The organism is Nocardia cyriacigeorgica (genome assembly GCF_029868385.1).
GTDB lineage: Bacteria > Actinomycetota > Actinomycetes > Mycobacteriales > Mycobacteriaceae > Nocardia > Nocardia cyriacigeorgica_F.
Genome location: NZ_JARWNX010000054.1, coordinates 57,672 through 171,986 on the forward strand (window position 1 = coordinate 57,672; position 114,315 = coordinate 171,986).

Below are 114,315 nucleotides of genomic sequence, written 5' to 3' on the forward strand. Positions count from 1 at the left end.
ACAAGAGGTTTAATCGCAAACCCCCTGCATAGGTTCCGGATCGATGCAGTTCACTCGAGGGTTTCAAGGTCAACATCGCCTCCGATTGGCCCTCTATTCACCTTCCGTTAACCTTCCGTGACCATTCTGCAATCAGGTCGAAGCAAGGGCCGACGCTCCACCCGAGTGGAGTTCCGCGCGACGCGGCGGGCCGGGACACGAATTCCCAGGAACCGCATGAGATCCACGCGTCGGTGATCGGGAACCGCTGAGTGTTCCCGTCGCACAACACAACCCCACAACAGCACACAGCCCTGTTCCGGCGTGCGCGCAGAGAGCCGCCGCCGTGGATCCGTGCTGCCTTCCTGCGGCCGGATCGAAAACCTACACCGATCAAGGAACCGATTTCGCCATGCCTGACCGACGCCTTCCCACCATCCGCCGCCGCTCGCTTCGTGAGGGATTCGCCTTCGCGGCAGCCGCGGCCGGAATCGTCGCCGTCGCCGCCTCCTCCGCGGTATCGGTCGCCGATGACAGCGTTCCGGAGCGCATCGCGATGGTCGCCGAGCAGCAGCCCGCCGCGCAGGCCGAGCCCGCCGCCGACAAGCCCGCCGATCAGCCGGTCGCCGAGGCCGTGCCCGCACCGGCCCCCGCACCCGCGCCTGCCCCCGCACCGGAGCCGATTCCGGCCCCGGCCCCCGCGCCGCCGGTCTACCCGGACAACCTCGACGGCTGGATCCGCCAGGCCCTCGACATCATGGCCGCCAAGGGCATCCCCGGTTCCTACGACGGCATCATGCGCAACATCATGCGCGAGTCCACCGGCAACCCGCAGGCGATCAACCTGTGGGATTCCAACGCCGCGGCGGGTATCCCGTCCAAGGGCCTGCTCCAGGTGATCGACCCCACCTTCGCCGCCTACCACGTCGAAGGCACCCCGTTCGACGTCTGGAACCCGGTGTCCAACATTGTGGCCGCCTGCAACTACGCGGCGCACCGCTACGGCTCGATGGACAACGTCAACAGCGCGTACTGACCCGGACCGGCGTCATCGGCCCCGACGTACACTGCGCCATGGCCGATTACGCCCACTCCGACGCAGCGGCCAGGAGCCGCGCCGAGAAGGCGCGGCTCCTGGCCGGTTTCCTCTGGGAGCGCGGCATCACCAGCGCCGAACTGCTGGCGATGCCCGCCGCGACACGACGCAAACTGGCCCGTGCCGCGCAGACCAATCCGCCGAGCACCGATGAGACCTGGCAGTCGGTGGCGGGATTGCTCGACGAGAAGGACGCGTGGGCGCGACGTCACCCCGATCATCCGGCGGCCCGGCGTTCGCACCGCGACGAGAAGTTGATGTGGGTCAAGCCACCGATCGTGCCCTGGTCCTGAGTCCGATTCCCGGCCGAGGCCGGTCGGGCGCCGCACGGGCGTGCGGTCACCAGCCGCCGACGGCCCGCCCGGTCATACCGTGTGAGCGTCGCCGGGCGTCGCGGTGTACTCCGCGCCCGGCCCTCGGCCGTCCCGTTCCGACCGTTCGGCGACACGCGCCGACAGCGACCGCAACGACCGCGCCTCCGCCTCGGTGATGCCGTCGATGAACATCTCCCGCACCAGTGCGACATGGTGCGGTGCCGCATGCGCGAGCAGCGCCCGCCCCTGCGGCGTCAGCCGTACCAGCACGCCACGGGCATCGTCGGCCACGCGCTCACGCTCGACCAGCCCGCGGGCCGCCATCCGAGCCAGATGCTTGGACAGCCTGCTCTTCTCCCAGCACACCCGCACCGCGAGTTCCTTGGCGCGCAGACAGCCCTCCGGTGCGGCCGAGAGCGGGACCAGCAGCTCGTAATCGGCCATCGACAGCCCGTCGGCCGCCAGCCCGGCCGTGATCGCCGCATCCATCCGCTGACGCAACAGGATGTAGGCCTGCCACGTGGCTTGTTCCTCGTCGTTCAGCCATCGGACCACCACACGATGCTAACCACATGTGGTTGACATAGACACCAATGCCGCGAACGGGCTCGGCCCGCTCACCACCAACCGGTGGTCGCGCCGATCTGACGTTCCAGCTCGGGAGTGATGGTGCGGACATAGCTGGCGGTGAGGTGATGCTCGTCGTGATAGACCAGCACATTGCCCACCACGACCCGGCAGATCTCCGGGCCGCACACCGCATCGCTGAGATCGAGCAGATGCACATTGGGGAAGGCAGCGGCCGGTTCGATGGCCGGATTCACCGGCGACAACGCCTCACTGCGCGCGATACCGCAATTGTCGGCATCGCCACCGGCGGCCAGACAGTCGACCGCACGATATCGGGTGCCCTTGTCATTGCGCAGCCACGGTGTATCCCGGATGGCCATCACGTGCAGATCGCGCTCGGCCATCGCGGTCCACACCTCGACGAACTCGTCGGGAGTCTTGTCGCCGCCGATCGGCCACTGCGGTTCGGTCGCGGTGGTGAACACCCAGTCGGGCCGTTCCGCCCCGAGCCGGTCGACCACGGCCCGCGACCAATCCCGGCAGTCCGGGATATCGAGGCCGCGATATTTGGCGTCCTCCCGGAGATTGAGCGGACAGCCCATCTTGAGCAGGACGACGACCTTCACACCGTGCGCGCGCCCGAGCGCGTCCAGTGCGGGCAACCAGTGCTCGGCATGGGAATTGCCGACGACGGCCATGGTCCGCGCGCCAGCGGGATCACCGTAGACGCAGGTCGTGATCTCGGTGGTGAACCAGTCGGAGATACAGCCATCGATGGTGGAAGGGGGCAGGTCTCCCGGCGCCTCGAGCACCGAGGGCCGCACCCGAGCAGGGGGAACCGTCGCACCCGCCAGCAGGGCCTCGGCGCCCGGATACACCACCGGATCGAGCGCACCGATCGGCCGGGCCGGGTTGTTGATCAGCACGCCCTGCCAGAACCCGGACACCCCGAGCACCAGCACACCGACGACGGTCACCACGACCGCGGCCCCGCGACGCAGCCACAGCGGTGAGGCCGCCGATCCGCCCGAACGCAACCGCAGCGGTTCCTCGATCAATCGGTTGGTCAGCACCGCGAGCACCAGTGACAGACCGATGATCACCAGCCCATCGCCCAGCGTGATCTCGGTGGCCTCGGTCTGGACCAGGTAGTAGATGAGCAGCGGCCAATGCCACAGGTACAGCGCATAGGCGATGGCGCCGAGTTCGACCATCGGCCGAGTGGCCAACAGCCGGGACACCGCGGGCCGCCACCCCGACTCGGTACTGCGGCCCGCGAGGATCAACGCGACGGCCGCGCCCACCGGGAACAGCGCCGCCGGACCCGGGAACTGACGTGCGCCGTCGAACAGGATTCCGCAGGTCAGCACCGCCAACAGCCCGGCAGCCGCGAGCAGCGACATCCCGATCTTCGCCCACAGCCGATCCGGTACCCGCACGAACGGTACGACCACCGCGAGCAGGGCGCCGACCAGCAGCTCCCATGCCCGCGCACCGCTGTCGTAGTAGATCCACTCCTGATACGAACCGGAGCGCAGCGCCGCGTACACGAAGGAGGCGATACCGAGGACCAGCGCCAGCGCGCCCACCGCCGGACGCACCGCCGAGCGACGTCCGGTGCGGCGGCAGATCCAGGCCACCGCGGCCAGCAGCAGCGTGATCGCCACATAGAACTGACCCTGGACCGCCATCGACCACAGATGCTGTAGCGGGCTCACCGAGGGATCGGCCGCCAGATAGTCGGCGGCGGCGTTGGCGAGGTACCAATTCTGGTAATACAGCGCCGAGGCCACCGTCTGGCCCGACATATCCGCCCACTGGGTATAGGGATGCTCGGCCACGGTCATCACCACGACCAGCGCGAGCACCACGAACAGTGCGGGCAGCAGGCGCCGGGCGGTGCGACGGAAGGTCTGCCACAGGCCGATCCCGCCGTCGCCCTCGGCGCGGCGCAGCAACATACCGGTGAAGAAGAAACCGGACAGCACGAGGAAGACATCGACGCCGCCGGACACCTTGCCGAACCAGATGTGGAAGGCCACAACCAACGCGATCGCCACACCGCGCAGACCGTCCAGATCCAGGCGATAGTCGGTCGTTTTCGCGTCCTTCGGCACCGAAGCGGCGGTCGCCGTAGCGGCCGCCGTGCCCTCGCTGATCCGTACCAACTGCCCTCTCCCGATCAACTCGCGCGCCCGCGTACCGGGCGCGCGAAGATCGCACGCGGCGGTCGACACTCAACGGACATAGCAGAATCCCTATCACAACCGGCCGTTTCACCGGAATTCATCGAGCACCCTCCGGCGCGGTGCGGCCCCTGACCACCGAGGCAGAACCACCGGTCGCAGCTGGCATTTCGGTGCCACCCGGTTGACAAGTGCGTGGGTCGTCACAACAGTGGATGCGGCGTTCGGACTCGAGAGCGCCAACTCCACCGCAGCAGACATAGAGGAATACATGAACGTTCGCCGGTTCACTGTCAGCGTCGCCGTCGCGGGACTGACCCTCCTCGCGGCACCGGCCGCGCTGGCCGTCCCCGCCCCTTCCGGTTCCGCAGGCACAGGTTCGTCCGCCGCCGACACCGGCTCGGCCGCCACCGGCTCCGCCGGGACCGCGCAGACCGGCTCGGCTGGTGGCGCCTTCGCCAACTGCGAGGACGTCAAGGCCGCGGGCCGGGCGCCGATCTTCCGTGGCGAACCCGGTTTCGGCCCGCATCTGGATCCCGACGGTGATGGATTCGCGTGCCCGACGGTCTGACACGCTCGAATAGACGAACACCCGGTGCGGCTGCGGCCGACCGGGTGTTCGTCTTTTCGGGGTCCGGCCCGCGCTCAGCGGAAGATCTTGACCAGCACCAGCCCGGCCAGCAACACACCCGCACCGATCAGGGTGTACTTCACCTTCGGCTCGTTGACCTTGGCCACCACCAGCTGTTTGGTGTCGTCGGCGATCCGCTGCGGATCGGCCCGCACCGCGATCTCGTCCAGCGTGCTGGCCAATCGCGTCCGCGCGGCCTCGATCTCCTGCTCGATCCGCTCGGTATCCCTTGCCACTTGGCGCCTCCTGTAGACGATCGCCGCGCCCGCGCGCGGTCCGGTGCTGTGTCGTGCGTCGCCGCGCGATGCGCGGCAGGTTCGCGGACCCCGCCCGGCGCTCGTAGGCGGTCCGGTCCAGGGCTCGCCGACGAGTGTATCCGCGGTCGCGGTCATGGCCTTCGGTTACGGTTCGGTGGTGACCGACAACCACCGCCTCTCCCCCGGCGATCCCGCCCCCGATTTCACCCTGCCCGACGCCGACGGCAACGAGGTCTCGCTCGCCGACTATCGCGGCCGCAAGGTGATCGTGTACTTCTACCCGGCCGCGAGCACCCCCGGCTGCACCAAGCAGGCCTGCGATTTCCGCGACAACCTGAGTGAACTGTCGGGCGCTGGCATCGACGTCATCGGCATCTCACCGGACAAACCGGCGAAGCTGGCCAAGTTCCGCGATAACGAGGGCCTGACCTTCCCGCTGCTGTCGGACCCCGAACGCGGCGTCCTCACCGCGTGGGGCGCGTTCGGCGAGAAGACCATGTACGGCAAGAAGGTCACCGGCGTCATTCGCTCGACCTTCCTCGTCGACGAAGCGGGCAAGATCGAGGTGGCCCAGTACAACGTGCGCGCCACCGGACATGTCGCCAAACTGCGGCGGGATCTCTCGGTCTAGTCGAACGAGCGAAGGAAGCTCTCGTAGCCATCGAGCAGCCGCGCCAGCCCGAACTCGAAATCGGCTTTCTCCCAGTCGATCTCCTCGTCGTCGAAGGCGCGGTTACCGAGCGCGGACAGTAATGCCGGGAACCGCTGCGGGTCGAGCAGCCGCCGCAGCGGCTCGGTGAAATCGGCGTCGAGGTCCACCCCGGTGGCGATATCGCGGGCCATCCGGCGCCGACCCATCACATACAACGACATGTTCATGACCAGTTGGAGTTTGATCGCGTCGGGCACCGACAGATCCCGCATGGTGCCGAGCCCCACCTCGAGCCAGGCCATATTGTTCGGGCCGAGCGGTGGTGACCCGAGCGGGATGTCCAGTGTCCACGGATGGCGGCCGAGCACCTCGTATTCACGGCGCGCCCACACCGTCAGGCCCTCGCGCCACGATCGGCCTGGCTCGATCTCCGGCGGCGGCCCGACGACGCGATCGAGCACCATATCCACCAGCGTGGCCTTGCTGTCCACGTACCGGTACAGCGACATCGCCGTGAATCCCAGCTCGCGGGCGACCCGGTTCATCGACAGCCCCGCATAGCCCTCGGCATCGCCGACGGCGATCGCCGTCTCGAGGATCTGATCCAGGCTCAGGCCACGTTTGGGCCCGCGGCCGCCCGGCTGGTCGATCCCCCACATCAGCGCCACCGACTTGGGTAGTACCTCTTCGCCGGACGTCATCTGCTGCTCACCTTCCCTCGCTCGCGTCGACTCTAGCCGCGTGGCCACGGGCCTTCCCTTGTGCCAGATAACTGTTTATTCTATAAACTGAGTTTAGACCATAAACAGTTTTGATCGGAGATCCGATGGCTCCCCACCGCACACCCGCGCTCGCACTGCACCGCCTCGGCAAAACATTCGGCGAGCACGTGGTGCTCGACGGCATCGACCTGAACCTCGCTGCGGGGACGGTGTTTTCGCTGCTCGGCCCCAACGGCGCGGGCAAGACCACGCTCGTGCGCATCCTGGCCACCCTCAGCACCCCGAATCGGGGCATGGCACGCGTCTTCGGACACGATGTGGTCGACGAACCGGAGGTCGTGCGTCGGCTCATCGGCGTCACCGGCCAGTATTCGGCGGTCGACGATGTGCTGACCGGCGTCGAAAACCTCCACCTCACCGGCAGGCTGCTGCACCTCGGCCGCACCGAAACCCGCCGCCGCACTGCCGAACTGCTGGAGCGATTCGACCTGACCGCCGCGAGGAGCCGTCCCGCAGGCACCTATTCCGGCGGTATGCGCCGCCGCCTCGATCTGGCCATGAGCCTGATGGGCGATCCGCGCATCCTGTTCCTCGACGAACCGACCACCGGCCTCGATCCGCGCAGCCGCCGCGATCTGTGGCAGGTGATCCAGCGGTTGGCCGCCGATGGCACCACCATCTTCCTGACCACGCAGTATCTGGAGGAGGCCAATCAGCTCGCCGACCGGGTTGCCGTACTCGACGGCGGCAAGCTGGTCGCCGACGGCACCCCCGACGAACTCAAACAGCTGGCCCCCGGCGGTCACATCCGGATGCGCTTCGCCGACCGCGACCTGCTGACCGCCGCCGCCCGCGCCATCGATGAACGTGTCGTGGCCGCGGGCGATCACAGCCTCGTCGATATGGACCAGTTGACCTTGCAGGTGCCTTCGGACGGTAATGCGGGCGATGTGAAGCGGCTGCTGAACCGGTTCGACGATCTCGATATCGCCGTCGACCAACTGACCGTGCATCTGCCGGATCTCGACGATGTGTTCTTCGCGCTGACCGGCCACTCCACTCCTGCCGAATCCGCGGCCTGACAGCCTCCGCACCGAAACGAGATGATGATGACCACCCTGTCCCCCGCCGCACGCACCGTGCGCGCCGCCGCCGATTCCGGCACCATGCTGGATCGCAATATCCGCCATACCCTGCGCAGTCCGGACACCATGATCATGACGATCGCGCTGCCGGTGATGATCCTGCTGATGTTCGTCTACGTGTTCGGCGGCGCGATGGAGGTCGGCCCCGGCGCATACATCGACTACGTCGTGCCGGGAATCATCCTGTTGTGCGCCGGTTTCGGTGCCGCGACGACGGCGCCCACCCTCGCCACCGATATGCAGAACGGCATCATCGACCGGTTCCGCACCATGGATATCGCCCGATCCGCGGTACTCACCGGTCATGTCGCCGAGAGTGTGCTCCGCAATCTGCTCACCACCGGGATCGTCATCGGTGTCGCGGTGGCGCTCGGTTTCCGGCCGACCACCGAACCCTTGCGCTGGTCGGCCGCGATCGGGGTGATCGCGATGTTCGTGCTGGCCTTGTCGTGGGTCGCGGCGGCGCTCGGCCTGCTGGCCCGCAATCCGGAAGCCGCGAACGGATTCACCTTCGGCTTCATGTTCCTGCCCTATGTGAGCAGCGCCTTCGTCCCGACCGAATCGATGCCGAGCTGGCTGCATACTTTCGCCGAACATCAGCCGGTGACACCGGTGATCGAGACGATGCGCGGACTGCTGATGGGCACCCCGATCGGCAACAGCGCGGCCCTGGCGATCGTCTGGTGTGCGGTGATCGCGTCGGCGGGCTATCTCGCGGCGCGTGCGCTGTTCCGGCGGCGCACCACGGATTGAGCCGCACCGCGGCTGCCGATCAGCTCGGCAAGACCTGTTCGGCGGCCCACTGGGCGAGCATGCGCACATGCTCGGTCCACCAGGCGTAGGACTCGGGGGTGAAGGCCGGTGGCGGCGGCGTCTCACCGGGGAACAGCAGTCCCTGTGGTGCGCCGACTTTCACTTCCGGTTCCGGCAGGATCGAATTGCGGCTCGGATCCCAGGCGGCGGGCGCGGTCTCCGGTGCGGCCGGGACCAATGGCACACCGCGCTCATCCGGCCACGAATTCCACTGCGGGGCCGCGTACTGCGGACGGGGGGTGGTGTGCAGGCTCGCCGTCTCCGGGACCGTCGTCGCCGAACCCGGCTGGAAGGCCACGTGTTCAGGCGCCCGCACCGGCGTGGGCGGCGGATTCACCGGGGCGTCCGGGCGGGCGATATCGGTGTCGTCGGCACCGACGGTGTGTGAGTTCGCGGCCGACATCGTGTCGGTGGCGGCGGGGGCGGAGTGCCGGTTCTGCTGGCTCAGCAGATACACCCCGCCACCGGCGAGGCCGCCCGCCAGTACACCGGCGGCGGCGACCAGCGCGACGCCGCCGCCGCGCTGCCGACGGGCCTGCTCGATCGGCACCGCGGCCTCGACCAGATCGTCCATGGCGAACAGTGCGGCGCCGATGGCGGGTGCGGACCCGGCGATCATGCAGGGGATCACCGGCGCACCGAACCCGGCGACGGCGCCGGTGACGGCGGGCTGGTCGGCGCCCGTGCCGATCAGTACCACCGCGTCGGGCCTGACCTCGGCGGCGTCGAGCTGATCGCGTGCCACCGTGACCGCCGCGCGCATGGTCTCCATCGTGACCACCGCACCGGAATGCCCGGTGGCCGCGAGCACCCGGCTGCGGCCCTGATCCACCAGCGTGAAGGCCTGATATCCGGGCACGACCTCGCAGATCAGCAGATTGTCGAACTCGTTGAGCCAGGTCATCGCCCCGGCCACACTCAGGTGCGCGGATTTGGTGGACACCAGTGAGGCGCTGCGCCACGGTCCGGAGGCCAGCCGGGTGACGATCGCGCGGCGTTCGGCGGCATCGCGGTAGGCCACCGCGATACCGGCGATCTCACCGGAGGAGCCGATCTCGGCCGCGATCCGATCCAATGCCCGTGCCACGGTATCGGCCAGCTCGGCCTTCCCGTCGCCCGCTGTCGCGGCGACCCGATGCAGCAGCACCCGGTCGGACAATTTCGCGCCCTCGTCGCCGAGGGCCACCGCGTGTACCGCGCCACGTTCGGTGGACACGCCGAGAGTGATGACGGATCGAGCTGATTCGGATCGAGCTACCACAGTTCACGCCTTCCCTGTGCCGCTACCGGTGCACGGACTCGCCGAAATCCGTGCACCTGGAGAGATTTCCCTGCATTTCCCCTGGATCCCTGCCCCGAGCACCCGCCGAAGGCACGTGCCCTTGGTATGTGTTCGATACCACAGGCGGTACGGATGGGTGGTGACGATTACCAGTTTCGATCACCGTCGAGAGCGGTCGTGTATCGAGGACCGACCGGTACCGCTAGCCTGGATGTGTGGATATACGCACGGAGACCAGGTCGCAACGACGCCTGGACCCTGCGTTGGATCTGCAAGACGACCCGCAGGAGCTCATGCCGCGCAAACGGCCGACGCAGGAGCGCAGCAAACGCAAGTTCGACGCACTGCTCCAGGCCTCGCGCGAACTGCTGGTCGAGGTCGGGTTCGAATCGTTCACCTGTGAAGAGGTGGCGGCGCGCGCCGAAGTGCCGATCGGCACGCTGTATCAGTTCTTCGCCAACAAGTACGTCATCGTCTGCGAGCTGAATCGGCAAGACCTGGTCGCGGTTTCCCAGGAGCTGGCCGACTTCCACGGCGAGGTGCCCTCGCTGGACTGGCTGCGGCATATGAACCAGTTCGTCGATCATCTGGCCAGTCTGTGGATGACCGATCCGTCGCGCCGCGAGGTGTGGCTGGCCATGCAGTCCACACCATCCACGCGAGCCACCGGCGCGATCCACGAGAAGGAGTTCGCCGAGGTCGTCTCGCAGATGCTGCGCCCGCTCACCCCGCGCACCCCGCGCGGCAGGCGCACCATGATGGCCGAGGTGCTGGTGCACGTCGTGTACTCGATGCTCAACTTCTCGGTCCAGGACGAACAGAGCCACGCCGACGCCGTCTCCGAACTCAAGCGGCTGATGGTCGCCTATCTGCTGGTGGCGGAGAAGGAGTCACGCACCGCGAGCGAGAGCTGACAGCAGCGGCGGTATCGCTGTGCTGTAGGCGTAAAGGGTCGCTGAGCGCCGCACTTTGTCCACCTCGGCCGGACAGGTGCTACCCCTCGTGGCCGTATGCGGCGCGTGGGCGCTCTCGGCGCACGAACGGCACGCACTCCCGTCGTGACGAGAGTGCGTGCCGTCGGTCGATCAGTTCTCCGGGACTCTGCCCGCGATGAGATCGGCCAGCTCGCCCGGATCTTCCAGTACCACCATGGCGGCGGCGGTGTCGCCGTCATGGGTGAGCGATAGATGTACCCGCGCGCGTGGCAGGAACTCCGCGGCCAGGCCGTGCAGTTTGATGCTCGGCCTGCCCCAGGCGTCGTTGACCACCTCGATCAACGGATACGGGTTGTCCCCGATCTGCGGTCGACGCGCGAAGCGAGACGATGCCCAGGCCTTGAGCACCGCCTCCTTCGCCGCCCATCGCGCCGCGTAACTGCGCGCCGGGTCGGTGCCCTTGCTCTGGCAGTATCGCCGCTCACCCGCGGTGAAGCTCTCCCTGAGCATGGTTGTCCCGGACTTTTGCAGCTGTTCGGCGAACTCGGAGATGGTTACCAGGTCCAAGCCGATTCCGAGGATGGTCACAGTGGCGCAGCCTACGGTGTGGCCTGCCCGGCGGCATCGGAACCGTCGGTAACCAGTTGTCCGGTCTCGCAACCGCGTCCACCGATCCGGTACAGACCGTCCGCGCCCAACCTCGCCGCCTCCGAGAGCAGCACACCGGCCTCGAGTCCGCGCACCTGCGCCGCGGGTGTGCCGTCGCCGCCGAGGCGACGGTCGGCGGGCCGCTCGTACAGCGGGGCGCCACCGCACATGGCCTCGACGATCCGCTGACGTCCGGCCAGCTGACGCTGCTCGGCCCGGCGCTGGTAGTCCTCACGCTTATCCGGGTCGATCGCCTGGACGAACGCCTCGGGATGCACCACCGCGAGCAGACCCGACACGTGACCGAAGCCGAGCGAGGTCACCAGACCCGCCTTGAGCGGGAACCGGTCGCCGAAGCGCAACGCCTCACGCGCCCACACCAGATGCGGGTAGTCGCGCATCTTCTCGTCGACGCAGTCCAGGCTCCGGTTCGGCGGCACCACACCGTTTTCCAGCACCTGGCACAGGCCGATCAGCTGGAACGCGGCCGCACCGCCCTTGGCGTGCCCGGTCAGGCTCTTCTGCGAGACGACGAACAACGGGGCGCCCTCCGAGCGGCCGATCGCGGTGGCGAGCCGTTCGTGCAGTTCGGACTCGTTCGGATCATTGGCCGCGGTGGAGGTGTCGTGCTTGGAGATCACCGCGATATCGTCGGCGCTCACACCGAGCTTGCGCAGTTCCGCGGCGAACCGGGATTCCCGCCCGCCACGGCCCGCGCCGAGCGCACCGAGCCCCGGCGCCGGGATGGAGGTGTGCACACCGTCGGCGAACGACTGCGCGTAGGCCACCACACCGAGCACCGGCAGACCCAGTTCCAGCGCGACATCACCGCGAGCAAGCAGCACCGTGCCACCACCCTGCGATTCGACGAATCCGCCGCGGCGGCGATCGTTGGCGCGGGAGAAGTACCGGTCGCTGATGCCCTTGGCGCTCATGGCCGCCGAATCGGCGGTGGCCGACATGTCACCGAAGCCGACGATGCCCTCGATACCGAGATCATCGAATCCACCCGCCACCACGACCTCGGCCTTGCCGAGCCGGATCTTGTCGACGCCTTCCTCCACCGACACCGCCGCCGTCGCGCACGCCGCCACCGGATGCACCATGGCGCCGTAGCTGCCGACGTAGGACTGCACCACATGCGCCAGCGCCACGTTCGGCAGCGCCTCTTGCAGGATGTCGTTCGGGCGCGGCTCACCGAGCAGGTTGTCGACGTAGAGCGAACGCATCGAGGACATACCGCCCATACCGGTGCCCTGGGTGTTGGCCACCAGGCTCGGATGCACCCAGCTCATCAGCTCGGCCGGGCTGAACCCGGAGCCGACGAAGGCGTCGACCGTGCAGGCGATGTTCCACAGCGCCACCCGATCCACCGAGGACGCCATATCGGCGGAGATGCCCCAGACGGTGGGATCCCAGCCGGTGGGGATCTGGCCGCCGACGGTGCGCGAGAGCTTCGCCTTGCGCGGCACCCGGATCTCGGTGCCCGCCTGGCGGGTCACGGTCCAGTCGCCGGATTCGGCGACCGGGGTGATCACCGTGTGATCGGGGTCGGCGGCGTGGAAAGCGCGGGCCTCGGCTTCGCTGCCGACGGTGAACGACAGGTCCTGATCGAGGAACACCGAGGTCATCAGCGGACCGGCATTCTCGACCATGGCGCCGTCGTCTTCGTAGCGGCGGATACCGCAGCGCGCGACCACGGCGTCGTGATACCGCTCGGCCAGCTCCGATTCGGGGACGTAATCACCGGATTCGGTGTCGTACCAACCGGGCTTGGGGTCGTTCTCCCAGGCCACCATGCCGGTGGTCCAGGCGAGCTCCAGCACACCGGCCGCCGACAGTTCGTCGGAGACCTCCATCTCGAAGCGGGTGCGCGAGGAGCCGTACGGTCCGAGTTCACCGGCGCCGACGATCACGACCATATCGGTGAGATCGGCGGTGACCGGGCCCCATTCGGGCACCGGAAGCGCGGAGGTCAGTGTCGGCGGTGCGGGCAGCGCCGGAATCAGCTGTGCCTCATCGGCGTTCGCATCGGCCGCAGCGGCGGCTTCCTCGGCCTCTTGCGCTTGTTTGGCCAGCGCGGGCAGATCGAGCTTGGCGCCGGCGAGGCCGCCGGTCAGGTCGATCTGCTGCGGGCCGTCGGCCGTGACCGCGCGGGCCCGTCCGGTGGCCCACTTCAGCAGCTCATCGGCCATCTCGTCGGTGGACCAGGTCTGCACGCCCGCCTGTTCGACGGCCTCGACCATCGGATCGTTATGACCCATCAGGCCGGTGCCGCGCACCCAGCCGATCAGCGCGTGCACCAGGGTGACCCGGCTCGACCACGATTTCTCGGCCCGCCACTTGGCGACCACGGCGTCCAGCGCGGCCTTCGCCTCGCCATAGGCGCCGTCGCCGCCGAACAGGCCGCGGTTGGGCGAACCGGGCAGCACCACATGCAGAGTGGCGTCGACGTCATGGTCGGCGCCGAGCTTCGACAGTCCGCCGATCAGCCGTTCGACCGACCAGAGCAGTACCCGCATCTCCATCTCGGCGCGGGCACCCGCATCGGACAGATCGCCCGCCACCCGCGGCGCCGCGAACGGGAACAGCAGGGTCGGGGTCAGCGCGTCCTTGGTCTTGATCTTGGCGCCACCGGCATTGTCGACCTGTTCGGTGCCGACCCATTCGATCAGCGCGTCGAGATCGGTGTAGGAGGCCATATTCGCCGGGACCACCCAGAGCGCGGCGCCGTTGCGGGCGTTATCGCGGTAGAGCCCACGGTAGAAGGCCAGGCGCTTGTCATCGAGGGACGAGGTGGTGACCACGACGGTGGCACCGCCACCCAGCAGCCGACCGGTGACGGCGGCGGCGATGGAGCCCTTGCTCGCACCGGTGACCACGGCGACATCGGCGGACCACACACCGGGTTCCTCGGTGCTCAGCGCGGCCTCGGCGATCCGGCCGTAATGGCCGGCCAGTACCGAACGGGCCTCGTGCATGGCACGCTGGCGCCACCAACCGGCCTGGGCGGCAACGGCTTCGCCCGCGCCGGTGAAGCCCGCCACGGACTGCTGCGCGGTCTCGGCGTCATCGCCCAGCCACAACCGGGCCAGATCTTCACGCGCGGTGGCCCAGCGATCGTCGATCAGCACCGCCTTGCGGGCATCGAAGGCGGGGGCGACCAGTCGCGGCCAGTCCGAACCCAATTCGGCCGACACCAGATCGACCAGACCGTCGTCGGTGGCCTCCGGCGCGGAGACCTGCTCGCTGAGGCCGAGCTGCTCGAGTACCAGGCGCGCGGCCGAGGCGAGCACACCGTCGCGGCCGGTGATCTGCTCGGTGAACTCGCCGAGCGCGGCGGCGTCCACCGTCGCGCCCCCGCCACCACCGGCGGTGGGCAGCGAAACCGAGATACCGCGTCGCGCCGCGACCGCCTGGACGGCGGCGTCGATGGCGGCATCGACCGCCGCGGCGTCACCGAGGGCGCCGGAGACGAGTCCGCCGAGGTCACCGCCGCGCACGCTGGCCCCCTCGCGGGTACCGAGCGAGACCTCGGCGGTGACATGGCTGGCCCAGCCGTCACCGAGTTCCCACACCTTCTTGACCCGATCGGCGATCGCCGCCGGCCGCTTACCGGACGGACCGAACACCTTGCGCAGGTGATCGCCGATGGCATCCGACAGCACCGAGCCGAACGGCTTGTAGGTACGGGCCAGCCGCTCGACGGTCGCCGACAGGGCGCCCATATCCGCATCCGCCGCACCGTCGATGGCGCCGAGCGAAAGCTCGGCACCGAGGTCGACCAGCAGCTGGTTGCGGCGGGAGGAGACGCCGTCGCACAGGCCTTCGATGGTGTCGACCGGACCGATCTGGTCGATGCGCAGCTTGGTCCACAGTGCGATGAGCACGCGGGTGGCATCGGCGGCGGTGAACACGATGTCGTCGGGGCGCGGACCGCCCGAGGCGGCAGGCGCGGCGACGGGCGCCGGGGCCGCGGTGGCAGCCGGTGCGGCAGCCGCGGTGTCGGCGGGCGCCTCATCGGGCTCGTCGACCGGTGCCGGATCGGTGTCGGTGGAGTACACGACACCCGATTCGCGCTCGATATTGAGCACCTCGACCGTGGTGGTGCCGAAACTCGGCAGCTTCAGGGTCTGGCTCGCCAGGTTCGCCACCGTCGGCGTCGCGCCGAGACCGATCTCGACGAACCGCTCCACCCCGAGACCGCCATGCGCGGTATCGGTGAACAGCAGGTCCTGGGTCTCGATCCAGCGCACCGGACTGGCGAACTGCCAGGCCAGCAGCTCGATCAGCACCACGCGGCACAGTTCGGCGGGCCGCTGCGCCCAGGAGTCGAAGTCGGCCAGTACCGCGGCCAGTGGCTCGGAGGGCACCAGCTCGGCGATCTCGGTGATGAACTCGCGCTCCAGCGAGAACGGCCGTGGCACCAGGTTCGGAATGTAGCGCCCGAGCAGAACGTCCGGGTTCAGATCCTGCGGCAGCAGCTGTTCGAGCTTGTGCCGGAACTCCGGCACACCCTCGCGCAGCACCGTCGAATGGAAGGGCACATCGATGCCGGGCACCAGGATGAAGGCGCGCTTACCGCCGAATTCGGTGCGGCGGCGGTCGATCTCGGATTCCAGATACTCGAGACCCGCCACCGTACCAGCGATCGCGTACTGCGAACCGCGCAGGTTGAGGTTGACCACCTCGAGGAATTCGCCGATCTGCTCGGACAGGCCGGATACGAAGCCGACCACCTCGTCGTCGGGCATCCCGAACTGCGAGGGCCGGATCGCGGCCATCCGGTAGTCGCTGCGGCCCTTGGCATCACGCGGCACCAGCTCGTGCATGGCCGAACCACGCTGGAACACCACCTCGAGCACCGCCTCCAGCGGCAGCACCCCGGCCACCGCGGCGAGCGCGTTGTACTCACCGACCGAATGTCCGGCCAGCAGCGCACCTTCCACGAAGGCGCCCGCCTCACGCAGTTCGGCCACCTGTGCCACACCGAGGGTGGCCATCGCGACCTGGGTGAACTGGGTCAGGTGCAGTACGCCGTCCGGGTGCCGATGCTCGACACCGCGTGCCTTGAGGTAGGTGGGGTTGTCGCGCACGACGGCGAGGATGGAGAAGCCGAGCGCGGCACGGGTGTGCTTATCGGCGCGGTCCCAGATCTGCTTGGCCGCTTTGGACCGCGAACGCGCGTCCAGACCCATGCCCTTGCGCTGGATGCCCTGACCGGGGAAGGCGTAGACGGTCTTGGGCGCCGCGGTCCGGCCGGTCGCGGTCATCACCAGATCGCCACCGGTACGGCAGGACACCTCGACGATCTCACTGCCCTGATCGACCGCGACGCGCTCGACGCGCACATCGATCTCGGCGCCGGGACGCACCATGCCGAGGAACCTGGTGGTCCACGCGGTCACCGTGCGGGCGGGCACCGAACTCTGCGGATCGACCGCCGACACCGCGTGCTGGGCCGCGGCCGACAGCCACATACCGTGCACGATCGGGCTGCCGAGACCGGCCAGCTTGGCGGCGGCATCGCTGGTGTGGATCGGGTTGTGATCACCGGAGACCGCGGCGAAGGCGGCCATGGTGCGCGGGGCGACGATGGTGACATCACGACGACGACGTCGCGGAGTATCGGTGACGCGCTCGGACAGCGAACCACCCGCGCGCGGCGGATCGGCCAGTTCACCGGAGCCGTTGCGACCACGGATCGCGAAACGCTCACTCAGCCGGGCCAGCGGGACCACATCGAGGCCCTGATCGCGCATCTCGCCGACCTCGACCTCGACCTCGACGACGCGGCCCATATCGGTATCGAGCACCGACGTCGATTCGGCGCGCACCACGAGAATGCTGGTGGAGGCGGGCAATTCGCGTACCAGCTCGATCCGGTGATCGAGATGCACCAGGTCGAGCATGCCCTCGATGACCGATTCGGCGGCCTCGGTGCGGGTGGCGCCGAGCACCGCGAACACCGCGGGCCAGCAGGCGCCGACCAGGACGTCGGGGACGGTGCGCCCGAGCGTGCTGAGCGTGCGCGGCAGACCGGAGCCGGTGACACCGGCGTGGTCGGCGATGAGATCGGGGGTCCAGGCCAGGTTGACGTGCGCGACGCGGCCCTTCACCTCGGGCAGCGACTGTCCGGCGGCCACCGCGAGCAGCGCGGACATGGCGGTATCGGCGTCGTCCGCGGTGACGACCGGCGCACCGCCGTTGTACACCGACACCGGGACGCTGATCCTGATGCGAACCACATTGCCCGCGTACAGCGGAACGGTGAGTTCGACGTAGCTGTTCTCGGCCACCGGACCGGTGGTTTCGACCAGCGTCGCGCCGGTGGGCGGATGAACAGCGCCCTGTCCGTCGACGGTCCAATCGGCCAGATCGCCGAGGCGGTGGATCGGGTTGATGGTGGTGCGCCCGGACCATTCGATGTCGGGTGCGGCCAGGACCACGTCGATCGTGCCCGAGGTCACCGACGCGGTGCGGCGCGCGTCGATCGCCGCCGGGACGACGCCAGCGCGGACCAGCGAGTAAGCGGTGTCCTGTTCGAAGCGATCGAGCAGCTCGCCGACCGGCTCATCGACCCTGGTGATACCGGCGACGGCCACCGTGCCGGGGATGATGCACACCTGATCGGCCGAATAGCGCGGATCGTGGGCCTGCCACAGCGAATCCGAACGCCACCAGCGGCGCACATCGGCGTCGACGACCGGAACGAAGTTCACCGGCTTGCCTGGTGTCTTGCACAGCGCGACGAAGAACGGCACATCGGCCGGGTGCAGCAGGGTGTCGGCGGCCGTCGGATACTGCTTACGCAGTGTGCACAGCGCGGCGACCGGGTGCTCCAGATCGTCGTCGGTGAACAGCGTCGCGATCTCGCCGCGGTCGGCGGGGTTGAGCCGGGATTCGGTGCGGCGCAGCATCTCCGCGAAGCGGTCGCGCCAGGTGATGTCGAGCCATACCGAGCGGGTGGCGTCGAGGATGGCTTCACCGAGATCGCTGCCGCAGTCGAAATCCTTGCGGCGGTCCAGGCCGACGGCCAGTTCGACGTAGCGCTCCAGCCATTCGATGTAGGTCATGGTGGCCAGATCGCCGAAGTATGGCTTGGCGGTGGCGTCGAGGGCGGCGATGATCTCCGCGCGGCGTTCGGTGACGGCGTCGCCGTCACCGGCGACCTCGTCGAGCAGACGTCCGGTGCGTGAAGCGGCGTTGTCGATCTCGTGGATATCGGCACCGAGCTGGCTGCGGCCAGAAGCCATCCCGCCGGTGGCGGTGCCGGCGCCGACCCAGTCCGGGGTGCCAGGGGTGTCCACCAGCATCTGCTTGACCTCGGGGGCGGTGGTGGCCTCGAGGGTCGCCATGGCGGCGGTGCCGACCAGCACACCGTCCAGCGGCATCTCCGGGTAGCCGTGCTCGGCCGACCAGGCGCCGGTCAGGTATTCGGTCGCGCGTTCCGGGGTACCGATACCGCCACCGACACAGACCACCACGTTCTCGCGGGCGCGCAGCTCGGCGTAGGTCTCGAGCAGCAGATCGTCCAGATCTTCCCAGGAGTGGTGCCCACCGGCCCGGCCGCCCTCGATGTGCATGATCACCGGGTAGCCGGGCACCGCGTCGGCGATCCGCAGCACCGCGCGGATCTGTGCCACGGTGCCCGGCTTGAACGCCACATGGGTGATCCCGGCCTCGGTCAGCTCCTCGACCAGCGCGACGGCTTCCTCGAGCTCCGGGATTCCGGCGGTGACGACGACACCGTCGAACGGAGCGCCCGCCGCACGAGCCTTCTGCACCAACCGCTTACCGCCGAGCTGAAGCTTCCACAGGTAGGGGTCGAGGAACAGCGAGTTGAACTGCACCGAACGGCCCGGGTGCAGCAGGGTCTTCAGCTCCGCCACCCGATCGGCGAAGATCTGCTCGGTGACCTGGCCGCCACCGGCCAGCTCGGCCCAGTGGCCCGCATTGGCCGCGGCGGCGACGATCTTGGCGTCCACCGTCGTCGGGGTCATGCCCGCGAGCAGGATCGGCGAACGACCGGTCAGCCGGGTGAACGCGGTCTCGACCACGATCCGGCCGTTGGGCAGCCGCACCGGGCGCGGCGCGAATGCCGACCACGGCTGCGCCACCTCGGGGGCCGCGCCGGGGGTCAGCAGGCTGCGCTGGCCCGCGCGGGTGGCCGCGGCGACGATACCGACGCCGGTGCCCTTCAGCGAACCGCCCGTCACGCGGGACAGCAGATCGCCGGGGCCGAGGTCGAGAATCCATTCGGCGCCGTCGGAAACCACACTGTCAACGGTCGCCACCCAGTCGATCGGATCGACCAGGATTTCCTGCGCCAGCGAGCCCGCGAGGTCGGCGTCGAGACCGCACTGGCCCGCCCAGCCCGTCACCAGGTCGACGGTGTCGGCCAATGCCGGGTGGTGGAAGGCGACATCGACGTCGATATCCTCGAAGACCGGCGCGAACACCGCACCGCCGCGAGTCTTGGCCTCACGTTCCCTGGTCTGCTCGGCGTGGATCTGCTCGCACCGCAACCGCACTCGCTCCAGCTGCGACGGAGTACCCGACAGCACCGCGCGCCGACGACCGTTACGAATCGACACCACCGCCGCGACCGCCGGATCGACGCCCTCGGACAGTTCGGCGACCACAGCGCGCAGCTCATCGGGGTCGACATTGGAGACCGCCACCATCGGCGAGCGATCGCCCACCGGCATCAGACCACGCCGCCGTGCGACCAGACCCGCTGCGGCGCCGATCAATTGGGCGATGGCGAGCAGTTCGGCGTCACGGGCGCCGCCCGCTTCCACCGCCGTGGCGGCCAGTCGGCCCTGCGAATGTCCGATGATCGCGGCGGGCGCGTGCTCGGCGGGGTCGAGGCCTTGCAGGCGCAGCGCGCGCAGTGCGGCGAGCTGGGTCAGCATCACACCCGGCATCGACACCGTCGCCGAGCGCAGCACCTGATCCGAAGGGGCCGCCGAGGTCTCGCCCTGGTCGGTGTCGACCAGTTCGTCCTCCAGCATCCAGCCGATCGGATCGAATCCCACCGGCCGCACCACCAGCAACTGCGCGGCAACGGGTTCGAGCAGGGCGGCGGCCTCGTTCACCAGCGCGGTGAGCTCGGGCTCCAATGCCGCGTCGCGGCCGATCTCCTCGAGTTCGCCCAGCCACTGCGCACCCTGACCGCCGAACGCCAGCGCATAGGGCGCTCCGTTCAGCAGACGATCCAGCAAGGGCGATCGCGTTCCGTCGGATGCGCCCCTACCCGCATGTGCGCGAAATCCGGTCCCGGCCGTGGTGCTCTCGTTGATCGTCAAGACGCTTCGTCTTCCTTCTCGTGGCGACATGCCGTCCGGGGATTGCCGCACATCCGTCGTGCGGGCACTCCTCACCCAACTGGCCCTGATATGGCGAGGATGGCACAAAATCATGAGGGAATCCTCACGTTTGTCTCGCGACCCTTCCGCTACCGTTCGGTATTTCTGCACGGACGTACCAGAAGGGCGAGAAACATGACTCGTCCTCATGTTTGAACCCGCAGGTCCTCCCGCTGTTTGCCTGGACGAAACATGAGTCCCCCTCATATTGTCCGTTATCTAATCGTTATAATCGCTGGTCGGGTTACTCGCGAGTACGCCACACCCCTACAGAGCTTCGCGATCGGCTCGCAGACCGGTAGAGTTTGCACGGTCGTACCATCAGCGCGAGTGGCGAAATTGGCAGACGCGCCAGATTTAGGTTCTGGTGTCCACGGACGTGGGGGTTCAAGTCCCCCCTCGCGCACAGACCCGTGTCATCGGTGGCACATTCCCGTGCTGTGCGATTCGTATGCACTCGTACACGCGGAAGGTGATTGCTGCTCACCGATTCCGACCTGCGGAAACCTGCGCTCTGTCGTCCGGTGGGGCGCTCCTGACCTCTTGGCGAGAGTATGCGGACCTGCGGTGGTGACCGACGATCTCTCCGATCGCCCACCACAAGGCGTTCTCCCGACCTTATCCATGGCGCGGGCCACATTCCCCGCACCATTCCCAATGCTGACAACAACCTGCGCATCCGACTGCCACGCCACTTCGCAGCGAGCCCCATCGCGGCGGCGAAGGTGGGATGCGCACGAATCACCGCGTGCGCGCCGACGACCGGGTGATGTGTGTGCCGGCCCGCCGACGTGAGACCGATTGTCGGACAGTCGTTACCACGACTGGACCAGTGGGGCCGCATGCTCGCGCCGCTGCCACTCCGCGGTGAGACGAGCGAGTCGGTGCGGGGCCGCGATGCTGCGTACGCCGGCGATCTTGTGGCCGTGGACTTCGAGGATCGCGATGCCGACGACCCGGCCGTCGAGGGTGAACACCATGGCCGGACACCCGTTGACCACGGCAGCGTGGATCGAGGGTGAGCCGCCGGCGAGTCTGCGCTTGGAAGCGGACGGGCGCAGGCCCGCGCACACCGCGGCGGCGAGCCGCTGCGGGGTCGGGAACCGGATCAGCGTTCTGGCCGAGCCGCCGGCACCGTCGGAGACGCCGGTCGCGTCGTCGGTCAGCAACGCCACCAACCGTTCGGTCCGGCCCGAGGAAGCGGCATGGACGAATGCCTCGACGATCCGGCGCGCGGAGGCGATGTCGATGTCGACATCACGGGAGTGGACCACGCCGGTGATACGCCGCCGGGCCCGGTGCGCATGCTGCTGACTCGCGGATTCGGTGATGTCGAGGATCTCGGCGATATCGGCGTGGCTGTAGGAGAACGCCTCGCGCAGCACGTATACGGCCCGCTCGGCCGGCGAGAGCCGCTCCATGAGGGTCAGCACCGCCAGCGTCACCGATTCGCGTTGTTCGACGGTGTCGGCCGGGCCGAGCATGGGGTCACCGTCGAGCAACGGTTCGGGCATCCACGCGCCTATCGCGCGTTCGCGCCGGACCGTCGCGGAACGGAGCCGGTCGAGCGCCAGGTTGGTGACGATCTTGGTGAGCCAGGCTTCGGGGACGTCGACGTAGTTCCGATCGGCGGCCTGCCACCGCAGGAACGCATCCTGCACCGTGTCCTCGGCGTCGGCTGCCGAACCGAGGAGGCGATAGGCGAGCGAGGCCAGCCGATCGCGACTGGCCTCGAAGCACGCGACGGCGACAGCGTCCATGAACACGACACTATGCGGCGACCACGCCGGGTGAATGTTCCGCGACAACGGTCAGGCGGTACCGGTGACTCGGCTTTCCCACCGTCGGATGACGGACGCTCCACGCGGCGGTCCCGAGGATCGCCGATTTGACGCGCGCGGCTTTCCGGCCGCGTAGGGCCCCTTGCTTCGATCGCCCGTCCCCGTCGACCAGCTGGAAGATCCCGTCCCTGCGGCCGAGGCTGATGTGGTTGCCGATATACGACAGCGAAGCCGGTGCGATCGTGCGACCGGTCCGATCCCCGACGATCGAGGCAATCGCCTGCTTGCTCGTGGGTCCGGCCGACGCGCACGACATCGGATACGGCAACCCGTTGTCACCGATGACGAAGACGCTGTCACCGGCGGCGTAGACATCCGGGTGCGAGACCGATCGCATCTGACGGTCGACGGTGATCTGGCCGTTGGGTTCCACCGCGAGGCCACTGGCGGCGGCAATCGGGTGGACAGCGAAACCCGCGGCCCACACGGTCGCGTCGGAGCCGAAAACGGTGCCGTCGGCGGCGACCGCGGCCGACGGCTCGACGCACGTGATGGTGGTGTGCTCGTGGATCGCGATATCGAATCGGTCGAAGGCACGTAGCAGATGGCGGCGGGCCTTCGGGCCCAGCCAGCCGCCCAGTTCACCGCTGGTGGCGAGGCTGAACCGAAGTCCCGGGCGGGATTCGGCGAGTTCGGTGACGGCCTCGATCGCCGTCAGATTACCGCCGACCACCAGTACATTCCCGTCCCCGCTCAGCTCGTCCAGGCGAGCGCGCAATCGCAGCGCCGCCGGCCGCGCCGCCACATGGAACGCATGCTCGACGACACCGGGAACGCCATGGTCGGCGGCGGTGCTGCCGAGCGCGTACAAGAGCGTGTCGTAGTCGAGCCGGCCGGTGCCCTGCTCGTCGGCGAGGGTGACCGTCCGGTTCTCGACGTCGAGCCCGGTGATCCGCGCCACCCGTAGCCGGATACCGGTGCCCGCGAATACCTCGGCCAGCGGCCGATGGCGCAGATCCTGCCCGGCGGCGAGCTGATGCAGACGCAGCCGCTCGACGAAATCGGGCTCGGCGTTCACGACGGTGATCTCGAAATCGTCGGAGTGCAGTTGGCGGGCCAGATATCCGGCGGAATAGGCGCCGGCGTATCCCGCCCCGAGTACGACGATTCGGTGCTTCATGGTTCGCTCCTGTCTGGTTCGTCTGCTACCTGAACGAGACAGCCCTCGAATTCCTGACAGCACTGCTGGAGACGTCACTCACCCGAGGCTCGCTCTCGGTGGACGAACACGCCCGGCCTATCGCTTCCCTCCGCTTCGCCTCCCTCCGCTGCTGGCGACACCGCGTGATCGGATGCCGCGTCGGATCACCCGGTGCGGCGACGCCGGTAGTAGGCGTAGGTGATGGCTGCCAGTAGTGGACCCCACAGCAGGAGCGGGGCGTAGCAGAGGTAGTAGAGCGCCGCCTCCCAGCCGCCCGCTCGGGATGGGAAGTCGGCAGGAACCGGGTCGCCGCGCAGGGTGACACCGGCAAACTCGGTGAGGAAGGCGGCGGTCCACATGATCGTCAGCGTCGCGGCGCCGAGCGCGGCCGGGACCACGGCGACCGGAGTCGGGATTCTTCTCCCATGTAGCCATGGAAACCAGCGCGGGAACCATTCGCCCCACGCCGCGACCAGCCCGACGGCGGTGAACGCCAACAGTTCCGACAGGACCGACAGGGCGATCACGTACAACTCACCGGGAATCCAGGACGGCAGATCCCCGCTCTTGCCCGAGGCGTCTTCATCGAAGAAGGCGACGCCGATCCGCCAGAGACTGGACGGAAGCACCGTCAACGGAACAGCGAAGGCAGCGATCCGTGCCCACTGCGGAACACCGGCGACCGTGGTATGCGCGGACCGCCATGCGGTGCGCAGCCGCCCGGCAAGAACCGGCGGATCGGCCAGAACAGTCATTTCCGCCCCTCCGTCACCGCGATGACTTGGCGCACGCGCCGCGTGCGCAACCGGCACTCGGGCAGCCGGACGTCGAACATGATGTCCTCCATTTACGAAACTATTGTTCTCGTAATCATGGTTGCATACGCCAGCCCACTCCGCGCAGCCTGGTCGACGGACGGTGCGCTGCTCATGGCGCACAGGCCCGAACCAGCGGCCCGGCAGCCCGCCGCGCCGCGACTGCCGCCTGGTCACCCGAAGGCGGGATCGATCACCGCCAGCCGAGCACCGGGCCGAGCTGGCGCTTCGATTCAGCGGCCAGGGAGCTCGTTGCCACCGGAGTCGATCGGGCGGGTACCGATGGTGAACACCCAGTCCGGTCGCTGCTCACCGAGCAGGCCGATGACCTCACGAGACCAATCGCGACAGTCCGGATTCTGTTCGCCCTTGTAGCCGACGTCATCGGGCAGGGTGAGCGGGCAACCCATCTCGAGATGGACGGAGATACGGAACCGCTCTTGTTCGGCGATCACTTGGAGCGCCGGAACCCAGTGCTCGGCATGGGAACTGCCGACGACGGCGATCGTCCGGTCGGCGTCGGCCGCACCGTAAGTACAGGTCACCACATCACGGGTATCCCAGTCGGCGATGCAGCCGTCGACGGTCGGTGGAGGTAGTTCGGCGGGCGCCGCGAAGACCGTCGGCCGCATCCGCCGCGACGGCACCACCAGTCCGGTCAGCAGGGCCAGGCCGGCCCCGACGAGCAGTTCCCAGACGCGAGCGAAGCTGTCGTAGTAGTTCCAGCCCTGCTTGGTCTCGGTCCCCACCGCGGCATAGCTGAACGAGGCGACGCCGACAGCCACCGTGAAGCTCCTATCCCCCGTCCACATCGACCTCGTACCGGCCGGCGAGTTCGATCAGTCCGGTCGGGTAGCCCTGTCCCACGGCGCGCAGCCGCCAGGAGTCTCCGCGTCGGTAGATCTCGGCGAGGATCAGGGTGCGTTCCGCTGTGGCGGCATCGAGCGTCGCACGGGCGAAGACGGCGGATTCGTTGCCTGCGGCGGCCTGCACCTCGATGGGGCCGACCTCGCCGAAGGTGATGTCGGATCCGCCGATCGCGGCGGCGATCACGATCCGCACGCAGGGTGCGGGCAGCGCGTCCAGGACGATCTCGATGACTTGTTCGTTCGGCCCGTCGGAGGTCGATCGGATTCCGGCGGTCTCAGGCTGGTTGTAGAAGCGGACATGTTCACGGCCGCCGATCCGCCCAGCTCTGCGATCTTCGTCCTGACAGCGGCGGCGGCCTCGTGCGGCCCGCCGAGAACCAGCACGCGTCGCCCCGACAGCGGACCGGCCGGGAGCCCGGTCTGCTTCGCTCGCCCAGCGGGCTTCGAACCATCCTTGGGCTCTCCGGGCCGGATATCGTCCAGCAGAGCGAGGAAGTGGGATTCGGTGACAACAGATGTCCCGTATTCGGCCGCGGCACGAGCCTTGGCGGAATGCGATGACGGTGCGTTCGTCACGAGCAGGCTGGTGCGTCTGCTGACCGCGCCGGTGACATCCAGGCCCGCGGCGACCGCGCGGCCGATCAATTCCGAACGCTCGATTCGTGTCTCGCCGGTGAACGCGACCTTCATGCCCTGAACCAGTGGAGCGCTGTCGACCAGCCGCCCCGGATATACGAACTCGCACAAGACCTTCGGCGGACTGCTGGGCCAGGTTCGCCTCGATCTACCCGAACTGCCGTGCTTCGGCGTGCAGGCCATCAGTGGCGGTACGACGCCGAGGCGAGTCGCGTCCGCGATCAGGGATCGCAGAACGCCGACAAGCACTCTCGCGTCGTCGAGTGCGTCGTGTGCTCTGTTCTGCCGGATTCCGTAATACCTGGCGAGGGTGGCGAGCCGATAGTCCGGTGTCGGCGGTTCGACTAACGGGTCGGCCAACCGCCGTTGCGCTGACTCATGTCGATGTTGTCGTCGCCCCCGGCGAGGTGTTCGATGCCGAGCTTCTCGGCGAACAGGTGGCGCTGGGTGATCCAGCCGAGGATCGACAAACCGGCCCAGGCCAGGGTGGAGGTGATCTGCTGCCAGCCGGGTTCCGGGCTGCGGAGGAATTCCAGTGCGTCGTTCATCAGGGCGGCTCCGCTGAGCACCATGCCCGCGCCGCCGATCGAGGTCAGCCACAGCAGGGCGCGGGCGCGGAACTTCTGCGCCAGGAACGCGCCCGCCACGCACATGGCGAGCGCGACGATCATGCTCAACGCCCAATTCTTGTCGCCGGGCTGCAACACCATGGCGAGTTTGGTGCCGATCATCGCGCCGGTGAGACCGCCGATGAAATACGACGCGAACCGGAAGATCAGCGAGGTCACCACCCACGAGGAGAGCGCCCCGATCAAGGCGATCAGCAGCAACCACCAGAAGGTCGCGTTGAACAGGTCGGCGATCATCCAGCCGAGTCCGAACCCGATCGCGAGAATCCCCAGGTGCACCGAGCGGATGCCGTAGAAGCACAGCAGCACACCCACCACCGCCACCACGATGCCGTTCATAGTGCCTCCTTCTCGACGCCTGGATGATCACGCCGGAGGGAATCGGCGAGACGACGGTCACCGCCCCCTCGTAGCCGCGACGCGCGGAGCCTCGACCCGCCGCCGACAGGACGTGGCGACGGACGCGGATCACCGGCTGCTGAGCCCATGGCGCGACGCTAGCGGGGCGCGGGCACCGACCGCTTCACACCTTCCGGGTGAAATCGGGCAGCCGTGAGGGGTCGGCGTGCGGGCACAGTGGTATGGCCGTCGCCCCGCTGTTCAGCCGCTGATCCAGGCCAGACCGGTCGGACCGATCCGACATACTGCGGCGGCGAACGAACAGACGACGCGGTTCAGGCGGGCTGGCGCGCGCCGAGCGATGCGTCTGCCCTACCCTCGCCGCTGACGCGGGCGATCAGCGCCGAGCGCAGATACCAGAGCCCCTCGGTCGGCGACAGGTCGAGTCCGGTGAGCTGGCCGATGCGGCGCAGGCGGTAGTCGACGGTGTTCGGGTGCACGTGCAGGATGCGAGCGGTGCGCTGACGGTTGAGGTCCATGCTGAAGTACACGCGCAACGTCTCCATCAGCTCGGGGTGATCATCGAGCGGTGCGAGACGGGCGTGCAGGATGTCGCGGCCGATGCCGGGGCGGGTGAGCTGGTAGTGCAGCGCCAGCTCGGCGAAGCGGTACAGGCCGGGTGCGCGTCCGAGCTGGTGCACGGTGTCGAGCAGATCGTGGGCGCGGTCCGCGGCCGAGGCCACGCCATCGGCGGCGGCGGTGAGGACGGTGGCGCGGATCGGCACCAGCGCGGCCTCCGACAGCGCGCGCACCATATCGTCGAGTTCGTTCTCGGCACAGACGGTGGCCGGAACCAGGATGGTGCCGCCGTCGACCGATAGCAACGACAGCGCCACGTCACCGAACCGGTCGGCCAGCGCGGCCTGCACCCGGCGCAGTTTGCGGCGGGCGACGACGTGCGGATCCAGACGCGGATGGCTTTCGTCGGGATGCGACGGCAACGAGACCGCGAGCACGAAGTATTCGGCCGCGATCGGAATACCGCATTCGCGCGCCATTTTCGAGGTCGCGTGCCCACCGAGCAATGCGGAGGTGAGCGTGTGCACGGCGGTGTGGTGTTCGGCGGCGCCCGCCTTGTGTTCGCGCACATAGGCCTTGCTGACCGTCGAGGTGATCTGATTCAGCAATTCCAGTGCGGCGGTGGCGCCCTCGACGATGTCATCGCTTCCGGTCGGTTCGGTACGCGCGAACAGCAGGTCGAGACCCGCTTTGAATCCCGCGTGGAAGGCATGCAGAACGGCGTCGATGGGCAGCCCGTCCTTGGCCCACCGGGCGGCAGCGGCATCGATGCGGTCGGTGGGCAGTGGCGTGTCGTCACCGCTCATGCGCTGGAGCGACCACTCCACGCAGGCCCGCACCATGGCCGCCACCTCACCGGCCATCACTTCCGCCCGCAGCGTGGTGAACGGCGGAACCGAACTCGCCAGATGGTCCACCAGTCGCCGGGAAATCCGGCGGACATCGTGTACGGCCGGTGAGATCGGCCGACCAGGAGTCTGGCATCCGGAGCGCATCGCGTTCTCGATCATCACGTGTGACCTCCTCGTCACCTGTACTACGCAACGAACACTAATGCGAGCGCGCGCTCACCTTCCACTCCTCTTTGCATCCGTTCCCGATGGTCCGCCGACAGGCGTTCTAGCAGGCAAATAGGGGAAACGAGCCACCAAATGCGATGCCGACGATGTCGATAGCTGGGTAACCGCTCACTTTTTGGTTGCCGCATGAGCGGACGGAGAAATCGGCCGGGCGCCGACCCCGCCACGCCCGGCGAACCGTGACTCCGGTAGCCCGCGCGCCGCGGCTTCCACCTCGAACCACGCGCGCAGCATGCGTGCGGTCATCGCGATGGCCTCCTGACGCTCCTCGATACCGACTTCGAGCGCCGATGCGCGCAGCACGGCCGCGAATCCGGTATTGAGCACGACGAAGGTCATCATGTCGTATTCGTGATCGTCGCCGGGTCCGAGCACCTCGATCAGCAACACCTTGACCAGCAGCCGCAGCCGTGGTTCGAACTCGGGAATTCCACTGTTGTAGAACTGGACTCCGGCGACGAGCGCGCGCACCAGATCGGCATTGGCCACCAGTTCCTCGGTGACCACCTCGAGGATGCCGATGGTCAGACGTTCGATCGAGTTCTCCGATCGATCGAACACCCTTTGGGTGAAGCGTCTTTCGATGTCTTCGAGCAATCGGCCGAGCAGTTCCTCCACGATGACGGTGCGGTCGGAGAAGTAGCGGTAGACCGTGCCGACGCTCAGCCCCGCCTCACTCGCGATCCGGTTGGTCGAGGTATTGGCGATGCCACGCTCGCCGAACAGGCGCGCCGCGGTGTTCAGGATGTGTTCCCTGGTCGCTTTGGCACGCTCCTGGCTTGGACGTCGTCGTTGACCGACTGTCTTCGAGGCCATCACGCTCCCCTGACGTTCACGCTGAAGATGAGTGCCCGCTCACTTTAGCGGCTCCGCCACCGCGCCGTGGCGAGTCCGATCTCGGTGACCGGCGGTTCGTCGTAGAGCCACTCACGGGCGATGCGATGCCAGTTGTTGGTCGATCCGAGCTGGCCGAGCGCGGCATAGGTGAACAGGTCGGCGCGTCGGGAGAACACATGTTCCGGCGGCAGGAGTTGATGACGCATACCCCGGAATTCCGAGGCACGGGGGTCGACGGCGAGCACCACCGCCCCGGTGGCGAGTTCGGGGGTGATGGTGATCGGCTCATCGAGCAGATGCCATCCGGCGGCGGCCCAGACGTATTCGAGACATTCCTGCGGGCTGACACCGGCGTCCGGGTCGATGATGCCGCGCCCGACCCAGGCCTCGTACAGGTCCTCGGCCCGCTGTTCACCGGCGAAGCGCATACACATGCGCTCGAAGTCGACGTGCACCGGATCCATCCGGTTGTACAGCCCGAAATCGACGAAGCCGACGCGCCCGTCGTCGGCGAGCAGGATATTGCCCGGATGCGGGTCGCCGCAGAACTCGTGGTCGGCGAACAGTGAACTGACGTAGAAGCGGTAGATGAGTTCGCCGATCCGATCGCGTTCGGCCTCCGGCAGTTCCCTGATCTGCTGGAACTGCTTGCCTTCGATCAGTTCGGTCACCAGGACGTGGCGGGTGCAGAGTTCTTCGACGCTGTCGGGGACGACGATGAACGGATGATCGCGGTAGCGTTCGGCCACCCGATGCTGGGTGTGCGACTCGCGCGGATAGTCCAGTTCTCGTTCGAGGTTGCGGGTGATCTCGTCGAGCACGGCGGCATCGGCCGCGCTCGGCAGGATGGACTTCCACATTCGGCTGAAGAACTCGAGGTTGCGCATATCCGCGGCGATGGCCTCGTCCACCCCCGGATACTGCACCTTGACCGCGACCGCGCGACCGTCGTGCAGCCGTGCGCGATACACCTGACCGATGGATGCCGCGGCGATGGGCGTTTCGTCGAAGTCGGCGAAGGCCCGCGCCAGTGGTCCGAGATCGTCTTCGATCACCGTCCGCATCTGTGCAAAGGACACGACGGGCGCGTGATCGCGCAGTTCGGCGAGTTTGACCCGGAACAGCTCCCGATGCGATTGCGGCACCATATCGATATCGAGCACCGACAACATCTGGCCCAGCTTCATCGCCGCGCCTTTCATCCCACCGAGCACGGTGACGATCTGCTGTGCGGTTTGCAGCGCCGACCGCTCCGCGAGCACCTGACGCGCCTGCTCGGTACGCCCCACCATCGATAGGCGGGTGCCGACCCCGCGTACCGCTTGCCCCGCGGCCAGTCTGCCGATCCTGCTCCCCCGCGCGAAACGACCCTTCGGCACGCGACCGGCCACCTGCTGCACCTCCCTCGGCCACGCGCCCGAGACGGCGCGCCTCCCGCTACTCTCGCGCGTCACCCGACTCTTTGTCGACCGACCGGCGGACAACTGTGCTCGATCACTATGGGACACGGGATGCCGGAGCGCACCCGAGGTTGACATCCTTCACCTATGTAGCAACACTCGTTACCCAGTACTGGCGGTACTGCATATGTACCGGGTGGCGACGGGCAATGAAGCCCGAGGGAAGGGGCCTGATGACGGGCGAACTGAGGACCGGCGATCGGGTGCCGCAACGGCGCCTCGTCGGAAACGGTGATATCGACATCGCCGTCTTCGAATACGGCGACCCTGGCGCGGAGCCGGTGGTGCTCGTGCACGGCTGGCCGGATACCCACCACCTGTGGGACGACGTGATTCCGCTGCTCGCCGGCCGGTTCCGCGTCATCGCCTATGACACGAGGGGCTATGGGGAGTCCAGTGCGCCGAAGCAGGTGGCGCGGTATCGGCTCGAGGAACTCGCCACCGACTTCTTCGCCGTCGTCGATGCCGTGAGCCCGGATCGTCGCGTCCATGTGATCGCCCACGACTGGGGTTCGGTGCAGGTCTGGGAGGCGGTGTGCGAACCGGACGCCGAACAGCGGATCGCGTCGTTCACCTCGATCTCCGGGCCGAACCTCGATCACCTCGCGCAGTGGGTACGCACCAGACTGTCGAGCCCGACACCCCGCAACATCTGGGGCCCGTTCACCCAGCTGATCTCCTCGGCCTACACCGGGTTCTTCATGGTGCCGGTGCTGTCGGATCTGGTGTGGCGGGCCTTCGGCCGGGCCTGGTCGTGGCGGCTGTTCCTGCGGATGGTCGAGGGCATTCCGGGCGAGCGGGTCCAGGTGGCCGACTCGTTGAACCGCGATATGGTCTCGGGCCTGAAGTTCTACCGCGCCAACATCATCGCGCGGCTGGCCCGTCCACGCGAGCGCTACACCAAGGTGCCGGTGCAGTTGGTGGTCAATACCCGCGATATCGCGGTGCGACCGGCGGGCTACGACGACACCGACCGCTGGGTCGCCGATGTGGTGCGCCGCGATGTGCCGTTCGGGCACTGGCTGCCGTTCAAGAACCCCGGACTCGTCGCCGAACTCGGCGCGGCGTTCATCGACGACAACCGCGAGCGATGAGGAGCATCCGATGACCGATTTCGATCTCGTCGTCACCGACGGCCTCTGGTTCGACGGCACCGGCGCCGCACCGCTGCGCCGCAATCTCGGCATCCGCGCCGGCATCGTCGAGCAGGTATCGGCAGATCCGCTCCCGGTCGGCCCGAACACCGAGGTCATCGACGCGCGCGGCATGTGGGTGATGCCCGGATTCATCGACGTGCACACCCACTACGACGCCGAAATCCTGATCAAACCCGAACTCTCGGAATCGGTGCGGCACGGTGTGACCACCGTCGTCGTCGGCAACTGCTCGCTGTCGACGATCCTGGCCGCCAACTCCGACTGCGCCGATATCTTCAGCCGGGTCGAGGCGGTACCGCGCGATGCCGTGCACGGTGTGCTGGAACGCGAACGCACCTGGAGTGATCCGGCCGAATACGCGAAGGCGCTCGACGCCCTGCCGCTCGGACCGAATGTCGCCGCATTCCTCGGCCATTCGGATCTGCGCACCCATGTGCTCGGACTCGACCGCGCCGTCACCAGGCAGACCAGACCATCGCGCGCCGAACTCGAACGGATGCAGGCCTATCTCGATCAGGCGGTGGACGCGGGCTTCCTCGGGATGTCGTCGATGTCGAATACGCTCGACAAGATCGACGGCGATATCTACCGTTCGCGCTCGCTACCGTCGACCTATGCCCGCGGACGCGAGATCCGCGCGTTGAACAAGGTGTTGCGCAGGCGTGAGCGCATTCTGCAAAGTGCGCCGACGGTGAACTTCCGGCCCAATATCTGGAAGTTCTTCCTCGCCAGCTCCGGGCTGGCCGGACGCAAGAAGCTCAAGACCTCACTGCTGTCGGCGGCCGATTCCAAGGCCTACCCGCCGCTGGTCTACTTCATGATGTACACCGCACCGCTGCTGAACCGGTTCGCGCGCACCGAATTCCGCTGGCAGCATCTGCCGGTGCCGTTCACCGTCTACGCCGACGGCATCGATCTGGTGGTGTTCGAGGAGTTCGGCGCTGGTGCGGCGGCGCTGCATCTCAAGGATGAAGTCGAACGCAACGAACTGCTGCGCGACGAGGACTATCGGCGCTGGTTCCGCAAGAACTACGACGACAAATTCTCACCGCGGATCTGGCATCGCAATTTCTTCGACGCCGAGATCCTCGCCTGCCCGGACGAATCGGTGGTGGGCAGATCGATCGGACAGGTCGGCGCCGACCGCGGCATCCACCCGGTGGACGCCTATCTGGACCTGGTCGTCGAATACGGGACGAACCTGCGCTGGCGCACCACGGTCGCCAATCATCGCCCGAGATTCGCCGACAAACTGGCCGCCAATCCAGGCGTCCAGATGGGATTCGGTGACGCGGGCGCGCACCTGCGCAATATGGCCTTCTACAACTACCACCTGCGCTTGCTGGAGCGGGTCGCACGAGCCCGGACCACACCGCGGCCCTTCCTCTCGGTGCAGCGCGCGGTACATCGGCTGACCGGCGAACTCGCGCAGTGGTACGGCATCGACGCGGGTTTGCTGCGGTGCGGCGACCGCGCCGATCTGGTAATCGTCGACCCGGCCGGGCTGGACGAGTCGGTGCACGAGCTGCACGAACACCCGATGCCGGAGTTCGGCCTCGATCGGATGGTCAACCGCAATGACCGCGCCGTGCGCGCCACCGTCGTCAACGGCGTTCCCGTCTACCGCGAGGGCGTCTTCGCCGACGGACTCGGAAAGCACTGGGGCACCGGACAGTTCCTGCGGGCCGGACAGCAGTCCCGGCGCGCACCCGACACCGCCGCCGCGCACGCCTGAGACCGGAGGGGACGACAGAGATGAGATTTCGCAGGAAGTCCGGGCCGGTGCGCGTCGATCCCGGCGCGGTGTCCTTACAGGCCCGCAATGTGCAGTTCGATTGGACCGATACGCCACTGCATTGGATACCGGACGAGCCGATCGCCTCCCATGTGATGAACTCGCTGAATCTGCTGCTGCCGGAGGGTGAGCGGATGTTCTGCCAGACCTTTTCCGAGGCGCTGCCGATGGTGCGCGACGAGAAGGTGCGCGAGGACATGATCGGCTTCATTGGCCAGGAATCGATGCACGCCGAAACCCACAACAAGGTGCTCGACCAGGTGCTGTCCGGGCAGGGAATCGATGTCGAACCCTATGTGCGGCAGGCCGAATTCCTGTTCCGTACCGCGGCCGGTCCGCGTCCGGCGCGCAGTGAGCGGGCGCGGCGGCAGCATCTGGTCGAACGGCTGGCGATCATCGCCTGCCTCGAGCATTTCTTCGCCTTCCTCGGCGACTGGGTGCTCAACGCCGATCTGGAAGGGAAGAACGCCGATCCACGAATGGCGGACCTGTATCGGTGGCACGGCGCCGAAGAGGTCGAGCATCGCAATGTCGCCCACGATGTGGCGGTATATTTCGGCGCCGGATACCTGCGCCGGGCGATACCGATGCTGCTGGTGTTTCCGCTGTTCATCGTGTTGGTCGCGCGCGGCACCAAATTCCTCGTCACCGCCGATCCGAGCCTGCCGACCATGGGGTACCTCCGGCTGACGATAAAGCTGTTCGGTGCGATGTGGCGCGGTGCGCTCCCCGGTGTGCCCTCGCTGCTGTGGAGCGCGCTGTCGACGTTCAACCCGCGCTATTCGCCGGAATCGGTCGGTTCGACCAGCCAGGCGGTGGCCTATCTGGCCACCTCGCCCGCGGCCAAGGCGATCGCGTCGTGAACGAGCTGTACCCCGCGCCGACCGCGGTGCCGCCCGCCCTTTACGGCACCCGCGAGCGCGACATCCTGATGCGGACGATGGCGCGACTGGCCGCGCTTCGGCTCGGCTGGGCCGGTGCGGTGCACCGTCGAGAACGCATCCTCGCCGCCGACGACGCCCGGACCCGGCTGACGATCACCGGACGGCATCCGGTCGCCTCCGATGCCGAGGTGATGAGCCTGACCCTGCGCGCCCCCGACGGCGACACAGTGCCGCGGTGGTTCCCCGGCGCGCATATCGACCTGGAGCTGCCCTCGGGCCGGGTGCGGCAGTACTCGCTGTGCGGCGACCCCGGCGACAGGTCGAGCTACCGCATCGCGGTGCGCCGAATCCCCGGCGGCGGTGGCGGTTCGGTCGAGGTGCACCGGGATCTGCGCGTGGGTGACACGGTGTGGGTGCGCGGACCGCGTAACGCGTTTCCGTTCATCGTTCCCGGATACGACGGATCGCCTTCGACGCGAGCGCATTTCGTGGCGGGCGGGATCGGCATCACGCCCATCCTGCCGATGGTGCGGCTGGCGCAGCGGCTGGGCGTGGACTGGACCATGGTGTACACCGGACGCAGCCGCGACACCCTCCCGTTCCGCACCGAACTCGCGGAGTTCGGCAGCCGGGTCCTGGTACGGACCGATGATGAGCACGGACTACCCACCGGTGCGGATCTGCTGCCCGGCGTCGGTCCGGGCACCGCGGTCTTCTGCTGCGGGCCCGTCGCGATGACGGGTGCCGTGGCGAGCGCGGTGCGCGAGCTGTCCGGCGTCGCGCTGCATTCCGAACGGTTCTCCGCGCCGCCGGTGGTGGACGGTAAACCGTTCCGGATCGAGCTGGCCCGCACCGGCGCGATCATCGACGTCCCCGCCGACCGCACCGCCCTCGAGACCGTGCTCGAGGCCCGGCCCGCCACCCCGTACTCCTGCCGTCAGGGGTTCTGCCGCACCTGTGTGGTTCGGGTGCTCGACGGCGACCCCGACCACCGCGACACCGCGCTCACCGAGGCCGAACGCGCCGCGGGCGCCATGCTGCTGTGCGTTTCCCGCTGCGACGGCGGCCGCCTGGTACTCGATCTCTGACCGGCGGCTGGTGGTCCGGCAGCCGATGCGACTCGTCTCGGCGGAGTTCACCCGGATCGGGTGAACTCCGCCGCTGGCCCTGTCCCGCACCGACGCGGAGTGGTTGACTGAGCGAACGCCGACCGGGTTCGGACGGTCGGTCATCCGACTCGAATGCCAGGGAGGTTCTGCTGATGCCAACCCGCGATGACGCCTGGCCGGAAGGCACACCCTGCTGGGTGGACTGCCAGGTCGATGATGTGGCTCGGGCCCGCACGTTCTACGCCGATCTGTTCGGCTGGGAGATCCCGGACAGTCCGCAGGACACGGGCGGATATCTGATCGCACTGCGCAACGGGCGCGCGGCGGCCGGTATAGGACCCAAGCCCGCCGGTATGCCGATGCCGTCGGTGTGGACCACCTATCTCGCCGCCGACGATGCCGACGCGGTCGCCGCGCGAGTCGGCGCGGCCGGTGGGACGGTGATCATGCCGCCGTTCGATGTGCTCGATGTCGGCCGCATGTTCGTCGCGGCCGATCCGACCGGTGGCGTCTTCGGGGTGTGGCAGTCCATGGCCCACACCGGCGCGGGCGTGTACAACGAGCACGCCGCCTACTGCTGGAACGAACTGCACACCGGCGATTACCGCCGAGCGCAGGAGTTCTATGCCTCGGTGTTCGGCTGGAAGTACACCGAGATCGGTGACGGCGAGAACTTCGTCTACTCGACCTTCGGCCGGGGCGGCGACGACTATCCACTCGGCGGGATCAACGACGCGACGAAAATGCCCGGCGGCGACCAATCGTATTGGCTGGCCTGGTTCCAGGTCGATGACACCGATACCGCGCTCACCCGTGCGGCCGAACTCGGCGCGACGGTGGTGAGTGGGCCCGAGGACAGCCCGTTCGGCCGTCAGGGCGTCCTCCGTGCGCCGCAAGGCGAGACGTTCGCCGTCATCGATCCGACCCGTACCGTCGGCGAACCACCGACCGGCCAGTCCTCCTGACCGCGACCGCGGGCGCTCGCCCGATCGATCGCGAGCGCCCGCACCCTCCGGCCGATGTTCAGTCGCAGACCGCACCGAACGATGCCGAACCGACCAGCTTCGAATACTTCGCCAGCACACCACGGGTATAGCGCGGCGGTAGCGGAGCCCACCCCACCCGCCTGCGGTCCAGTTCCGCTGGCTCGATGAGCAGGTCCAGCGTGCCCGCGGCGACGTCGAGGCGAATCCTGTCCCCGTCATGGACGAAGGCGATCGGCCCGCCGTCCACCGCCTCGGGCGCGACGTGCCCCACGCAGAGCCCGGTGGTGCCACCGGAGAACCGGCCATCGGTCAGCAGCAGCACATCCTTGCCGAGGCCAGCGCCCTTGATGGCGGCGGTGATCGCCAGCATCTCCCGCATGCCCGGCCCGCCCTTCGGGCCTTCGTAGCGGATCACCACCACATCGCCCGCCGTGATCGTGCCGTCCTCGAGCGCGTCCATCGCCGCGCGTTCCCGATCGAAGACGCGGGCGGTCCCGAGGAACACATCGGAATCGAAACCCGCCGATTTGACCACCGCACCGCCGGGGGCCAGGGAGCCGGCGAGGATGGTGATCCCACCGGTCGGATGGATCGGCTCCGCCATGGCCCGCACCACCTTGCCGTCCGGGTCCGGTGGGGCGATCTCGGCCAGGTTCTCGGCGACGGTGCGGCCGGTCACGGTCAAGCATTGGCCGTGCAGCAGACCGGCGTCGAGCAGTGCCTTCATCATCACCGGCACCCCGCCGATGCGGTCCACATCGGTCATCACATGTTTGCCGAACGGTTTGACGTCGGCCAGATGCGGAACGCGGCGGCCGACGCGGGCGAAATCGTCGAGTGTGAGATCGACATTCGCCTCGTGGGCGATCGCCAGCAGATGCAGTACCGCGTTGGTCGAGCCGCCGAACGCCATCACGACGGCGATCGCGTTCTCGAAGGCTTCCTTGGTGAGAATGTCGGAGGTGGTGATTCCGCGGCGGATCAGCTCGACGACGGCCTGTCCGCTGCGCCGGGCATAACCGTCGCGTCGGCGGTCGGTCGCGGGCGGCGCCGCGCTGCCGGGCAGCGACATTCCGAGCGCCTCGGCGGCGCTCGCCATCGTGTTCGCGGTGTACATACCGCCGCAGGCGCCCTCGCCCGGACAGATCGCCCGCTCGATGGCATCGACGTCCTCGCGGCTCATCAACCCGCGTGAGCAGGCGCCGACCGCCTCGAACGCATCGATGATCGTCACCTCACGTTCGCTGCCGTCCGACAGCTTCGCGATGCCGGGAAGGATCGACCCCGCGTAGAGGAAGACGCTGGCCAGATTCAGCCGGGCCGCCGCCATCATCATGCCCGGCAGCGATTTATCGCAGCCCGCGAGCAGGACCGAACCGTCGAGACGCTCGGCCTGCATGACCGTCTCGACGCTGTCGGCGATCACCTCACGCGAGACCAGCGAGAAATGCATTCCCTCGTGCCCCATGGAGATGCCGTCCGATACCGAGATGGTGCCGAACTGCATCGGATACCCGCCCGCTGCGAATACACCGTCCTTACAGCCCTTGGCCAGCCGATCCAGTGAGAGGTTGCACGGGGTGATCTCGTTCCACGACGAGGCCACCCCGATCTGCGCCTTCTCGAAATCGTCATCGCCCATGCCGACCGCGCGCAGCATTCCGCGCGCGGCGGTTTTCTCCAGGCCATCGGTGACATCGCGGCTGCGGGGCTTGATATCGGGGTTCTCCGGAAGATTGGCCACGATCCTCATCATCCTCGGTCGCACCGATTCCGGAGGGCATCTCCGCCGGTGTTTTCAGCCGACCATCGGCTGACCGGCCGGCACGACTCAGGAAGCGCTACCGGTCGACGGGAAAGGGATGATCGGCCACATGTAGTACCCGCCGTAACTCGGGTAACCGTAGCCGCCATAGCCATAACCGCCGTAGCCCGGGTAGCCGTACCCGTAACCGCCGTAGCCGCCGTATCCGCCATAGCCGTAACCGCCGTAGCCATAGCCGTAGTACACGGCGTCGCCGGAGGCGTCCGGCGCCTGCTCGACGGTGTGGATGGGTTCGAGCACGAGCGGCTCGGCGGCGGCGGGGGCCAGCACCAGCGCCGCGGGCACGAGAGCGATCGCGGCGACGGCGGCCACACGGGCGACGCCACGGCGGGCGCGTGCGAGGACAGTGGTTCGGTTCATCGGAACTCCTTGTTCGGATCGCACCGCCGCATACGGTTCGACGATGCCTTGCGCGGTCCGCGCGGTGGTGCGGACTCGCTGTACTTATCTCCGTTTAATGTACCGTTAAACAACGGCACGCTCAATAGGTTTCCAGCGGTATCCGGTAGCCCACACATCCGGCTGCTGCGTACCTCGCATCTGTGGCAGACTCGGCCCGATCACCCGGACCGGCCGATCGGCGACCGGAGACGGAAGGTGATGCGGGAGTTGGGATCGCGATGGATCTGAGCGCCGTCGAGCGCCGGGTGGCCACGGATCGTCGTGCGGCCATGGACCGTTCGGCCGAATCCGAACTACAACTGGCGACATCGCTGTGCGAACTGGCAACCGCCCTCGCCGCGACCAAGGCAGACCCCTCCGCCCGCGACCGTTCGGCCGCCGCGCTGGAACCCGCACAGGAGGCGGTGCTGATCCGCCTGCGCTGGCTCACCAACGGCCATGTCTCCGCCCAGTTCGCCGGACAGGTCCAGGACGCGCTGCGCATCCTGGAACAGGCCGCGCGCGCCATCGGGCACCGGGAACTGGCCACCGCGACCATCCGCGACGCCTGCAACGCCTACCGGCACGTGGCATCCACCCATCCCAATGCCGCAGGCGTCTGCGCCGACGGACTGTCCAAATGCGGTGTGTGGCTGTGCCGTCTCGACCCGGGCGCGGCCGTCGCGGCCACCGAGGAAGCGGTGCGGATCCGGGCCGGGCTCTTCGCCGCCGACCCCGATCAATCCAGCAAGTATCTCGCCAGCCTGAACACGCTGCTGCGCACGCTGATGGTCGGCAGACAGCGCAAACAGGCCGTCGCCATGTACCGCGAGCGGTACGCCGCGCTCACCTCGCCCGCGATGACCACGGCCATGCGCGAGACGAAGATCGGCGAGATCGGCTTCACCGGTAAGACACTCGGCGCGCTGACCAAACTGGACTGCCCCACCCTCGAACGCGCGGGCAGGCTGACCCAGCAGCAGATCCTGTATCAGAGCGCGGGCGATCTCTCCACGATCGAGGAGATCAACTGGAATCTGGCGCTGGTCGGATTGAAACCGCTGGCGGCGGGTGCGCTGCCCGATCCGCCCTCCAAGCCGGTCGATATCGCCACCTCGTTCGGCGCGCTCGCGGTGCGCTGCTCCGCGACGGATGCGCTCGCCCAGATTCGCGCGGCGGTCATCGCGGCCTATGCGGTCGACGATGCGCACCCCGTCGATATCTCCGCCTTCCACGGTGTGGACCGCACCCACTGGAGCACACCGGATCCCGAGCTGAACACCGCCGACCGACTCGGCGACGATCTGGTGCTGATCGAACGGCTGTCCGGCAGCTGGGTCGCGGTGCAGAGCTTGAACTGGGAGATCGCGCCTGTCGGCAGACATCCGCTGGCGCTGCGGTTGTCGCAGCGCTGGCCGGTGGTGAGCGTGACGACCGTCGAGCAGCTGTCCTATGAACTGTGCTGGTACGACCAGGGCGTGCCGACGCAGTACGCGGCGCTCGGCCGTCCCGCCGAACCCACACCGCTGAATACTCCGTTGGCGCCCTTGAACTTCGGTGTGCTGGCCGATTACGGCGCCGACTACGCCTCGGAGACGCAGGTGCGCGCGGCGTTCGGCAACACTCCCATGTTCGCCAAGCTGACCCAGCTGCCCGCCAGCGGTATCCGGCAGGCCGTCGAGGCGCGTCCGCTCACCGACTACGGCGAGCACGCGCTGTCGTTCCGCGGTGGTGCGGGACGGGCCTCGTAGTTCGGTGCGGTCAGAACAGCGTCATCGGTTCGGTCGACACAGGCTCCGGTAGCGGCTCGAGTTCCGGGACCGCGGCGCGCACCTCGTCGTGGAAGCGGCGGGCCAGCTCGGGTGCGGCGGCATTGTCGGGCGTGTGCAGGAACACCGTCGGCGACCGGCCCTCCCGCAACCACTCCGCGACGGTGCGGACCCACGGCTGCCAGCCCGCCACCGTGGGTTCGATCGCGTCGCGACCGTGGTAGCGCACGATCGGATATTCGGTGAGCGCACGCATACGGCGCGGCAATCGCGGTTTCTTCCCGCATGCCTCGCGTTCACCGTCGCTGGTCGGCGCCGAGCCGAAAAGCGTTGTGGTGTCGAACGGTATCCATTCGGCGTCGACGCGCGACAGCACACGTTCCAGGTCGCGCGCCGGGGCGCCATCGGTGAAGAACGCACCGTGCCTGACCTCGACCGCCACGCGATACCCGTTCGGCAGGCCACGCAGAAAGGCGGCCAGCACACCGAGGTCGGTGGGCCCGAAGGAGCCGGGCAGCTGGATCCACAGGGCGTGCGTGCGCGGGCCGAGCGGTTCGATCGCGTCGAGGAAGGCACGCAAGTCGGCGTCCGCGCCGTGCAGTCTGCGGTCGTGGGTGATGGTGCGCGGCAGTTTCACCACGAAGCGGAAGTCGGGGTCGGTCTGCGCGGCCCACGTGGCCACGGTGGCTCGCGAGGGGGTGGCGTAGAAGGTGGTATTGCCTTCCACGGCCGTGCACCAGCTGGCATACCACCGCAGACGCTCCCCCGCCGGTAGCTGACGCTGCTGCCAGTGCGGATGCGTCCACATCGCACATCCAACGTGAAGCCGCATGTTCCCGACGCTAACGCACCCGCCCGACAACCCTTTAATCGGTATATGTAATATCCCCTTCATGCGCATGGGCGAAGGCGTCGAATGGGGTATCCACTGCTGCCTGACCATTGCCTGGCTCGAGGATCAGGGACCGATCCCGACGGCCAGGCTCGCGCACTGGTTCGACCTGCCACAGCAGTATCTGAAGAAGCGGCTACAAGCCCTGGTACGCGCCGAAATCCTGACCTCGATCCCCGGCGCGCGCGGCGGTTTCGAACTGGCGCGGCGACCGGAACGGATCACCCTCATGGATGTGGTGACCGCGATCGAGGGCCCGGATGAGGCGTTCCGCTGCACCGAGATCCGCCGCGACGGCGTCGGCGCCACCGCACCGGCCACCCGCTTCGCCACACCATGCGGCGTCGCCACCGCGATGCGCAAGGCCGACCTGGCCTGGCGGCGCGAACTCGCCGCCCAGACCATCGCCGACCTGATGGCGCGGACGCCCGAGAGCACCGTCACCTGGACGCGGCGCACGTATGCGCAGCTGACCGTCTGAATCAATCCACCACCCGTCGGGTGGTGTACACACAAGGAGAATAGGGATGTCTGATATCCCGATTAATGCCGCTTCCGCTGCCGAGTTACAAGCCGCGTCCGCGTCGTCTGCTGCTCGCGCGTCGACAGCGACACCCACGTCACCAGCTGATCCCACCTCGCCAGCAGCGGCCTCGCCAGCAGCACCCACCCCGCCGGTCCCGGCATCGACAGCACCGATGTCGCCACCGACACCCACGTCACCAGCAGGTTCCACCTCGCCAGCAGCAGCGCCCACATCACCAGCAGCGCCCACATCACCAGCACCTCCGGCGTCGCCAGCAGCGCCCACCTCACCAGCACCTCCGGCGTCGCCAGCAGCGCCCACCTCGCCAGCGCCAGCGCCAGCGTCGACGGCGACCGCGAGGGCGACGGCGAGGGCGACGGCGACGGCGACGGCGACGGCGACCGGTACCGCACGGGTGGGCGCGCAGGGGCTCGGTGCGGTGTGGATGCTCGCGCTCGGCACCTTCGCTGTCGGCACGGATGCCTTCGTCGTGGCGGGATTCCTGCCCGAGATGGCCGGGTCGCTGTCGGTGTCGACGGCGACGGCCGGGCAGTCCATCACCGTCTTCGCGGTCGCCTATGCGGTGGCCGCGCCGGTGCTGGCCACCGTGACAGCACGGATTCCACGGCGTGCGTTGCTCGTCGCGGCGCTGCTCCTGCTTGGTGCGGCGAATCTCGGCTCGGCGTTGGCCCCCGGCTTCGGTTTCCTGTTGGTCACCCGTGTGCTCGCGGCTCTCGGCGCGGCGATGTACACACCGAACGCGGGTGCGGTGAGCGCGGTGCTGGTCCGCCCGGACATCAGGGCGCGGGCATTGGCGATCGTCGTCGGCGGATTGACGGTGGCCACCGCGCTCGGTGTGCCGCTGGGCAATGTGGCGGTCCAGTGGCTGAATTGGCGCGCGGCCCTGGGGATTGTCGCGGCGCTGTGTCTGCTGGTGGCGGCCTGGTTGTTCCGGCTGATCCCACCGCTGCCGGGGAATCCGCGGGTGCCGCTGCGGGCGCGGCTGGCGGTGTTGGCGAAACCGGCGGTGGCGACGATCCTGCCGCTGACGGTGATCGGTATGGCGGCGGGCTATGTGGCGTATGCGTATACGGTGCCCGCGCTGGCGAGTGTCGGCGTCGCGGAGCATGCGGTGACGGTGATGCTGTTCCTGTACGGCGCGGGTGCGGTCGCGGGAAATCTGCTGTCCGGATATGCCACCGATCGCTGGGGCCCGTCGCGAGTCCTCGCGATCGGGTACACCACCATGGCCGTCGCGTTGACCGCCCTGACGTGGATCGCGGCCGCCGACCTGCGATCACTGCTGCTCGTCGGCCCCTTGGTGCTGCTGTGGGGTGCGGGCACCTGGTGCCAGACACCCGCGCAGCAGCATCGGCTCATCGACGCGGCGCCGGGCGAGGCCGCGCTCGTGGTGTCGTTGAACGCCTCGGCCATCTACGCCGGAATCGGGCTCGGCACAGTTCTCGGTGGCGGCGTGGTCGGCGCGCGCGAGGGCACCATCTTCGGCGTCGGAGCGTCGATCGCGGTGGCGGCGTTGATGTTTCTCCTGGTCACCGGCTCGTATACGGTGAATAGCAGGCGAAACGACGAAGCAACGACACAAACCGTGTGAGCGGGCGACGACCTTCTCGATCACCGTCGCCGGCAGCAACCCGCCGCAGCATGAACACCAGGGGCGCGCGGGGATGGGCTCGCGGCGGGGAAGTGCCCGCCGCGACTTGGGTCGCCCGCCACCACCGACACGAGCGCGGGTGGCCCGCCGGGTCCACGCTCTGAGCCGTCGCTCAGAGCAACCGCAGCACCGTCACCTGCCAGCCTCGACGCTTGTGCGCGATCCGGCCCGCCAGGGCGAACGTCTGCTCGCCGCGCGTGTAGGTGCCGCAGATCTCGGCCGTACGTTCGTCGACCAGCATCACCCGCACCCGCGCGGGCACCGCGACGCCCAGCTCGCGCCCCGGCGCGCAGGCACCGGCGATCATGGTGCGCATCGCCGCGGCGACCATGGGATCGGCGAGGGCGGCCAGCTGCGCGAAGGGCCTTCGGCCGTCGACGACTTCGAGCACGACGCGCATCGCCCGACCGGCGAAGGCACGGGCTTCCCGAACGCTCGCCGGTTCCGCCCCGGCCGCGCACGCCCCACGCAATGTACGGCGCATACCGGCGGGAACCGTTCGGGCCGCGGCGGATTCCCGCAGCGCCGGACGCGCATGACACGATCTGGCCGTATCGGGCTCCGAGCGCGGAATCGGTGCTGCCCGGCCGAGCGCGGTTCGCGCACCCGCCCGCATTCGGCGAGGGTCCCTGTCCGGCATGTATGTCGATATCGGCGGCTCGTACCGCGGAATCGGCGTGAGCCACGGACGTTCTTCGATCATCCCCAACCCCCTTGCACCGAATCGCGTCGACGCGTTCGGAGAACCTCAGGATGACAAAGGCGCAGGGCCCGGTAAAGACCTCGAGCGGTTCGGGTTTCATATCCACCGTCGGGTCGGCGAGTCCGATTCCGCCGGGTGTTTCGCAGCGCCAACCCGTTCGCCATCCGCGGCGAAGCGCATCGGCCGGGTTCGGCCACCGGGTACAGCGTCGCGGTAACGACGCAGGTCGACGCGGTGCGCCGGAGTTTGTCTGTGAGTGTTGCTAAGTTCTTCGGGCACATGACGGTCCACCGGTTGGGGGGAACAGAGAAGTATGCTCGGGCACTCGCATGCCACCAGCGGTGCGCTGGCCTTCGCGGCGACGGCGACCATGGCGCCGGTCGCGGTCTTGGAGTTGGTCCAGGGCCCGGTGCGGGTGAGTGCCATGGAGCTGGTGCTCGGCACCATCATCACGGCGGGTGCCGCGCTGGTGCCTGATATCGATCATCCGAAGGGCACCATCGCGCATTCACTCGGACCGGTGACTCATCAACTGGCCAAGGGTGTTTCCCTGGTGTCGGGTGGGCACCGGCATGCCACCCACAGTTTCGCGTTCGTGCTGCTCGTGGGCTGGGCCACCTGGGCGGGGCAACATGTGTGGGGTAAGTACTTCACCTTGGGGCTGATCTTCTTCATGCTGGCCCTCGGTGCGCGGGCCCTGCATCTGTGCCCGTCCGGTGATTCGCTCAAAGCGTATGGACCGTGCATCCTGCTGGCAGGTGGTGGCACTGTGTTGATGGCGCGCTGGCTGCCCGATGTCCCACCGTGGTTACCGTTCGCGATCGGTCTCGGCGCACTCGTCCACCTGATCGGCGACTGCCTCACCGATAAGGGCTGCCCGCTGCTGTGGCCGCTGAACAAACGGCTCGGGATTCCGCTGATCTCACGCACCGGCAACAAGATCGAGACCTGGCTGCTCACCCCTGCGATGACCTTGGCGACCATCGGCCTGCTCTACGTCCACACCGTCCCCTGACCGAACAGTCCAGGTCACTGCGCGCGGGTGCGCGAGGGCTTGTTCCGGTACATGGCGGTATCGGCGGCGTGCATGGTCTCGTCGACGGCGGCGGGTGGTTCCTCCAGGTAGACCGTGCCGATACTGGCGCCGATGCTGATGGGCCGTTCGCCGATCACCATCGGGCGGGTCAGCGCGGCCAGCAGATCGGCCCGCAATGCGGTGAGCTGATCCTCACCGGTGCACTCCTGCACCATGACGATGAACTCGTCGCCGCCGATGCGCGCGGCGAGCCCGCCGACCGCAGCGACGCCCTCCTGCAACCGCTCACCGACCACCCGCAACACCTGGTCGCCGACGGTATGCCCCCATTCGTCGTTGACCTCCTTGAAGCCGTCGAGATCCAGATAGCAGACACCCACGGGCGGCCTGGCGCTGGCGAGCCGATCGAAGAACAGTCCGCGGTTGGGCAGGCCGGTGAGGCCGTCGTGATTGGCGTCGTGCCACAGCTGGTCGGCCAACATCTTGCGGTCGGTGACGTCGACGGCGACACCGATCAGGAAGCGCACCCGCCCGGTATGGTCGCGGACCGCGGACATCGACAGATCGATGCAGGCCACGGCGCCGTCGGCGCGCAGATGGTCGGTTTCCAGCCGGAACCGGTCGATGGTGCCGGCGAGCAGCTGCTTCATCTGGGCGTAGGCCCGTCCGATATTGGCTTCACCCACCAGTTCGGCGACCGGACGCCCGGGCATGGACTCCGCCGGCAGGCCGAGCATCTCGGCGAGTGCGGCGTTCACGTCGAGCACCCGCCCGTCGACGTCGACGGTGCCGATGCCCACCGACGCACCGGCGAAGACCGCGGCGAAGCGGGCTTCGGAGAGCTCGCGCCGGGATTCGGCGGTGCGCGCCGCGCCGAGGGCTGCCGATAAGGTCGCCTCTTGTTCGGTCAGGGCCGCCGAGCGCAGGGCGGCGGTGAAACCGGTGGCGAATTCGGCGGCGACGAACACGGCGTGCTCGTGCACCGTCGCCGCGTCGAGCCCGTGGATTCGTGCGGTGTGATCGGCCATGGCGCCGAAGATGACCGGGATGGTGCGCCCGACGGCCTGTGGATCGCGATAGTTCGCGCCGACCAACGCCGCCGCGGTCTCGCGCGCCGTGCGCGGTTCGGCGATCCCGCGCAGCGCCGCGACGAGCTGTTCGGCCAGTCCGGCCAATAGCTCCTCGATCCGGTCGCGACTCAACGTCGGCGCGACCGCACCGTCGAGCGCATCGGCCCACACCACCGCGAGTTCACCCGCGCACACGATCGCACCCCCTGCCGAATCCCCTGCCGCCCTGCGTCAAACCTTCCGCGCGAGCCCCGCCAGACCGAGTGAGCGGCCGGGCGCTTCGTGCTGATCGCGCTCGGATTCGGGCCGCCAGGCAGGCAGCTCCACCACACCCGGCTCGACCAGGTCCCATCCATCGAACATAGCCTCGATGGCCGCACGGGAACGGAAGTGGATGCCGACGCGGTTGTCCTCGGCCGCCGAGGCACCGAGCTTGTCCGCGTCTTCGGGGCGCAGCGCCGAGGTGAGATGGGAGATCGCGACATAGCTGCCCGTGGGGACCGCCGCGCGGAGTTCGGCGACCTTTCCGGCCGGGTCGTCGGAATCGGCGACCAGATGCAGCACCGCGACCAGCAGTACGGCGACCGGTCGGTCGAAGTCGATGAGGCCGGTATCGCGCACCCGGGCCAGCAGGTCCGCGGGCTTGCGCAGATCGCCTTCGATGGCCGCGGCACCCGGCGCGTCGCCGAGGATGGCCGTGGAATGCGCCACGGCGACCGGATCGAGATCGACATAGAGGACCCGGCTGCCCGGATCGAGTTCCCGTGCGATCTCGTGCACGTTACCGGCGGTCGGGATGCCCGATCCGATATCGAGGAACTGGGTGACGCCCGCGCCGACCAGATACCGCACCGCGCGACGCAGGAAGGCGCGATTGCTCAATGCCAGGCGCGGGAGGTCGGGTACCAGTCGGGTACCCATCTCGGCCGCGCGCCGGTCGACCTCGAAGTTGTGCGATCCACCGAGCAGCGCGTCGTACATCCGCGCCGGGCTCGCCTGCTGCATGTCCACGCCCTCGGGCGCCCACGCGGGCCTGTCCATCGATGACCCCTCTGCTCTCGACGATCGCGATCGGCCCGCCGGCGAGCACGGGTCGCGGCCTGTGTGCTCGTTCACTCCGAACGAACCAAGCGCATGATAGCCCGGCCCACCGACAACCACGCACCACGGCCGATAGGCGACCGAACCCCGTTGCGGATTCAATTACTGTGCACGGGTGTGCTTTTCAGTCCTCGACAACGGTGCGGAACCACTCAGCGCACCACCGACTCGACGGGCGCCCGCACCGCCGAACGCGGGGTGGGGGCCAGGGTCTTGCCGAGATCGGTGCGCATCGTGGTGGCGGAGTCCAGCAGATAGTTCTGCCGCACCTTCCACGGATGACGGTCGCCCTGGCGCGGGAAGTCACCGATAGAGCGCTGAATGTAGCCGGAGGCCAGATCGAGCAGCGGACGCTCGTCGAGTTCGCCGTCCGGGCGCGGCACCACGGCCGCGTACCCGTTGCGGTCCATATGGTTGATGATCTTGCAGACCAGACGGGAGGTCAGGTCCGCGCGCAGGGTCCACGAGGCGTTCGTGTAGCCGATGCAGACGGCGAAGTTCGGCACGCCGGTGAGCATCGCGCCCTGCCAGACGAACTGGTCCGACAGTTCCACCGGCCGTCCGTCCACCACCGGGGCGATACCGCCGAAGGCCAGCAACTGGAGGCCGGTGGCGGTGATCACCACATCCGCGGGCAGCATCCGGCCGGAGGCCAACCGGATCCCCTCGGGTACGAAGGTCTCGATGTGATCGGTGACGACCTCGGCCTGCCCCTTGCGGATGGCTTTGAAGAAGTCGGCGTTCGGCGCCGCGCACAGCCGCTGATCCCACGGGTCGTAGCTGGGCGTGAAGTGTTCGGCCACCGCTTGCTCGTCCTTCAGGATGCGGGTGGCCAAACCGGTCAGCAAGGCGCGCGCGGCTTCGGGGCGGCGGCGGCAGTACTGGTAGAAACCGACGCTGAACAGGATGTTCTTGGTGCGGATCAGCCGATGCGCGAGAGTGGGCGGCAGCGTCGCCCGGAGCCGGTCGGCGATCTTGTCCCGTCCGGGGACCGGGCTGATCCAGGTCGGTGAGCGCTGCAACATGGTGACCAGTTCGGCCTGCTCGGCCATGTTCGGCACCAGGGTGACGGCGGTGGCGCCGCTGCCGATCACGACCACCCGCTTGTTCGCGTAGTCCAACTCCTCCGGCCAGAACTGCGGATGCACCACGGTGCCCGCGAAGGTATCGATACCGGGGAATTCGGGCGCGTGGCCCTGCTCGTAGTTGTAGTAGCCAGCACAGGCGTAGAGGAAATCGCAGGTCAAGGCGCATAGTTCGGTGCCGCCGTGATCATCGCGCTGTTCGAGGGTGAGCGTCCAGCGTGCGGCCGCGGTCGACCATTCGGCGCCGATGACCTTGGTGCGGTACCGGATCTTGCGGTCGATGCCGTTCTCGACGGCGGTCTCGGTGATGTAGCGCAGGATGGACGGGCCGTCGGCGATGGATTGGGCGTCGCGCCACGGCTTGAACGGGTAACCGAGCGTGAACATGTCCGAATCGGAGCGGATGCCCGGATAGCGGAACAGGTCCCAGGTGCCGCCCATGGCGTCACGCGCCTCCAGCACGGCATACGACTTTCCCGGGCATTCGGTCTGCAACCGGTAGGCGGCGCCGATGCCGGACAGTCCGGCGCCGACGATCACCACATCGAGGTGTTCCGGGGCAACAGCGGTCTCGGTCATGGCTCCAGTGTGCGATGGCGGCGGCACCGTCTACTTGACTTCACGCGACAAGTATTTGATTCTGTGCGACATGTCGGTGATTCGTTCCGCCGGACTACGCGGATTCCGGGCGACGGTCGCGGAGTTGGGCGGCAATGCCGAGGAGTTCGCCACCGCCTGCGGACTGCCGGTCACCGCCCTCGACACCGATGACATGCTGGTCCCCGATCAGGCGGTGGCCGCGGTGCTCGAACTGGCTGCGCACCGGCTCGACTGTCCCGACCTCGGCCTGCGCATGTCCACGCGCCAGGATCTGGCCATGCTCGGCCCGCTGGCGTTGGCCATCCGCAGCTCCCCCACCCTGGCCGATGTGCTCGAATGCAGCTCCCGGTACCTGTTCGTGCACGCCCGTTCGCTGAGTCTGGTGCTCGAACCCGACCCGTACGGCGACCGCGGGGTGGTGGCCTTGCGCTATGGCGTGCGGGCGGCGACGGCGATACCGATCCAGGGCACCGACCTCGGGCTCGCCTTCGTACACCGCGCGATCCAGCGGCTGACCGAGGATCGTTACGGCCTGCGTTCGGTGGAGCTGCCGTATCGGCCGCCCGCACCGCTATCGGTATACGAGCAGTACTTCGGCGCGCCGGTTCGCGCCGGGCGACGCGATGCGCTGCTGCGAGTACCCGGCACACTCGCGGCCCGTCAGCTCAGCGGTGGTGACGAGAATCTGCATCGGCTCGCCATGGAGTTCCTGGCTCGGCAGACCGCCGATACCGGCAGCTCGACGGTGCCGAAGGTGCGCGCGGCGGTCCAGCAGCTGCTCGGTACAACACCACCGGAAATCGGTGTGGTGGCCAGGCTTCTGACGGTGCATCCGCGCACATTGCAGCGCAGGCTCGGCGCCGAGGGCACCACCTTCGCCACCGTCGTCGACGAGGTGCGCCGCACCGAGACCCGCCGCTATCTCACCACCACCGATATCTCGATGAGCCAGATCGCCTCCCTCGTCGGGCTCACCGAACAGGCCACGCTGACCCGCTGCTGTCGCCGGTGGTGGCAGCACCCGCCCACCGCCATCCGCAAGAACCCCGCCCTCGCCCGCGCCGCGGTGACATAGGCTGCGGCTCATGGACTCAGTCGGCGGGTCGAGCGGGAGCGAAGCGCCACATTCGGACGAGCCGCACACCGAGCAGCTCGCGACACGGTTGAACTGGCTGCGCGCTGGGGTGCTCGGCGCGAACGACGGCATCGTCTCGACCGCCGGGCTGGTGGTCGGCGTCGCCGCCGCGAACACCGCGACCAGCACCATCTTCACCGCGGGTATCGCCGGGTTGAGCGCTGGTGCCATCTCGATGGCGGTGGGCGAGTACGTCTCGGTGAGCACCCAGCGCGATTCCGAGCGGGCGCTGCTGGCCAGGGAACGCAGAGAGCTGCGCGAGAAGCCCGAATCCGAGCTCGCGGAACTGATCGGCATCTACCGCGCCAAGGGCCTGTCGCCGGATACCGCGCGCAGGGTGGCCGAGGAACTCACCGCCCATGACGCGTTCACCGCGCACGCGGAGGCCGAATTGGGCCTGAATCCGAAGGAACTCACCAACCCGTGGCATGCGGCATTGTCCTCCGCGGTCGCCTTCACCATCGGTGCGCTGCTGCCGTTGCTGGCCATCCTGTTGCCGCCCAACGATCTTCGGATCCCGGTGACGTTCGCGGCCGTGCTGATCGCGCTGGCGCTGACCGGTTCGGTCAGCGCCGGCCTCGGCGGTAGCAGGCGGGGCCGGGCGGTGGTGCGGGTGGTGATCGGTGGCGCACTGGCCATGGCGATCACCTACGGCATCGGCCAGATCACCGACGTATCCGGCATCTGAGATGCGATGTGCACGCGGTGCCATGCCGCGATGGGCCGGTTAGTGCTGTACTTGGCGGGTGAGTTCCGTGTTCGCCGTACTGCCCGCCGCCGCAACAGCTTCGCCGCAACGGGCCGTCGAGCAGTACGAGGCGATCCTGGCCGGGCCGGAGCCGACGGCGCCGCTGCCGGTGGTCGGCGTCGTATCCGCGCAGCTCCGACAGCAGACCGCACCGCTGTCGGTGGAACGACCGGCCGATGGACGCGGGATGCTGTTGCGTGGCGAGTCCGATGATCATCTCGCGTGTCTGTGTGCGGTGCTGCGACTGACCGCCACCCGTGATCTGGCGGTATTCGATGTCACCGAGGGGCGGCTGCACGATCCGCGCACGGCGATCCGCCTCCCGGTGACGGCGGGTGCGCATACCTTTCCGGCGTTGACCGAATCGCTGATGGAGATCCTGATCTCCGATGAACCAGACCTCGACGGCCCGAGGCTCACGCTCGCGCACGGTACGAACACAATCCGTACCAGACAGTTGCCCGACGGTATTCACGAACTGACCTGCCGGACCGACGGCGACCACGCCCGCCTGCTCACCGACGACGCCCCACTGGCTCGCCGAGTGGTCTGGTCCTGGGCTCGCCGGGATTCCTGGTGGCATCAGGCCATCGCCTGGCAGGCCTGCGAGCCGCCGATACCCGCCGATCACGAACCCGCCATCGACGAGATTGCCGCCCTCCGCGCCGAACTCGACGAGCTGCGCGCCGAGGCCGCCGAGATGGAGGCGCTCGATATCGGCGCGGCCATGAACCAGCTGGACGCCCTCACCCAGTCGGTGCTCGATATCGATATCCCCACCCTGGATTTCTGACACCGGGCCGGGAGCCAGCTTCCGTCCGAGACACTGCCCCCGAACGGGTCTACCGGGGAAAAACCAGCGCTGATCGCACCGTGGACCGAAAATCAGCGCGCAACCGCCGCGGAGAATCTGCCCCGAAAGGGTAGCGGCACACCCTTGCGCTTGATACTGTCCCAGACAATTCGCTTCACCGGCGTAGCAAAGCTGGGGAAGCGCGGGGGTCGATTCGCTCTACCTAGCCAAAGGCGGCTGCATGATCAGTACCGGGGAAGCCCTCGATCCGACCGATCGCGAGCGCGTCATCAGGTTCGGACTCGACTACTGGCGTGACCATCCACAACGCTCGGTGGAAACGGCGGGACGGCAGGTCACCATGACCGGACGCGCATTCGCCGAACTGTGCACTTCCCTGGTGCGACGGCGTTTTCCGGTGCGTGAATTCCTGCGGCAGTGCGCATTCATGGCCAACGTATCGGCCACGCCGACACTGCTGGTGGCGATCCCGATCGCGGTGGTGGTGTCGATCCAGGTGGGGTCGCTGGTCAGCCAGGTCGGCGCGACCACGTTCATCGGCGCGGTGAACGGGCTCGGCATCATCCGTCAGGGCGCACCGCTGGTCACCTCGCTGATGATCGCGGGCGCCGTCGGCTCGGCGATGTGCGCGGATCTCGGATCGCGCACCATACGCGAGGAAATCGATGCCATGCGGGTGATGGGGGTGGACCCGATCCGCCGTCTGGTCGCACCGCGATTGGCGGCGGCGGTGCTGATCAGCATGCTGCTGTGCGGTTTCGTGGTGTTCGTCGGCTTCGCCACCGGCTACGTGTTCAACGTCTACATCCAGGCGGGCACACCGGGTTCCTATGTCAGCACCTTCGCCTCGTTCGCAGTGGCGTCGGATCTGCTCGTCGCGATCGGCAAGGCCGCCGTCTTCGGTGCGCTGACCGCGATCATCGCCTGCGATACCGGCCTGAACACCAAGGGCGGACCCGGCGGTGTCGCAAACTCGGTCAACTCCGCGGTGGTCGCCTCGGCGATCATCCTGTTCGCCACCAACATCGTCATCACCCAGCTCTACAACACGCTGTTCCCGGCGAAGGTGCTCTGAGATGGCCTCCTACGTCCCGCCGATGCTGCGCCCCGTCCAGCGACTCGGCACCGCCGCGCGAGTGCCCGCCGAGGCGAGTGTGCGGCTCGGTCATATCGGCCTGGTGTTCGGGCAGGCGCTGAGCGCTATTCCATTCGCGCTGCGCCACTATCGCAAGGAAGTGCTGCGGCTGATCATCGATGTGACCTGGGGCAACGGCTCCTTGGTCGTCGGTGGCGGCACCATCGGCGTCGTACTGATCCTGTGCGGATTCGGCGGCATCACTGTCGGCATGGAATCCCATACCGCTCTCGACCTGCTGACCATGAGCCCGCTCACCGGCGCCATCTCCGGCTTCGCCACCACCCGCGAACTGGCGCCGCTGCTGGCGACGCTGGCTTTCGCCGCGCAGGCGGGGTGCCGGTTCACCGCGCAGATCGGCTCGATGCGCATCGCCGAGGAGATCGACGCGCTGGAATCCATCGCCATCCGGCCGCTGCCGTATCTGATCAGCACCAGGATGGTGGCGGCGATGGTGGCGATCCTCCCGCTCTACAGCATCGGGCTGGCGACGGCGTATCTCACCACGAAGCTGTCGGTGCTGCTGCTCGGCGGTACCACGCTCGGCACCTTCGACCACTACTTCCATCAGTTCCTCGACCCGGTCGATATCGCCTATTCGGTGCTGAAGGTGCTGGTGTTCGTCCTGCTCGCCACGTTCATCCAGTGCTATTACGGGTTCGTGGCCGCCGGTGGCCCGGAGGGGGTCGGGGTAGCCGCCGGTCAGGCCATCAAGGTCACGATCATCATGGTGGTTTTCGCGAATCTGCTGCTCACCATGGCGATCTGGGGCATCGACCCCGGCATCAGGATCTCCGGGTAGGTGGCGGGCATGATCATCGATGCGAGCGGTCGTGGACCATCCAACCGCACGCTCGGCCTGTTCGGGCTGACATTGCTCGCGGCCATCAGCGCTGTGATCTATCTACTCGGCCTGCGCTATACCGGCGCGTTCGACGACCGGGTCGAGGTGATCGCGACGCTGACCAGCACCGGCGACGGGCTGCCCGAGCGGGCGGATGTGAAGTTCCGCGGGATGCTGGTCGGCTCGGTCGACGAGGTGGACATCGTCGCGAAGGGCGAACGTCAGCGAGTGGTGATCGACCTGGAACCGGCTGCTGCCGAGGGCATTCCGGTCGATGTCACCGCGCGGGTGGTGCCCGCCAACATCTTCGGTGTGACCGCGATCGAACTGGTCGACAACGGCGCCGCGCCCCGTGGGCTGCGCCCGGGCTCGACCATCGAACAGGACACCAGCCGCGCCACCACCGAATTGCAGACCACGCTCACCACGCTGCGCACGGTGCTCGACCATATCCAGCCCGAGAAGCTCGGCCGGGTGCTCGGCACTCTCGCCGATGCGCTCGACCCCGGCGCGCGTGCACCGGGTTCGACGATCGAACGGCTGGATATCTGGACCACACAAGTGCGCGCGATCCCCGAAATCGGCGATCTGCTCGGCGATCTGGGCGCGGCGACGGCCGCCATTAGCGCCTCCACTCCCGAGCTGATCGATGTGCTCGCCGCGTCGGTGACCTCGGCGCGGACCATCACCGAACGCCGCACCGGTGTGGTCGCGCTGCTCACCGGCGCTGGCACTGCCATCGACGCGACCAATGCCCTGTTCGCCCGCAATCCCGACGCGGGCAAGGAACTGGTGGCGGGCCTGGACGACACCTTCGGCGCGCTCGCCGCCGACCCCGATGCCATCGCGGTATCGGTCGCCAATCTCAACGAGGCCCTCGGCAAGCTCGCCGGTGTTTTCCACTGGGGACCGAGCAGGCAGATGAGCTGGGCCATCGATGTCACATTCACGCCGTTCCAGCAGTACACCGCCGCGGACTGCCCGCGATACGGGCAGCTGTCCGGGCCGCGGTGCGTCGACGGCTCGGTACCGAATTCCGCACCACCGCAACGGTTGCCACCCGCGCTGATTCCGCGCCATCTGGAGTCGGCCGGGCCGCCGCCGACCACACCGGGAATACCCGGCCTGCCGCAGATGCCGGTGATTCCCGGGCTGCCCGGCATTCCAGCTGTGCCGACGCTGCCATTCCCGCTCCCCCTCGCGCCGGGACCGGCACCGGCACCAGTACCCGTACCCGTACCCGTACCCGTACCCGATCATCCCGCGGCGACCACCGGCGGCCACCCGGACGCGCGCCCGGAACCAGCTCTTTCGGACGACGAACCGACAACACCACCGTCCACCGAGGCATTACGCGGACGCGCCGCCGTCGCCGCCCTCGTCGGCGGCGAACCGAACAGTGCCCAGCTGCTACTGCTCGGTCCGGCGCTCACCGGTGGCTCCGTCACCGTCCACGACACCTCCGCGAGCCCGCGGACAGGAAGTAGATGACATGGCACCTCGCAGAGCCCTGGCGACTCCGGTCCACCGCACGCAGCAACCAGCAGCTGCGATGAGGGATCCGGGCCACCCCCGAACGAGACCGTGGCCCCGCGCCGAACGTCATCGGATTACCGGTGGCCGCACCGAGCCGGAGGCCGAGGTATGAGGTCGCGTGGCGCGATGGCGGGTCTCGCCGTCTTCGTCGTTCTCGCGCTCGGTGCCACGTACACGATCTGGTCGACACTGCAACGTTCGGTCTCCGGTGACACACATACCTACACGGCCACCTTCACCGATGTGCTCGGATTGCGGGTCGGTGACGATGTCCGGATCGCCGGGGTGCGGGTCGGCCGTGTCGACACCATCGAACTCGATGAGCGGCGCAAGGCGCGCGTGGAGTTCTCGGTGCAATCGCACCGGCCGCTGTACACCACTACCAAGGCGCTGATCAGGTACCAGAATCTGATCGGGCAGCGGTACGTTGCACTGGCCGCGGGGCCGGGTGCTGGCGACCGGCTGACCGACGGCGCGTCGATTCCCTTGGCGCGCACCGAATCCTCCTTCGACGTCTCCACACTGCTGGCCGGGTTCGAACCGCTGTTCAGCATGTTGCAGCCCGATGAGGTGAACTCGCTGTCGGAGACGATGGTGCAGGCCCTCCAGGGCGACGGGGTGTCGCTGTCGGCGCTGATCACCCGGGCGGCGGGATTGGCGAGCACGTTCCGGGAGCGCGACGAGATCCTCGGCGCGGTGATCACCGACCTCAGCGGCGTCATCGCGGGTCTGGCCAATCGCAGCAATGAACTGGAAACCCTCATCACCCAATCGCGTGCGCTGGTTTCCGGGCTGTACGAGCAGGGTGCGACCTTGAAGGGCGCCGTCACCCAGGTCGCGGACTCCACGGCGCAGCTCGCCGAGCTGATCGGCCAGGTGGCGCCCGGAATGGCGCAGGCGCAACTGGACGCGACGGCCGGGGTGAATCTGCTGCTGTCCAACGGGGCCCGGCTCGATCGCGCGGCCGTCGAACTACCCGATGTGCTGGCCGGATTGGCCCGGATCAGCGGCAACGGCACCTACATCAGTTCCTATGTCTGCGGTCTCGATGTGTCGCTGTGGGGCGTGTTGTTCCCGCAGGGCGTCTTTTCACAGGTCGGCGGCAACGCGCATTCGGAGGTGTGCCGGTGATGGAGCAGTTCCTCGGACGTCTGCGGCTGATCAACCGCATCCTCGTGCGGTTCGGTCTGCCGAGCCTGCCCGAGATGTGGGCGGCCATCCCCAGCTATTCGCAGAACCGGCACTGGTGGCTCGGACTGGCCGCCGGTGCGGTGGTGCTGGCGCTGCTGATCGGTTCGAGCCTGTTGACGCGGGCCGGGATCGGTCACCGGACGGTCCGCGCCGAGTTCGCCCAGGCCGCCGGGCTGCGGGCCGGCGACAGTGTGGATGTCGCGGGCATCGAGGTGGGGACGGTCGGGCACATACAATTGCGTCGCGACCGGATCGTGGTCGAACTCGCGATCCGCGATGGTCTCACGCTCGGCGCCGACGCGGGTGCGGCGATCGAGATGTCGACGATCCTCGGCAAGATGCACGTCGAGCTGAATCCGGGGACCGGCAGCGGCCTGCCCGAGGATCGGATCCCGCTCGAGCGCACCACCGTTCCGTACAACCTGTCCAAGATCGTCGACGATCCGGTCTACGAGAACTCCTTCGAGCACATCGAACGCCTCGACCCGGACAAGCTGCGAGCCGCGCTCGAGGCGGTGCACCAACAGATGGGCGATTCCCCCGAGCTGACCGCGCAGGCGCTCGACAGCGTCGGGGTGCTGGCCGGGGTGATCGGCGATCGCCGCGATGAGGTGGACAGCCTGCTGAAGAACATGGATGCCGTCTCGCAGCTGGTCGCCGACAATCAGAACAGCGTGCTGATGCTGTTGACGCACGGTCAGGCGATCGGTGACGCCGTCGTCCGGCGTCAGGAACTGATCCGCGGCCTGCTCGACGATATCGCCGCCGTCTCCGCGATCTTGCAGAACATGGGCGTGACCAACGACGGCCAGTTGGGTCCGCTCATCCAGAACCTGAACACGATGTCGCAAGGCTTGCAGCACAACCGCGACAATCTCGACGCCCTCTATCAGGTGATGCCGGTGGCCTTGCGGCAGTTCAACAATGCCTTCGGCAACGGCCCCTACGGCGAGGTCTATCTGCCGTGGGTCTTCCCCGACAACTGGCTGTGCCTGGCGCACGCGGTGCAGGAGTGCCGATGATGATCACCAGCAACCGTATCCGTTTCGCCGTACTCACTCTGGTCGTGGCCTTCGCGGCGGGCTGTTCGGCGCTTCCGCACAGCCTGACCTCGATTCCCGATCGCGTGCTCGGCACCCAGCTGCACATCAGCGCCGATTTCGAGAATGTCGCCGGGCTCTATGTCGGCAACGAGGTGTCGGTGCTCGGCGTGCCCATCGGGCGGGTTGACGCGATCGAAGCCAAGGGCGCCTTCGTCGAGGTGCGTATGAGCATCGACGATGTCGAGTTGCCCGCCGACACCACGGCGGCGCTGGTGTCACCGCAGTTGATCACCAACCGTCATATCGAACTCACCCCGGCCACCACCGCCGACGGGCCCGTCTTGTCCGACGGCGCGCATATCCCCTTGGGGCGCACCAGAACTCCGGTCGAGTTGGACCGCATCCTGCGCAGTTTCGAACAGCTCGGTGACGCCTTGAAAGGCAGCTCCACCGAGGGGCCGATGGCGAGCCGGGTGCTGTTTCCGCTGCTCGACGGCAACGGCGACAAGATCCGCGCCACACTCGACGCCCTGTCCTCGGCATTCGAGGTGACATTGGCCAACAAGGACCAGATCTCCGGCACCATCGTGAAACTCAACGAGATCACCCAGGTGGTCGCCGAGAACGATCGGACCGTCCGCGATTTCAGCGCGCGGCTCACCGAGCTGATGACCTTGATGAGCGATCAGGCGCCCGGCCTGCACGCCGTGGTGACCCAGCTCAACGATTTCGTCACCAATACCAGCGCCGTGGTCGCCGAGAACCGCGAACCGCTGACCTCGGCGCTGAATCGGCTCACCACCATCACCGCGCAGATGCGCGCCCATGCCCGTGGGCTGACCGAGATCGTCGATGTGGGGCCGCTGTTCTTCGAGAACTTCGCCGCCGCGATGAGCCAGGAGCATCGGGCGCTGCGACTGCATCTGCTGACCGATAAATCGCTGCTGGACAACGAAACCCTGTCGTTGTTCTGCGAACGGGTGCAGCTGCGTTCGGATGGCTGCCGCACCGGACGGCTGGAGGATTTCGGGCCCGACTTCGGTCTGACCGCCGCGCTGTTGGGTCTGACGTCATGAACCGCCCGAGTCGACAGCGCTGGTTCCATCACCGTGATACGACCCGCCCGCTGGCCGAGCGCTCGGCCCGGCCGCACGACAGCCACGGCGACGACACGAGCGCGCCCCCGAACCGCGGAGCCGACCGCATGGACGGGCGCCTCCACCGCATGACCGCCGTGGCCCTGGCGGTACTGGCCCTCGGCGGCTGCACCGTCACCATCGACAACCTCCCGCTTCCACAGCCCGGTGTGGACGGCCCGACCTACACCCTGCACGCGGTGTTCGACGACGCCCTCAACCTGCCCGAACGCGCACGGGTCAAGATCGGCGGCACCGATGTCGGCGTGGTCACCGAGATCGACACCGTCGATTTCCACGCCGAGGTGGAACTGGCGATCAGCAGCAGCATCCAGCTGCCGGAAGGCACCCGCGCCGAACTGCGCCAGGCCACGCCGCTCGGCGATGTCTTCATCGCTCTCACGGTGCCCGAACGGAGCCCCGAGGCCGTACCGCTCGCCGATGGCGCCACCATCGACCGCGAGCACACCGCGGCGGGCGCCTCGGTGGAGCAACTGATGATGTCGATGTCGATGCTGCTCGACGGTGGTGCGCTCAACCAGGTCGCTCGGATCACCAGCGAGATGAATTCGATGATCGGTGGCCGCGGCCCGCAGCTGGCGCATCTGCTCACCGAATTGACCGCGACGCTTGACGCGTTGAACCAGCGCACCGGGCAGATCGACAGCGTGCTGCACGGGCTGACCGGACTCACCACCACCCTGAATGCGCGCAAGGCCGAACTGGGCGCCGCCGCCGCACAATTCCCGCCGCTGATCGGTGTGATCGCCGAGAACAATCAGGCGATCGTCGATCTCACCGCGAAGGTGTCGGTCACCATGGCCGCGCTCGGTGACTTCACCACCACCACCGGTGATCGGTTCCGCAGCTTGTTCGACAGTGTGCAGCAGCTGATGGGCGGCTTCACCCGGATGGGCGACAACCTCGCGGGCACCCTCGACGGGTTGCACAACCTCTATCCGTCGCTACAGGCCACCACCGAGGGCACCGGTCTCGCGGTGGGCGCGCGGATCTCGTATCTGAGCCTCGGCGCGCTCACCGATCCGACCGGCAGCAGATTGCCCGACGGCAGTGATCCGGCCGCGTTCGCCGGCAGCCTCGCCCAGGTCCTGGCCAGGGTGCAGGAACGTTTGCAGGGCGGTCACCGATGAGACAACGCATCATCTATCCCCTGCTGCGACTGTTCGACGCCGCGCTGCGACTGGCCGATCGGCTCCTCGATCGCGGTGCGAACATCGTGGTGCGGGTCGCCACCCGGCTGTCGGATCGGGTGACGGTCGTGGCGACGATCGGCATGATCGCGATGCTGGTGGCCGGTTCCGGATATATCGCGGTCGATATCGTGCGGTTCAACCCGTTGCGCGAGACGTACCGGGTGACGGTGTCGATGCCCGGGTCGGGTGGGCTGCTGCCGAACAACGATGTCACCCTGCGCGGTGTGCGGGTCGGCACGGTGCGTTCGGTGCGGCTGTCGGAGGCCGGTGTCACCGCGGTCGCCGACATCGATGCGGGCACCAGGATCTCGCTGGATACCGCCGCCGCGGTACAGCGGCTCTCCGCGGCGGGCGAGCAGTACCTCGATCTGCGTCCGAGCACGGGCGAAGGCCCCTATCTCGCCGATGGTTCGGTCATCGACGCGACGCGGGTATCGACGCCGGTGACGATCGAATCGTTCCTGTCCAATACCGGCGAACTCATCGGCGGCCTGAATCCGCAGCGACTCACCGTCATCGTGGACGAGCTGGACAAAGCCCTCACCGACGGACCCGGCCGGTTGCGCACCGTCATCGCCGGTATCAGCCACGCCATGGCCGGGCTCACCGGAATGCTGCCGCAGACCACCCAGCTCATCCGGAATCTGAGCATCATCGCGGAGACCACCGCCCACGCCCAACCCGATCTGAGCACGCTCGTGCGCGGCTCCGGTGTGCTGTTCGATCAGCTGACCGCCGCCGATCAGGAAGTGCGCAGGCTGCTCGACCTCGGTCCGGGTGAACTCGCCACCCTCGGCGGCGTCATCGCCGAGACCACCGACCCGATCACCGACCTGGTCACCAATATCGTCGCCATCACCCGCGCCGCCCGGCTGCGCACCCCGGCCATGCGGGCGCTGTTCCCCGCGATCCGGCTCGGCTCGGCCGCCATGGGTATTCCGGCGCACGACAACGCCTTCCACACCCTCACCGATATCTGGCCCCGGCCGACCTGTGAGTACGACACCGTCCCCGTCTCCCCCGCCGAGGTCTCCGACGGCCGTGTCCGCCTCCACAACTACTGCGTCACGACCCGCCCCGAGATCCAGATCCGCGGCTCCGCCAACGCTCCGCGGCCCAATGTGCCGGACAACGGCTCCGGTCCCCCACCCGGCGTCACCGGAGACGAACTCTCGGTGCCGTTACCCGCCAAATGATGCCGGTTCGACCGATCCGCCGATGACAGGAGTTCCATGAGCACCACCGATCCCGATCCGACAGAGCCTGTCGACGACAGCGAGGACGGCCGCGTTCTCGAATCCCCGGAGCCACAACAGCGTGGACACCGGCGGATCACCATGGCCGCCATGTGCACCGCGCTCGCCGCCGCCCTCGCCGCCACCGGCTACTTAGCCTTTCGCGCCGAGCAGGTCCGGTCACGTGAGGACGCCAAGGAGGCCGCGCGCCAGGCCGCGTGTGCCTACGCCCCGGTGCTGGCCGACTACAACGCCACGAACCTGGACACCTATTTCGCCGCGGTGCTCGACGGCGCCACCGGGGACTGGAAGCAGGAGTTCGACGCCACCAGCAAGGATCTGCGCGAGGTGCTGGTGCAGGGGCAGGTGGTGTCCAAGCCGGGGCAAGTGCAGTGCGCCATCGAATCCGGTGATGAGAACAGTGCCCGCGCGGTGGTCGTCATCGGGCAGTCGATCAGCAGCGTCGGCACCAACGGACAACCGCGCGAAGGGCAGCTGTCGGTCACCTTGTCCATGCAGCGGGTGGACGGCGCCTGGCTGGTGAACGACGTCGTCTCACCGATGTTGCCGCAATGACCACCACTCCAGAGGAAGACTCATGAAACAACTCGTCATCATCGCGGCGGTTCTCGTCGTGCTCGGCGCGCTCGCCGGACTCATCGCCCTCGTCGTGCTGCGCGCGCGTGCCCGGAAGCTGTTGTCCGTCGACGCCGAACCGGAACCGGAGTCGCTGATCCGCACCCTCCGGTCACGCAGCCCATCGTTCGAGATGACGCTCACCCGCCGCTTCGATGCCGCACCCGAGCGGGTCTACAACGCTCTCTGCGACGGCGCGTTCTCCTGGTTTCCGCTGATCAACGGCATCCGCTACCAGAGCACCGACCGTGGCGTCGGAGCCGTACGCACCCTCGACGCATTGCTGTTCGCCTCGCTCGAACAGGTCACCCACGCCGAACCGGGGCGCCGACTGACCGTGGTCGGTGTGCGCACTTCCGTACCACTCGCGGTGCTGACCTACCAGCAGGACTTCCGGCTGCGATCGGTCGACGGTGCGGGCACCGAGGTGTCGTGGACCGTCGGCGGACGCCCGGCCATCTTCGCGTTCCTACCCCTGAGCTGGGCCGCGCCGTTCGTGCGCCCGTTCGCGCGGTTCGCGCTCGGCCGGTTGTCGACGCGGGTGTCGGCATGAGGTCTCGCCGCGCAGCGAATCGAATCACGGCCACCGAACCGGCCGAATGCGGCTCCGGGCAGACCTGGCGCGGCGCGGCGGTGCGCTCCGGGCGACCGTCGCACAAGCTGTGATCAGGTGAGAGAAGGGACCGCATGACCGAGACCGTCACCGAGCCGAAACCCGATACCGACGCGCCGCAGTACGCCAGCATGCTGACCAGCGGATACCGGACACTGATCACCGTGTGGAAGTGGCTGCGACGCAAGGCCGTCGCGTTACGCGCGGACCTACTCGACCGTCTTCATATCGCGCTACTGGGTGCCGCCGCCCTCGGCGCCGCCGCGATCATGCTGGCCTGCGGCGGCTATCTGCTCCTCGCCGCGGGCGTCGAAATACTCGATCTGTGGGTGCCGCGGTGGGCGGCCCTGCTGATCGAGGGATGCGCGCTACTGCTCGTCGCTCTCGGCGCGGCGGGCACCGGCCTCTGGCTGCTCGCTCGCGCGAGACGGCGAGATCGACCCACCATCGGTCGCCGGGTGAGCAGCTGAGGACTGATCAGACCGCCGCCGGGCCAGCAGGATCCGTGGCGCGGGTACCGCTCGGATCCGCCCGACTCGGCACCGCGCACGACGCGCATGAGCGACCCTCAACGACCCTCGCAGTCCACCCATTCCAGGTACCCGCTGCCGTCGACCGCTCGCCCGCGCCAGCTACCCGCATAGGTGAACGCGCCCGCGTACCCGCGGCCGTGCCCGTAGCGCAGGGGCGAATCGACGGTGGCGTGCATGGCGAAGACCTCACGGCTGTCGTCGCGCACCGACCAGCGCAGTTCACGGGGAACACGCATCACGCGGCCGAGTTCGTCGACGGCGGTCCGGTCGGACAGGACCTCCATGCGGACATCGGTGAAGGCGCGGGCGTCGCCGTCGAGGGAACGCAGATGGGCCATACGGCAGGCGGTGGTGCCCGCTGCCCGGACGTCGGTGAGCAGCAACTGGGTTCGGTGGTCGAGGTTGATGATCTGGTAGGTGAAGAAATCGACCGGCAGTTTCAGTCGCTCGGGCACCGGGCGGGCGGTCAACGCCTGGGGTGAGACGCAGCGCGCGTACTCGACCGTGCACAGCGTGTCGATATCGACGCTGCCCTCGGCGTCGGTGAGGGTGCCGCGGCAGGTCGCCAGCAGGCTGACGTGGTCGTAGACCGGGGTGCGGATGAACCAGGAAGCCTGGGCCGTGGCGGTGATCTCGGCATCGACGCGGAAGCCGCGATAACGCCCCGTCAGGGTGAAATGCGGGTAGGTCCCGGTGATTTCGAGGTCCTCGCCCCAGCGCAGTACCGAACCGTCGGCGGCGAACTCGCACTCGGTGCGGGTGTCGTAGGCGCGGTAATGACGGTGGCCGGCATGCGCGGTGGAGGAGAACACCGTGCTGGTGTGCCGGGCATCGGCGACCGCGAGATAGTCGTTGTCGAAGCACACCGAGCCGGTGGCGCCGATCAGCGTCATCGTGTTCAGGTAGCGGTGCCTGCCGGGTAGGCGCGGGATGAAGATCCCGTAGTGCGTCCAGGCCCACAGCGACGAATCCTGATGTGGGCGCAGCATATCCGGACGATCGAATGGTCTGCTGGATTCGATGACGCGCCGATCCACTCGCGGTGCGAGCCCGCGCAGCAGGGCCTTGGCCGCCATCCGCAGTGGAAGACTGCGCTGCTCGTTTCGGTCGCTGATACTGGTTGCCGACATAGGAATACCTCTCGACCAGCTCCGGCACACCCGATCACGGGCCTGCGGATCGCGCCACGTTGCGCGACGAACCGTTAATTTACCGATCGGTCATAAACGGGTCAAGACCACGCGCGCCGATCCCGCACACCGGCCTCGGCCACCAGATCGATGATGCGCAGCGACCGCGCGGCCATCTCGGCCGCCGAATGCTCGGGATGACGCAGCCACCAGCGCACCACCGAACTCACCATCCCGGTCCACACCTCGGTCAGCACCGCGAGGTCGTCGGGGTCGACAGCGCGACCGCCCGCCTCGCCGACCACCGCGACACCCCGCGACGCCTGCTCGATCAGCCGGGTGCGCACCCGCGCGGCCTCGGCGGGCGCATTCCCCTCATCGGGCAGGCTGCGATCCCAGAGGACGTTCCAATCGTTGGGCCGGGGTTCGAGGGCGGCGAAGACGGCGGTGAGCACCATCGCGGGCAGGCGCAGACCGGAGAGCCCCTCGGTCATCGCGTTCTCGATATGGGCGGAAAGATTGTCGCCCGCGCGCCGCACGCAGGCCGAGAAGAGCCCGTCCTTGGATGAGAAGTACGCGAGCACCATCGGCTTGGAGATACCGGCCCTTGCGGCCACGGCAGCCAGCGATGTGCCCGCATAACCGAACCGGCCGAACTCCTCGGTCGCGGCATCCAGGATCTGCCGCTCCCGCTCCGCGCGCGGAACACCCTTCGTACCTGCCGTACCCATCCATCTATCAGACCACCCGGCCGACCGGGGAGCTAACAGGACGCCGATCACAATTACTTCATGCACTAACTGTTAATGCGCTAACGTAGCGGGCATGAAGGAAGACGGCACGGCGATCGACGATCCACTGCGCCTGGACCGCCAGGTGTGTTTCGCGCTCGCGGTGGCCAACCGCGCGGTGCTCGCGGTCTACCGGCCGCTACTGGAGCCGATGGGCCTGACCCATCCGCAGTATCTGGTGATGCTCGCGCTGTGGGGTTCGGCGCCGATGTCGGTCAAGGAGATCGCCGAAGCCATCCAGCTCGACTCCCCCACCCTCTCGCCGCTGCTCAAGCGCCTGCACAGCGCCGGGCTGATCACCCGCGAACGCGATCCGCGCGATGAACGCAACCTGGTGATCGATCTGACCGAACAGGGCCGCGCCCTGCGCACGCGGGCCGAGGCCATCCCACCGGCCGTGGTGGCGCGGCTCGGTGTGAGCCTGGCCGATCTCGAAGAACTGCATACCGTGCTGACCCGCGTGAACGAGGCCGCCCGCCGATCCGTGCTCGCGGAATCGCCGCACACCGAAGCCGACCACATCGAAGGAGCGCGCCCATGAGCCGCGAACGCCGTCGCCCGAATCCGATCCAGTGGCTCGGCTACGCCTGCGGACGGCGCCTGCCCGATTCCCAGCGCGACTGGGTCCGCAACGACCTCACCGGCACATACGCTTTCCCTCGCCACGTGGTGCGCGGCCTGGTCCCCTTCACACCCCTGTTCGCGGTATTCCTGCTCTTCCCCGGCGAGCTGTGGCTACGCGGCTCGATGGTGCTGCTCGCCCTGCTACTGGCGCTCTTCTACACCGTCGCCTTCATGCCGATGAACCGCGCCCACCGCCTGGCGAAGCACGGCTTCCCGCAAGACCTGGAAAACCCCGCCCGCGCCGACCGCCGCGAACGCGAACGCGCCCGCTACGCCGCCCAGCACCCGCACTGATCCGACGAGCGGTACCTGGCTGCGGCGTTTCGCGAGTAGCCCCCGCAGCCAGGTGCCACTCGTGGCGCTATTTCACGGTGACGCGGAGTTGGACGGCGTCGTCGGTGGTGGATTGGAGGGCTTGGGAGATGAGGGCGGAGATATCGAGAGGTGGGCCCGCGGGGGTGAGGGCGTCGGCCAGTGGTTGCAGGCCGGGGAGCAGGGCGGTCAGTTCCGGGCCGACCTGATCGACCCATTCGGTGAGGCGCTGGAGGAATGGGACCAGGCCGTTGTCCTCGAGATACATCTCGGGGGCATTGCCGGTCTGGATCAATCGGCCCACCGATTCGACCAGTTCGTCGAGCCGTTGGGCGAACTGGGTGAAGGCGGGCGCGGCGGCCGCGGTGGCCGGTCCGGCCCAGTCGATGTCCTGGGAGACGGTCTCGAAATCATTGAGCAGCTGGGCGATCTGCGGTTCCCGCGACACGATGGTGGAGGCCAGCAGATCGGCGGCGCGGGTGAGTTCCGGCATCACCGCGTCGGTGCCGTGCAGCGCGACGCTCATGGTCTCGGCCAGCGATCCGACCACCGCGGGATCGAGCTGGTTCATCGTATTGGTGACCATCCGGGCCGCCTCGGGGATCGACAGCGGTGTGCGCACGTCCTGCGATTGCAGCCGCTGCCCGTCCGCCAGGTACGGTCCCGCACCGGTTTTCGGCCGGAACTGCACATACGGCTCGCCCAGCGCGGACAGATGTTCGATGGTGACGATGCTGTCGGTGGGCACCTTGTGGTCGCTGTTCACCCGCAGCCCGACCTCCACGCCGGAGGCGGTGCGGTCCACCGAGGTCACCCGGCCGACCTCGATTCCGGTCAGTAGGATCGGCGAACCGACACCGAGCCCACCGGAATTCGTCAGCACCATCGACGCCTCGGTGTAGTCGGCGAACGGATCGACCTGCACCACACCGAAGGTCAGATAGCTCGCACCGAGCACGGTGATGGCGGCGATACCGCCCAGAGATGCCAGCGGGCCGATCTTCATCGGATGGCTCCGATCATGCGCAGGGTCTGCAAGATCCGATCGATCTCGTCGTCGGCGGAGACCGGTGCGCCGCCCTCGGGCGCCACGCTGACACCCGAGACATTCACCTTCGCGCCGCGCTCCGCGAACGGAATGATCTTGTCCCGCAGCAGCGCGGTGAGCAGGGCGAGATTCGACGGCGACGCCGTGTTCAGCGGTGCGCCCGTGGCCAGCGGCGCGAACGCCAGCGCGGCCGCGTCACCGGCCTGCACCAGTGGCGTCAACCAGGTCATCGACTGGCCCACCGGCCCCAGCGCGCCGAAGATATCGGTGACGCCGGAGATGGACGTGGTGGCGAGATCCATCCGGTGCACCGACTCCGGGCGCAGAATATTGTCCAGCTCGGGCTGGATCTCGTGCAGCACACTCGAATTCGTTTCCAAGCCGTACAACAGCCGGTCCACCTCATCGAGGTTGGCGGCCAGATCGACGGCATCGCCCGCCATCACCTGGGTGATGCGCTGGGTTTCCTTCGGGTCCTGCGGCAGCACCGAATTGAACCGGTTGATGATGTCCTGCAACTGCCCGACCGCGCCGCCCTGTACGAACACCGCCATGGCGGCCATCGTGTCCTCGAGCTGCACCGGTGGTTTGGTGTGCTCGAGGGTGATGGTGCCACCGCGCGGCAGCAGCGAATCGAATCCGTCGGGCGGAGTGGTCAGCGCGATGTGGATATCGCCGAGCACGGTGTTCTGCCGCAGTTCGGCGATGGTGGTGGCGGGCAGGCGGACGTCATCGGAGACCTCGATATCCACCACCACGTACCCGCCGCGGCCCTGCGGCGCCTCGTCCGCTGGCACCACCCGCACCGAATCCACCGTCCCGACCTGCGCACCGTTGGCGATGACCTTGGCGCGCGCGGGCAGATTCAGCACGTTCGCGAACTCGATGCGCACCGGATAGGTCGATCCGGACACCGTGGTGCCCGGCACCGGGACCTGCGCCGGATCGAACGCACAGCCGCCGACGGTCAGCGCGGCCGCCGACACCAGTGCGGTCGCGGCGATCCGCACCCGTTTGCCGAGCGTCGCGGTCATCGCGCACCTGCCAATCCCAGCACCAGCTGAACGAGTTGGACATCGACCATGCCGTTGTCGGCTCCGGCGCAGCGGCCGGGCGCCACGGCATTGATGGCGGCGCAGACCTGTTCGGCGTCGCGGTGGGCGATCGCCACCCGTGGCGGGGCGTAGACCAGTCCCGGCGCGCCGGTCGCCGGATCGGTCACCGAACGGAACGCCGAGCTGAGCGCGGGCGCCATGAGCACGATGTCGCGTAGCGAACCGACGTTGGCGCGCAACATCTTCACCAGCGGAACCAGTCCGTCGAGGGTGCCCATCAGCGGGTCGGCCAGGATGGTGGTCAGATCGTTGAGCATGGGCAGCATCTCGCGCAGCCCGTCGAACAGGGCGGCACCCGGTACCAGCAGATCGTCGCTCGCCTGGTTGAGCACCGGCGCCAGCCGGGTGAGCATGGACTTCAGATCGCCCCAGTGCGTACTGACCTTCTGCGACACCGAGGAGAACGCGTCGAAGATGCCCGCGAGATGTCCGATATCGGCGTCCGGGGATTTCAGCGTCGAGCCGAGTTTCATCACCAGGTCGTTGATCTGGGCACCCGTGCCTGCGGTCGCGGAGTCCAGGGCCGCGAGACCACCGGCCAGCGCATCGGGCTGGGTCTGCGGTGTGCCACCGATCTGGTCCGACAGCGCCGCCAGCGCGGTGATGGTCTCGGTGAGGCTCTTGGGTGTCAGGGTTTTGGTGATGCACTGCCCGGCATCCCACCGGTCGGCGGTCTTGCCGCTGGCCAACACCGCGAGTTCGCGGTCGGCGACAACACTGTCGGACAGGGTGGTGGCGGAGGCGTCGGCGTAGACCGGGTACTGCGCGTCGACGTCGAAATCCACCCGCACAGCGGCACCTTCGGGCCGGATGCCGGTCACCGTGCCGACGGTGATACCGCGCATCGACACCTGATTGCCCTCGTACAGCCCGACGCTGTCGGGCATGATCGCGCAGTAGGACCGGGTTTCCTTGATCGGATCGAAGGCGAGCACGTACCCCGCCACCGCGACCACCGCGATGACCAGGGCGCCCGCGATCGACATGAACGCCTGTGAGCCGAGAATCCGTTTCAGCATCAGCACGCCTTCCCCGGCACCGGGACACACACCGGGCCGAGCGCGGCTCCCGGATCCAGACCGGGTGGCGCGGTGACGGTTTCGCTCGAACGGTCGATCGTCACCGGGCCGTCCGGGATCACCAGTCCGCCGAGCCGTTCCCCGAGACCGTGGACGGCGGTGATGAGCGGTTCGAGTTGGGTGCCGAATTCCTGGAGCCGCGGCAGCGCGTCGGCGAGTTGCTGCGCCTTCGGCTTCAGCGTGTCGTCCCACGCGGGGGCGAGAGTGGCCACCCGCTGCACCACCGACGACAGCAGCCCGACCGCCTCCTTCAGCTCGGCGCGCTTGTCCAGCAGCAGGGTTTCCATCAGGTTGACGTTGTCCATCAACCGGCCGAGATCGGATTTGGCGCCGTCGTACATGGTGACGTACTCATCGGCAACGGCGATCGCGTTGGACACCTGGGTGCGCTGACGTTCGATGGCGTCGAGGTACTGACCCAGCGTGTCCAAGGTGGTGCGCAGGGTGTCGGGGGCGCCATCGATCGAGGTCTGGATCGAGGCCAGATTGCGGCGCAAGGTGTCACCGTCGGTCGCCTGCAATGGTGTGGTGGCGTCCTGGAAGGTCTCGATCAGGCTGTAGGGCAGGCGAACCCGTTCGGCCGGGATCGCCTTGTCCCCCAGCGGCGCGTCCCCCGCCGGGAACAGCGCGACGTAGTGGCCGCCGACGATGGTGAGCATGCGGATATCGAGCGAGGTCTGATCGCCGACGAACACCTCCGAATCGACGGTGAACCGCATGACGACCCGATCCGGTTTCAACTCCAGCGATTCCACCGTGCCCACCGAGATACCGGCCAGCCGCACATCATCGCCCGCCTTCACCGACTGGGCCTCGGTGAGTTCGGCGGTATAGGTGGTCTTACCGAACGGCACCACGTACACCACCGTGGCGGCAACGGCGGCGATCACCAGTGCGACGGCACCGATGATGCCGAGGCGCAGCTCTTTACGCAGCCGGGTCGACTCGTCCATGATCGGGACGTCACCGCTGAACACGCGGCGGATCCGGGCGAGGCCGGGCAGTTTCACGCGTTGCATATCGCGACCTTCTGTCCGCCGATGAGCACCTGCACCGGCGCGGGCAGTTCGGCTTGTCCCTTGCTGCATTCGGGCTGCCAGCCCGCGATGGTGCGTGGCAGCGAATTGTCGAGCGCGGTGAGCAGTCCGGGCAGCTTGCCGAACACCTCGACCGCCTGCTGCGGGTCGGGGAACAGTCCGCGGATCATCGCGTCCACATCGGTGCTGCCGTCGGTGGCCAGTCCGAGCGCGTCGAGCAGCCGGTCGATGGGCGCGAGCACTGAGGGCGCGGTCATCGCGAATTCGGCCAAACCGCCGACATTGGTGCGCAGCGCCTCGAAGATGTCGGACAGCCGCGCCAGCAGCGGCACCAGATGATGTACCCGGCCGCCGACCCGATCGGCCAGATCCGACATGTTGCCGACCAGGGTGGCGATCACTTCCTGCCGGTTGCCGACATGCTCGGCGAGTTTGCCGATGGCGTCCAATGCCGGACCGAGACCGGCGCCGTCGCCCTCGATCACCGCGAGCATGCTCTCGGTGAACTGGTTGATCGCCTCCGGCGACATGGTGGCGAGCACCGGCTTCAAACCGTTGAACAGGCTGGTCACATCGAAGGACGGCAGGGTCATATCGGTGCCGATGGATGAGCCGTCGGGCAGGCGGGCGCCGGGGTTCGGCTGCTGCTGCAAGTCGATATAGCGCTGGCCGGTGAGGTTCTGATAGCGGATGGCCAGCACGCTGTTGTCGTAGATCGGGGTGGAGGTGGTGACCGTCAGTTGCACCTCGGCCCGGTAGCCGTCGAGTTCGATGCCCTCGACCTTGCCGACCTGCACGCCGTACATGCGCACGTCATCGCCGACCTTGAGGCCGTTGGCGTCGGTGAACAGCGCGCGATGTGCCTCGGTGTCACCGCCGACCGGCCGTTTGATCGCCGTGATCACCACCAGCAGGATCGCCACCATCACCGCGGCGAACAGGACCAGCCGCCAGGCCGCGCCGCGTACCGTCATCGCGCACCTCCCTGTGCGGGCAGCCCGAGCAGCGGCACCGCGATACCGGGGACGCCGCGCAGTTCGAGTTCGAGATCGAGCACCGGGCCGTCCGGGGTGTCCTTCATGGCGGCGCCGAGCCGGGTCAGCAGGTCGCGCAGTTCGGCGGCCGACTGCTGCGGGCGCGGCACCGTCCGCGCCAGCACCGTGAGCAGCGGCGCGAGCATATCGGTGTAACCGGACAGCTGCCCGGCCTCGGTCAGCGTGGTGGCGAGGGCGGGCAGGATCTGCCCGGTCAAGGCGCCCACCCCGGCATCGAGTTGTTCGCGGTCGGTGCGCAGCACATCGATCTCGATGAGCTGGTCGATCACCTCGATGGTGGCACCGGCGAACTTGCCGCCGCCGTCGAAGGCGCCGCCGAGACGGCCGACCAGCTCCGAAGACGGCATCGACTGGTTGTCGGCGACGGTGCGCGCGGCCGCGATCAACGCCTCCGCCAATGGCGTGAACGCCTTCACATCGGCGGCGGCCTGCGCGATGACGGTCGCCATCTGCGGGGTGAACACCGTCGCGCCCACCTGCGACATACCGCGCAGCAGACTGCCCATGGTGGCGTCGTAGACGTCGGCGGCGCGGTCGCCGGTCAGATCGATCACCATATCGGCGCGCAGCGGCGAACCGCCCTCGCCCGGCAGCAGTTCGAGTTCACTGACACCGAACAAGTTGGCCGGTGCGTAGTCGACCTTCAAGCTGTCGTCGAGCCCGGACAGCCTGGAGTCGTCGAGTTGCAGTGTGATGCGCTGGGTGCCGAGTTCATCCGGCGCGATCTCGGCGACCTCGCCGACCAGCACACCGTCGACCCGCACCTGGGTGCCCGCGACCACGCCGTCACCGATCTGCTCGGTGTGCAATGCGATGCGCAGCCCGTCCTCGGAGCGCAGCGCCCGATAGCAGACGGTGCCGAGCAGCACCGCAACGATCACGGCGACGATCACCGCACCGACCGTCATCGCGCGGGCCCGATCGGCCGCGACCCCTGGCATTCCGTATTTCGGCATCTGTCCTACCCCGTGAAACTGATCGCCGAGTTGAAGCCCCACAGGGCGATGGACAGCACCATGTCGATCGCGATGATCGCCACGAAGCTGGCTCGCACGGCGCGGCCGGAGGCGATGCCGACGCCCTCGGGGCCGCCGGTGGCGAAGAACCCGTAGTAGCTGTGGACCAGGATCACCACGGTGCCGAAGATCGCGACCTTGATAACGGCGGCGATCACATCGAACCCGGACACGAATTGGAAGAAGTAGTGGTCGTAGACGCCGGCGGACTGGCTGTGCATGAGGGTGAGCAGCCCGCGGCAGGCGAGATAGCTCAGGATCAGCGCGATGAGGAAGGTCGGCACGATGGCGATGGCGCCGGCGATGACTCGGGTGGTGACCACGAACGGCACCGACCGCAGGCCGAGGGCTTCGATGGCGTCGATTTCTTCGGAGATGCGCATCGAACCGATTTCGGCGGTCATCCGGCAGCCGGCTTGGGCGGCGAAGCCGATCGCGGCGGCGATCGGGGCGAGTTCGCGGGTGGTGGCGAAGGCGGACACGATGCCGGTGACCGGACCCATGCCGAGCATATCGAGGATGGCGAACGATTCGACGCCGACCGAGGCACCCATCACCAAGCCGAGCACGACCATCATCGGCACGGTGCCGCCACCGACGATGACCGAGCCGCGGCCCCAGGTCATATCGGTGATCGCGCGCATCGTTTCCTGCCGATAGCGGCGCACGGTCAACGGAACCGACGACAGCACCTGCCACACGAAGACCGCGACGAACCCGAACGATTCGACCCCGCGCAGGACGCGGCTGCCGCGGCGGAAATAGCGCGCGGCCCAGCCGAGTCCCTTCGGGACGTAGGAGGAGGTCGACATCAGACCAGCCTCGTCGGCATGAACATGGCGCTGATCTGGGTCATTGCCAGGTTCACGATCACGATAGACACCACCGACAGCACCACCGCCGCGTTCACCGCATCGGCCACACCCCGCGGTCCGCCCTTGGCTTCGAGCCCGCGCTGGCAGGCGATCACCACCACCAGGAAACCGAAGATCAACGCCTTGATCAGCGACACCCACACATCGGCGACCGTGGTGAACGAACCGAAGGTGGCCCAGTACGACCCGGGCGTGACGCCCTGCCCGCCGACCGCGACCAGATATCCGGCCAGCACGCCGACGAAGATGATCAGGATGTTCAGCAGCGGGGCAACGATCAACATCGCGACCATCCGCGGAATCACCAGCCGGTGAATCGGACTGATCCCCATGGTGTTGAGCGCGTCGATCTCTTCCCGGATCGTGCGCGCCCCCAGATCCGCCGCGATCGCCGCCGCACCGGCACCACCGAGCAGGAACCCGGTCGCCATCGGCGCACCCTGTTTGATCACCCCGAGCCCACCGGTCGCACCAAGCAGTGAATCCGCGCCGAGAGTGTGGATCAGATTGCCGACCTGCACCGACACGATGACGCCGAACGGGATCGCCATCAGGATCGCGGGAATCGCGGTGACCGTGATCAACCGCCACGCCTGGATCAGCGTTTCCTGCCACTGGAACTTGCCACGCGCGATATCGCTGGCCGCGCCCGTCACCGACTCCTGCGCAACACCCACCGCACGACCGAACGTCCGCAACGACGACACCACCGTGCCGGAGAAATTCTTGCGCACGATCGCGACGGCCGAATCGCTCGGCGGCTTCCGGGTATCCAGCGTCATCAGCGAAGTCCTCGCGCCGCGATCGCGGCGCTTGCGCACCAGCGCGGGCGGCAGCGTGTTTCGGGTTTCATGGCGCACTCTCTGCTTTCGGCGTCGATGCCAACCCTGAGGAAGCTAATCGTTACGAGAGGTGACATACAAATTCACAAGGGGGTGACCCTGAACACAAAGAAACTGGATCCGACATCACCCGAGAGCCTTCGTGTTATAAGTCACGATCATCTTCGATCCGGTCGGCGGGTAATGCGCGGACGGCCACCGAACCCATCAAGCCGGTTACCTCTTTGCGCAGTTCAGGCCGATATCCACCGTGATCTCACCCAACGGTCGGCGCCCACAACAAGCACGCTCGCCGGATTACCGCCAGCAGTGCGGGCGAAGCCATCCTCGACGCCACCTGCTCGGTAGGGCTCGACATCACCTGGACAGCCCCCGGCCTCAGAAGGCCGGCGACTCAGCAGAGTGGACGCTGCGGCGCATCGAGCACAGCCGGTCGGCGTAGGCCGGTGCTCAAAAGAACTAGCGGTCGGTGGCCGAAGGAGGATCCTGGCTCGCGGAACCGGTGGCCGTATCGGAATCGGTAGCAGTCCCGGCGGAATCGAGCGGCGTGGCGGCCGGGTCAGCCGCAGCCGATGACGAGGCAGCGGACCCGTCAGCTGCCGCAGGAGCGGCGGCAGGCCCAGCATGAGCCGCCGGTGCCGCGGCCGGATCAACGGACGTAGACGGCCCGGAGTCGGCGACAGGTGCGGCAGCGGCGGCAGGCGACGCGGCGGCAGCGGCGGATTCGGCAGGAGCGCCGGGCGCGGCAGGAGAAGCGGGCGCGGCAGGAGAACCGGCAACAGCGGCCGCTGGAACAACAACGGTGGGCGTGGCAACAACCGAATCAGCGGGCGGCCCAGCGGCACCCGCAGGACCGGACGCCGAATCGTCCGCGCGGGCAGCAGGCGCATTGCTCGTGCGTCCGGCGACTGCACCTGCTGCGGCGTCCCACTTCTCGCGCATGGTGGCGATCCTCGCGCGCAGGCCGATCGCTTCGGCGCCGTGGTTGACGACCCACTGGCCCACCGCGGCAAGGGCCGAGGCCACCGCGATCACAGCGGCGGCGATAGCAGCGGGGGTGAACCGCGAGGTGGCGACGTACTCGCCCCTGCCGACACCGGGCAGAACGAACTTGCCCTCACCTTTCACCCAGCTCAGGAACTGGCCGACCTGACCACCCAGGTCAAACCTCCGCGCTGTCAGCGCCTTCAGCTCCGCGCCTTTGCTGTCGAGGTAGACCATGGTGAACAGCACCAGAATCGCCACGGCCACCGATGCTCCCGCCACCAACCGGGCGAAGAACTCCGTACGGGTGCGGAAGTAGAGCACGGCGACACAGATGGTCAGCACGATCGCGGCCGCGGTCACGAATGCCCATAGTCCACTGACCTGTGGCATCTTCGGCGGCGACTTCGACCAGACGGTCAGGTATTTGGTGGACACGTTGATCCGGCCGAATGCGCTGGATTGCACGGATCCATTCGGCCCGGTGGCCATCAGCCACGGCCGCGTCATCAGGATCAGGGTGACGAAGACACCGACGGCCGCCAGCAGGTAGCCCCAGTGTCCGCGCAGCGGCGACCCGAGGCCGCGCACCGCAGCCACCCGCCCACGGACGACGTTCACCTGACGGGTGACGCGGGCTCCCGTCGATTCCCGCCCTTCGCTCTCGACGGCAACTGCGACCGCCTCGGTCGAACCGCCGACCTCGGAACCACGCGTATCCGGGCCCGCCGGTTCGGCCGAACTCGCGTCCACGCGCAATCCGACTGGCGACGATCTCGCGCCCGCGGCCCCGCTCGAACGCACCGGAGCCGCTCCCGCGGCGAATCTCTCGGAACTCGCCCCCGCGAATCCGTGCTGCCCCGCCGCCGACTTCGCGGCGGCGGCCCACCTACTCGTCGGCGCAGGCTCCGCCGAACCGGTGGGCCCAGGTCCATGCGAACTCGCCGCGGCGGATTCGATCGGATTCGCTGTCGCGGACTCGTGCGGATTCGCCGCCGCAGATTCGACCGGACGCGCGGCCTCGACTCCGTGCGAACCTGCCGGTTCGACATCGGTGTCCCGGGCGGCCTTCGCCTGCCAGGGGGTTTCGCCCGCCATTACCGCAGTTTATGGTGCCTGCACCAGTGGGAATACCGGCGCGTAGCGGGATGCCCGGACAACCCGGACACCGCGCTGTGCGCACCGGATTTGCCTGCTGCCGCACCGCATCTCGAATGCCCTCGGCAACGAAGATCACGCGATCAATCGACCGGCGGGGTACACATAGGCGACAATTTGGCCCGTGCGGACCCAGTTCACCAATGAGCTCGTCGCGTTGACCGATGAGTTGACGCAGATGTGCCGACTCACCCAGGACGCTGCCGAGCGCGTCACCGATGCGCTCGTCGACGCCGATCTCACGGCGGCCTACGAGGTCTTCGCCCTCGATGAGCGGCTACAGGCCATGTACGCGGCGTGTGAGGAGCGGACGGTGGTGCTGCTCGCGCTACAGGCGCCGGTGGCCCGCGATCTGCGCCATGTGGTGACCGCCATCCAGATCGCGGGTGAGCTGTCCAGAATCGGCTGGCTCACCAGCCGGGTGGCCGATCAGGTCTACAAGAGCAACCCCGACCCGGTCGCGCCCGAGCCGATCGTGGCGTTGCTCGCCGAGATGGGCAGGCGCGCGAGCCGCGCGACCGCACACGCCCTGCGTTCGGTCGCCGCGGGACAGCAGCCGCCGGAGGAGACCCCTGAGCCGCCGAGCGAGACCATGGAAGCCCTGAACCACCGGCTGCATTCGGCCCTCAGCGCCCCGGCCTGGACCGGAAGCACCGATACCGCAATCGAACTCGCCCTGCTCGGCCATCACCTGGAACGCTGCGTCGACCACACCGCCCGCATCGAACGTCTGATCCGCTTCCTCGACACCGGTGTTCCCCCGACCGCACAGCCGACGGAGGAAGACAAGGACTGAGCGTCGGCGGCACTCACCGTGCAGGGGCCGGTTCGCTTCGGCCTGATCACAGCTGCGGCTACCGCCCCGACCGCCGTGCGATCGCGTAGAGGTCGCGCGCAGGCCCGGTCGGGCGCGTACCCGCGGGCCATACGGCGCGCAGCACCCGATCCAGGTCGAGCCCGGTGACGCTCGGCGCGACCAGCGTTCCTGCCGCCACCTCGGCCGCCACCGCCAGCGAACTGAGCACGGCCGGGCCGACACCAGCGGCGACGGCCGTTTTGATCGCCGTGGTCGACGACAATTCCAGCGCTACCGCGGGTCGGGCGCCGGGGCGATTGCGGGCCAAAGCGTGTTCGAACCAGTTCCGCGTCCCCGATCCGGTTTCTCGTTGCAGTAGCGGCGTTTCGGCCAGTTCGTCCACATCCACCGCACCGCGGCGCGCCCACGCATGGCCGGGCGCCACCACGACGACCAGGCGATCCTTGCCCACCACGCGACTGTCCAGCCCGGCGAAGCTCTGCCTGCTCTCGATGAAGCCGATGGCCGCGCGTCCGTCGAGCACGGCGTGGGCGACTTCCACCGAGTTGCCGGATTCGAGGGCGATGGTCAGGTCGGTGGCCGCCGCGCGCAGGGTGGTCAGCCAGCCGGGGAACAGGTATTCGGCGACGGTCTGGCTGGCAGCGACCCGCAGCCGGGAATCGCGTTCGGAGCGCAGGGTGTCGATCCCGGCGTCGAGCTGGCCTGCGGCATCGATGACCGCGCGCGCCCATTCCACGATGAGGACACCGGCGCGAGTGGGTCGGGAGCCGAGGGTGGTTCGTTCCAGCACCGGCACGCCGACCAGCTTCTCCAACGTCCGAATGCGGGAGGACGCCGACGGCTGGCTGATGCCGTGTGCCTGCGCGGCGCGACCGAGGCTACCGAGTTCGACCACCGACAGCAGCAGATCGAGCGCGGCGAGATCGGGCACCCGCGGCGACAGAGGCATAGAACCATTCTATGTACCCATAGGACCGCGGCGGCTACCCGACGCGACGGTATCGCGCGAGCCTTGGGTCATGACCCTCACCGCGACCGACTTCTCCGCCGTTCGGCGCAGCGCGCCCGTGCGCACCGACGCGCTGGCTCATATCGGCCTGAACTGGTTCGCGATCGTGATGGGCACCGGGATCGTCGCCAATGCGGCGGCCACCCTGCCGGTCCAACCACCGGGGCTGCGGGCGGCGGCCACGGCGATGTGGTTGCTGGCTGCGGCGTTGCTCGCCGTGTTGAGCCTGGCCTGGGCGGTGCGTACTGTCCGGCATCGGGGACAGGTCCGGGCCGAGCGCGATCATCCGGTGCTCGCCCACTTCTCGGGTGCGCCGCCGATGGCACTGCTGACGGTCGGCGCGGGCGCGATGCTGCTGGGCAAAGACGTCATCGGCGACACCGCCGCCGTGACCGTGGACTGGATCCTGTGGCCGCTCGGCACCGCGCTCGGCCTGGCCACCGCATTCGCGGTGCCGTACCGAATGATCACCCGTACCCCGGCGGGCTCGCCCGACGCGGCGTTCGGCGGATGGCTGATGCCGGTCGTACCGCCGATGGTCTCCGCGGCCACCGGCGTCCTGCTGCTGCCCCACACCCCACCGGGCCAGCTGCGCCTGACCCTGCTGGCGTGTTGCGGCGCCATGTTCGGTCTGAGCCTGATCGCCGCGCTGGTCACCACGACCATGATCTGGTCCAGGCTGATGCATTTCGGCGCGCCCGCCGCCGGACTCGTGCCGACGCTGTGGATCGTGCTCGGCCCGCTCGGCCAGTCGGTGACGGCGGCGGGCGCGATGGCCGATAGCGCACCCGCTCTCGTTCCGGCGCAGGAGGCGAACGGGTTGGTCCTGGCCGCGACCGTTTTCGGCATCGCGACCTGGGGATTCGCCATGCTGTGGCTGGCATTGGCGCTCGCCGTCACCGTGCGCACCATCCGGGCCGGTGCCCTCGGATTCACCCTGACCTGGTGGGGATTCACCTTCCCGCTCGGCACCTGCGTCACCGGTAGCACCGCGCTGTTCCACCACACCGGCGCCGATGTGTTCGCCGTGGCCGCGGTGGCGTTGTACGCGCTGCTGCTCGTGATCTGGTCCACGGTGGCGCCACGGACCGCACTCGGAGTACGCGACGGTTCGCTGCTGCGGCCCGCCGCACCCGCACCCGTGTGACCGTGCCCACCGGATAAACCGCAGCTCACCGAATACGGTCCGGCGCGGTGAGCGGATGTACACCCAGCGTGGGCACCATTTCCGTACCCGAGCAGTAGATGTGTCCCGGCGGAGTCGGATAAAACTCCCAATCATGGGAAGTAGGTACGGTGTTTGCAGACGAGAAATCAGACATCTACTATCCAGTTACGTAGATGAAAGCTTGGTCCGGACCGCTGTCCGGGCCGTGAGCGTCACGACGAGTTCGCGCTCGTGCGACACGACACCCCGGGACTACCCCCTCATCAGCCTCGAGGTGTCGTGGCGCGGCCGGTCTGGACAACTGGCCGCACCCTCAGTCGCGCGGGCGGGAATCGAATTCGCCCGTGGCAAACCATCCCCGGATCAGCGCCGGCACGCTGATCCGGGGATGGTCCACGTGACCACCTGTCCCACTGTGCGTAATCTCATACCTGTCAGTGCCTTCGACAGCACGCGACACCGGGTAGCTTGACGCCCGGTAATTTTCGGGCGCAGGACAAGGAAGTCAGTTGAGTTTCACCGCACTCCAGATCGGTTCTTCCGTCCGCGCCGAGGTCACGCGGTGAACGCGCTGCTCTCCCGCGCCTCGGGCCGAACCCGCACGATCATCGCCGCCGCCGTCTGCCTGATCGCGCTCGCCATCGTCGGCTACGGCTATGTCGACGATATGTTCGCCACCCGTGGCGCCGGTTCCGCGGGCGCGGCAACGACTTCCGGCCGCGATGTCAGCGAACTACTCGGCCGCCTCACCGTGGCGGCCGAGGGCTCGATGAACGGCTACAGCCGGGAGAACTTCCCGCATTGGGACTCCAACAAGCTCGAACACGGCTTCGGCCCCGACTTCGCCCAGTACAGCAAATGCACCACCCGCGAGGTGATGATGCTGCGCGATGCCACCGGCAAGGTCACCCTGGACGCGAAGACCTGCGAGCTGACCATCGGCGCCGACGGCGGCTGGCGCGACCAATACGGCTTCACCGACCGTAAGACCGGGCAACTGAAGCCGTACAAATGGATGACCGACCCCGCCTCCGTCGACGCCGAGCACATCGTCCCGCTCGCCGAGGCGTGGCGTTCGGGCGCCGACAAGCTCGATGAACCCACCCGCCGCCGCATTGCCAACGACGCGGGTAACCTCATCGCCTCCGACCCGTCGGCCAACCGCTCCAAAGGCGATCAGGACGCCGCACACTACCTCCCACCGGGCAATTTCCGGTGTGGCTATATCGATCACTACATCAAGATCAAGGTAAAGTACGGCCTCACAGTCGACCCCGACGAGCAGAAGGCCCTCCGAACCGCCGTCGACGCTTGCGTCGAGCGAGGAGAATTCCGATAAGCGATATCATCGAGCTCACCGCCGCGGCTGCCGTCATGACCGCAGAGGAAGGGACGGTATCCGGCGACCTCGATGTCACCGTCGACGCATCCGGTCACGGATTGGTCCGCTATCGCGATACCGAAACCTGGTACACCATCGGCAACCTCGACGACGAACCCCCGCGCACCTGGACCTCGGTCACCGAACTCGTGACCGCGATCGAAGCCGGAATCGGCGCCCGCGACGCAGCGGGCAACACCATCCCGTTCGAGGCGTGACGCCGTCACGCCGAGAGGCGGACCGGCAGTCGGCCAGTCCGCCTCCCGAGGAAGCGATCAGCGGACCGCGCTGACGAGGTGCTCCACTTCCGACTGCACGTGCGCCTCCCAATCGATGCGGTAGCGCTGGTCATCGCCCGAGGTCTTCTCCGGATTCATCACGGTTTTCACCATGATCGGCATGAGCATCCGTATCATCTTGCGGGTGATCGGTCCGGGCGTCTTGGAATGATTGATCTTCGCGGCGCGGGCGGCGATACCCTCCACGCGGCCGCGGCGCAGCGTCTCATAGGCGGCGAAAGCTTCGGCGGGCGAATCCAGATCGCGCAGGCACCGAGCCAACTGCACCGCGCTTTCCACCGCGAGCGACGCGCCCTGACCGGAACTGTTGGACGGCGCGTGCACGGAATCGCCGACCAGCACCATGCGCCCGCGGTACCAGTGCGGCACCGGCGGCATGATATGCAGGGCGCCGGTGACCTCGAGCTGATCGGCGGTGGTGGCGCGAGCCAGCTGACCGCCCGGCGTATCCTCGCCGTAGGTGTCGCGCAGGACCGACAACCAGTGCTCGGCCGGGATGGCGCGGGCCTCGGTCAACGACAGGTACTGCTTCTGCGGCAGATTCGCACCCCATACGATCCGGCCGTCTCCCTCCGGCCAGTACAGGTAGTACGCGCGCTTGCCGAACGCGAAAACCATGGTCTCGGGCGGGGTGTCGATGGCGGCTTCGGTGCGCGCGCCGAAGCCGAGCATCCCGGTGTAGTCCGGCCCCGGCGCATCGGGATCGATCAATCCGCGCACCGTGGAGCGGATACCGTCGGCGCCGATCAGCACATCGGCGGTGGCGCTGCTGCCGTCGGCGAAACGGGCGGTCACCCCGTCGCCGTGTTCGTCCACACCGACCAGCCGCTTCTCGTATTCGAACGGCACCCCCGACTCGATCGCGTGATCATGCAGCTGCCGGTGTAGTTCACTGCGGTCGACGAGCTGCAACGGCTCCACATCCGGCAGCGTCGGCACCGACACCCGCTTATCGCCGACGGACAGATTCATCGCCGAGATGGGCACCGCGATCGCGCGGACGCGATCGCCCGCGCCGACGACATCGAGGGCGGCGAGACCGTTGGGCGCCAGCGCGAGTCCGCTGCCGATGTTGTGGGCCGGGCCGGGATAGGCCTCGTAGACGCGGGCATCGATACCCGCTGCGCGCAGTGCGGTGGCGGCCACGGGGCCTGCGATACCGCCGCCGATGACGAGCGCGGAACGAACGATGGACATGAGTAACTCCTGATGGGTCGTGCGTATACGGCGGACCGCCCCGTGTGATCACCCATCCGGTTATCCTGTGGTTGCCAAACTCTGGCCGGGTGTGCGATATGCGGGCACGGTCCGAGACGGTTCCCCGAGTTCGGCGGCGGTGTTGCAGCACCTCCGCCGGACTCGGTCTCGGTATCTACTGGTCTGGCCTGTCTCCCTCCATCAGATCGTCGACGCTCTCCTGATTCATGCCGTCGACGTGCCATTTGCGCCAGCCGTCCAGTCCGGGGAATTCCCCGGCGATGAGCTCGTCCCGGAACGATCCGGTCCAGGCCCGTTCGGCTTCCAGCATGGCGAGCCCGTATTCGGACTCGACCATGAACAGTCGCGGTAGCGATCCCTGCGCCGCCTCGAATTCGGCATGCACCGCGGCGATCTGCTCATCGAGCACGGCGAGCCTGCGGCCGAGGAGTTCGATCACCTCCTCCGGCGGCAGCGCCGCGAGAATCGATAATCCGGCGACGTATCTGCCCTGTTCGGGCTGCGGTTCGGCGATCAATTCCCTGGTCCAGTCGATCAGTTCGGCGCGACCGGCCTCGGTGATCCGGTAGATCACCCGCTCGGGCCGCGCGCCTGCGCGTTCACTGCCGACGACTTCGAGGAATCCGGCCTTGGCCATGTTCTGCACGACGGTGTAGAGCGAACCCCATTTGATGTCCATATCGCGGTCTTTACCGCGGTCGCGCAGCGTGGAGGCGATCTCGTAACGGTGCATGGGCCGCTCGATGATCACCGAGAGCACCGCGAGGGCCAGCAGATTGCCGACCTTGCGTTTGGCTGCCATGCACGCCTCCTCTCTACTCGCATACGAATATACGTCCACGAGCATCTGGTGGCAAGGCTCGGACGCGGCGAACCCACGGCCACAGATCAGTGGCGCCGCGTCACCAGCACTCGAATCCCACTCAGGGCGCGGCGGCGAATTCCGATCCGTGCACACCCTGATCGAGCAGTTTGGTCGCGATGCTCTCCAGCGCCTGGTCGAGCAGCATCCGATCGGCGGGATCGGTGCGGTCCCAATCGTCGAGCCGCAGGTCCAGCCAGCGCCGGTAGGCCGCCTTCACCCGGTCGACCTGCGCCTGACCGGCCGCGGTGACGGTGAACAGCGAGCCATGCTGTGCGATGTACCCGGCGTCGCGCACCTCGGCGAAGACCGGCGCGATCACCTCATCGGGCAACCGGTGCACCCGCGCGATCGCCTCGATCGTGGCCTGGCCACGAATCCGGTTGTGCAGATACACCTGTCCGAGCGCCCACGCCTGACCACGCGTGAGGTCGGTGCCCGCGTCGGCCAGGATGACCGGACCGATCGGTGCTTGCGCCCGCGCGGACCGCATGGTCGCGGCGATCGCCCGTTCCAGCAGTACGACCCGGTCGGCGGAATCCGGCACCGAGAACCCCTCGCCGACATCACCCGCGTCGGCGCGGGCACTGTCACGCAACGGCACTTCCTTCAGGAACAGGGCGACGACGAACCCGGCGAGCGCGACCGGAACAACCCACAGGAACACGTGATCGATGGCCGCCGCGTACGCGTCGATGATCGGTTCGGCCAGTTCGGTCGGCAACTCCCGCAACATCTCCGGATTGGCCGCCACCTCGGGCGGCACCCCCGGCGCCTGAGCGAGCGCACCGGCCAGTTCGGGATCGAGTTTGTTGGTGTAGAGAGTGCCGAACACCGCGGTGCCGAATGCGCTGCCGAGGGTGCGGAAGAAGGTCACGCCGGAGGTGGCGGTGCCCAGCTGGGCGTAGGGCACGGTGTTCTGTACGACGATCGTCAGCACCTGCATGGCCAAACCGATTCCGAGGCCGAGGATCAGCATGTACAGCGACTCCAACCAGATACTGGTGTCGCGCCCCATGGTCGACATCAGGTACAGACCGAGCGCCATCACCGCGGTACCCGAGATCGGGAACCAGCGATATCGCCCGGTCTTGCCGACCACCTGGCCGGACAGAATCGAGGTGGCGAACAAGCCGATCACCAGTGGCAGGGTGCGCACACCCGAGGCCGTGGCCGAGACACCGTCGACGTATTGCAGATACGCGGGCAGATACGTCATCGAACCGAGCATCGCGAATCCGACGATGAAGCTGAGGATCGAGCACACCGTATAGACCTGGCTGCGGAACAGCCCCATCGGCAGCATCGGTTCCTCGGCCCGCAGTTCCACCGCGACGAACGCCGTCAACAGCACCGCCGCCGCCACGAACAGTCCGATGATCTGCACCGAGCCCCACGGATATTCGGTGCCGCCCCACTCCAAGCCGAGGATCAGGCTCGATACACCGAGCGCGACCAATCCGATGCCCGCGTAGTCGATGATCGGCTTGGCGATCGCCTTGACGTGCGGGATGGTGCGCGCGGCCAAGGCGATCATGATGATCGCGAGCGGCACGTTGACGTAGAAGCACCAGCGCCAGCTCGCATGGTCGGTGAACAGTCCGCCGAGCGTCGGCCCGATGACGGTGGTGACGCCGAAAACCGCACCGAGCGCGCCCTGATACTTGCCGCGTTCGCGCAGCGGGATGATATCGGCGATCAACGCCATCGAGGTGACCATCAACCCGCCCGCGCCGATGCCCTGAACCGCGCGGGCGATGATCAGCAGCAGCATCCCGTTGGCCAGTCCGGCGACCATGGAACCGACGATGAAGATCAGCGCGCTGAGCTGGAAGATCAGCTTGCGCCCGAACATATCGCCGAGCTTGCCCGCCAGTACCGTGGCGACCGCCTCGGCCAGTAGATACGAGGTGACCACCCACGCCATATGTCCGGCCCCACCGAGATCGGCGACGATCGTCGGCAGGGCCGTCGACACGATCGTCTGATCCAGCGCCGCCATCAGCATGCCGAGGACGATGGTCCCGAACACCACATTGGTCTTGGCCCGGCTCATCGGCTCGGGGGCCCGTTCAGCGACTGCGACGCCACCGCTCATCGGCCCAGTATGGGCTGTGACGCAGTATCCGGGAAGGCAGCGACACGGCAGCGAATACGGGCAGGCGCTCGATCGCCGATCGCATGGACCTCATGGGCACGGGGTGGCGATGTGGCGGAACAACACTGGGCCCGGTTTCGATCAGCGGTCGGGACGACCGCGCCGTCAGCTGGAAAGATGTTGCCGCACAGCGTAGTCGCCGAGTGACGGTTCGAGTGCGGTGAAGGCGATGTCGATGTAGTCGGTGAGCGCGGCGGCGATGTCGTCGTTGGACTGGCCGGCGAGGGTGCGGCGCATGGTCTCGTCGAACAACACCCGGTGCACGCCGCCGAGTTGGGCGGCGGCGATGCGCGGGGTGATGTCGTCGGCGGCGGCGCCGGTCTCCTCGGCGAGCGTGTGGGCGAGGGCGGCTTCGCGTTCCTCGTGGAATTCGCGTAACCGCGCGACCAAGGCCGGGCTTGCGGTGATCATCTCCGCGAAGACCGGCCCGGAGAAGCCGACCACCGGGTCCTGTTCGGCGACCGCGGTCAGGTACGCGCGCCGCAGGGCCGCCCATGCCGATTCACCCGGCTCGCGTTCGCGGACGATGCGTCCGAGCTGGTCGACGAACACCTCCCCCAGGTCCAGCGCCAGGTCCTCCTTACGGGGGAAGTAGTTGGTCACGGTCATCTTGGCGACCTGCGCCGCCGCGGCCACATCGGCGATCGTCACCTTGTCGAACCCGCGCTCGAGGAAGAGCAGGGTGGCCTGATGCGAGATGTTTTCCCTGGTCTGCTGCTTTTTCTTGGCCCGGAGCCCCTGCGGCTCTGCCGTCTGCGTCGTCATACGAACCACCGTACCTGATCTCGTCATAAATTTATGCTTGACATATTTTTAGGTCCGATATAAGTTTGTTCTCGCGTCGCCACGGCGGCGCCGACAGTCGAAGGAGAACGCGCATGACCCACGGCCCCGACAGCACCACTCGCCCCGCCACCACGCACCGAAACGGAGCAGTCACCATGGCCGACAAGTCCACCCCGCAGTCCGCGTTCGACGCCGCGATCCAGCGAATGCTCACCGAGAGCGCTCGGCCGCAGCTCCCCGCGACCGCACCCCGCGCCCGCCGCGCCGAACCCGCGGCCCCGATCGCCGGGCACCGGCGGCGGGCCTGTGAGCAGCGCAGCATCCAACGGAGCCAGCAGTTCCGGGCGGTGCCGCAGCGCCCGCTGCGCATTCCGGGTCGCTGAGCAGACCGGCGAGGGACCGACGGCCCCCGGTCCCTCGCCGCACTCGCGCGCACCCTCCCGACTTGCGAAAGGAACTCCTTTGACCACCCAGTGCCTGCCTTCCCGCCGCATCGCCTCCCCCGCCCTCGGCATCGTCAGCGACGATCCGATCCGCGACTTCCTGCGCGGTATCGGCCGCACCCCGCTGCTGACCGCCGAGCAGGAAGTGGAACTGGCCGAACGAATCGAGGCCGGTGTCCTCGCGCAGCAGCGGCTCGACGAAGCAGATCAGCTGAGCCCCGACGACCGTCGCGCCCTGCGCCGCACGGCGGCCGATGGCGCGCGGGCCAAAGCGCAGATGATCGAAGCCAATCTGCGCCTGGTGGTCTCGATCGCCAAGCGCTATCCCACGCCGACCGGGATGTCGTTACTGGATCTGGTGCAGGAGGGCACATTCGGGCTGATCCGCGCGATCGAGAAGTTCGAGCACCGGCGCGGGCTGAAACTGTCCACCTACGCCACCTGGTGGATCCGTCAGGCCATCGGCCGCGCCCTCGCCGATCAGGGCCGCACGATCCGCATCCCGGTCCATGTGGTGGATGTGATCAACCGGGTGACCCGCACCCAGCGGACCCTGTCCCAGCAGCTCGGTCACGACGCCACCGCCGCCGAGATCGCCGCCGAACTCGAGATGCCGGAGTCCGAGGTCACCGAGGTGCTGCGGCACGCGCGGGAACCAGTGTCGCTGCACACCCCCATCGGCGACGACGCCACCGAATACGGCGTCCTCATCCCCGATACCGCACCCGGCCCCGATGAACTCGCCACCGCCGCCACCATCGGAATCCAGGTGCGCGCCATGCTCGGCGCACTGTCCGACCGCGAGGCCGAAGTCCTCACCCTCCGCTACGGCCTCGACCACAACGAACCCCGCACCCTCGCCGAAGTAGGTGCAGTGCTGGGCGTTTCCCGCGAACGCGCCCGCCAGATCGAAGCCAAGGGTCTCGGAAAGCTGCGCACACCGGGGCGGGCGAAGATGCTGGCGGGGATGCTGGGGTAGGCGGATCTCGGCGATCCTCAGCGTGCCGGGTGCAGGAACTCCGCGGCCGCACGGGCGATGGTCTCGGCTACCAGGGCGAGGGCGGGCACGTCCAGCTTCCACTGTTGCCAGTACAGCGGGACATCCACCCACTTGCGGCGCCCCAACTCGGTCAACGCGCCCGATCGCACCAGTGGCGCTGCTTGCTGTTCGGGAATCATGCCCCACCCGAGACCGGCGGTCACGGCATCGTAGAAGCCTTGCGAGGTCGGAATGTAGTGGCGCAGGCGTCCGGCGTCCGCGGCGCCGCCGGTCAGCGTCCGGACGAATCGGTCCTGGAGGTCGTCGCGGCGGTCGTAGACGATCACCGGCGCGCCCGGCAAACATTCCCGCAGCGATCCGGACGACAGGTGCCGTGCCACGAATTCCGGGTTGGCGGCCGGCAGGTATCGCGCCGAACCGAGCAGTCGCACAGTGCAACCGGCGATCGGCTCGGCCGACGAGGTCACCGCTGCCATCACCTGCCCCTCACGCAGCAGCGTCGCGGTATGTGATTCGTCCTCGCGATAGAGGTCGAAGCAGATCGGCGGGTCCTGCGGTACCCGCGTCAGCGCGGGCAGGAACCAGGTGGCCAGTGAGTCCCCGTTGACCGCGATCGACAGTTGCGCCGGACCGGACTCGTCCGCGATTCCCAACTCCAGCTGGGCATCCCGCTGCAAGGCGGCCAGCTGACGCGCGAATCGCACGATCACCTGGCCGGATTCTGTCGGACGCACGGGCTTCGTGCGCATCAGCAGTACCCGCCCGGTGCGTTGCTCGAGCGCCTTGATGCGCTGACTCACCGCCGAGGGCGTCACATGCAGCGCTTCCGCGGCGGCGTCGAAGGTGCCCTCGTCGACGACGGCGAGGAGGGTGCGCACCTGATCGGAGGGTAGCTCTGACATCACAGATGCTAATGATAGTTAAGGAACTTTAGCTGTACTGATTTCGTAAACCTCCCTACCGTCGGACGTCGTGAACAGCGGCTTCCTCCCGGCAGCACTTGCCGGATTCGGTACAGGTATGTCCCTCATCGTCGCGATCGGCGCACAGAACGCTTTCGTACTGCGCCACTGCGCGCGCGGGCAGGCCGTACTGGTGGTTGTGGTCATCGCGGCCGTCTCCGATGCGATCCTCATCGCCCTCGGGGTAGCCGGTCTGGGTGCCGTGCTGTCCGCGTGGCCCGCCACGCTCACCGTGGTCGGCCTCGCGGGCGGTGCGTTCCTGATCGGCTACGGCGCCTTCGCCGCACGGCGCGCGCTGCGGCCCGCGCTCGGCAACGGCCTGCACAGCGCGGGCGCCACGGCGGGCACGGTCCGGGCCGCGGTACTCACCTGCCTCGCCCTGACCTGGCTCAATCCACACGCCTATCTGGACACGGTGCTGCTGCTCGGCTCGGTGGCCGCCCAACGTGGTTCGCTGCGCTGGGTTTTCGGCCTCGGCGCCATGCTGGCCAGCCTGGCCTGGTTCATCGGCCTCGGCTACGGCGCCCGACTCCTCGGCCCCGTCCTGTCCCGGCCGACCACCTGGCGGGTGCTCGACTGGTTCGTCGCCGCGACCATGCTCACGATGGGCGCCGCCCTGCTCGTACGCACTGCCTGAGCGGCCTCGGAGTTCGGCGCACGCGTCCTCCCGGCGGCCGACACAGCCACGCATCCGGCCTGCGGTTCGGCCCCCGTCAGAAGTTCAGCGGAGCCGCGGGCGGGAAGGTGACCGGGAGTTCGGCCAGCGCGCGGTGGAAGGGGCCGGGGCGCCAGGTGGGTTCGCCGTCGGGGAGGTCGAGTTGCAGGTCGGGGAGCGCGTCGAGGAGTTGGTCGATGGCGTCCTGGGCGATCAGGTAGGCCAGCGATTGCGCGGGGCAGGCGTGTGGACCGACGCCCCAGGCCAGGTGGGCGCGGTTGCCGAGCAGTTCACCGCTACGCACCGCCGGATCGTTGTTGCAGGCGGCCATGCTGATCACCACCGGCTGATGCGCGGGCAGCCACACCTCATCGATCAGGATCGGCTGACGCGGGTAGGTGATCAGCAGGTTCGCCAACGGCGGGTCGTTGAACAGCACCTCGTCCACGGCGTCACGCGAGGAGAGGTTCCCGCCGAGGACGCTGCCGCCGAAACGATCATCGCTGAGGATCAGCAGCAGGGTGTTCGCGATCAGGTTCAGCTGGAATTCGATCCCGGTGCCGTACACCTGCGAGACGTGGTGCGATACCTCCACGTCGTCCATCGCGGCCTCATGTTGCAGCAGCACGGAGGTGATGTCGTTGTCCGGCTCGCCGCGTTTGAGCGTCACCAGCTGCATCAGCGCCTCGCCGAGCAGTTGGTTGCCCTTTTCGGCGTCGACACCTTCGAGCAGCGCCGCCGTACCCGCCGCCACCCGCTGGCCGATCTCGGGCGGGCAGCCGAGCAGATAGTTGACCACCTCGAAGACCAGCGGAAAGACGTACTGGCGAATCAGATCCGCCCGACCGTCGGCGCAGAAGGAATTGATCAGCGGAACGGCGATACCCTCCACCACGCCGTTGAGCGCGTACAGATCGACGTTGTCCATGCTCGCGGTGATGGCCTGCCGATAGCGCACGAAATCGGCGCCCGCGCTCCGGCTCGCCATCGGCCGCCATTCCAGCAGCGGCAGGATCGGGCAGTCGGCCGGAATGTTCTGCTGCCAGGCGCGCGGATCGGCGGGGAAATGCTCGGGATCGTTGAGGATGCGCACCGCCGTGCTGTATCCGATCACCAGGGTCGCCGGAACACCGGGAGCCAGCTCCACCGGCGCCAATGAGCCGTAGCGGTTGCGCATTTCGCGGTAGTGGTGGTGTGGATCGTCGGCGAAATCGGTCGAGTGCAACGACACTCGTGGACCATCGGCGAGGGTCGGCGATCCGTGGACGACCGGGCAGGAGGTGACCTGCGCCCAGGGCGTGGAGGTACTCACGGGGGGAAGCTCCAGACTGTTGCGGAATGTCGGTCAGACGCCGAGGGCATCCAACGAGTCGTGATCATCCAGTGCGGTGGTGATGCGTTTCAGCAGCGTCAAACAAGTTTCGACCGACTGCATCTTGGGTTGATAGGACGCGCGGCCGATGGTGAAAGCCCATGCCGCGTAGGCGAACATGGACTGCTGGCGATAGGCCAGCCAGGCCTCCTCGAACGACGGCGCCGAGCCACGAACCTGCGCCAGCTCATCCAGATAGGCCGCCAACAGTTCGCGATCCCATGCGCGCCGGTCCTCCGGTTCACACCCGGAATTGACGGTGTAGGCGAAATCGTGCGCCCAGCCGCCACGCATCACGACCTGCCAATCGACGAAACCCATCCGCCCCGAACCGGTCACATAGGTCTGCCCGATATGCGGATCACCGTGCAGCAGGGTCGGCGGCAGATCGTTGGTGGCCATATCGATCGCCCGCTCGACACCGGCCCACAACCTGTCGCTCTGCCCGCGCAGCGATTCGGGAACGACCTCGTCGGCGCGCGCCAACCCGATCTCGCAGCGCTTCTTCATATCGATCGCGGCGAGATAGGCCTGGAGCATGTAGCTCGGAGTGTTGAGGACCGCGACCGCCGGGTGCTCCCAGAAGGTGCCGTGCAGGCGCGCGAGATTGCGTACCAGGTCTTCGATCTGATGCCGTTGCACCGGGGTGTTGGGTTCGATGAACGTGGCGTCGCGGGTGGCGGCGATATCTTCCATCAGCGCGATGGAGCGCCAGGACGAATCATCGGCGGCGCCCCAGTATCCGACCGGCGCCTCCATCTCGACCTCGGGCCGGAAGTCGCGGAAGAAGCGGGTCTCGCCGGTGATCATCTTGCCGCCGCCGAGCAGAATGCGTTGGCTGAACGCCGTTGTCGTCTTCGCGAACAGTTCGGTGGGCAGTCCGGCCTGTGCACCCGCCTCGTTGTACTCGACCCGGATCGCGATGCGGGTCGAGGTGCCGCGGCTGCCGTTGGACGTCTCGAACGACACCACCTCGGCGCCGGGTACCTCGCGGCACAGCACCGAGGTCAGCCACGCCGGTGTGATCGTCTGCCCGGATACGGGAACGTCATCGATGGATCGGGCCTTCGGTCGAAAGAGCTTCTCCCCCAAGATATGTCCGCCCACCGCGACCGAACGCCCGAGCAGCCAGAGTTTATGGTTCATTCGCTTGCCTCGATTTCCGAATCGTGTCGAACTGGTCCGAGCGGCCGATCTCGAGTGCACGGGCCCGAACGACAGTACGCGATGCGAACGAAAAAACCTGCCTGACAACGTATTAAGACAGACCGACCTGTTTGTCGCGAACCTCGCTCAGAACCGGTCGATTCCCGCGATCAGCGTCGCGATCCCCGACACCAGCAGCCCGCCGACCAGCAGCGCCGCACCCAACCAAACGCTGGCGATCATGCGATTCGGCCGCACCGGGTCCGTTCCGAGCACCGACAGGAAGAACCCGAGCGGCATCAGGATCGCCGAAACCAGTACGGCGATCGCGCCGCCATTGGCCCAACCCTGACTCGCACCTGCCGCATTGCCGAGTATCGCGAGCAGCACTCCGAGCATCACCAGCACGCCCGCATGCGCATGACCTGCGCGGAAGAACGATTTCTGGAGGTCATTGGTCTCCTGCGCTCCGGTGAAGACGCGCAGCAGGAAGGTGCCGCCGAAGGCGATGGTGACGACGGACAGGATGGTCGCTCCGAGCGCAATGCTCATGAACGGGGTGATCAGCGTGGTGTTCATGGTCGCTCCCTGGAGTCCATTAGATAGCTTTACTGTCCAATAATGGATAGCGGTACTATCCAATGTCAAGGGCGGAACGGAGAAGGAGCGGACGCGATGCTGATGTCAGAGCTGGCGGCGCGCACCGGAGTGCCGGTGCCGACGATCAAGTACTACCTGCGCGAGGGGGTCCTCATGCCGGGCCGCGCCACCAGCGCCACCCGCGCCGAATACGGCGACCCGCACATCAAGCGGATCGCCCTGCTCAAAGCTCTCTCCGGACACGGGCTGGCACTGGCGAAGATCAAAACGATCGTCGGCCTGATCGATTCCCCCGACGAATCCCTGCTCACCACACTCGGCGCGGCCACCTACGCCCTCCCCCCCTCCCCCGAATCCACCGCCGACACCGACCTCCCCCGCGCCCGTGCCGCCTTCACCACCCTCGGCCGTCCCCTGCCGGAGGGACTGCCCGCCGTCGCGCAGCTCGAGCAGGCCCTCACCGACGCCGAAGCCGCGGGCCTGCCCATGACCGCAGACCGCCTCCGCGCCTACGCCCCCCACATCACCGCCATCGCCGCCTACGAAATCGACCGCATGCCCCTCGAATCCCCCGCTGCCGCCGTCGAATACGCCGTCCTCGGCACCGTCCTCTACGAACCCATCCTCGCCGCCCTCCGCCGCATCGCCCACGCCGAACTCACCGCCCAGCGCCTCACCGAGATCGACCCCGGCTGACCGACACCCTCGGTAAGCGGCTCCCCAATGAGCGCCCGTGGATGACGCAGTCCCCCGGTCCTGGACGGCAAATCGGATGGAACCGGATCGCGATAGGGTGCGTCCTATTGATCGAGGGTTGTTCGCACCGAAAGCAGGAGGGGCTATGCGCACCGCGAGTACAGGGAACAGAGGGGCCGTGGTCCGCGCGATGGTGGTCGGTGTCGCGGCGCTCGGGGTGCTCGCGGGGTGCTCGACGTCGGTGGATGGGGAGCCTGCGGCGCAGGGGGAGAGCGGGGAGTCGGCCGGAGAAGAAACCGTGCAGTGGAATCCGTGCACGGAGCTGCCCGATGAGGCACTGCAAGCAACCAAGGTGGATCCGGCTTCGAAGGCGACTGTTACCGATGCTCCAACCGGAGCGACCACGTTCCGGATCTGTAGGTGGGATTCGACCGAGGGGCCATATCTCGTCTACGTCGGGTCCACGACGTACACACAAGCGGAGGCCCGTTCGAATCCAAACCTCACCGGCCTACGAGATGTCCAGATCGGTGACCGCGCTGGCCTGATCTACTCCGAGAAATCGGATGAGGACCGTGCCACTTGCTGGGTGAATATCCCATGGGCACAAGGGACGTTCGAGGTGTCCGTCGGATGGTTCTACGGCGAGGAAGATTCTATGCCGGAAACGCCACCATGCAGCGTGGCAGTTCGGCACGCAACCGAACTCGAGCCATATCTGCCGAAGTGATCCTCGATAGAAGACTCCTCGCCAGGGGCGACGAGGACGGACCAGCTCCATCGCATGCAGGGAGGGAATTGTGACGACACCCAGCGGGCCTGAAATGCCCGGAATGCTGAGTCACTGGAAGACGCTGAAGACCCAGGCCGAGAACGGTGAGCTGCGCATGGACCCGAATATCGGAAACGCCCTGAAAGGTCGAGCCGACACCTTACTCACGGAGCTGAGGAAGATGGTGCGCGACACCGACCAGCTCGACCACGTCACCGGATTCGGAAAACTGAAGTCGGCCGAGGCCCTCCGGGCCAAGTTCACAGGTAAAGCGGTCACTGATGAGGACTCGGCCCAAAACCGTCTCAAAGAGAGCATCGATATCGTCACGCTCATGAGCGAGACCTACGCACTCGCCATCCGCCGCATCGAAGAAACCGATCAGTCCACCGCAGGTGCACTCGGAAAAACAGGGGCGCAGTAGTGGGGCTCGACTTCCCGGAATGGGTCGACCAGATCGGCCACGCGGCGAGCGAAGTACTCGGCCTCGGCGAGGCAGGTGAGAACAAGCGCGACGATAAACAACGTGCTGACGACCAAAAAGCGAAGTGGGACGCCGACCGGGCGATTGTCAATACCGAATGGTCGGGTCTACTCGGCGAGTACGGCAGCGACCAATTCGCTGGCCGCGTCATCATCGATAAAGACCCCTTCGAGACGATGACGCATCAGGAGATCTACGACGCGATCAAAGACGTCGACCCCGCCGCCATCAATACCAAGGCCGACGGTTGGCGCAATCTCACCACAGCCGCCCGCGACGCCATCGGCGTGTTCTCCAAGGGCGTCGAAGACGACATCACCAACTACTGGAACGGCCAGTCCGGTACCGCCGCGATCGAAGGCACCCGCGCGTTCGCGACCTCGTTCACACAGCTCGCCGCCAGTTTCCAGATGGTGGCGCACGGCCTCGACCTGATGGAAGGCCATCTGGCGCAGGCCAAGAACTCGGTCGGCCAGCCGGACAATACGACCTTCGGCGATAAAGTCATCAACGCGCTGCCGATGCAGAGCGTCATCAAAGGCCCGGAATATCGTGCGAACGAGGCGCAGGAGAACGCCAGGTTCGTCATGACCACCTACTACCGTCCCGGCGCCGATGATGTCGACGGCCACACCCCGAATCTCCCGAAGCCGAAGAATCCCGTCGAGGACAAGGACGATGGCTGGAAGCCGCCCGTCGTGCCGCCGGGCGGTGTCGAGCCGCCGGGTAAGGGCGGCGGAGACGGTGAGGGTGGCGGAGACGACGACGGCAAGGAAGAGGGCGGCGACGACAACGAGGAAGGCTCGAATCCCACCGACGACACCTCGGACGACACCACCCCGCAGTCGACCACACCGGCGTCCACCACGCCTGCTTCTACGACTCCGTCGGGTACCGCGCCGACCTCGGACCTTCCGCGCGGCGGTACATCCGGGCTGCCCGGTGGGGCGGGTTCCGGCGGCACCGGAATGGGTGGCGGCGGTGTGCCGTCGACCCCGGGTATGGGCCGCAGCCTGCCCGGTGGCGGTGCGGGTACACAGGGCAAAGCGGCGGCCGCGGCAGCAGGGACCGGCAACGGTGCCGGACGCGGCGGCCGGGCGGGCATGCCCGGCATGGGTATGCCGGGCGGACGCGGCGGTGGTAAAGGTGAGGACGATGATGAGCACAAGACCCCCGACTACCTCATCTACGACCATGGCGACGAGTTGCTCGGCAGTCAGCCGCCCGCACTCCCGCCGGGTGGAGTGATCGGCGGATGAGCGAACCACAGTGGCGGATGGACGGTTTGATGTTCACCCTCGCGGTGAACGCCTTCGGCCGCGACCGGCTGCCGTATCCGATCAAGTGGGAGCCGGAACGCCGGGATCCGGCCGAGCCCGTCGGCTACGACGAGTACGAACGGATGCGCAGGGACGCACGGCAGCGGCTCGCCGGGATCGCCGATCAGCGCCTGCACCACGCCATTTCCACACTGCTCGAGCCGGAGGTCCGGGTGGAGGTGCACGGTTTCGTCGGCCAGGATTTCCGCCAGGTGGTGCGCATCCACGCGGGCCTGACGGCCAGGGCCGCGGCCATGGCGGTCCAATTGCCCGGCCCCACCCAGGCTTATGGACGCGATGTGGTGCTGTCGGTGCTGCCGCCGCAGGCGTTGGCGAGCCGGATCGTGGCGCATCTGCCCAAATGCGCGGCCGGTAAGTACGAGGGATTGCGCGCACGTGGTTCGGATGTGAGCCGGGTGGAGTACGCCCAGCATCCCACTCGGCTGTCCCTCACCGAGAAGATCAACCGCATCGTGCGCCGCCCGCGCTCGGGCCTCGGCGAGGTCGGCGTCTACGCGGGCGGAGCCATCGACGCACGCCCCACGCCAGACGTGCGGGGTTTCACCTGGATGGACTATCAGCCGGTCGACGGCCGCTACCTCCTCCAACACCACCAGCACGATGAATTCACCCTCGCCCCCGCCGCATTCGACGAGATCGTCCGAGCGCTCCAGCACACCATCGACACCACCCGCCGCAGCGTCGCGCCCGCCTGGTGACCCCGATGCGGGGCAACCCGTTCGTACCTGACACAGCACCGGCAGCCCCGGCAAAGTCGGCTCGTTGCCGCAAATCCAAAAACTGAAGTGACGCCAGGTAAAAACTTCCCACCGGCGGGAAAGTCCCCGTTCAGGCGCGGTGCAGGATCTTGACAGATCACGTATCGGCGACGGTCACCATCCACGACCGAGAGGTGATCGATCGATTGTGTTTCGGAAGGACAACTGAACGATGCGTGTGTTCAAACACGGAGCCAGGCTCGGCCTCGCCATCATGGCAATTCTCGCGGGGTCGCTGACCATGGCCGCTCCCGCGAATGCGGCGTCATCGCCGATCGCGGCGTGTGGAGGCGGTAGTTACCGCGTCATCGATAGCTACAACCTGAGCGGTCTGGCAACCATCTACCTGCTCTACAACGGCAGGACGAACTGCGCAGTCACCTGGAAGACACAGGGCATCGGCACCAAGACGTATATGGGCGTCTCGATCGGAATCTGGGGGAACACCGGCCCCGCGCTGGTAGATGCCGGGATGTTCGCCTATTACGCGGGACCCGTGAAGGTGGATGCCCCCGGCAAGTGCATCGGTTGGGGCGGCAGCACCACGAGCACCAGCGGCAAACAAGTCCAATGGCACTCGCCGGGCCCGAGCCACTGCGGCTGAGCACACAATCCCACCTCAGAAGGACAACCGAACGATGAGCATGTTCACGCGCGGAGCCAGGCTCGGCCTCGCCATCACGGCAATTCTCGCCGGATCGCTTACCATGGCCGCTCCCGCGAATGCGGCGACCCCGGCCTCGGTGTGTGGCGGCGGCAGCTACCGCGTCATCAACACCCACAACCTGGGCGGTCTCGCCACCATCTATCTCCTCTACAACGGCCGAACCAACTGCGTCGTCACCTGGAAGACCGCCGACGTCGGCACAAAGACCATCACCAAGGCCGAGGTTGCCATCTGGGACCAGCCCAACAGTCACCGGCGGGACATGAATGTGTACGCGTACTACGCCGGTCCGGTGAAGGTGGATGCCCCCGGCAAATGCATCATGTGGGGAGGCAGCGCGACGCGAGCCGATAACCAGACGGGGTACAACTTCAACTCGGGGCGTAGCCACTGCGGCTGAACCGAGCGGGCACGGCCTGGCCCTCAGCCGAAATAGGTTGAGAGCCAGGCCGTTTCACTCGCCGTGCGGCATGGAGCCGCCGTGACCGTTCGATCTGCCGTGGTCGAACTGCCCACCGCGAATGCGGTCGGGCACGCGGTCTTCGAGATACACCGGGCTGCGGCACTTCGGAAGAAGAGCCGCTCAGCCGGGTGCACTCGAAGAGATCAGGGGGCGGAGCGGGTGACGGCTACGAAGGCATCCCACGTGGAGGGTGCGAACACCAGCGCCGGGCCGGTGGGGTTCTTCGAATCACGGACACCGACCAGCCCGCGACCGAGGTGCGCGACCTCGACGCAGTCTTTTCCACCCGCACTTCGGCTGGACTTGAACCACCTCGCATGGCGCACGTCAGCGGCCGCACATACCGGCCACTTCGAAGAGGATTCGACCATCACCAACTCCCACCGAATTCGCCGGACCGCGTATGGGCCAGGAAGGTATCCCATACCGAGGGTGTGAACACGAGCGCCGGACCCGTCGGGTTCTTGGAGTCACGAACACCGACCCTGCCGCGGTCGAGGTGCGCAACTTCAACACAGTCGTTGCCTCCAACGCTACGGGTGGATGTGAACCAATCAGCTTCTCTTAGTTCAACGCTCACGCTCGTACTCCTTTGCCTTCGCCCGCAGTAGGCGCTTGCTGTCAACCGGATCCAACGCTACCGCCTGCATTGTCCTGAACGCGTCCCGATAGCGGTCCACCGAGTCCGGCCGGTCGTAGTACAGGTTGCCCGTATAGGACTCGACGTACACCGTGGCAGGCTCGAGAGTTCCAGCCGGGAAATCAAGCACAGTGAACGGCCCCGGTGCCATGCCGGTTGGGATTCCGGCAGCGAATGGCAGCACTCGGACGACCACGTTCGGCGGCATGTCCGCAAGATGGCGAAGCTGGGCCGCCATCGTCTTGGGTCCGCCGACGACTCTGTTCAGCACCGCTTCATCGATAACGAGCGTGACGGATACAGGGTTCCGTTTACACTTGATGATCTTCTGCCTGCCAGCACGCATCCGCACAAGCTGTTCCAACTCTTCAGCAGTCTCGCCCGGCGCATAGGTCGACTCCAAAGCTCGTGCATAACCGGTGGTTTGGAACAATCCGCTGACCATATCCGGACGGAACACCATCAGACTCGAGGCAACCGACTCCAAGCTCAGGTACGGCGCAAAACTTGCCGGGATCAGCTCCCCGTACTCATGCCACCAACCGCCGTTCTTCGAATCGGCACCCGCCTCCTTCGCCAACCCGAGCAACGCGTCCTGCTGACCGACCTCGTCGTACAGCTCGCACAACCCGACAATGTCCGGTACGTGGATCGGACCGGGGTGCCCGGTTTCCAACCGCTGCACCGTTCCGGCTCCGCGCCCGATCTGGCGGGCCGCTTCGGCAATGCTCAATCCTGCCGCTTGGCGGAGTTCGCGCAGTTGTCGTCCCAGTTGACGCCGAGGCACCGTGTTGCCCGATGTGGGCATAGTGATCCCCTCCTGTGAATGGCCATCCCCTGCCGAGGACCCATTGTGGCCTATTCCTGGATGCGCCACAGGGAAAACGTGGAGATCGGTGCGGTTCAACTATCACCGCAGGTGAAAACGGGTGCAGACCTGGTTTGCTCACCTCCGGCATCGGAGACCGGGCCCGCCGTCACCACACCCCTGCCGTGGCGGCACATCCGGTATCGGCCATGGCGGCCGCGCGGGGTGGCGATCCATATCGCCCCGGTCTCCGATGCTCCAAGCGAACCCCAGGGAGCATCAGCGTCCGAGACACTCTTCACAGGAAACTTACTCAGGAGTAAGGTCGGTGCATGGCGTGGAAACCTGAGCAGATATCCGATCAGACCGGACGCACCTTCGTCGTCACCGGAGCCAATGGCGGCCTCGGCGTCGAGACCACAACGGTGCTGGCGAGCAAAGGCGCGACGGTGATCATGGCCTGCCGTAATACGGCCAAGGCCCAAGAGATCGCCGACCGCATCGACGGTGCCGTCGAGGTGGCGCCGCTCGATCTCGCCGATCTGTCGTCGGTGCGCGAATTCGCCGCCAACTGCCGGGAATTCGATGTGCTCATCAATAATGCCGGCCTGATGAACGTACCGTTCTCACGCACCAAGGACGGTTACGAAACCCAGTTCGGCGTCAACCACCTGGGCCACTTCGCGCTCACCGGGCTGCTACTGGACCGCATCCGCGACCGGGTGGTGTCGCTGGCCAGCATCGCCCACAAGCAGACACCGAAGCTCTGGATCGACGATCTGAACTACGAAAACCGCCGCTACCAGCGCAATCTCGCCTACGCACAATCCAAGCTCGCCAATTTGATGTTCGCCCGCGAACTCCAGCATCGGCTGGAGGAGGCCGGGTCGGCGAAGCGGTCCTACGGCGTGCACCCCGGCGTGTCGGCCACCGATCTGTTCGCCCGCACCGAAACCCCGCTGGACCGCATCAGCAAACCCTTCATCCGGCTCATCGGCCACGCCCCCGCCAAGGCGGCCCACTCCACCCTGTTCGCCGCCACCGAACCCGACGCCGACCCCAACACCTACTGGGGTCCGACCCGCCTGTTCCAGTCCCAGGGTCCGGTGGAACCGTCGCCGTCGACGAAACTGTCGAAGAACCGCGAACTCCAGCGTCGCCTGTGGGAGGAATCCGAACGCTTCACCGGGATCACCTACAAGTTCTGACGCCCTCGAGTCCGGGCGGTCGGCCCACCCCTCGAAGAGCAGACCGCCCAGACCCGGACTCCCCCGTCACGCCGCCTGTTCGGCGGCGTCGATCACCGACAGCACCACCTTCCCGGTGGTGTGTCCGGACGCGATGAGTTCATGTGCCCGTGCGGCCTCCGACAGCGGCAGCACCGTATCGATCACCGGCCGCAGCCGCCCGTCGGCGGCCAGCGCGGCGATTTCCCGCAGGCCGTGCTGATCGGATTCCACGATCATGAACACCGCCCGCTTCCCCTGCGCGGCAGCCGGTTCGGCGAGGGCGAGTTCGGCGGGCGAGGCCAGCGAGACGACGATGCCGCCGGGTCGCAGCACGCGTAGCGAACGTGGGCCGTACGCGCCGCCGACGGTGTCGATCACGGCATCGATACCGGTCACCACATCGGCGAAATCGACGCTCGCGTAGTCGATCACCGCATCCGCGCCCAGCTCCCGCACCAGCTCGTGCTTACCGGCCGATGCGGTGCCGATGACGTAGGCGCCGCGGGCCTTGGCGATCTGCACCGCCAGATGTCCGACACCGCCGCCCGCCGCGTGTACGAGCACCCGGTCACCCGCGCCCACTTCGGCCACATCGACCACCGCCTGCCAGGCGGTGAGGGCCGCCAGCGGCAGCGCCGCCGCCTGCACATGTGAGAGCCCGGTCGGTTTGGCCACCAGGTGCCGGGCGGGCGAGGTCAGGTACTCGGCATAGGCGCCCGCGGGCAAGGGGTGGCGCGGCACCCCGAACACCTCGTCGCCCGGTGCGAACAAGGTCACGCCGAGACCGACCTGCTCCACGACACCGGAGACATCCCAGCCGAGCCGGATGGGCTCGGCGACACCACCGGCGAGCCCACCCGCCATCCGATGCCACGCATCGGTAGGGTTGACCGCGGCCGCATGCACCCGGACCAGCACTTCCCCTGGGCCGGGCGCCGGTTTGGGCGCCTCGACGATCCGCAGAACTTCAGGACCCCCCAGCGTGTCCTGACCGATCGCACGCATCTCGCTGTCTCACTCTCCGTGTCTCACCGCGCTCCCCCGCGGGGCGCTCACGGGCACAAACGATGCCGTAGCGCACGGAGGCCGACGAGCGTCGACCAGGCCAAGATGTGTCAGGATCTTGCCATGCATCGGGTTGTCGTTCTTGCCATCGATGGGGTGTACCCGTTCGAATTGAGCATCGCCTCGCGCATATTCGGCACGGCCATCGGACCGGCCGGTGAGCGGTTGTACGAGATCGTGACGTGCAGTCCGGGAGGGCGCCCGGTGCGCACCGAGGCCGATTTCACCGTGGCCGTCGAACACTCCCTCGACGTGCTCGCCACCGCCGACACCCTGCTGATTCCGCCGTTCACCTGCGATGACCGTGAACGCGACTGGCTGGCCGACGGTGTGGGGCCCGCACTGGAACTGCTGCGTCCGGACGCGCGGCTGATCTCGATCTGCACCGCGTCGTGTGTACCCGCGGCGGCGGGAATGCTGGACGGGCACCGCATCACCACCCATTGGAAGATGGCCGAACCCTTCCAGGCGCTCTTCCCGCGGGTCCGTGTCGATCCCGATGTGCTGTTCGTCGACGACGGACGCGTGCTCACGGCGGCGGGCACCTCGGCGGCAGTGGACCTGTGCCTGCATGTGCTGCGCCGCGATCACGGCAGTGCGGTGGCCAACCGGGTCGCCAAGGTATGTGTGGCGCCGCCCTGGCGCGACGGCGAACAGTCCCAGTACATCGACCGCCCCCTGCCCGAGAGCGAGCAGGTGACCACCGCCGCGACCCGCGCGTGGGCCCTCGAACGCCTCGACCGTCCGCTGACCCTGGCCCAGCTCGCCGCCAACGCCAATATGAGTGTGCGCACCTTCTGCCGCCGTTTCCGCGAGGAGACCGGCCTACCGCCCGGCCAGTGGCTCATCCAGCAGCGCGTCGCCTTCGCCCGCCACCTGCTGGAAGCCACCGATCTGCCGATCGACCGCATCGCCGACGCCGCCGGATTCGGCACCGCCGCGACCATGCGCCAGCATTTGTCGGCCTCGGTGGGAGTGTCACCAACCGCGTATCGACGCACCTTTCACGCGACCGCGGAACCCGCGAACCAGCCTGGCACGTAGCGCAAATCGACCTGTCTGCCCGCCGTGATTCTGCTGCTCGGCGTCGCGGCCTCGACCCTCGACCAGGGCGTAGTGAGCACAACCACCTCGGGCGATAACCGTTACCCAGTGCTCCGTGTCGGTCGGTTCACCTGGCGGCCGATAGGTCTACACAGCAGCATCGATGCATCACCTACTAGCACCATCAGTACTAGCACCGCGTGCGTACCTGGCGCGAGCGCTGCGCCGCCCATTCGAGGCAAGTGATCATCGCGAGCTGCGGGGGCCGAGCCGGTCGAAGACCCCTGTGTGCATTGGCTTCTGAGCATGACCATGCCCACATAACCAAAAATTTGTGGCGACATTACCAAGACTTTACCTACTGTTGTGGATAGTAGGTGCCGGGCAAACCGGTAGCAGTGAGCAGAGAGGCAATGGCGCCGTCATGCAAGAGACCCGAAGCCGAGAAATCCGAGAGACCGCACACCGAGACGCACGAGGGCACAGCGGAGTGCGCGCCAGGCAGCGACGAGCGGCACGCAGAGTGCGGGGAAGGGTCGCGGTGCTGCTGCTCGGTCTCATCGCGAGTGGTGCGGTGGTCACCGCAGGTCCGGCGGCCGCCGAATCGGGGCGGGCCGACAGTTCGCACAAGCGCGGCGACTCCGGCAACAACACCGGCTGGCGCAAGATCGATCCACGCGGCTACCACCACAGCGAGACCGATCCACGTCGCCGCGCCGAGCAACGCGACGCGCGGCGCGAATATCGCCAACAGCAACGTCCGGCCGAAGTTCCGCGCGCGGGCGATTCCGGTGGCAGCACCTCGACGTGGACGAGGACCGACCGCGCCGACGGCGGCGGCGGCTGGACCGTCTGCCGTCCGCAGGCCAGCTACTGCTAGATGCGCGCGGAACCCGGTGGGCTCAGACGCCGAAGTCGCGTTTGACCTGCTGGGCGTTGCGGTGTTCGACGAAGAACGACAGCAGCGGGATGGTTCCGGCGAGCAGGGTGCCGATGGTGCGGCCCGCGGGCCAGCGGACCTTGACCGCCAGATCGGCGGTGAGGATCAGATAGAGGAAGTACACCCAGCCGTGGACGACGGCGATCCAGCGCGGGGTGTCGACGTCGAAGCCGTACTGGGCGATCATCTCGGCGGTGAGCAGCAGCAGCCACAGACCGGTGGTCCAGGCCAGCACCCGGTAACGCAGCAGCGCGCTCTTGATCTTGGCGGTGTTCGCGGGGGCTCGACCTGTGGTGGCGGGGGTGGCGCCGTCGGTCAGCGTGGTGTCGGTCGAGTGCTCGCTGGCGGTCAACCGGCGCTCCTCTCGGTGTCGCGGGCGTCAAGGCCCGCGGCGCGGACCCGTTCACCGATATCGTCGGCGTGCAAGCGCGCCAGGTACTGGTTGTATTCGGCCAGTGCGGGATCGGCATCCCGCGCCGCCTTCGGCCGCTCGGGCAGGATGCCCGCCGGAATCTCGCGCGGCGCGGCCTTTTTGGTCCTGGTCCGCGCGGGCGCGGCCTCGGACCGCGTAACCGGTTCAGCAGGCGGCGCCTGCTCCTGCTCGGCTTCGCTCTCCAACCGGACGAACCGGAAGTACGCGAACACCGCGAAGGCCGCGAACAGCGGCCATTGCAGCGCATAGCCGAGGTTCTGGCCGGTTCCGCTGGCGGAATCGAACCGCTCCCACTGCCACCACCCCAACGCCAGGCACGCCAGCGCGGCCACGACCACCAGCGCGATCAGCGCGGGCCGATTATGCCGTTGGCGATGCTGCGCCGAGGGATCGGAGGGAGCGGACACGCCTACCACGGTACCTGTCTACTACGCGTCCCGTAGGACCAGGTGGGCGCTCTCACCCCGCACCGGACCGGGCCACCGGTCTGCCCGGATCGCGCCGCTACACGCGGCCACCACCACAGCGAGACCGGTCAGTCCACCAGAGCCCGGAGCGCGGGCAACAACTGCGTCAACGCACGCCCGCGGTGGGAGACGGCGTCCTTCTCGGCCGGTGTCAGCTGCGCGGCACTCGTCGTCGCGCCGTCGGGGATGAACAGCGGGTCGTAGCCGAAGCCGCCGTCGCCGACCGGTTTGCGGCCGATCGTGCCCGGCCATTCGCCACGCACCACGGTCTCCGCACCGCCGGGCACCGCCAGTGCGCAGGTGGAGACGAAGCGGGCGGTGCGGCGTTCGTCGGGGACGTCGCCGAGCTGGCCGAGCAGCAGCGCGTTGTTGGCGGCGTCGTCGCCGTGGCGGCCGGACCAGCGGGCCGACAGCACACCGGGCATACCGTTGAGGGCGTCGACCTCGAGGCCGGAATCGTCGGCGACACAGGCCAATCCGGTGGCCGCGGCGCCGTCACGAGCCTTGGCGAGCGCGTTCTCCTCGAAGGTCGCCCCGGTTTCGGGCGCCTCATCGTAGGCGGGGACGTCGTCTAGGCCGACGATCTCCAGGCCAGCCACACCGGCATCGGCCAGGATGCGCCGCAGTTCGTTCAGCTTCTTGACATTGCGGCTGGCGACGAGCACACGGCGGGTCATCACTTCTTCTTCGGTTCGGCCGGTTCGGGCAGCACACCCGGATACGGCAGCGCGAGGGCTTCCTTCTGCACCACGAACAGCTGCTCACAGCCCGCGAGCGCGGAATCGAGCAGCTTGTCCAGGGTCGAACGCGGGAAGGTGGCGCCCTCACCGGTGCCCTGCACCTCCACCAGGGTGCCGGTATCGGTGGCGACCACGTTCATGTCGACCTCGGCGCGCGAATCCTCTTCGTAGGGCAGATCCAGGCGCACCCGGCCGTCGACCACGCCGACGCTCACCGCGGCGATGGCGCAGGAGATGGGCTGCGGATCGGCGAGCTTGCCCGCGGCGGCGAGGTAGGTGACCGCATCGGAGAGCGCGACGTAGGCGCCGGTGATGGCGGCGGTGCGGGTACCGCCGTCGGCCTGCAACACATCGCAATCGATGGCGATGGTGTTCTCACCGATCGCGGCCAGATCGATGCAGGCCCGCAGCGAACGGCCGATCAGGCGGCTGATCTCCTGGGTACGGCCGCCGACCTTGCCCTTCACCGACTCCCGGCCGCTGCGGGTATGGGTGGCGGCGGGCAGCATCGCGTATTCGGCGGTGAGCCAGCCGAGCCCGGAGTCGCGCCGCCACGGCGGCACACCCTCGGTGGCGCTCGCGGTGCACATCACCCGCGTCTGACCGAACTCCACCAGCACCGATCCGGCTGGATGCGTGGTGAATCCACGGGTGATCCGTACCTCGCGGAGCTCATCGTCCGCCCTGCCATCGGCTCGTCTCGACACGAGGGTCAGCGTAGTGGGAACAGGCGACCGGGAGACGGCGGGGGCGCGAGCGCGTCCCACTCACCGGTCACGCTCGGCAGCCGGTGCCGCTCGCACACCGGCGCGAGGAGCGACCGGATTCAGAGGTCGAAGGTCTCCCCCGGCGCGACCGCATGCACGGGACCGGTGAACTCGGCCTTGGCTTCGGCGATCACATCTTCGCGCGAGGTCCACGGCGGAATGTGGGTGAGCAGCAGCTCGCCGACGCCCGCTTCGGCGGCGATCCGGCCCGCCTCGGTGCCCGAAAGATGAATACCGGGAGGACGATTCGCCGGATCATGGGTCCAGGACGCTTCGGCCATGAGCACATCGGCGCCCTGCGCCAGTTCCTGCACCTGCGAGCACATCGCGGTGTCGCCGGTGTAGACGAAGGTGCGTCCGGCCGCGGTGACGATGCGCAGACCGTAGGACTCCGGTGGATGGAACATCCGGCGCGCCGTCACCGTATGGCCGGAACCGAACTCGACCGGCTCACCCTCGACCCACGGACGCATATCGATCACATCGGACCAGTCGTCGCATTCGCCGCCGACCTCGGCCGAGGCATTGCCGATCCGCAATGAGGTGTCCGACGGACCGCGCACGATGGCCCGACCGACCGGCGGTGTCGGGTGGTAGCGCCGCCACACCAGCAGACCGGGCAGATCCAGGCAGTGATCGGCGTGCAGATGGGTGAGGAAGATCGACACATCACCGGGATCGGCATAGCGCTGCAAGGCGCCGAGCACCCCTGGACCGAAATCGATGACGACCGGCGACATGTCCGGGCCGGTGAGCAGGTACCCCGACGCTGGGGAGTCCGGGCCGGACACACTGCCCGAGCACCCGAGGACGGTAAGGCGCATCCCACCATGCTGCCACGACGAATTCTCGCTCAAGAGCCGATCCCCCAAAATGCCGGGCCGAAACCGCTGTGGCCGGATATGCGTGCGAAGTCCGGCCTTCGCCTGACGACGGTGTCGACGTTCATCACCAGAGAGTACCCAGCCGCCCGGCCCGCCACCCACCACGGCGAAATGGTGCTCTCACCAAGAGATTCGGCCCGGAGGCACGTGATCGTCACAAAGCCTGTACGCACGTCCGGGCTGTGACAGCGCGCACTCGATGCGCCGGAAACGCGCGTCGGTCAGCTACGGCCCGGTGTGCCGGTCGGTCCGAAACCGGATGCGGGAAGCGCGGCACGCCGACGGCTGCGCTCGTCACCGGAGAGCATCCATGCCGCGAGCACCCCGCCGACCGCCCCGAACAGATGTCCCTGCCAGGAGATGCCCGGCTGTCCCGGCAGCACACCCCACAGCAGCGAACCGTAGATCGCGAGCACGATCAGGCCGATGACGATCTGGCCGATCTGCCTGCCGAACCAGCCGCGCAGGATGATGAACGTCAACCAGCCGAACACCAGCGCGGACGCACCGAGATGTACGGTGCCCGACCCGCCGGTGAGCCAGGTGCCGACACCCGCGACGACCCAGATGATCGCGGTCGCCGCCAGTCCGCGTCCGATGCCGGAGACCAGGGCGAGGAAGCCGAGCACCAGGACCGGCAGGGTATTGCCGATCAGATGCGCCCAGCCACCGTGCAGCAGCGGGGCGTACAGGATGCCGGTGAGCCCGTCGAGCTGACGCGGCTCGATCCCGGCCTGGTCCAGATCGATGCTGGACACGGCGTCGAAGCCTTCGATCAGGTAGAGGGCGACGACGAAACCGAGGACGATCACCGCGGCCCGTGCCCACACCTCACGCGCGCCGGTGAAACCGCCCGGCTTGTCCGGCGGGGTCGGCGAACCCGTCGGCATCGGTGCGCCTCCCGGCACCGGTGGCAGTGGTTGCTGGGCGCGCAGCGCCGCGATCCGTTCGGGATCGAACGAGGCCCCGATTCCGGTCACCGCCATCACCTCCTCGTGCGGTGCCGGACAGTGTCGCGGCACCGGCAACGCCGGTCGTCGGCAGCGCTGTCCGCCGCCGGATGCACCTTCGAGGGTACCGGCGACCTCAGGCCCAGAGCTGGCCGTCGAGACGTTCCTCGGCCTCTTCCAGTGTGCCGTCATAGGCGCCGGTCGACAGGTACTTCCAGCCGCCGTCGGCCACGACGAACGCGATATCGGCCCTGGTACCGGCCTTGACCGCCTTACGCGCGACACCGAGCGCGGCATGCAGGATGGCGCCGGTGGAGATACCGGCGAAGATCCCCTCTTCGAGCACCAGTTCCCTGGTGCGGCGTACCGCGTCGTACGGTCCGACCGAGAAGCGGGTGGTGAGCACCGACTCGTCGTACAGCTCGGGGATGAAGCCCTCATCGATATTGCGCAGCCCGTACACCAGCTCGCCGTAGCGCGGTTCGGCCGCGACGATCTCGATACTGGGCACCTTCTCGCGCAGATAGCGGCCGACGCCCATCAGAGTGCCGGTGGTGCCGAGTCCCGCGACGAAATGGGTGATCTCGGGCAGATCGGCCAGGATCTCCGGGCCGGTGGTCTCGTAGTGCGCGAGCGCGTTGGCCGGGTTGCCGTACTGGTAGAGCATCACCCAGTCGGGATTTTCGGCGGCGATCTGCTTGGCCATGGCGACGGCCTGGTTGGAACCGCCCGCCGCCGGTGAATCGATGATCCGCGCACCGAACATGGTGAGCAGCTGACGCCGCTCCACCGAGGTGTTCTCCGGCATCACACACACCAGCTGATAGCCCTTGAGCTTGGCCGCCATGGCGAGCGAGATACCGGTATTACCGCTGGTCGGCTCCAGAATGGTGCAGCCGGGCCGCAGCAGACCGTCGGCCTCGGCCTGTTCGATCATGCGCAGCGCCGGGCGGTCCTTGATCGATCCGGTGGGGTTGCGGTCCTCGAGTTTGGCCCACAGTCGCACCGGATGCTCGCCCTCCCACTGCGGGGACAGCGTGCGCAAACCGACCAGCGGTGTGTCGCCCAGGGTGGCGATCAGCGATTCGTAACGCGCCACGAGGGACCTAGCCTCCGGCGACGGCGGGCAGGATGGTGACGCTCGCGCCCTCGGGCACCTCCGCCGCCAGACCACCGGTGAACCGCACGTCCTCATCGTCGACGTAGATGTTGACGTAGCGGTTGAGCTTGCCGTCCGACAGCAGCCGCTCCTTGAGCCCCGAGAAGTTGGCGTCCAGGTCGTCGATCAACGCCGACAGCGTGGCACCCTCGGCCTCGACCCGCTTCTCACCTCCGGTCAGGGGGCGCATGATGGTCGGGATGGACACGGTTACCGGCATCGGGGAACTCCTCGGTTGACTAGCGGATGTCGTTGATGGTCAGTTGGTTTCGTAGCTGTCGACGATCTGCACCGGCTCTTCGGTGACCTCGCCGTCCAGGATCCGGTAACTGCGCAGCTCGTGCTGCTCGGGATCACGGGTGGAGACCAGTACGTAATGGGCGTCCGGTTCGGAGGCATACGACACGTCGGTGCGGCTCGGATAGGCCTCGGTCGCGGTGTGCGAGTGGTAGATCACCACCGGCACCTCGTCGGCGTCGTCCATCGCGCGCCACACCTTCAGCTGCTCACCCGAGTCGAAGCGGTAGAAGGTGGGTGAGCGCTCGGCATTGATCATGGCCACGAAACGTTCCGGGCGATCCGAACCCTCCGGCCCCGCAATGACGCCGCACGCCTCGTCCGGGTGGTCGGCGCGAGCGTGCGCCACCATCGCATCGACGAGGTCGGCCCTGATCACGAGCACAATCGAACCCTTCCGCATATCCGCACAGCCGTCACCGACCTGACACAGCCGACAACGAGTCAGGATATTCGGGTATTCCGGGCGGGCTGAATCTGCCTCCCGGCGGGGTAGGGAGCCGCGCGGCCGTCCGGCGCCGGGCTGGACGGACCCGGACGCGCGCCACCAGGCAGATCAGTCCGAGAACAGCTCGCCGAACGACGGAATGCCCGCGACCGACCGGGCCGAGAGGATCGCGTCGACGATCGCACGTTCGACACAGACGGCGGCGGCGGTGCACAGCTGGTCGAGGACCAGGAGGTCGGTGGGGAAAGCCGGGGGCAGTGGTGGGGGTTCGGGTGCGGTGGCGGTGCCGGTGGCGAGGGCGAAGATGGTGTCGCCGTCGAGCGGGGAATGCGCGGGGCGGATGGCCCGGGCGAGACCGTCGTGGGCGGTGGTGGCCAGGCGGCGGGCGCCGACGGTGTCCAGAGGTGCGTCGGTGGCGACGACGCCGATGGTCGTATTGAGGACCGTGCCCTTGACCGGCAGGGCGTTGGCGGCGGCGAGCTGTTCGGTGGTGGCCGGTGCGAGGCCGAAATGGTCGGGGCCGTCGGTGCCCGCGCCCCAGGGCAGACCGGTGCGCGGGTCGAAGACCGAGCCGACCGGATTGGCGACCATCAGTGCGGCGACCGTCATTCCGGCGGCCGGACCGTCGCCGAGCACGATGCTCGCGCTTCCGACACCGCCCTTGATCGCCCCCGCCCGCGCACCGACACCCGCACCGGCGGTACCGCGTTCGAAGTCGACGGCGGCGGTAGCGGCAGCACGGTAGCCGAACTCCGCGGTGGGCCGAATATTCCAGTCCCCCACCGGAAGATCGAAGATCACCGCCGCGGGCACGATCGGCACCACCCGACCGGGATCGGCCGGATCCATCGGAATCCCGGCCCCGTTCTCCTCCAGCCACCGCATCACCCCATCGGCCGCCGCGAGCCCATAGGCACTACCCCCGGTCAACAACACCGCATCCGCGCGCCGCACGGTATTCCCCGGATCCAGCACATCGGTTTCCCTCGTCCCCGGCCCACCCCCACGCACATCCACCGCCGCAACGGCCCCACCCGGCACCCGAACCACCGTGCACCCCGTCGCCGCCCCGGACCCGACCGACGCGTCGTCATCGAGCACATGGTGATGCCCGACCAACACACCGGGCACATCCGTCAGCGAATCACGCGCGCCCGCCACCGCATTCACGAGAACTCCTTGTCGCCGGTCCTCCAGCCGACGCTACCGCCCGGATCGGAGGAATGCCGCGAGCCACCGATCTCGTGCTCACCGGCCGCCACACGGCTGACGCGGGCCGTTCGGCCGCCGTCGCCAGCCGATTTCGCGCAGTTGTGCACGCGGTCGCGCATCAGCTCGGATCGGGATCGATGACCTCGGGATCGACGTCGAGGCGCTGTGCCTGGTGTGATCTCACGAATGCCGGAGCGTGCGCTGATGTCGAGCGGAACGTCCTACGGCGCCAATGCCTGGAGCAGCGAGTCCTGCATCCAGGTGAGCCAATGGTAGACGTCGAGGTGGGGGGCTCGGGGGTCGTCGGGGTCGAACTGTTCGGGGGTGTCGGCGTCGATGCCGAGGACCGCGCCGAGGGCGAGGCGGACGTCGGTGAGCGCGGTGAGCCAGGCGTCGGCTTGTTCGGGGGTGATGATGATGCGGCCGCCGTCGGTGGGGCAGGTGTCGAGGACGACGGCGCCCGCGGCGAGCTTCGCGTCGATGATCTCGGGTTCGTGCAGTCCGCGCAGGGCGCTGTTGAGGTCGGCGCGCTCGGCGTCGGGGGAACCCGGTTCGCTGCGATGGAAATCGGGCAGCAGACGCAGCAGGCGCGGGTCGTCGGGCGGGGTGGTGTTACCGGTGCGCAGGCCGGTGAGCGCCGCCAGATCGTCTTCGGGGGCCGAGGAGGCCCGCTCGGTGAGCAGACCGGTCACCGCACCGACCAGCGACCGCAGCACGCTCGCTTCTCTGGCGTCCATTTCGGATCGCAGTTTGAGACCGCCCAGCGAATTCTTCCGGCTCCACTTACGCACGTCGCTACGGTAGCCGTCCGAGTCAGTCGTCTCGCTGCATGGTCGCCCACAGCCCCGCGGCGTGTAGCCGCCGGACATCCTGTTCCATTTTGTCCCGCGAGCCGGACGATACGACCGCCTTGCCCTCGTTGTGCACCTTGAGCATCAGCTCGGTCGCCTTGGCTTTGCTGTAGCCGAACAGCTTCTGGAAGATGTAGGCGACGTAGTGCATGAGGTTGACCGGGTCGTCCCAGACGACCGTGACCCACGGCCGGTCTTCCGCCTCCAGGATTTCGGTGTACTCCACCGCCTCGGGCGTCGCCTGCGCGGACAGCGTCGCGTTCGCGGCGGCGCCGACACTGGCCGCGTCCGTCCGATAGCGGGGTGCCGTATTGCACAAGGCCATAACGTCAAGGGTACGACGAGCACCTGAATACACAACACCCGAGCGTGCCCGATTCGGCCGTTTCGCCCCTGACCACGGCCCTTCGCGGCTTATGATGCACGGTCACCGTCGGCAGACGCTGGCGCCGACGGTGAGCGCATCGACCGCATTACAGTGACAGCGTGGATCTCCGCGACGACGGCTTCAGCACCGCACTGCTGACCGATCAGTACGAACTGACCATGCTCGCCGCCGCGCTGGCCGACGGTTCCGCGCACCGGCAGTGCACCTTCGAAGTGTTCGCCAGGCGATTGCCGCATGGGCGGCGCTACGGTGTCGTCGCTGGAACCGGACGCTTGCTCGAAGCCCTGGGGAACTTCCGTTTCGGCGCGGACGAGCTGGAGATCGTCGCCGGATTCCTCGATGACACCACCGTCGACTGGTTGCGCGAATTCCGCTTCACCGGCGATATCGACGGCTACGCCGAGGGCGAACTGTATTTCCCCGGATCACCGATCCTGTCGGTGCGCGGCAGTTTCGCCGAATGCGTGCTGCTCGAAACACTCGCCCTGTCGATCCTCAACCACGACAGCGCCATCGCCTCCGCGGCCGCGCGCATGGTGAGTGCGGCGGCGCGGCGACGGATGATCGAGATGGGTTCGCGGCGCACCCACGAGCTGGCCGCGCCCGCCAGTGCCCGCGCCGCCTATCTGGCCGGATTCGACGCCACCTCGAACCTGGAAGCGGTGCGCCGCTTCGGTGTCCCCGGCGCGGGCACCAGCGCACACGCGTTCACCCTGCTGCACAGCGGTGCGGACGGTGCGCACGAGGCGGCCGCGTTCCGCAGCCAGATCGAGGCGCTCGGCATCGGCACCACCCTGCTGGTCGACACCTTCGACATCACCAAGGGCGTCGCCACCGCCATCGAGGTCGCCGGACCGGAACTCGGCGGTGTGCGCATCGACTCGGGTGATCTGGGCGTGCTGGCCCGTCAGGTGCGCCATCAGCTCGACGATCTCGGTGCCACCGAGACCCGCATCGTGGTGTCCGGCGATCTCGACGAGTACGCGATCGCCGCGCTGCGCGCCGAACCGGTGGATGTGTACGGCGTCGGCACCTCGCTGGTCACCGGCTCCGGTGCGCCGACGGCGGGGATGGTTTACAAGCTCGTCGAGGTGGACGGCGTCCCGGTCGCCAAACGCAGCAGCCACAAGGAGTCGCGCGGCGGCACCAAACGCGCGGTCAGGCTGGCCCGGCGCACCGGAACCATCGTCGAGGAGATCATCTATCCGGCGGCAGGCGAACGGCCCGCCGCGAATGGTTTCGAGATGCGCGAACTGCTGGTGCCGATGGTCCGCGAGGGCAAGATCCTCGACCAGCCGACCCTGCCGGAAAGCCGCGACCTCGTCGCCCAGGGCCTGATCGCCCTCCCCTGGGAAGGCCTCAAACTCTCCGCCGGCGACCCCGCCATCCCCACCACCTTCCTCCCCTGACGACGAGTGGCACCTGACTGCGGCGCCTACTCGGGCGAAATGCCGCAGCCGGGTACCACTCGCCGCCCGGAGATGGGGGAGGGAGAATGGGGTCATGGGGCGAGCTCTGGTGATCGTGGATGTGCAGAACGATTTCTGCGAGGGTGGGGCGCTGGCCGTCACGGGCGGGGCGCAGGTGGCGGAGCGGATCAGCGGGTATGTGCGGGAACGCGGCGGTGCGTACGCGGCGGTGGTCGCCACGCGCGATTTCCATATCGATCCTGGTGCGCACTTCTCCGAGCAGCCCGATTTCGTGGACAGTTGGCCGCCGCACTGCCGGGTCGGTACTTCCGGCGCGGACTTCCACCCGAACCTCGATACCGCGCCCGTGCAGGAGGTGTTCTCCAAGGGCGCCTACACCGCGGCCTACTCCGGGTTCGAAGGTTCGGCCGAGGATGGGACGACGCTGACCGACTGGTTGACGGCGCGCGATATCGACGCGGTGGACGTCGTCGGGATCGCCACCGATCACTGTGTACGCGCCACCGCACTGGATGCGGCGGCCGCCGGGTTCGGCACCCGGATCCTGCTCGGGCTCACCGCCGGAGTCGCACCGGAAACCATCGAGAAGGCGCTGCAACAATTGCGCGGGGCCGGGATCGAACTCGAGGGCGCGCTCGACGGCTGAGCCGCAGCTCCCCACCGATCCACCGGGTCCCGAACCGCTCCCGGCCACCGACTCTCGCCGCACGGCGAACGACACCATATGTGCGGGGCGCGCAGTCGCTGCGTCTTCATTTCGATACCGAAACCACACCGCACCCGGTAGACAGGGCAGCCGGTCGGTGGCGGCGGGCGCACAGGTGGGCGGCGACGCCGCAAGCGATGGCGATGGGGCGGCAGCAGCGGGTAATCGCCAACTGCGCGACCCCGCCCGCCGACCGCACGGTGGTTGTCGGTGGGGCGCAGTAGGCTGCCTGGGTGCCCGAACTTCCGCCCGTCCCGGCCCTGTTGTCGACTGCTGTCACCGCGCTGGGCGGTAAGGAACGGCCGGGTCAGGTGTCGATGGCCGCCGCGGTCGATCACGCCATCGACACCAAGGAGCATCTGGCGGTGCAGGCGGGCACGGGCACCGGCAAATCGCTGGCCTATCTGGTCCCCAGCCTGCGACACGCGGTGCGCACCGGACGCACGGTGGTGGTGTCCACGGCGACGATCGCACTGCAACGTCAGCTGGTCGATCGTGATCTCCC

The 114,315-nt window shown here is 67.7% G+C and carries 113 protein-coding genes and 1 tRNA gene (1 of these 114 cut by a window edge); 53 read left to right on the forward strand and 61 right to left on the reverse strand.

The window, feature by feature from the left end:
- Positions 1 to 391 precede the first annotated feature (391 nt).
- Both QH168_RS17035 and QH168_RS17040 read left to right on the forward strand, forming a co-directional pair.
- Entirely contained in the window at positions 392 to 1,015 is a 624-nt protein-coding gene (locus QH168_RS17035; protein WP_280235640.1) for a transglycosylase SLT domain-containing protein, read from the forward strand.
- A 38-nt stretch (positions 1,016 to 1,053) separates the two neighbouring features.
- Positions 1,054 to 1,368, forward strand: coding sequence for a hypothetical protein (locus tag QH168_RS17040; protein ID WP_280235641.1), 315 nt, complete (start codon positions 1,054 to 1,056; stop codon positions 1,366 to 1,368).
- Between the two features lie 72 nt (positions 1,369 to 1,440).
- Here QH168_RS17040 and QH168_RS17045 read toward each other — a convergent pair whose 3' ends face one another.
- Both QH168_RS17045 and QH168_RS17050 read right to left on the reverse strand, forming a co-directional pair.
- Positions 1,441 to 1,944, reverse strand: coding sequence for a MarR family winged helix-turn-helix transcriptional regulator (locus QH168_RS17045; protein WP_280235642.1), 504 nt, complete (start codon positions 1,942 to 1,944; stop codon positions 1,441 to 1,443).
- Positions 1,945 to 2,006: 62 nt separating this feature from the next.
- Positions 2,007 to 4,127, reverse strand: a complete 2,121-nt coding sequence (locus QH168_RS17050) for an acyltransferase family protein (RefSeq protein ID WP_280235643.1) — start codon at positions 4,125 to 4,127, stop codon at positions 2,007 to 2,009.
- A 289-nt stretch (positions 4,128 to 4,416) separates the two neighbouring features.
- On the opposite strand from QH168_RS17050, the gene QH168_RS17055 reads away from it, so the two are divergent.
- The gene (locus tag QH168_RS17055) at positions 4,417 to 4,716 is read left to right on the forward strand and encodes an excalibur calcium-binding domain-containing protein (protein ID WP_280235644.1); all 300 of its coding nucleotides are present in this window, start codon (positions 4,417 to 4,419) and stop codon (positions 4,714 to 4,716) included.
- 74 nt (positions 4,717 to 4,790) lie between these two features.
- On the opposite strand, the gene QH168_RS17060 is transcribed toward QH168_RS17055, so the two are convergent.
- Positions 4,791 to 5,012 (reverse strand): DUF3618 domain-containing protein, encoded by a 222-nt coding sequence (locus QH168_RS17060; protein ID WP_014349541.1) that lies wholly within the window; start codon positions 5,010 to 5,012, stop codon positions 4,791 to 4,793.
- Positions 5,013 to 5,190: 178 nt separating this feature from the next.
- On the opposite strand from QH168_RS17060, the gene bcp reads away from it, so the two are divergent.
- The gene (gene bcp, locus QH168_RS17065) at positions 5,191 to 5,664 is read left to right on the forward strand and encodes a thioredoxin-dependent thiol peroxidase (protein WP_280235645.1); all 474 of its coding nucleotides are present in this window, start codon (positions 5,191 to 5,193) and stop codon (positions 5,662 to 5,664) included.
- Here the strand turns inward: bcp and QH168_RS17070 are convergent.
- Entirely contained in the window at positions 5,661 to 6,386 is a 726-nt protein-coding gene (locus tag QH168_RS17070; protein WP_280235646.1) for a TetR/AcrR family transcriptional regulator, read from the reverse strand. The two genes, bcp and QH168_RS17070, sit on opposite strands and share 4 nt — an antisense overlap.
- A gap of 125 nt (positions 6,387 to 6,511) precedes the next feature.
- On the opposite strand from QH168_RS17070, the gene QH168_RS17075 reads away from it, so the two are divergent.
- Positions 6,512 to 7,489, forward strand: a complete 978-nt coding sequence (locus tag QH168_RS17075; RefSeq protein WP_280235647.1) for an ATP-binding cassette domain-containing protein — start codon at positions 6,512 to 6,514, stop codon at positions 7,487 to 7,489.
- 27 nt (positions 7,490 to 7,516) lie between these two features.
- The gene (locus QH168_RS17080) at positions 7,517 to 8,305 is read left to right on the forward strand and encodes an ABC transporter permease (RefSeq protein ID WP_280235648.1); all 789 of its coding nucleotides are present in this window, start codon (positions 7,517 to 7,519) and stop codon (positions 8,303 to 8,305) included.
- A 19-nt stretch (positions 8,306 to 8,324) separates the two neighbouring features.
- On the opposite strand, the gene QH168_RS17085 is transcribed toward QH168_RS17080, so the two are convergent.
- Positions 8,325 to 9,581, reverse strand: coding sequence for a hypothetical protein (locus QH168_RS17085; protein WP_280235649.1), 1,257 nt, complete (start codon positions 9,579 to 9,581; stop codon positions 8,325 to 8,327).
- A 359-nt stretch (positions 9,582 to 9,940) separates the two neighbouring features.
- Here QH168_RS17085 and QH168_RS17090 point away from each other — a divergent pair, with 359 nt between their 5' ends.
- Positions 9,941 to 10,561, forward strand: coding sequence for a TetR/AcrR family transcriptional regulator (locus QH168_RS17090; protein ID WP_280235778.1), 621 nt, complete (start codon positions 9,941 to 9,943; stop codon positions 10,559 to 10,561).
- Between the two features lie 171 nt (positions 10,562 to 10,732).
- On the opposite strand, the gene acpS is transcribed toward QH168_RS17090, so the two are convergent.
- Both acpS and QH168_RS17100 read right to left on the reverse strand, forming a co-directional pair.
- On the reverse strand, positions 10,733 to 11,170 hold the full coding sequence (gene acpS, locus QH168_RS17095) for a holo-ACP synthase AcpS (RefSeq protein WP_280235650.1): 438 nt from the start codon (positions 11,168 to 11,170) through the stop codon (positions 10,733 to 10,735).
- Positions 11,171 to 11,181: 11 nt separating this feature from the next.
- Positions 11,182 to 20,541 (reverse strand): fatty acid synthase subunit beta domain-containing protein, encoded by a 9,360-nt coding sequence (locus QH168_RS17100; protein WP_432421118.1) that lies wholly within the window; start codon positions 20,539 to 20,541, stop codon positions 11,182 to 11,184.
- A 384-nt stretch (positions 20,542 to 20,925) separates the two neighbouring features.
- Between QH168_RS17100 and QH168_RS17105 the strand changes: the two genes are divergently transcribed.
- Positions 20,926 to 21,007 (forward strand) — tRNA-Leu (locus tag QH168_RS17105).
- A 409-nt stretch (positions 21,008 to 21,416) separates the two neighbouring features.
- On the opposite strand, the gene QH168_RS17110 is transcribed toward QH168_RS17105, so the two are convergent.
- From QH168_RS17110 to QH168_RS17155, 10 genes are all read right to left on the reverse strand, one after another.
- Positions 21,417 to 22,361, reverse strand: a complete 945-nt coding sequence (locus tag QH168_RS17110; RefSeq protein ID WP_280235651.1) for a sigma-70 family RNA polymerase sigma factor — start codon at positions 22,359 to 22,361, stop codon at positions 21,417 to 21,419.
- Between the two features lie 10 nt (positions 22,362 to 22,371).
- Positions 22,372 to 23,562 (reverse strand): NAD(P)/FAD-dependent oxidoreductase, encoded by a 1,191-nt coding sequence (locus QH168_RS17115; RefSeq protein ID WP_280235652.1) that lies wholly within the window; start codon positions 23,560 to 23,562, stop codon positions 22,372 to 22,374.
- 185 nt (positions 23,563 to 23,747) lie between these two features.
- Positions 23,748 to 24,338 carry a hypothetical protein gene (locus QH168_RS17120; protein ID WP_280235653.1) on the reverse strand — a complete coding sequence of 197 codons (591 nt, stop codon included), beginning with the start codon at positions 24,336 to 24,338 and terminating at the stop codon, positions 23,748 to 23,750.
- A gap of 293 nt (positions 24,339 to 24,631) precedes the next feature.
- Entirely contained in the window at positions 24,632 to 25,183 is a 552-nt protein-coding gene (locus QH168_RS17125) for an SGNH hydrolase domain-containing protein (protein WP_280235654.1), read from the reverse strand.
- Between the two features lie 10 nt (positions 25,184 to 25,193).
- Positions 25,194 to 25,532: a TerD family protein gene (locus tag QH168_RS27725; protein WP_432421120.1), complete on the reverse strand. Its 339-nt coding sequence runs from the start codon at positions 25,530 to 25,532 to the stop codon at positions 25,194 to 25,196.
- The gene (locus tag QH168_RS27730) at positions 25,448 to 26,086 is read right to left on the reverse strand and encodes a BRCT domain-containing protein (RefSeq protein ID WP_432421121.1); all 639 of its coding nucleotides are present in this window, start codon (positions 26,084 to 26,086) and stop codon (positions 25,448 to 25,450) included. Before QH168_RS27730 ends, QH168_RS27725 begins: the two co-directional genes overlap by 85 nt.
- Positions 26,087 to 26,247: 161 nt before the next feature.
- Positions 26,248 to 26,871: a DUF4203 domain-containing protein gene (locus tag QH168_RS17140; protein WP_280235655.1), complete on the reverse strand. Its 624-nt coding sequence runs from the start codon at positions 26,869 to 26,871 to the stop codon at positions 26,248 to 26,250.
- A gap of 335 nt (positions 26,872 to 27,206) precedes the next feature.
- Complete coding sequence (locus tag QH168_RS17145) at positions 27,207 to 28,460, reverse strand: PucR family transcriptional regulator (RefSeq protein WP_280235656.1); 1,254 nt, start codon at positions 28,458 to 28,460, stop codon at positions 27,207 to 27,209.
- Between the two features lie 177 nt (positions 28,461 to 28,637).
- Positions 28,638 to 29,345 carry a TetR/AcrR family transcriptional regulator gene (locus QH168_RS17150; protein ID WP_280235657.1) on the reverse strand — a complete coding sequence of 236 codons (708 nt, stop codon included), beginning with the start codon at positions 29,343 to 29,345 and terminating at the stop codon, positions 28,638 to 28,640.
- A 44-nt stretch (positions 29,346 to 29,389) separates the two neighbouring features.
- Entirely contained in the window at positions 29,390 to 30,757 is a 1,368-nt protein-coding gene (locus QH168_RS17155) for an ABC1 kinase family protein (protein ID WP_280235658.1), read from the reverse strand.
- A gap of 242 nt (positions 30,758 to 30,999) precedes the next feature.
- Here QH168_RS17155 and QH168_RS17160 point away from each other — a divergent pair, with 242 nt between their 5' ends.
- From QH168_RS17160 to QH168_RS17180, 5 genes are all read left to right on the forward strand, one after another.
- Entirely contained in the window at positions 31,000 to 31,920 is a 921-nt protein-coding gene (locus QH168_RS17160) for an alpha/beta fold hydrolase (RefSeq protein WP_280235659.1), read from the forward strand.
- Positions 31,921 to 31,930: 10 nt separating this feature from the next.
- A complete protein-coding gene (locus QH168_RS17165) occupies positions 31,931 to 33,718 on the forward strand; it encodes an N-acyl-D-amino-acid deacylase family protein (protein ID WP_280235660.1) in 1,788 nt (595 codons plus the stop codon).
- Positions 33,719 to 33,738: 20 nt separating this feature from the next.
- Positions 33,739 to 34,641, forward strand: a complete 903-nt coding sequence (locus QH168_RS17170; RefSeq protein ID WP_280235661.1) for a metal-dependent hydrolase — start codon at positions 33,739 to 33,741, stop codon at positions 34,639 to 34,641.
- Between the two features lie 68 nt (positions 34,642 to 34,709).
- Positions 34,710 to 35,750, forward strand: a complete 1,041-nt coding sequence (locus QH168_RS17175; protein ID WP_432421122.1) for a PDR/VanB family oxidoreductase — start codon at positions 34,710 to 34,712, stop codon at positions 35,748 to 35,750.
- A gap of 173 nt (positions 35,751 to 35,923) precedes the next feature.
- The gene (locus tag QH168_RS17180) at positions 35,924 to 36,736 is read left to right on the forward strand and encodes a VOC family protein (protein ID WP_280235662.1); all 813 of its coding nucleotides are present in this window, start codon (positions 35,924 to 35,926) and stop codon (positions 36,734 to 36,736) included.
- Positions 36,737 to 36,794: 58 nt separating this feature from the next.
- Here the strand turns inward: QH168_RS17180 and ilvD are convergent, their stop codons facing one another.
- Both ilvD and QH168_RS17190 read right to left on the reverse strand, forming a co-directional pair.
- Entirely contained in the window at positions 36,795 to 38,501 is a 1,707-nt protein-coding gene (gene ilvD, locus QH168_RS17185; protein ID WP_280235663.1) for a dihydroxy-acid dehydratase, read from the reverse strand.
- An 87-nt stretch (positions 38,502 to 38,588) separates the two neighbouring features.
- Entirely contained in the window at positions 38,589 to 38,942 is a 354-nt protein-coding gene (locus QH168_RS17190) for a hypothetical protein (protein ID WP_280235664.1), read from the reverse strand.
- Positions 38,943 to 39,202: 260 nt separating this feature from the next.
- Here QH168_RS17190 and QH168_RS17195 point away from each other — a divergent pair, with 260 nt between their 5' ends.
- Positions 39,203 to 40,714: a hypothetical protein gene (locus QH168_RS17195; protein ID WP_280235665.1), complete on the forward strand. Its 1,512-nt coding sequence runs from the start codon at positions 39,203 to 39,205 to the stop codon at positions 40,712 to 40,714.
- Positions 40,715 to 40,724: 10 nt separating this feature from the next.
- On the opposite strand, the gene QH168_RS17200 is transcribed toward QH168_RS17195, so the two are convergent.
- A complete protein-coding gene (locus QH168_RS17200; RefSeq protein ID WP_280235666.1) occupies positions 40,725 to 41,564 on the reverse strand; it encodes a DUF72 domain-containing protein in 840 nt (279 codons plus the stop codon).
- Positions 41,565 to 41,625: 61 nt separating this feature from the next.
- Between QH168_RS17200 and QH168_RS17205 the strand changes: the two genes are divergently transcribed.
- Positions 41,626 to 42,105, forward strand: coding sequence for an RrF2 family transcriptional regulator (locus QH168_RS17205; protein WP_280235667.1), 480 nt, complete (start codon positions 41,626 to 41,628; stop codon positions 42,103 to 42,105).
- A gap of 62 nt (positions 42,106 to 42,167) precedes the next feature.
- Here QH168_RS17205 and QH168_RS17210 read toward each other — a convergent pair whose 3' ends face one another.
- Positions 42,168 to 42,563 carry a hypothetical protein gene (locus QH168_RS17210; protein WP_280235668.1) on the reverse strand — a complete coding sequence of 132 codons (396 nt, stop codon included), beginning with the start codon at positions 42,561 to 42,563 and terminating at the stop codon, positions 42,168 to 42,170.
- A gap of 2 nt (positions 42,564 to 42,565) precedes the next feature.
- Between QH168_RS17210 and QH168_RS17215 the strand changes: the two genes are divergently transcribed.
- Complete coding sequence (locus QH168_RS17215) at positions 42,566 to 43,762, forward strand: MFS transporter (protein ID WP_280235669.1); 1,197 nt, start codon at positions 42,566 to 42,568, stop codon at positions 43,760 to 43,762.
- A 172-nt stretch (positions 43,763 to 43,934) separates the two neighbouring features.
- On the opposite strand, the gene QH168_RS17220 is transcribed toward QH168_RS17215, so the two are convergent.
- A complete protein-coding gene (locus QH168_RS17220; RefSeq protein ID WP_280235670.1) occupies positions 43,935 to 44,438 on the reverse strand; it encodes an Rv3235 family protein in 504 nt (167 codons plus the stop codon).
- A gap of 400 nt (positions 44,439 to 44,838) precedes the next feature.
- Here QH168_RS17220 and QH168_RS17225 point away from each other — a divergent pair, with 400 nt between their 5' ends.
- Complete coding sequence (locus tag QH168_RS17225; RefSeq protein WP_280235671.1) at positions 44,839 to 45,540, forward strand: metal-dependent hydrolase; 702 nt, start codon at positions 44,839 to 44,841, stop codon at positions 45,538 to 45,540.
- A 14-nt stretch (positions 45,541 to 45,554) separates the two neighbouring features.
- Here the strand turns inward: QH168_RS17225 and QH168_RS17230 are convergent, their stop codons facing one another.
- The 3 genes from QH168_RS17230 to QH168_RS17240 form a co-directional block, all read right to left on the reverse strand.
- Positions 45,555 to 46,826: a sensor domain-containing diguanylate cyclase gene (locus QH168_RS17230; protein WP_280235672.1), complete on the reverse strand. Its 1,272-nt coding sequence runs from the start codon at positions 46,824 to 46,826 to the stop codon at positions 45,555 to 45,557.
- Between the two features lie 36 nt (positions 46,827 to 46,862).
- Complete coding sequence (locus QH168_RS17235; protein WP_280235673.1) at positions 46,863 to 47,672, reverse strand: SAM-dependent methyltransferase; 810 nt, start codon at positions 47,670 to 47,672, stop codon at positions 46,863 to 46,865.
- A 212-nt stretch (positions 47,673 to 47,884) separates the two neighbouring features.
- On the reverse strand, positions 47,885 to 49,396 hold the full coding sequence (locus QH168_RS17240) for a flavin-containing monooxygenase (RefSeq protein ID WP_280235674.1): 1,512 nt from the start codon (positions 49,394 to 49,396) through the stop codon (positions 47,885 to 47,887).
- 70 nt (positions 49,397 to 49,466) lie between these two features.
- Here QH168_RS17240 and QH168_RS17245 point away from each other — a divergent pair, with 70 nt between their 5' ends.
- The 14 genes from QH168_RS17245 to QH168_RS17310 all read left to right on the forward strand — a co-directional run bounded on the left by QH168_RS17245 (position 49,467) and on the right by QH168_RS17310 (position 63,167).
- Positions 49,467 to 50,492, forward strand: coding sequence for an AraC family transcriptional regulator (locus QH168_RS17245; RefSeq protein WP_280235675.1), 1,026 nt, complete (start codon positions 49,467 to 49,469; stop codon positions 50,490 to 50,492).
- Positions 50,493 to 50,502: 10 nt separating this feature from the next.
- Positions 50,503 to 51,240 carry a VIT1/CCC1 transporter family protein gene (locus QH168_RS17250; protein ID WP_280235676.1) on the forward strand — a complete coding sequence of 246 codons (738 nt, stop codon included), beginning with the start codon at positions 50,503 to 50,505 and terminating at the stop codon, positions 51,238 to 51,240.
- A 58-nt stretch (positions 51,241 to 51,298) separates the two neighbouring features.
- Positions 51,299 to 52,093, forward strand: coding sequence for a hypothetical protein (locus QH168_RS17255; protein ID WP_280235677.1), 795 nt, complete (start codon positions 51,299 to 51,301; stop codon positions 52,091 to 52,093).
- A 241-nt stretch (positions 52,094 to 52,334) separates the two neighbouring features.
- Positions 52,335 to 53,189, forward strand: a complete 855-nt coding sequence (locus tag QH168_RS17260) for an MlaE family ABC transporter permease (protein ID WP_280235678.1) — start codon at positions 52,335 to 52,337, stop codon at positions 53,187 to 53,189.
- A gap of 1 nt (position 53,190) precedes the next feature.
- Positions 53,191 to 54,051, forward strand: a complete 861-nt coding sequence (locus QH168_RS17265) for an MlaE family ABC transporter permease (protein ID WP_280235679.1) — start codon at positions 53,191 to 53,193, stop codon at positions 54,049 to 54,051.
- Between the two features lie 9 nt (positions 54,052 to 54,060).
- Positions 54,061 to 55,584, forward strand: coding sequence for an MlaD family protein (locus tag QH168_RS17270; protein ID WP_280235680.1), 1,524 nt, complete (start codon positions 54,061 to 54,063; stop codon positions 55,582 to 55,584).
- A gap of 153 nt (positions 55,585 to 55,737) precedes the next feature.
- Positions 55,738 to 56,760 (forward strand): MlaD family protein, encoded by a 1,023-nt coding sequence (locus QH168_RS17275; RefSeq protein ID WP_280235681.1) that lies wholly within the window; start codon positions 55,738 to 55,740, stop codon positions 56,758 to 56,760.
- Positions 56,760 to 57,842: an MCE family protein gene (locus QH168_RS17280; RefSeq protein WP_280235784.1), complete on the forward strand. Its 1,083-nt coding sequence runs from the start codon at positions 56,760 to 56,762 to the stop codon at positions 57,840 to 57,842. Before QH168_RS17275 ends, QH168_RS17280 begins: the two co-directional genes overlap by 1 nt.
- Positions 57,842 to 58,939: an MCE family protein gene (locus tag QH168_RS17285; RefSeq protein ID WP_432421123.1), complete on the forward strand. Its 1,098-nt coding sequence runs from the start codon at positions 57,842 to 57,844 to the stop codon at positions 58,937 to 58,939. Before QH168_RS17280 ends, QH168_RS17285 begins: the two co-directional genes overlap by 1 nt.
- A 128-nt stretch (positions 58,940 to 59,067) precedes the next feature.
- The gene (locus QH168_RS17290; protein ID WP_280235683.1) at positions 59,068 to 60,150 is read left to right on the forward strand and encodes an MCE family protein; all 1,083 of its coding nucleotides are present in this window, start codon (positions 59,068 to 59,070) and stop codon (positions 60,148 to 60,150) included.
- Positions 60,147 to 61,409, forward strand: a complete 1,263-nt coding sequence (locus QH168_RS17295) for an MlaD family protein (RefSeq protein WP_280235684.1) — start codon at positions 60,147 to 60,149, stop codon at positions 61,407 to 61,409. The genes QH168_RS17290 and QH168_RS17295 overlap by 4 nt, the downstream gene beginning before the upstream one ends.
- Before the next feature lie 36 nt (positions 61,410 to 61,445).
- Positions 61,446 to 62,024 (forward strand): hypothetical protein, encoded by a 579-nt coding sequence (locus QH168_RS17300; RefSeq protein ID WP_280235685.1) that lies wholly within the window; start codon positions 61,446 to 61,448, stop codon positions 62,022 to 62,024.
- A 22-nt stretch (positions 62,025 to 62,046) separates the two neighbouring features.
- The gene (locus tag QH168_RS17305) at positions 62,047 to 62,637 is read left to right on the forward strand and encodes an SRPBCC family protein (protein WP_280235687.1); all 591 of its coding nucleotides are present in this window, start codon (positions 62,047 to 62,049) and stop codon (positions 62,635 to 62,637) included.
- Between the two features lie 134 nt (positions 62,638 to 62,771).
- On the forward strand, positions 62,772 to 63,167 hold the full coding sequence (locus QH168_RS17310; protein ID WP_280235688.1) for a hypothetical protein: 396 nt from the start codon (positions 62,772 to 62,774) through the stop codon (positions 63,165 to 63,167).
- Positions 63,168 to 63,265: 98 nt separating this feature from the next.
- Here QH168_RS17310 and QH168_RS17315 read toward each other — a convergent pair whose 3' ends face one another.
- Positions 63,266 to 64,360 (reverse strand): DUF6670 family protein, encoded by a 1,095-nt coding sequence (locus QH168_RS17315; protein WP_280235689.1) that lies wholly within the window; start codon positions 64,358 to 64,360, stop codon positions 63,266 to 63,268.
- Between the two features lie 101 nt (positions 64,361 to 64,461).
- Positions 64,462 to 65,091 (reverse strand): TetR/AcrR family transcriptional regulator, encoded by a 630-nt coding sequence (locus QH168_RS17320; RefSeq protein WP_280235690.1) that lies wholly within the window; start codon positions 65,089 to 65,091, stop codon positions 64,462 to 64,464.
- A 94-nt stretch (positions 65,092 to 65,185) separates the two neighbouring features.
- Between QH168_RS17320 and QH168_RS17325 the strand changes: the two genes are divergently transcribed.
- Together QH168_RS17325 and QH168_RS17330 are read left to right on the forward strand one after the other, a co-directional pair.
- Complete coding sequence (locus tag QH168_RS17325; RefSeq protein ID WP_280235691.1) at positions 65,186 to 65,692, forward strand: MarR family winged helix-turn-helix transcriptional regulator; 507 nt, start codon at positions 65,186 to 65,188, stop codon at positions 65,690 to 65,692.
- A complete protein-coding gene (locus QH168_RS17330) occupies positions 65,689 to 66,069 on the forward strand; it encodes a DUF5313 family protein (RefSeq protein WP_280235692.1) in 381 nt (126 codons plus the stop codon). The genes QH168_RS17325 and QH168_RS17330 overlap by 4 nt, the downstream gene beginning before the upstream one ends.
- 67 nt (positions 66,070 to 66,136) lie before the next feature.
- On the opposite strand, the gene QH168_RS17335 is transcribed toward QH168_RS17330, so the two are convergent.
- The 9 genes from QH168_RS17335 to QH168_RS17375 form a co-directional block, all read right to left on the reverse strand.
- Positions 66,137 to 67,093, reverse strand: a complete 957-nt coding sequence (locus QH168_RS17335; RefSeq protein WP_280235693.1) for an MlaD family protein — start codon at positions 67,091 to 67,093, stop codon at positions 66,137 to 66,139.
- Positions 67,090 to 68,169 carry an MlaD family protein gene (locus QH168_RS17340; protein ID WP_280235694.1) on the reverse strand — a complete coding sequence of 360 codons (1,080 nt, stop codon included), beginning with the start codon at positions 68,167 to 68,169 and terminating at the stop codon, positions 67,090 to 67,092. The genes QH168_RS17335 and QH168_RS17340 overlap by 4 nt, the downstream gene beginning before the upstream one ends.
- Positions 68,166 to 69,269, reverse strand: coding sequence for an MlaD family protein (locus QH168_RS17345; RefSeq protein WP_280235695.1), 1,104 nt, complete (start codon positions 69,267 to 69,269; stop codon positions 68,166 to 68,168). Before QH168_RS17345 ends, QH168_RS17340 begins: the two co-directional genes overlap by 4 nt.
- Positions 69,269 to 70,348 (reverse strand): MlaD family protein, encoded by a 1,080-nt coding sequence (locus tag QH168_RS17350; protein ID WP_280235696.1) that lies wholly within the window; start codon positions 70,346 to 70,348, stop codon positions 69,269 to 69,271. Before QH168_RS17350 ends, QH168_RS17345 begins: the two co-directional genes overlap by 1 nt.
- Positions 70,336 to 71,340, reverse strand: a complete 1,005-nt coding sequence (locus tag QH168_RS17355; protein ID WP_280235697.1) for an MlaD family protein — start codon at positions 71,338 to 71,340, stop codon at positions 70,336 to 70,338. Before QH168_RS17355 ends, QH168_RS17350 begins: the two co-directional genes overlap by 13 nt.
- The gene (locus QH168_RS17360) at positions 71,337 to 72,377 is read right to left on the reverse strand and encodes an MlaD family protein (protein WP_280235698.1); all 1,041 of its coding nucleotides are present in this window, start codon (positions 72,375 to 72,377) and stop codon (positions 71,337 to 71,339) included. Before QH168_RS17360 ends, QH168_RS17355 begins: the two co-directional genes overlap by 4 nt.
- 5 nt (positions 72,378 to 72,382) lie before the next feature.
- Positions 72,383 to 73,249, reverse strand: coding sequence for an MlaE family ABC transporter permease (locus tag QH168_RS17365; RefSeq protein ID WP_280235699.1), 867 nt, complete (start codon positions 73,247 to 73,249; stop codon positions 72,383 to 72,385).
- Positions 73,249 to 74,094, reverse strand: coding sequence for an MlaE family ABC transporter permease (locus QH168_RS17370; protein ID WP_280235700.1), 846 nt, complete (start codon positions 74,092 to 74,094; stop codon positions 73,249 to 73,251). The genes QH168_RS17365 and QH168_RS17370 overlap by 1 nt, the downstream gene beginning before the upstream one ends.
- Before the next feature lie 519 nt (positions 74,095 to 74,613).
- Positions 74,614 to 75,891, reverse strand: a complete 1,278-nt coding sequence (locus tag QH168_RS17375; protein ID WP_280235701.1) for a hypothetical protein — start codon at positions 75,889 to 75,891, stop codon at positions 74,614 to 74,616.
- A gap of 529 nt (positions 75,892 to 76,420) precedes the next feature.
- On the opposite strand from QH168_RS17375, the gene QH168_RS17380 reads away from it, so the two are divergent.
- Positions 76,421 to 77,092: a phosphate signaling complex PhoU family protein gene (locus QH168_RS17380; protein WP_280235702.1), complete on the forward strand. Its 672-nt coding sequence runs from the start codon at positions 76,421 to 76,423 to the stop codon at positions 77,090 to 77,092.
- A 58-nt stretch (positions 77,093 to 77,150) separates the two neighbouring features.
- Here the strand turns inward: QH168_RS17380 and QH168_RS17385 are convergent, their stop codons facing one another.
- Complete coding sequence (locus tag QH168_RS17385; protein ID WP_280235703.1) at positions 77,151 to 78,062, reverse strand: LysR family transcriptional regulator; 912 nt, start codon at positions 78,060 to 78,062, stop codon at positions 77,151 to 77,153.
- Positions 78,063 to 78,132: 70 nt separating this feature from the next.
- Here QH168_RS17385 and QH168_RS17390 point away from each other — a divergent pair, with 70 nt between their 5' ends.
- From QH168_RS17390 to QH168_RS17400, 3 genes are all read left to right on the forward strand, one after another.
- Entirely contained in the window at positions 78,133 to 79,269 is a 1,137-nt protein-coding gene (locus QH168_RS17390; protein ID WP_280235704.1) for a TDT family transporter, read from the forward strand.
- A gap of 583 nt (positions 79,270 to 79,852) precedes the next feature.
- On the forward strand, positions 79,853 to 80,629 hold the full coding sequence (locus tag QH168_RS17395) for an HNH endonuclease family protein (protein WP_280235705.1): 777 nt from the start codon (positions 79,853 to 79,855) through the stop codon (positions 80,627 to 80,629).
- Positions 80,630 to 80,664: 35 nt separating this feature from the next.
- Positions 80,665 to 80,889: a hypothetical protein gene (locus tag QH168_RS17400; protein ID WP_280235706.1), complete on the forward strand. Its 225-nt coding sequence runs from the start codon at positions 80,665 to 80,667 to the stop codon at positions 80,887 to 80,889.
- A 57-nt stretch (positions 80,890 to 80,946) separates the two neighbouring features.
- On the opposite strand, the gene QH168_RS17405 is transcribed toward QH168_RS17400, so the two are convergent.
- The 4 genes from QH168_RS17405 to QH168_RS17420 form a co-directional block, all read right to left on the reverse strand.
- Positions 80,947 to 82,167, reverse strand: a complete 1,221-nt coding sequence (locus QH168_RS17405; RefSeq protein WP_280235707.1) for an FAD-dependent oxidoreductase — start codon at positions 82,165 to 82,167, stop codon at positions 80,947 to 80,949.
- Positions 82,168 to 82,342: 175 nt separating this feature from the next.
- A complete protein-coding gene (locus QH168_RS17410) occupies positions 82,343 to 82,990 on the reverse strand; it encodes a PadR family transcriptional regulator (RefSeq protein ID WP_280235709.1) in 648 nt (215 codons plus the stop codon).
- A gap of 121 nt (positions 82,991 to 83,111) precedes the next feature.
- Positions 83,112 to 85,148 (reverse strand): MDR family MFS transporter, encoded by a 2,037-nt coding sequence (locus QH168_RS17415; protein ID WP_432421119.1) that lies wholly within the window; start codon positions 85,146 to 85,148, stop codon positions 83,112 to 83,114.
- Between the two features lie 165 nt (positions 85,149 to 85,313).
- Positions 85,314 to 85,973, reverse strand: a complete 660-nt coding sequence (locus tag QH168_RS17420) for a TetR/AcrR family transcriptional regulator (protein WP_280235710.1) — start codon at positions 85,971 to 85,973, stop codon at positions 85,314 to 85,316.
- 113 nt (positions 85,974 to 86,086) lie between these two features.
- Between QH168_RS17420 and QH168_RS17425 the strand changes: the two genes are divergently transcribed.
- Complete coding sequence (locus QH168_RS17425) at positions 86,087 to 86,377, forward strand: hypothetical protein (protein WP_280235711.1); 291 nt, start codon at positions 86,087 to 86,089, stop codon at positions 86,375 to 86,377.
- A gap of 79 nt (positions 86,378 to 86,456) precedes the next feature.
- Positions 86,457 to 87,416 carry a sigma-70 family RNA polymerase sigma factor gene (locus QH168_RS17430; RefSeq protein ID WP_280235712.1) on the forward strand — a complete coding sequence of 320 codons (960 nt, stop codon included), beginning with the start codon at positions 86,457 to 86,459 and terminating at the stop codon, positions 87,414 to 87,416.
- Between the two features lie 17 nt (positions 87,417 to 87,433).
- Here the strand turns inward: QH168_RS17430 and QH168_RS17435 are convergent, their stop codons facing one another.
- Positions 87,434 to 88,339 (reverse strand): LysR family transcriptional regulator ArgP, encoded by a 906-nt coding sequence (locus QH168_RS17435; protein WP_280235713.1) that lies wholly within the window; start codon positions 88,337 to 88,339, stop codon positions 87,434 to 87,436.
- 118 nt (positions 88,340 to 88,457) lie between these two features.
- On the opposite strand from QH168_RS17435, the gene QH168_RS17440 reads away from it, so the two are divergent.
- Positions 88,458 to 89,036, forward strand: coding sequence for a LysE/ArgO family amino acid transporter (locus tag QH168_RS17440; RefSeq protein ID WP_280235714.1), 579 nt, complete (start codon positions 88,458 to 88,460; stop codon positions 89,034 to 89,036).
- Positions 89,037 to 89,112: 76 nt separating this feature from the next.
- Here the strand turns inward: QH168_RS17440 and QH168_RS17445 are convergent, their stop codons facing one another.
- From QH168_RS17445 to QH168_RS17455, 3 genes are all read right to left on the reverse strand, one after another.
- Entirely contained in the window at positions 89,113 to 90,366 is a 1,254-nt protein-coding gene (locus QH168_RS17445) for a cytochrome P450 (RefSeq protein WP_280235715.1), read from the reverse strand.
- A gap of 33 nt (positions 90,367 to 90,399) precedes the next feature.
- Complete coding sequence (locus QH168_RS17450) at positions 90,400 to 91,572, reverse strand: aminoglycoside phosphotransferase family protein (RefSeq protein WP_280235716.1); 1,173 nt, start codon at positions 91,570 to 91,572, stop codon at positions 90,400 to 90,402.
- Between the two features lie 147 nt (positions 91,573 to 91,719).
- Positions 91,720 to 92,151 (reverse strand): hypothetical protein, encoded by a 432-nt coding sequence (locus QH168_RS17455; protein WP_280235718.1) that lies wholly within the window; start codon positions 92,149 to 92,151, stop codon positions 91,720 to 91,722.
- A gap of 96 nt (positions 92,152 to 92,247) precedes the next feature.
- On the opposite strand from QH168_RS17455, the gene QH168_RS17460 reads away from it, so the two are divergent.
- The 7 genes from QH168_RS17460 (at position 92,248) to QH168_RS17490 (ending at position 97,289) form a co-directional block, all read left to right on the forward strand.
- A complete protein-coding gene (locus QH168_RS17460) occupies positions 92,248 to 92,868 on the forward strand; it encodes a MerR family transcriptional regulator (RefSeq protein ID WP_280235720.1) in 621 nt (206 codons plus the stop codon).
- Positions 92,869 to 93,013: 145 nt separating this feature from the next.
- A complete protein-coding gene (locus QH168_RS17465) occupies positions 93,014 to 93,598 on the forward strand; it encodes a DUF3558 domain-containing protein (RefSeq protein WP_280235721.1) in 585 nt (194 codons plus the stop codon).
- A 70-nt stretch (positions 93,599 to 93,668) separates the two neighbouring features.
- A complete protein-coding gene (locus QH168_RS17470) occupies positions 93,669 to 94,064 on the forward strand; it encodes a hypothetical protein (RefSeq protein ID WP_280235722.1) in 396 nt (131 codons plus the stop codon).
- Entirely contained in the window at positions 94,064 to 95,383 is a 1,320-nt protein-coding gene (locus QH168_RS17475; RefSeq protein ID WP_280235723.1) for a hypothetical protein, read from the forward strand. The genes QH168_RS17470 and QH168_RS17475 overlap by 1 nt, the downstream gene beginning before the upstream one ends.
- Positions 95,380 to 96,162, forward strand: coding sequence for an ESX secretion-associated protein EspG (locus QH168_RS17480; RefSeq protein ID WP_280235725.1), 783 nt, complete (start codon positions 95,380 to 95,382; stop codon positions 96,160 to 96,162). The genes QH168_RS17475 and QH168_RS17480 overlap by 4 nt, the downstream gene beginning before the upstream one ends.
- Before the next feature lie 232 nt (positions 96,163 to 96,394).
- Entirely contained in the window at positions 96,395 to 96,826 is a 432-nt protein-coding gene (locus tag QH168_RS17485) for a hypothetical protein (RefSeq protein WP_280235726.1), read from the forward strand.
- Positions 96,827 to 96,860: 34 nt separating this feature from the next.
- Positions 96,861 to 97,289 carry a hypothetical protein gene (locus QH168_RS17490; protein WP_280235727.1) on the forward strand — a complete coding sequence of 143 codons (429 nt, stop codon included), beginning with the start codon at positions 96,861 to 96,863 and terminating at the stop codon, positions 97,287 to 97,289.
- Positions 97,290 to 97,495: 206 nt separating this feature from the next.
- Here QH168_RS17490 and QH168_RS17495 read toward each other — a convergent pair whose 3' ends face one another.
- The 3 genes from QH168_RS17495 to QH168_RS17505 are packed head-to-tail and all read right to left on the reverse strand — an operon-like array spanning position 97,496 to position 98,800.
- Positions 97,496 to 97,723 (reverse strand): DUF397 domain-containing protein, encoded by a 228-nt coding sequence (locus tag QH168_RS17495; RefSeq protein WP_280235728.1) that lies wholly within the window; start codon positions 97,721 to 97,723, stop codon positions 97,496 to 97,498.
- Positions 97,723 to 97,932: a DUF397 domain-containing protein gene (locus tag QH168_RS17500; protein ID WP_280235729.1), complete on the reverse strand. Its 210-nt coding sequence runs from the start codon at positions 97,930 to 97,932 to the stop codon at positions 97,723 to 97,725. Before QH168_RS17500 ends, QH168_RS17495 begins: the two co-directional genes overlap by 1 nt.
- On the reverse strand, positions 97,922 to 98,800 hold the full coding sequence (locus QH168_RS17505) for a helix-turn-helix domain-containing protein (RefSeq protein WP_280235730.1): 879 nt from the start codon (positions 98,798 to 98,800) through the stop codon (positions 97,922 to 97,924). Before QH168_RS17505 ends, QH168_RS17500 begins: the two co-directional genes overlap by 11 nt.
- Before the next feature lie 332 nt (positions 98,801 to 99,132).
- On the opposite strand from QH168_RS17505, the gene QH168_RS17510 reads away from it, so the two are divergent.
- Positions 99,133 to 100,008 (forward strand): oxidoreductase, encoded by an 876-nt coding sequence (locus QH168_RS17510; RefSeq protein WP_280235731.1) that lies wholly within the window; start codon positions 99,133 to 99,135, stop codon positions 100,006 to 100,008.
- Between the two features lie 66 nt (positions 100,009 to 100,074).
- Here QH168_RS17510 and QH168_RS17515 read toward each other — a convergent pair whose 3' ends face one another.
- Positions 100,075 to 101,034: an NADP-dependent oxidoreductase gene (locus tag QH168_RS17515; RefSeq protein ID WP_280235732.1), complete on the reverse strand. Its 960-nt coding sequence runs from the start codon at positions 101,032 to 101,034 to the stop codon at positions 100,075 to 100,077.
- 123 nt (positions 101,035 to 101,157) lie between these two features.
- On the opposite strand from QH168_RS17515, the gene QH168_RS17520 reads away from it, so the two are divergent.
- Together QH168_RS17520 and QH168_RS17525 are read left to right on the forward strand one after the other, a co-directional pair.
- Positions 101,158 to 102,138, forward strand: a complete 981-nt coding sequence (locus QH168_RS17520; RefSeq protein ID WP_280235733.1) for a GlxA family transcriptional regulator — start codon at positions 101,158 to 101,160, stop codon at positions 102,136 to 102,138.
- 523 nt (positions 102,139 to 102,661) lie between these two features.
- Positions 102,662 to 103,018, forward strand: coding sequence for a hypothetical protein (locus QH168_RS17525; protein WP_280235734.1), 357 nt, complete (start codon positions 102,662 to 102,664; stop codon positions 103,016 to 103,018).
- Positions 103,019 to 103,040: 22 nt separating this feature from the next.
- Here the strand turns inward: QH168_RS17525 and QH168_RS17530 are convergent, their stop codons facing one another.
- The 12 genes from QH168_RS17530 to clpS all read right to left on the reverse strand — a co-directional run bounded on the left by QH168_RS17530 (position 103,041) and on the right by clpS (position 111,611).
- Entirely contained in the window at positions 103,041 to 103,397 is a 357-nt protein-coding gene (locus tag QH168_RS17530; RefSeq protein WP_280235786.1) for a DUF3817 domain-containing protein, read from the reverse strand.
- Positions 103,398 to 103,426: 29 nt separating this feature from the next.
- Positions 103,427 to 103,918 (reverse strand): transcriptional regulator, encoded by a 492-nt coding sequence (locus QH168_RS17535; protein WP_280235735.1) that lies wholly within the window; start codon positions 103,916 to 103,918, stop codon positions 103,427 to 103,429.
- 128 nt (positions 103,919 to 104,046) lie between these two features.
- Positions 104,047 to 104,655, reverse strand: coding sequence for an RdgB/HAM1 family non-canonical purine NTP pyrophosphatase (gene rdgB / locus QH168_RS17540; RefSeq protein WP_280235736.1), 609 nt, complete (start codon positions 104,653 to 104,655; stop codon positions 104,047 to 104,049).
- Positions 104,655 to 105,425, reverse strand: coding sequence for a ribonuclease PH (rph, locus tag QH168_RS17545; protein ID WP_280235737.1), 771 nt, complete (start codon positions 105,423 to 105,425; stop codon positions 104,655 to 104,657). The genes rdgB and rph overlap by 1 nt, the downstream gene beginning before the upstream one ends.
- Before the next feature lie 119 nt (positions 105,426 to 105,544).
- Positions 105,545 to 106,309 (reverse strand): cyclic nucleotide-degrading phosphodiesterase, encoded by a 765-nt coding sequence (locus QH168_RS17550; RefSeq protein WP_280235740.1) that lies wholly within the window; start codon positions 106,307 to 106,309, stop codon positions 105,545 to 105,547.
- Positions 106,310 to 106,590: 281 nt separating this feature from the next.
- On the reverse strand, positions 106,591 to 107,259 hold the full coding sequence (locus QH168_RS17555) for a rhomboid family intramembrane serine protease (RefSeq protein WP_432421124.1): 669 nt from the start codon (positions 107,257 to 107,259) through the stop codon (positions 106,591 to 106,593).
- Between the two features lie 196 nt (positions 107,260 to 107,455).
- Positions 107,456 to 108,418 (reverse strand): PLP-dependent cysteine synthase family protein, encoded by a 963-nt coding sequence (locus QH168_RS17560; RefSeq protein WP_280235743.1) that lies wholly within the window; start codon positions 108,416 to 108,418, stop codon positions 107,456 to 107,458.
- Positions 108,419 to 108,425: 7 nt separating this feature from the next.
- Positions 108,426 to 108,698, reverse strand: coding sequence for a MoaD/ThiS family protein (locus QH168_RS17565; protein WP_280235745.1), 273 nt, complete (start codon positions 108,696 to 108,698; stop codon positions 108,426 to 108,428).
- A 39-nt stretch (positions 108,699 to 108,737) separates the two neighbouring features.
- On the reverse strand, positions 108,738 to 109,160 hold the full coding sequence (locus tag QH168_RS17570; protein ID WP_280235746.1) for a M67 family metallopeptidase: 423 nt from the start codon (positions 109,158 to 109,160) through the stop codon (positions 108,738 to 108,740).
- Between the two features lie 171 nt (positions 109,161 to 109,331).
- The gene (locus QH168_RS17575) at positions 109,332 to 110,393 is read right to left on the reverse strand and encodes a P1 family peptidase (RefSeq protein WP_280235747.1); all 1,062 of its coding nucleotides are present in this window, start codon (positions 110,391 to 110,393) and stop codon (positions 109,332 to 109,334) included.
- Positions 110,394 to 110,656: 263 nt separating this feature from the next.
- Positions 110,657 to 111,226 carry a DUF2017 domain-containing protein gene (locus QH168_RS17580; RefSeq protein ID WP_280235748.1) on the reverse strand — a complete coding sequence of 190 codons (570 nt, stop codon included), beginning with the start codon at positions 111,224 to 111,226 and terminating at the stop codon, positions 110,657 to 110,659.
- Between the two features lie 22 nt (positions 111,227 to 111,248).
- A complete protein-coding gene (gene clpS, locus QH168_RS17585; RefSeq protein ID WP_280235750.1) occupies positions 111,249 to 111,611 on the reverse strand; it encodes an ATP-dependent Clp protease adapter ClpS in 363 nt (120 codons plus the stop codon).
- A gap of 161 nt (positions 111,612 to 111,772) precedes the next feature.
- On the opposite strand from clpS, the gene QH168_RS17590 reads away from it, so the two are divergent.
- The 3 genes from QH168_RS17590 to QH168_RS17600 all read left to right on the forward strand — a co-directional run.
- Positions 111,773 to 113,083: a nicotinate phosphoribosyltransferase gene (locus tag QH168_RS17590; RefSeq protein ID WP_280235751.1), complete on the forward strand. Its 1,311-nt coding sequence runs from the start codon at positions 111,773 to 111,775 to the stop codon at positions 113,081 to 113,083.
- 94 nt (positions 113,084 to 113,177) lie between these two features.
- Complete coding sequence (locus QH168_RS17595; RefSeq protein ID WP_280235753.1) at positions 113,178 to 113,750, forward strand: isochorismatase family protein; 573 nt, start codon at positions 113,178 to 113,180, stop codon at positions 113,748 to 113,750.
- Positions 113,751 to 114,043: 293 nt separating this feature from the next.
- On the forward strand, positions 114,044 to 114,315 hold the 5' end (the start) of the coding sequence (locus QH168_RS17600; protein ID WP_280235755.1) for an ATP-dependent DNA helicase. It continues 1,777 nt past the right edge of the window; 272 of the gene's 2,049 nt are visible here — the first part of the coding sequence; it begins with the start codon at positions 114,044 to 114,046; its stop codon lies off the right edge, out of view.

Excerpts from the sequence above, each read along its gene's own strand:
- QH168_RS17515 (WP_280235732.1), bottom strand. The coding sequence starts at position 101,034 with ATGCGTGCGATCGGTCAGGACACGCTGGGGGGTCCTGAAGTTCTGCGG.
- QH168_RS17460 (WP_280235720.1), top strand. The coding sequence starts at position 92,248 with ATGCTGATGTCAGAGCTGGCGGCGCGCACCGGAGTGCCGGTGCCGACG.
- QH168_RS17330 (WP_280235692.1), top strand. The coding sequence starts at position 65,689 with ATGAGCCGCGAACGCCGTCGCCCGAATCCGATCCAGTGGCTCGGCTAC.
- QH168_RS17345 (WP_280235695.1), bottom strand. The coding sequence starts at position 69,269 with ATGCTGAAACGGATTCTCGGCTCACAGGCGTTCATGTCGATCGCGGGC.
- QH168_RS17220 (WP_280235670.1), bottom strand. The coding sequence starts at position 44,438 with ATGCGGGCGGGTGCGCGAACCGCGCTCGGCCGGGCAGCACCGATTCCG.
- QH168_RS17120 (WP_280235653.1), bottom strand. The coding sequence starts at position 24,338 with ATGACTGTTCTGGCCGATCCGCCGGTTCTTGCCGGGCGGCTGCGCACC.
- QH168_RS17415 (WP_432421119.1), bottom strand. The coding sequence starts at position 85,148 with ATGAGCGGTGGCGTCGCAGTCGCTGAACGGGCCCCCGAGCCGATGAGC.
- QH168_RS17285 (WP_432421123.1), top strand. The coding sequence starts at position 57,842 with ATGATCACCAGCAACCGTATCCGTTTCGCCGTACTCACTCTGGTCGTG.
- QH168_RS17235 (WP_280235673.1), bottom strand. The coding sequence starts at position 47,672 with ATGGACAGGCCCGCGTGGGCGCCCGAGGGCGTGGACATGCAGCAGGCG.
- QH168_RS17300 (WP_280235685.1), top strand. The coding sequence starts at position 61,446 with ATGAGCACCACCGATCCCGATCCGACAGAGCCTGTCGACGACAGCGAG.
- clpS (WP_280235750.1), bottom strand. The coding sequence starts at position 111,611 with ATGGCCTTGTGCAATACGGCACCCCGCTATCGGACGGACGCGGCCAGT.
- QH168_RS17260 (WP_280235678.1), top strand. The coding sequence starts at position 52,335 with ATGATCAGTACCGGGGAAGCCCTCGATCCGACCGATCGCGAGCGCGTC.
- QH168_RS17175 (WP_432421122.1), top strand. The coding sequence starts at position 34,710 with ATGCGGACGATGGCGCGACTGGCCGCGCTTCGGCTCGGCTGGGCCGGT.
- QH168_RS17550 (WP_280235740.1), bottom strand. The coding sequence starts at position 106,309 with ATGCGCCTTACCGTCCTCGGGTGCTCGGGCAGTGTGTCCGGCCCGGAC.
- QH168_RS17340 (WP_280235694.1), bottom strand. The coding sequence starts at position 68,169 with ATGACCGCGACGCTCGGCAAACGGGTGCGGATCGCCGCGACCGCACTG.
- QH168_RS17435 (WP_280235713.1), bottom strand. The coding sequence starts at position 88,339 with ATGTCAGAGCTACCCTCCGATCAGGTGCGCACCCTCCTCGCCGTCGTC.
- QH168_RS17305 (WP_280235687.1), top strand. The coding sequence starts at position 62,047 with ATGAAACAACTCGTCATCATCGCGGCGGTTCTCGTCGTGCTCGGCGCG.
- QH168_RS17405 (WP_280235707.1), bottom strand. The coding sequence starts at position 82,167 with ATGTCCATCGTTCGTTCCGCGCTCGTCATCGGCGGCGGTATCGCAGGC.
- QH168_RS17565 (WP_280235745.1), bottom strand. The coding sequence starts at position 108,698 with ATGCCGGTAACCGTGTCCATCCCGACCATCATGCGCCCCCTGACCGGA.
- QH168_RS17425 (WP_280235711.1), top strand. The coding sequence starts at position 86,087 with ATGACCCACGGCCCCGACAGCACCACTCGCCCCGCCACCACGCACCGA.
- QH168_RS17455 (WP_280235718.1), bottom strand. The coding sequence starts at position 92,151 with ATGAACACCACGCTGATCACCCCGTTCATGAGCATTGCGCTCGGAGCG.
- QH168_RS17555 (WP_432421124.1), bottom strand. The coding sequence starts at position 107,259 with ATGCCGACGGGTTCGCCGACCCCGCCGGACAAGCCGGGCGGTTTCACC.
- QH168_RS17195 (WP_280235665.1), top strand. The coding sequence starts at position 39,203 with ATGGATCTGAGCGCCGTCGAGCGCCGGGTGGCCACGGATCGTCGTGCG.
- QH168_RS17520 (WP_280235733.1), top strand. The coding sequence starts at position 101,158 with ATGCATCGGGTTGTCGTTCTTGCCATCGATGGGGTGTACCCGTTCGAA.
- QH168_RS17165 (WP_280235660.1), top strand. The coding sequence starts at position 31,931 with ATGACCGATTTCGATCTCGTCGTCACCGACGGCCTCTGGTTCGACGGC.
- QH168_RS17485 (WP_280235726.1), top strand. The coding sequence starts at position 96,395 with ATGCGTGTGTTCAAACACGGAGCCAGGCTCGGCCTCGCCATCATGGCA.
- QH168_RS17055 (WP_280235644.1), top strand. The coding sequence starts at position 4,417 with ATGAACGTTCGCCGGTTCACTGTCAGCGTCGCCGTCGCGGGACTGACC.
- QH168_RS17355 (WP_280235697.1), bottom strand. The coding sequence starts at position 71,340 with ATGACGGTACGCGGCGCGGCCTGGCGGCTGGTCCTGTTCGCCGCGGTG.
- QH168_RS17335 (WP_280235693.1), bottom strand. The coding sequence starts at position 67,093 with ATGAAGATCGGCCCGCTGGCATCTCTGGGCGGTATCGCCGCCATCACC.
- QH168_RS17290 (WP_280235683.1), top strand. The coding sequence starts at position 59,068 with ATGGACGGGCGCCTCCACCGCATGACCGCCGTGGCCCTGGCGGTACTG.
- QH168_RS17385 (WP_280235703.1), bottom strand. The coding sequence starts at position 78,062 with ATGCCTCTGTCGCCGCGGGTGCCCGATCTCGCCGCGCTCGATCTGCTG.
- QH168_RS17160 (WP_280235659.1), top strand. The coding sequence starts at position 31,000 with ATGACGGGCGAACTGAGGACCGGCGATCGGGTGCCGCAACGGCGCCTC.
- QH168_RS27730 (WP_432421121.1), bottom strand. The coding sequence starts at position 26,086 with ATGGCCTGCACGCCGAAGCACGGCAGTTCGGGTAGATCGAGGCGAACC.
- QH168_RS17450 (WP_280235716.1), bottom strand. The coding sequence starts at position 91,572 with ATGAACCATAAACTCTGGCTGCTCGGGCGTTCGGTCGCGGTGGGCGGA.
- QH168_RS17075 (WP_280235647.1), top strand. The coding sequence starts at position 6,512 with ATGGCTCCCCACCGCACACCCGCGCTCGCACTGCACCGCCTCGGCAAA.
- QH168_RS17410 (WP_280235709.1), bottom strand. The coding sequence starts at position 82,990 with ATGGCAGCCAAACGCAAGGTCGGCAATCTGCTGGCCCTCGCGGTGCTC.
- QH168_RS17495 (WP_280235728.1), bottom strand. The coding sequence starts at position 97,723 with ATGGTCGAATCCTCTTCGAAGTGGCCGGTATGTGCGGCCGCTGACGTG.
- QH168_RS17040 (WP_280235641.1), top strand. The coding sequence starts at position 1,054 with ATGGCCGATTACGCCCACTCCGACGCAGCGGCCAGGAGCCGCGCCGAG.
- QH168_RS17490 (WP_280235727.1), top strand. The coding sequence starts at position 96,861 with ATGAGCATGTTCACGCGCGGAGCCAGGCTCGGCCTCGCCATCACGGCA.
- QH168_RS17200 (WP_280235666.1), bottom strand. The coding sequence starts at position 41,564 with ATGCGGCTTCACGTTGGATGTGCGATGTGGACGCATCCGCACTGGCAG.
- QH168_RS17270 (WP_280235680.1), top strand. The coding sequence starts at position 54,061 with ATGATCATCGATGCGAGCGGTCGTGGACCATCCAACCGCACGCTCGGC.
- QH168_RS17225 (WP_280235671.1), top strand. The coding sequence starts at position 44,839 with ATGCTCGGGCACTCGCATGCCACCAGCGGTGCGCTGGCCTTCGCGGCG.
- QH168_RS17310 (WP_280235688.1), top strand. The coding sequence starts at position 62,772 with ATGACCGAGACCGTCACCGAGCCGAAACCCGATACCGACGCGCCGCAG.
- QH168_RS17180 (WP_280235662.1), top strand. The coding sequence starts at position 35,924 with ATGCCAACCCGCGATGACGCCTGGCCGGAAGGCACACCCTGCTGGGTG.
- QH168_RS17090 (WP_280235778.1), top strand. The coding sequence starts at position 9,941 with ATGCCGCGCAAACGGCCGACGCAGGAGCGCAGCAAACGCAAGTTCGAC.
- QH168_RS17070 (WP_280235646.1), bottom strand. The coding sequence starts at position 6,386 with ATGACGTCCGGCGAAGAGGTACTACCCAAGTCGGTGGCGCTGATGTGG.
- QH168_RS17295 (WP_280235684.1), top strand. The coding sequence starts at position 60,147 with ATGAGACAACGCATCATCTATCCCCTGCTGCGACTGTTCGACGCCGCG.
- QH168_RS17420 (WP_280235710.1), bottom strand. The coding sequence starts at position 85,973 with ATGACGACGCAGACGGCAGAGCCGCAGGGGCTCCGGGCCAAGAAAAAG.
- QH168_RS17360 (WP_280235698.1), bottom strand. The coding sequence starts at position 72,377 with ATGCCGAAATACGGAATGCCAGGGGTCGCGGCCGATCGGGCCCGCGCG.
- QH168_RS17035 (WP_280235640.1), top strand. The coding sequence starts at position 392 with ATGCCTGACCGACGCCTTCCCACCATCCGCCGCCGCTCGCTTCGTGAG.
- QH168_RS17265 (WP_280235679.1), top strand. The coding sequence starts at position 53,191 with ATGGCCTCCTACGTCCCGCCGATGCTGCGCCCCGTCCAGCGACTCGGC.
- QH168_RS17390 (WP_280235704.1), top strand. The coding sequence starts at position 78,133 with ATGACCCTCACCGCGACCGACTTCTCCGCCGTTCGGCGCAGCGCGCCC.
- QH168_RS17145 (WP_280235656.1), bottom strand. The coding sequence starts at position 28,460 with ATGATCGAGAACGCGATGCGCTCCGGATGCCAGACTCCTGGTCGGCCG.
- QH168_RS17275 (WP_280235681.1), top strand. The coding sequence starts at position 55,738 with ATGAGGTCGCGTGGCGCGATGGCGGGTCTCGCCGTCTTCGTCGTTCTC.
- QH168_RS17365 (WP_280235699.1), bottom strand. The coding sequence starts at position 73,249 with ATGTCGACCTCCTCCTACGTCCCGAAGGGACTCGGCTGGGCCGCGCGC.
- QH168_RS17465 (WP_280235721.1), top strand. The coding sequence starts at position 93,014 with ATGCGCACCGCGAGTACAGGGAACAGAGGGGCCGTGGTCCGCGCGATG.
- QH168_RS17325 (WP_280235691.1), top strand. The coding sequence starts at position 65,186 with ATGAAGGAAGACGGCACGGCGATCGACGATCCACTGCGCCTGGACCGC.
- QH168_RS17315 (WP_280235689.1), bottom strand. The coding sequence starts at position 64,360 with ATGTCGGCAACCAGTATCAGCGACCGAAACGAGCAGCGCAGTCTTCCA.
- QH168_RS17080 (WP_280235648.1), top strand. The coding sequence starts at position 7,517 with ATGACCACCCTGTCCCCCGCCGCACGCACCGTGCGCGCCGCCGCCGAT.
- QH168_RS17110 (WP_280235651.1), bottom strand. The coding sequence starts at position 22,361 with ATGGACGCTGTCGCCGTCGCGTGCTTCGAGGCCAGTCGCGATCGGCTG.
- QH168_RS17595 (WP_280235753.1), top strand. The coding sequence starts at position 113,178 with ATGGGGCGAGCTCTGGTGATCGTGGATGTGCAGAACGATTTCTGCGAG.
- QH168_RS17190 (WP_280235664.1), bottom strand. The coding sequence starts at position 38,942 with ATGAACCGAACCACTGTCCTCGCACGCGCCCGCCGTGGCGTCGCCCGT.
- QH168_RS17170 (WP_280235661.1), top strand. The coding sequence starts at position 33,739 with ATGAGATTTCGCAGGAAGTCCGGGCCGGTGCGCGTCGATCCCGGCGCG.
- QH168_RS17245 (WP_280235675.1), top strand. The coding sequence starts at position 49,467 with ATGTCGGTGATTCGTTCCGCCGGACTACGCGGATTCCGGGCGACGGTC.
- QH168_RS17205 (WP_280235667.1), top strand. The coding sequence starts at position 41,626 with ATGCGCATGGGCGAAGGCGTCGAATGGGGTATCCACTGCTGCCTGACC.
- QH168_RS17320 (WP_280235690.1), bottom strand. The coding sequence starts at position 65,091 with ATGGGTACGGCAGGTACGAAGGGTGTTCCGCGCGCGGAGCGGGAGCGG.
- QH168_RS17440 (WP_280235714.1), top strand. The coding sequence starts at position 88,458 with ATGTCCCTCATCGTCGCGATCGGCGCACAGAACGCTTTCGTACTGCGC.
- QH168_RS17150 (WP_280235657.1), bottom strand. The coding sequence starts at position 29,345 with ATGGCCTCGAAGACAGTCGGTCAACGACGACGTCCAAGCCAGGAGCGT.
- QH168_RS17480 (WP_280235725.1), top strand. The coding sequence starts at position 95,380 with ATGAGCGAACCACAGTGGCGGATGGACGGTTTGATGTTCACCCTCGCG.
- QH168_RS17280 (WP_280235784.1), top strand. The coding sequence starts at position 56,760 with ATGGAGCAGTTCCTCGGACGTCTGCGGCTGATCAACCGCATCCTCGTG.
- QH168_RS17505 (WP_280235730.1), bottom strand. The coding sequence starts at position 98,800 with ATGCCCACATCGGGCAACACGGTGCCTCGGCGTCAACTGGGACGACAA.
- QH168_RS17350 (WP_280235696.1), bottom strand. The coding sequence starts at position 70,348 with ATGCAACGCGTGAAACTGCCCGGCCTCGCCCGGATCCGCCGCGTGTTC.
- QH168_RS17370 (WP_280235700.1), bottom strand. The coding sequence starts at position 74,094 with ATGACGCTGGATACCCGGAAGCCGCCGAGCGATTCGGCCGTCGCGATC.
- QH168_RS17240 (WP_280235674.1), bottom strand. The coding sequence starts at position 49,396 with ATGACCGAGACCGCTGTTGCCCCGGAACACCTCGATGTGGTGATCGTC.
- QH168_RS17115 (WP_280235652.1), bottom strand. The coding sequence starts at position 23,562 with ATGAAGCACCGAATCGTCGTACTCGGGGCGGGATACGCCGGCGCCTAT.
- QH168_RS17510 (WP_280235731.1), top strand. The coding sequence starts at position 99,133 with ATGGCGTGGAAACCTGAGCAGATATCCGATCAGACCGGACGCACCTTC.
- QH168_RS17400 (WP_280235706.1), top strand. The coding sequence starts at position 80,665 with ATGACCGCAGAGGAAGGGACGGTATCCGGCGACCTCGATGTCACCGTC.
- QH168_RS17250 (WP_280235676.1), top strand. The coding sequence starts at position 50,503 with ATGGACTCAGTCGGCGGGTCGAGCGGGAGCGAAGCGCCACATTCGGAC.
- QH168_RS17140 (WP_280235655.1), bottom strand. The coding sequence starts at position 26,871 with ATGAACGGCATCGTGGTGGCGGTGGTGGGTGTGCTGCTGTGCTTCTAC.
- rdgB (WP_280235736.1), bottom strand. The coding sequence starts at position 104,655 with ATGACCCGCCGTGTGCTCGTCGCCAGCCGCAATGTCAAGAAGCTGAAC.